Below are 115,343 nucleotides of genomic sequence, written 5' to 3'. Positions count from 1 at the left end.
CGTCTTTTTTTGCATTTTCCGCTAAAAATGCAGCGCCGATTTTCGCATTGGCTTCGGCTTGCTGTTTCAGCTCAATCAGCTGCTTCGCTTCGGCCTGTTTTTTATATTGTGTTAGCACACGGCTCATTTCCTCATCGCTCAGCGCAGACGCCTTGCCTTGAGATGCCGTTTTTAAGCCTTCAATAAATGCATTGATATCCATATCTTTCATGGCATCTGCATTGCTGCGGCCCATCAAGTAGCCAAAGCTGTATCCGACTTGCTCAGATACGCTGCTTTTATTGTTCACGTCTTTGGCAAAGGTGCTGCTTGCGCATAAAGCAAGGCAGAGCATGGTCATTTGAATTTTCATAATGTTTCCAAAATAGAAAGAAAAGGAGAGCATATTGGCTCTCCTTGTCATTTTTGTTATTTCACTTTAATCAGTTCTACATCAAAAATTAAAGTGCTGTTTGGAGGAATTGTGCCAGGGACACCTTGCTCGCCATAACCCAAGTTTGACGGAATGTACAAAGTCGCTTTTCCGCCTTCTTTCATCAGCTGTAAACCTTCGGTCCAGCCTGGAATGACTTGGTTCAGCGGAAATTCAATCGGTTCGCCGCGGTCAATTGAGCTGTCAAACACTTTGCCGTCGGTTAGCTGGCCTTTGTAGTGGACTGTCACAATTGAGTCGGCAGCTGGCTGTTTGCCTGTACCTTCTTTGGTAATGAGATACTGTAAGCCAGAAGCTGTTGTTTTCACGCCAGGTTTCTTTGCATTTTCAGCAAGGAAAGAATCGTTGCTGCTTTTTGCCTGTTGGGTTTGATCAAGCTGTTTTTGCTGCATTTCCTGCTGGAATTGAGCATATGCTTTTTGCAGCTCTTCTTCAGTATATGCAGGTTTTGCGCGCGCATGACCTGCACGGACACCAGTCACAAAACTGTCAATGTTCAGTTCTGGCGGTGTTTGATGCGCAACTTCATAACCCAATGCATAGCTGATTTTTTCTACGGCAGACGCATTTGCAGATGGCTGCGTTGCAGTAGCAGCCTGCACTGCAGGTTTTTGAGTTGCATAGTAAACTGGAACAAGTGCAGCACCGCCTAGTAGAACAGCGACAGCAATGGGTAGGGCCTTACTCATAAATTTTCCCACAGTTATTTTATATGTAAAAAGTTGCCGAAATTTTAGCAGACTTTTCTCAGCGGCAGTTTGTTTATAGTCACTGCGGCTCAGAAATTTATCATAGTCATCTTAAGGTTATTATTCTATAAAACACTGAATATATAAAACATTTTTCATACAATAATCCAAAAAACACAGTTATTGAATTTATCCCTTAAAAAACAAAAAAGCCAGTGAGAACACTGGCATTTTTTGAAGGATTTCTCATTAATCCTGATCTTTAGCGGCCGTATAGCCATAAGAGTAGTTATAGCCATATCCATAGCCGCTTGCCGTGCTTTGAATATCATTCAGAATGACGCCATTTACTTTAACACCGACTTGTTCAAAACGGTTGAGTGTCAATTCCAGCTCTTTCATTTGTGTTTTCGCATAACGGGCAATGACAAGGTTTACGCCGGTAAATTGCGAAATAATAATGCCGTCTGTTACAGCCAGAACGGGCGGTGTGTCAATGATGATGTGATCAAACATGGGTGACAGCTGTTCCAGCAGCGCGGCAAATTTTGCTGAGCTGAGCAACTCTGACGGATTGGTTGGGTTTTTACCGCGGGTAATCACACTCAAGCCAGCAATTTCAGTTGGTTTGACAATGGCATCTAATTCTTGTAAACCATTGAGGTAATCTGCTAAACCAGGCTGATTGTCATTGTTGAAATATTTATGCAGATAGCCGCGGCGCATATCAGCGTCCACAATCAGTACGCGTTTATTGCTCTGCGCCAAGATAGCCGCCAAATTGGTCGAGATAAATGATTTACCCACTTCTGGCGCTGGGCCAGAAATCATAATCAGGTTGTTTTTGGCTGAGCTTAAGGCAAAATGAATTGCTGTACGCATGCTGCGCAGGCTTTCAATTGCAATATCTTCGCCATTTTTAATTGCAAGCACTGGAATATGCTTTTTCTTTTTCAGCAGTTTGATACGGCTTTCTTGAATGGGTGAGCGTGGAACTGTGGCATAAACTGGCAGGTCCAGTTCATTTTCAATTTGTGTCGAGTCTTTGATTCCTGAACGCATCATATTGCGCAGCAAGGCTAATAACGTCCCTAAGAAACCGCCGACAAAGATTGAAAGGATGAGTATGATTAATTTTTTCGGCGCAATTGGTTTAATTGGTTCAACAGCCGTATCGACAATACGCACGTTGCCGATTTCACCTGCTTTGGCGATACGCAATTGCTGATATGAATTCAGCAGGGCAGTATACAGCTGAGTCTTCACTTCAACTTCACGATACAGCTGCAAATAACGGCGCTGTAAATCTGGCAACTGTTTTAATGTGCCTTCTAAATCTGTAATTTTAGTATTCAATGCGTTCAGCTGCGCATTCATTTGCTGCATCACTGGGTGTTCACTGGTGTATTTGGCGCCAGCTTCAGCAACTTTCTGTTCCAGTTCCGCCTTTTGTGTTTCTAAAGTGACACTTTGAGTAAGGTAGAGTTCGGACTCTTTAGTGACATCAACCGTATTGTATTTAATACGGAATTTGTTGAATTCACGTTCTGCTACATCTAGTTGCGCTTTCAGCTCAGGCAGCTGCTCATCCAAGAATTTTAATGTTTGCGCACTTTCTGCAGACCGGCGTTCAATATTCTGCTGACTATAAGCAGCCAGTATCGAATTCAATACTTTAGTAATATGTTCTTTATCCTGACCTTGATAATTCAGGCCAAGCACACCAGTCATTTTGCCTTTTTCAGCTACTGAGTAATTGGATAAAATACTGTCTACTGCGGCTGGCAGAGACTGTTTCTCAATCTGATAAACATCTTTGAGCTGATCTTGGCTGAAAATAGACACTTGCCATAAGCCATCAGCTGTGCGCAGCTGATTGTTGACATTGATATTGCCTTTGAAAACTACTGCTTTTGTTTTTGGATTTGTTAAAGTGAGAGAGTTTTCTTCAAAACGCAGTTCTAAAGCTTTATCTTTATAAGCAGCAGGGATATCAAATTTGCGAACATCAAAAGATCTCTCATCATCTTTAAACAGTACAGATTTATGAAGATATTCTGTAGTGTAATCATGCGGTGCAAATAAGCGATCGATGAATGAATTTTCTGTGCCAGAAATTTTGAGATCTAAATTCAGATTTTGAATGACTGAGCCTAAAACCAAACGTGATTTTAAAATTTCAATTTCTGCTTGCGCTGGCTGCTTTTGATCAATCATATTGGACAAATCGCCCAATAGCGCAGCTGAGGCGCCTTTGCTTTCTTCTACTTGCACTAAAGCATCAACAGAATAGGTATCGGATGTTGTACGCAAATACAGCAAGGCGCAAACTAAACTTAAAATGACGCAAAGCGCTATGAGTTTCCATTGAGCAATTAAAGAAAAAAACAGCTCTTTTAAATCAATGGTATCTTCTGTATTCGTATTTTGGCTCATAATTGTCTTTTAAATTTAGTTAAATATGTTTTTGCCAGTCTGCAACCGACTGTTGAATTTGCTGACAAGTCTCATCAAATACAGATTGATCATGCCGATAGGGATCTGCCACATTTCTGCCTTGCCAGTGCCCGAGGCGGAAAGTTTTGCCTTTAGCAAAGGGCCAAGTCTGCTCAAGATATTTTTGCTGATTTTGGCTCATGACCAAAATCAAATCTGCCTGTTTAATCAGTTCACTGTTCAGTTTGCGCGCAACGTGTTCTGACATATCGATGCCTAGACGCTGCATGCATAACTGCGCCTTGTTATCAGCGCCATGGCCAATCAGTCCAGAAATGCCGGCAGAATGAATTTTTAAATGCGGATATTCCTGTTTTAAAAAATATTCGGCCATGGGGCTTCTACAAATATTGCCAATGCAGACGACTAAAATATTGTTAATCTGCATTATTGCCCCAAACGATCCATATTATAAATCATGTTAGAGAAAGGAATAACTTGGTTGACAATTCGTTGCCAGCGAGCCAAGCCTGAAGCATCAACGTAGATAATGTCATTGCTGCGCAGCTTAAATTGATTAGCAAGGCCAAAATCACCAATACTGGTTAAATTCAGATGATAAATTTCAGTCATTGGATTATTTGGACTGCTGCGTACTACATAAATTTTACCGCGGCTTGCAGAAACTGGATTTATGCCTAAACTTTCGCCTAACGCATCGCTCAGCGTCATGCCTTGGTCACGCATCGGCAAAGATTGATTTTTGCCAGACTCGCCCATCACATAAATTTTTTGATTTTCACGCGAGTTAACGTACAGCGTGTCATTCGGTTGCATGAGCAGGTTATGCAGCGAATAGCCTGCTTTTTCCAGTTCAATACTGTTCAGGTTATAGGTTTGGCCTTGGCGGACTAAAGTGATGGCGGTATTGTCACCATATTGAGTATTGATGCCGCCAGCCATGCCTAAAGCAGTATATAAACTGATGGGCTGGTCACTGAGCGCAAATTGACCGCCTTTCATGACATTTCCTTGCACAGAAAAACGTTGCCCCTGATAGGATAAGACACGTGCAACGACATCTGGCGTTTTTAAATAGCGTGAAAGATGGCTGCGCAGTTCCTGATTAACTTGATTTAAAGTTTTTCCGGCTGCTTTATAACGTCCGATCACTGGAAATTGAATATAGCCGTTTTGATCGATTTGATAACCGTTAGATTTAATCGCGCCTTCATTGCTTATTGTATTGGTAGGCGGAGTAATTTCAGGATAAGCCCATAAATAAATAGACAATATATCGCCTGAACTTAATCGGTAATTTTTATGTCCGGCTTGGAATAAATGTGCATAGCTTTGCTGATTGATTTGAGCTGGCTGAACCGCAGCTAAAGTTTCCTGAGTCAACTTTACAACATTGACTTGAGTGCCGAGGTCTGTCTGGAAAACGCCTTCGCTGGGCAGATCATAGGTTTGCAGGCCTGAAGTAATAGCACAGCCCGTGACTCCTAAAGACAGAGCAGCAATTAAACTATAACGGTAGAAGTTCACGCTAAATCAAATCCTATTTATAAAAATAATTCAGTCTTCATCAGACAGGCTAATATAGCCAAAATATATATTTAAAATGGTATAATTTTTTAACCATTACTGTTGCTTAATATAACATAAGATTTTATTGTTTCATAAGATTTTTGATTTTGTGTGAACGGCCGCTTTATTATTGTTTGAAATGCGTTTTAATATTCAAATAATTGAAAATTAAAATAATCAAAATGCTTTTTTTTAATATATTTTTGTAAATAAAAGCTGGCGATCTATGCTTGCCGGACGTATCTGCTACTTTCAGTCGGCATTTACAGCATCACTTGAAGAGTGATTTCTGCTATATTATAGGGCTATTTCAATCTAACGATGAATCACTCTGCATCGATGGCAAGGCGTCTATATGTTACAACTCTCTGAACTAAAAATAGCAATTATTGGACTTGGCTATGTGGGTTTGCCGTTAGCAGTTGAATTTGGTAAGAAAGTGCCGGTAGTCGGTTTTGATATTCATCAAAAACGCATTGATGAGCTTCGAAACGGTCAAGACCATACATTGGAAGTGTCTCCGGAAGAGTTAAAGCAGGCTGCTCAATTAAGCTACAGTGCAAATTTACAAGATTTAAGCAGCTGCAACTTTTTTATTGTGACTGTACCGACCCCAATTGATGAATATAAGCAGCCAGATTTAACACCTTTGATTAAAGCTTCAGAAAGCATAGGCAAGGTGTTAAAGAAAGGCGATATTGTTGTTTATGAATCAACAGTTTATCCGGGCGCCACAGAAGAAACCTGTATTCCGGTATTAGAAAAAGTATCAGGCCTAACATTCAATCAGGATTTTTATGCAGGCTATAGTCCTGAACGTATTAATCCAGGCGATAAACTGCACCGTGTCACCAATATATTAAAAATTACCTCAGGTTCAACGCTTGAAGTGGCTGATTATGTGGATCAGGTTTATAACTTGATTATTGAAGCGGGCACCCATAAAGCCGCCAGCATTAAAGTCGCAGAAGCGGCGAAGGTGATTGAAAACACCCAGCGTGATGTCAATATTGCATTAATTAATGAATTGGCGTTGATTTTCAATAAAATGGGCATTGATACCGAAGCTGTGCTGCAGGCTGCAGGTACCAAATGGAACTTTTTACCGTTCCGTCCAGGCTTGGTCGGTGGGCACTGTATTGGTGTCGATCCGTACTATTTGACCCATAAAGCGCAGGCGATTGGCTATCACCCAGAAATTATTCTGGCAGGGCGCCGCTTAAATGACAGCATGGGCGCTTATGTGGTGACTCAGCTGGTCAAAGCGATGCTGAAGAAACGCATTCAAGTGGAAGGCGCTAAAGTCTTAATTTTAGGCTTAAGCTTTAAAGAAAACTGCCCAGATATCCGCAATACCCGCATTATCGACATTGTAAATGAGTTGAAAGAATATCATGCCAATGTCGACGTTTATGATCCATGGGTCGATGCGGCAGAGGCAGAGCATGAATACGGCATCAGCCCTGTGCAGTCTGTGGAAGCGGACGCTTATGATGCAGTAATCTTAGCTGTTGCGCATGAACAGTTTAAAAAAATGGGTGCAGAGAAAATTCGTGCATTAGGTAAAAAAGCACACATTTTATATGATTTAAAATATGTGTTAGACCAAGCTGAATCTGACATTCGTTTATAATTTTAAGGAAACAGAAGAGAATGAGCCAATATCAAACTATATGTGAGCAATTAAATCAAAACCCAAAAATTTGGTTAGTCACAGGTGTTGCAGGCTTTATTGGCTCGAACCTTCTTGAAACTTTGCTGAAGCTGAATCAAAAAGTTGTGGGCTTAGACAATTTCGCGACAGGTCATCCACATAACCTCGATGAAGTGCAAAGCTTAGTGACCGCTGAGCAATGGGCGAAATTCAGCTTTATTGAAGGTGATATCCGCAAATTCGAAGATTGCCAAAAAGCCTGTGCAGGCGTGGATTATGTCTTGCATGAAGCAGCGCTGGGTTCTGTGCCGCGTTCAATTGCCGATCCGATCACCACCAATGAAACCAATATCAGCGGTTTCTTGAATATGCTGACCGCTGCGCGCGATGCGGGTGTTTCAAGCTTTACCTATGCAGCCAGCAGTTCGACTTATGGCGATCATCCTGCATTGCCAAAAGTGGAAGAAAACATTGGCAACCCATTGTCACCGTATGCAGTGACTAAATATGTCAATGAACTGTATGCGGATGTGTTTGCACGCAGCTACGGTTTTAAAGCCATTGGTCTGCGCTACTTCAATGTATTCGGCCAGCGCCAAGATCCAAACGGCGCCTATGCTGCAGTGATTCCAAAATGGACGGCATCGATGATTGCGGGAGAGGATGTCTTCATCAATGGTGATGGTGAAACCAGCCGTGATTTCTGCTTTATTGATAATACGGTGCAAGCCAATATTTTGGCGGCGACAGCTTCTGATGATGCCAAAAATCAGGTCTATAACGTGGCGGTGGGTGACCGTACCACACTGAACGACTTGTACCGTGCGATTCAAGTGGCCTTGGCTGAAAATGCGGTGAACTTTGAGCGTGATCCTGTCTATCGTGAATTTCGAGCGGGTGATGTGCGGCATTCGCAAGCCAGCATTGCCAAAATTGAGCAGTATTTGGGTTATGCGCCGCAGTTTAAAATTGCGGAAGGCATTCAATTGGCCATGCGATGGTACGTCAATAATTTAAAATGATCTTGAACTGATGATTGCGAAACTCTTCGCAAAATATCAGTCCATTGGACTGATTACATTGAGTTTATTGGCAGGTGCGATAATGACATTTATCGCACTTCCTGTTTTAACGCGTCTATATTCCGTGCAGGACTTTGGCGCGTATGGCATTGCCTTGGCGGTGGTCAGTGTGCTTTCAACAGTAGCCAATTTACGTTTGGATCAAGCGCTGTTGGTTGCCGAAGAACAGGATAAAAAAAGCCTGATTTTTGAGGGTGCTGTTTTCTCAACGGTAATTGCAGCCATCAGCGGCATTGTCATCAGCTTGATTTTAAATGTTGAAATGGCATTTGCTGTGGCAACGGGCGTACTTGCCAATACCTTGATTCAAAGCATTTATAACTATCAATTTGCTGCGCATAAAGAATATTTTTGCGCAGGCTTAAATATTTTTAGAAGTGCAATTGTGTTAGCGGTGCAGCTGAGTTTGCCGCTGTTTATGCAGATCAGTTTGCTGAATAGCTATAATCTCAGCTCGATCTTGATGATCGTGGCGATGTTGCTTTTCATATTGAAATATCAGCTTTACCAAGTCAGTTGGTGGGCGTTTAAAAACTACAAAGATTTTATCTATAGCAATACACCACATGCCTTGCTGAATAGTTTTTCGCATAACTTACCCTACTATGTGGTGTCGCATTTTGTTGGTGTGCAAGCGATGGGGTTCTATGCCATTGTCGAGCGTACCTTACGTGTTCCGATCAATCTGATTTCACAGACTTTACGTCAGTTTTTCATTCGTAAATTTAAAAATACTGAATCCAATCACGCCGCACTGAAAAGCAGTGTATTGCTGAGTTTGGTTTCACTGCCTCTTTTTGCAATTTTCTTTATCTTGCCTGAATCGCTCTATTTATGGGTTTTTGGCAGTGAATGGGTCGGTATTTCAACCTATTTCCAAATTTTGGCTTTGGGCTATTGGGCAGTTTTTTGTAATCCGCCAAGCTCAGCCTATTTAATTGCCAAGCGCAATAGCCAAATCTTATTCCGTTTGCAAATCGTAGAATTGCTCATTAAATTTGCATTATTCGCTGGGCTGTATTTGTGTTTGGATGATAAGGTTTTAATGCTGCTGGCTGTGCCGATTGCGCTGATTTTTTATAACTTTGCCATTTTATATGTGGTGTGGAGAAACAAAGGCTGATGTTTTTTAAACTTTTAAAACTGATGAATTGGTTGTCTGCACAATGCCGCAAGCAATTTTATAACGAGGCATTCGGCACGCAATTCCGCTATTTCGGCAAAGGCTGTACGGTGGATATTAGCGGTCAGGTCAAGATTGGTAAAAATGTTTATATTGGCGATCATGTCAGTTTAATTGTCGAGCAAGGCGCAGTACTGGAGATTGCCGACAACAGTTTTATTGGGGAAAACTGCTATATTAAATGTTTTGGTGGCAAGATCAGTATTGGGCATGATGTCAGTATCAATTCCAAGTCGTTTATCAATGGCTGCGGCGGTGTGAGCATTGGCGACAACACGCGTATTGGCACGCAAAGCATCCTGATTGCCAGCAATCATAAATTTGGCGAACCTGATTTATTGGTGAAAGATGCCATCACTAAACAAGGCGTGTGTCTGGGTGAAAATATTTGGCTTGGCGCGCGTGTCACGGTGCTCGATGGCGTGACGATTCCAAATGATTCAGTGATTGGCGCTTGCAGTCTGGTGTCGAAGCCTTTGGATGAATCCGGGGTGTATGTCGGCATTCCTGCTAAAAAAATCAAATCGCTGTAGCCTCCTTTTTATAGTGATTTTGGCATCCATATCGAAAAGTGTATTTTCAGCGTAAAATAGCTGACTTATTTTTCTCCTTTTAAGTTGACCCGCCTCATTCAGGTACTGCATATGGCTTTTATGGTTTCTGCTTTTCGACAGCTGTTCGATCTTGCTTATTTTATGGCAAAGGGCAGTGTGGCTTATGCGCGTAAAAAAGGGGTGAAAGTGGGTGAAAACTGCCGAATCTATATTAAAAGCTGGGGCTCAGAACCCTTTTTAGTCTCCATTGGTGATCATGTCACCGTGACCTCAGGGGTGAAGTTTATTACCCATGACGGCAGTACCTGTTTGGTGAAAGATACGCAAGGCAAACGCTATCAGCGCTTTGCCTCGATTCAAGTCGGCTCGCATGTGTTTATTGGGGTCAATACCATTGTCATGCCGGGCGTGAGCATTGGATCAAATGTGGTGATTGGCGCAGGTTCAGTGGTCACCAAAGACATTCCTGATAATAGTGTAGCTATTGGTGTACCTGCCAAAGTGGTGTCGAGTTTTGTCGATTATCAAGCCAAAATTCAAAGTACTTGTGTGAGTGATAGTGATCTTGCAGGCATCATGGATTATCGTGAGCGGGTTGAACGCGCCATGGCTATTCAAGCTTCTAAAACACCGCATTAATATTCTCCCATTTTAAAAACTAGGTCTGATTATGTTGAATAAAGTCATGTTCTTTTTGCCAAGCTTGGGCGGTGGCGGTGCAGAACGTACGGTCATTCAACTGGCGAATAGCTTTGCCGAGCAAGGCCTGAATATTCATTTGGGTGTATGCGATGTAACCGATGACAAAGCCAAACTCTTGCCTGAAGTCAGCCCGAAAATTCAATTGGTGAATTTTAATTGCGGTCGAGTGATGAATAGCATCAAACCGTTAAAAATGAAGCTGAAAGTTGAACAGTATGATTGCTTAGTGGCAACGCAAACTCATACCAATATTGTGGCGGGCATTGCCAAAAAGCTGGCAGGCGTCAATACACGTTTGATTTTTCGTGAAGTGTCCACGCCATCAAAAAATATGAAATTGCAGGGTTTTGCTAAGTTTGTGCTGAAAACCTTGGTGGATTGGACCTATCCGATGGCACAGCAAGTGATCTGTGTCTCCAAAGGTGTAGAAACAGATTTTCGTGAATATTATGCTTATAAAAAAAACAATTTGAGCACCATTTATAACCCTGTACTGGATGATGCCTATTTTGAAAAACTCAAAGCGCCTGTCATACATCGTTTTTTTAATAGCAACCCACTGAATCAAACTAATAAAGTGATTTTGGCGGTAGGTCGCCTGACTGAAGCAAAAAACTTTGGTTTTCTAATTCGTTCTTTTAAAGCTTTACATGATCAGCATGCGGATACGCGCCTGATTATTTTAGGGGAAGGGGAACTGCGTACTGAGTTCGAAGCTTTGGTATCGGGCTTAGGTTTAAAAGACGTGGTAGATTTACCTGGCTTTGACTCCAACCCCTATGCCTATTTTAAATATGCATCGCTGTTTGTTTTAAGCTCAAATTGGGAAGGTCTACCGGGTGTACTGATTCAGGCACTTGCTTCCAAAGTGAAAGTAGTGAGTACCAACTGTCCAAGTGGGCCGATGGAAATTTTAGAAACCTCCAAGTTTGGTTTATTAGTTGAATGCAATGATCAAGCAGGTTTGACGCAAGCCATGCAACAGGCAATTTTTTCTGATTATGTACAGTATTCAGTAGCTGATTTTGAAGCCCATATTCAGCAATTCCACAAAGCAACGGTTCTGAAGCAGTACTTGAACATGATGGAGTCTGCAGAATGAGCAAACCATTGATGGTGCATGTGATCACCAATTTTGCAGGCGTGGGCGGGGCTGAAATGATGCTGGCGCGTTTGATTCAATACACTGAACACCAATACGAACATGTGATCATTGCTTTAATGAAAACTTCTGAGGTGTATCAAAGCACGCTTGATCGCTGTCAGGCACATTATGCGCTGGGCTGGAATGGTATTAATACGCTGGGTACGGTGAGCAAGCTACGTTCATTGCTCAAAAAACTGCAGCCAGCAACGGCGCAATGCTGGATGTATCATGCCAATGCATTGACCAGTTTGAGCACCATTGGCTTAGCGAAAAAACCAAAGGTAGTATGGGGCATTCATCATTCGCTTGCTTCCCCGAAAGACGAATCCATCAGCACCAAAATTGCTTTGGGCTTAAGTAAAATTTTATCCAAACAGCCCAACAGCATTATTTATTGTGCGCATTCTTCATTAGAGCAGCATCAGGCCTTTGGTTTTAAAAATGGCAACAGCCAAGTGATTGCCAATGGGGTGTTTTTAGATAAATTCCAGCCCAATCCCCAATTGCATCAGCCGACGGTGATTGGCTTTGCTGGGCGTTATCATCCTGCAAAGGGCTATCCTTATTTGTTTGAAACTATGAGCTTATTAAGAGGTGAAAATATCATCTTTAAAATTGCAGGTAGTGGCGCGAGTTTAGATAACGTGGAAGTCAAAGCCTTATTTGAGGAGTATCAACTGGACAGCCAAAAAGTACAGTTGCTTGATCAAATCTCGGATATGCCCGCTTTTTATCAATCCATCGATGCATTCCTCATGACTTCGATTACCGAAGGTTTTCCGAATGTCTTGGTTGAAGCCATGGCATCAGGTCTGCCTTGCATCAGTACTGATGTCGGTGATGCGCAATATATTGTGCAGGACTTAGGATCAATTGTGCCGCCGCGTAATGCACAAGCTTTAGCCGATGCAATTTTGGCTTATGTGCAAAAATCAGAAGCAGAAAAACACGCCTTAAAACAGGCGACGCGTGAACGGGTTGAACAGAATTTCAGTATTGAAACCGTCAGCCGCCAATATATGCAGGTGTGGAGCCAACAGGCATGAAATTTTTAATGATCAGCAGTTTTTTGCCCTCCGTGCTGAATTTTCGCGGTAAATTATTGGAAGCCATTGCTGCCCAAGGCTATGAGATTCATATCATGGCGCCTGAGTTTGCAAGCTTTCCGGAAGAACAGCAAAAACTGCAAGCTTTGGGTTATCACCTGCATGAAATTCCAATGCAGCGCACGGGCACCAATCCGCTGGCGGATTTAAAACTCCTCAAAAATATCTATCGGCAGATTCGTCAAATTCAGCCGGATGCTGTGCTGTCCTATACCATTAAGCCTGTCATTTACGGCACGCTGGCGGCTTGGCTGGCGCGCGCGCCAAAGCGCTTTGCACTCATTACAGGTTTGGGCTATGCCTTTCAAAATATTGAATCGGGTCAGCGCAGCGTATTTCAAAAATTGGTGCATAGTCTGTATGCCCAAGCGCTGAAACATGCGCATAAAGTCTTTTTTCAAAATCCAGATGACCTCAAGCTGTTTCAAGACATGCAGCTGCTGACCGCCCACACATCTACAGTGGTGGTGAATGGTTCAGGGGTAAATGTACAGGATTTTGATGTGATGCCTTTGCCTAATAATGATGCGGGTGTGGTCAAAGCCTCTTTTCTGCTGATCGCACGATTGCTCGGTGACAAAGGCGTACGTGAATATGCTGAAGCGGCACGCATCATCAAAGCAAGACACCCAGAAGCGGAGTTTCATTTGGTGGGCTGGATTGATGATAATCCCTCAGCCATTGCCCAAGCAGAACTGGATCAGTGGATTGCAGAAGGCGCAATTCATTACTGGGGTAAGCTCAGTGATGTACGTCCTGCGATTGCCGCCAGCTCGGTGTATGTCTTGCCATCCTATCGTGAGGGCACGCCGCGGACAGTGCTGGAAGCCATGGCGATGGGCCGCGCAGTGATTACCACCGATGCGCCAGGCTGCCGTGAAACCGTGGCCAATGGCGTGAATGGCTATTTGGTGGCAGTGAAATCAGTCGATGAGCTGGTGCAGTGCATACAGTATTTTATTCAAGATCCGAAATTGATTGAATATATGGGGCAGCGTTCGCGGGAAATTGCGCTGAATAAATATGATGTGCATCAAGTGAATAAGCACATGATGGCTGAAATGGATATCCATTAAAGGCGATTCACTTAATTTAAGAGGCGATCTAGATGACCTTAAAATATATAAAAAGTGATTTATACCGCTATACGGGAAATCTCAGTTATAAATCATTTTTAAAAACCTATTTTTTTAACCGCGGCTTTAATTTTTCCTTTTGGCTGCGTTTGGCCAGCGCTCAGAGCATTTGGGCGAAACTGGCTTATCCCATTTATTATTATAAAAAAAAGCAGTACGGCATTGATATTCATACCAGCACCGAAATCGGCTATGGTTTGTTTATTGGGCATGGCGGGCCTTTGGTGGTCAATCCCACCACGGTGATTGGCAACAATGTGAACTTATCGCAATTTACCACCATTGGCGCCAATGGTGGGCGAAAAGCCGCGGAAATTGGCGACAATGTTTATATAGGGCCCAATGTCTGCATCATTGAACAGGTCAAAATTGGTAGCAATGCCACCATTGGCGCGGGCAGCGTAGTAACCAAGGATATTCCTGAAAATGCCACGGCAGCAGGCAATTATGCCAAAGTGCTGAGCATGAATAATCCAGGCAGTTCGGTCAACAGACGCTGGACAGATATTTAAGTTATGATATAAGCCAGCACCTCTGCGTTAAAATGTTCAGCCAGCGGGCAGAGCTTTTAAAGTAGAGCGCGGCGGTTCGCATCATCACTTTAAACCGTGGATGATGTAGTGAATAAATGATGCTTTGAGCGGACCAATTCTGCAAAAAGCGCGGCAAAAGAAATGAGAGAATCAATGTTAAAGCGCGTATTGGATATTGTGATTGCTTCATCTGCGCTAGTGCTGCTGTCTCCTGTCTATGCTTTGGTGGCCTATAAGGTCCGCAAGAATCTAGGTTCGCCAGTTTTATTCCGTCAGGTGCGCCCAGGTTTAGATGGCAAACCCTTTGAAATGATTAAATTCCGCAGCATGAAAGATGCAGTGGATGCGGCAGGCAATCCGCTGCCGGACAGTGAGCGCTTGACACCCTTTGGACAAATGCTGCGTTCAAGTAGTTTGGATGAAATGCCGGAACTGTGGAATGTTATTAAGGGTGAAATGAGCATTGTGGGCCCGCGTCCGCTGCTGATGGAATATTTGCCTTTATACAATGCTGAGCAAGCCAAGCGCCATAATGTGCGCCCAGGGATTACCGGCTATGCGCAGGTGAATGGCCGCAATGCCATTTCTTGGGAAAAAAAGTTTGAGCTGGACACATGGTATGTCGAAAACCGCTCACTGTGGCTGGACTTTAAGATTATGCTGAAAACAGTGCAAAAAGTGCTGTCCAAAGATGACATCAGTGCCGAAGGTGAAGCCACCATGAGCAAATTTAGAGGCACGCCGGAGCATAAAGATGACTAAGCTGTATGCCATCTATGGCGCTTCGGGCTGCGGGCGCAGTTTAATGCCTGTGGCTCGCCAGCAATTAGCACGTGAACAGAATACTTCAGAAATTGTCTTTATTGATGATGCGCTGGATTCGATTGCCGCAGTGAATGGTCACCGCGCCATGAACTATCAAGCGTTTTTAAATGAGCCTGCATCTGAAAAATACGCACAGATTGCGATTGCCAACAGCCGTGTCCGTGAAAAAATCGCGCTGCGTCTAGAGGCGGACGGCATTTCGCTCTGGTCCATTTATGCAGACAATATTGTATTGATGGATCAGGCGGATATTGCCATTGGCGCAGCATTAAGCCCTTTTGTCAGCATCACCTCAAATATTAAAATCGGCAAGTGTTTTCACGCCAATTTATACAGCTATGTTGAGCATGACTGCGTGATTGGGGATTTCGTGACTTTCGCGCCCGGCGTAAAATGCAACGGCAATATTCATATTGAAGATCATGCTTATATTGGCGCAGGCGCTGTGATTAAGCAGGGCATACCTGATCAGCCCTTGGTCATCGGCCGCGGCGCTGTGGTCGGCATGGGCGCGGTCGTGACCAAAAGCGTGCCTGCGGGTGCAACGGTGGCGGGTAATCCTGCGCGGATTATGCCTGCCAAACAGAAATAACTCTTAGGAAAATTCCATGTTAAACACTGCATTTGAGCCGTGGCCAAGTTTTACCCAAGCGGAAGCTGACGCGGTTTCAAAGGTTCTATTGTCGAATAAAGTCAATTATTGGACAGGTCAGGAATGCCGTGAATTTGAAAAGGAGTTTGCGCACTTTGCAGGAACAGCGCATGCCGTTGCGGTTGCCAATGGCACAGTTGCGCTGGATTTGGCTTTAAAAGCTTTAGGCATTGGCGCGGGGGATGATGTGATTGTCACCTCACGCACTTTTTTGGCTTCGGCCAGTTCAATTGTCACTGCAGGCGCCAATCCTATTTTTGCAGATGTAGAACTGGATTCACAGAATATCTCACGCCGTACCATTGAAGCGGTGATTACGCCCAAGACCAAAGCTATTATTTGTGTGCATTTGGCCGGCTGGATGTGCGATATGGACCCGATCATGCAGCTGGCGCAAGAACGCGGCATCTATGTGATTGAAGACTGCGCGCAGGCGCATGGCGCGATGTACAAAGGCAAATCTGCGGGTTCTATTGGCCACATTGGCGCATGGTCATTTTGCCAAGATAAAATTATGACCACAGGCGGCGAAGGCGGCATGGTTACCACCAATGATGAAATGCTATGGAAAAAAATGTGGTCGTATAAAGACCACGGCAAAAACTATGACAGCGTCTATAACACGCAGCACCCGCCGGGGTTCCGCTGGCTGCATGATTCATTTGGCACCAACTGGCGCATGATGGAAATGCAAGCCGTCATTGGCCGCTTGCAGCTCAAACAAATGCCAGCATGGACAGCACAGCGCAATGCCAATATGGCCTGCATTCAGGCAGTCTTTGAACAGAGTCCTTATTTTACAGTGGCAAAACAGTCAGCAGATTATGTGCATGCGGCCTATAAATGCTATGTGCAAGTCAATGTGGATGCTTTGCCAGAAGGCTGGTCGCGTGACCGTATTATGGCGGAAATCAATGCCTTGGGCGCGCCGTGTTTTAGCGGCTCATGTTCAGAAGTGTATTTGGAAAAAGCCTTTGACGGCACGCCTTGGCGTCCGGCACGGCCTTTGCCGCAGGCCAAGCAGCTGGGTGAGTCGAGTCTAATGTTCTTGGTGCATCCAACCCTGTCCGAGCAGAGCATACAGAAAATGGTCAATGCCATTCAGCAGGTGATCGGCAGTATTTGATCCCGAAAAGGCGTATAATTTACGCCTTTATTTATTTTACCTAATCTCCATTTGAGCTATTTGTGAAAAACATCATTCGAGCGATTGCATCATTGCCGCGCCGTCAAAAACAGATTGTTTTGGTGGTGATGGATATTTGTGTTTTACCCCTAATGATGTGGCTGGTTTATGCCATCCGTTTAGCCAAGCCAGATGTGGCCGTTATGCCTGGGCTGGATTTTTGGTATGCCTATGTCGGCATTTTTGGCGTGGCCATTTTTGCTTTGCTGGGCATTTACAGCGCGATTGTGCGTTCGTTTAATGAAGATTATCTGCTGCGGATATCAATTGCGACCTTTATTCAAATTGTCGCTTTATATGCGCTGAAAAAGCTGGATGCAGCGTTTATTCCCATGAGCATTCCGCTGATGTACGGTTTTGTGCTGTTTTCATGGATGTGGTGGAGCCGCGCGGTCATCCGCTATGCCACGCTTAGAACTTTTGTGAAAAAGCAGAACCGCAAACGGGTTGCGATTTATGGCGCAGGGCTGGCTGGACAGCAAATTGCAGAAGCGCTGAAACGCTCAGATGACTATCTGCCGGTGTGTTTTATTGATGATAAAGCCTCGCTGCAGGGACAGTCCTTAAGCGGCTTGAAAATTTTTGCGCCGAAGAGCGCGCTTAAAAAACTGGGTAAATTTGGCATTGAAGAAATTTTACTGGCCATGCCTTCTGTCGGACGCGCCCGTAAAAAAGACATCATTGAAGTTTTTGAATCTGCGGATGTGAAAATCATGGAGTTGCCGGGGGTAACTCAATTGGTTGATGGGCAAGTGCAGGTGTCAGATATCCGAGAAGTGGATATTATTGATCTTTTAGGCCGCGATCCAGTGCCCCCCAAATCTGAGCTGCTGGAAAAAAACATTAAAAACAAAGTGGTGATGGTAACAGGAGCAGGAGGTTCGATTGGTTCTGAGCTGTGCCGGCAGATTGTCAAACATCAGCCTAAAATGCTGGTGCTGTTTGAAATGTCCGAATTTGCACTGTATTCCATTGACCGTGAAATGCAGGGCAAAGGTGTGGAAATTGTGCCGATTTTAGGCTCTGTGACCAATCAGCCTAAGCTGGAACGCATTTTGCAACAATATGGCGTGCAAACGGTTTACCATGCGGCAGCCTATAAGCATGTGCCGCTGGTGGAGGCTAACCCTTTTGAAGGCATTTATAATACTTCAATAGGCACAGCGCGCAGTGTCGATGCTGCGGTAAAGCAGGGTGTTGAAACCTTTGTTTTGATTTCTACAGATAAAGCAGTCCGTCCGACCAATGTGATGGGGGCGTCTAAACGCATGGCGGAATTGTATTGTCAGGCCTTAGCCGCAGAGCAGCAAAAAACACAAATCAGCATCGTTCGCTTTGGCAATGTACTGGGATCGTCAGGTTCTGTCGTTCCTTTGTTTAAAAGACAGATTGCGCAGGGCGGACCTGTTACCGTAACGCACCCAGAAGTAACCCGTTATTTTATGACGATTCCTGAGGCAGCACAGCTGGTGATTCAGGCAGGTGCTATGGGAACTGGCGGTGATGTATTTTTATTGGATATGGGTGAGTCGGTTAAAATTGCAGATTTGGCGAAACAAATGATCCGATTAAGCGGGTTTAAACCGATTGATGATAAAGGCATTGGTGATATTGCGATTCAATTTACGGGTTTGCGTCCTGGTGAAAAATTATATGAAGAGTTATTAATTGATTCTGAAAATGTAGAAAAAACTGGACATGAAAGGATTTTAAAATCTTTTGAGAAGTTTTATGGAATAAATGAAATGCGTAATATTTATCAAAATTTTGAGATTGAATGTATGAGTGAGAGTTCTGAAAATATTTGGAATATTCTTGAAAAACATGTGGATGGGTATGTTTGTAAGAAAAATAAATCGTGATTTTTATATTAAATTGTTTATTTATATAAATGGATATAGATTTTTTAAGTTTTAATAAAAAAAATATGTATAATCTTGTCCGTTAAATTCTAAACTTAATAATCATTTTGAATGATTATAAGTATTTTACTAATTTTCAGTATAAAACATTATATAAATAGTTGCACATGGATTAGTTGGAAAATGTGTGTCTATTTTGAAATAAGAGCGGTGACAATAGATGTCTAAAATAACAGTTGTAGGTACTGGCTATGTTGGCCTTTCGAATGCGATGCTTTTTGCAGTACAGCATCATGTAACAGCATTAGATATAGATGAAAACCGCGTTAGATTATTGGAAAAACTAGAATCACCTATACAAGATGAAATAATCGAGCAATATCTTTTAAAGAAAGAAATTAATTTTAATGTTACATTGGATACGAATAAGGCATATTTAGGTGCTGAATATATTATTATTGCTACTCCAACGAATTACGATGAAAAAACCAATTATTTTGATACAAGTTCAATTGAGCAAGTTTTAAAAGATCTCAATCAGATTCATAGTCAGGCAATTATTGTAATTAAATCGACTATTCCTGTGGGTTTTACTGCAAAAATGCAGAACTTATTTTCAAATTTAACAATTGTATTTTCTCCAGAGTTTCTGCGTGAAGGTAAGGCTTTATTTGATAATTTGTATCCATCACGCATTGTCGTTGGTGATAAATCGGATGTTGGTGCTAAAATAGGTCAATTATTTCAGTCAGCATGTTTGAAAAAAGATGTTGAAGTTCTGCTCATGGATGCAACAGAAGCAGAAGCAGTTAAATTATTTTCGAATACGTATTTGGCTATGCGTGTAGCTTACTTTAATGAATTAGATAGTTATTGTGCACTTCGTGGTTTAAATGCCAAAGATATTATTCAGGCAGTTGGTTTAGATCCGCGCATTGGGGCACATTATAATAATCCATCTTTTGGTTATGGCGGTTATTGCTTACCGAAAGATACCAAACAGTTGCTGGCAAATTATCAAGATGTACCACAAAGTTTAATCTCGGCTATTATCCAGTCAAATACGACACGTAAAGACTTTATTGCTGAGCAAATTATAATTAAGCAGCCAAAAACAGTTGGTATTTATCGTTTAGTAATGAAAGCAGGAAGTGATAATTTTAGACAATCTGCTATTCAGGGTGTAATGAAGCGATTAAAAGCAAAAGGTATTCAAGTTATCGTTTATGAGCCCAATTTAAAAGAAACAACATTTTTTTATTCTCAAGTCATTAATGACTTAAATGAGTTTAAACAGCAAGCAGATATCATTATCACAAACCGTATGGTTGGCGATTTAGATGATGTGATTGAAAAAATCTATACTCGCGATTTGTTTGGTGCAGACTGATTGCCATGACGGAAAAAGTTTCCAGGTCAGACTTAGGAAAAAAAGCGGTTAAGAGTGGTGCCTTAACAATGGTGGCCCAATTAATTAAAATCGCGCTACAGCTTGCATCGATTATCATTCTTTCTCGTTTGCTGTCGCCAGATGATTTTGGTCTGATTGCTATGGTGGTGGTGATTACTTCATTTATGCAATTGTTTCGCGATATGGGGTTATCAACTGCATCCATTCAAAAGGGCGATTTAACTTATGATCAAACCAATGCATTATTCTGGTTAAATGTTGCTGTTGGCGGTTTATTAACAATTATAACCATGTTGTGTGCTCCCTTAATCAGCTGGTTTTATGAGCGTCCCGAGTTACAAGCTGTTCTTATGGTATTGTCCAGTACTTTTTTGATTTCTAGCGCTGGGGCGCAACATTCTGCTTTAATGCAACGTGAATTGCGCTTTAAGCCTAAAGTTCTTGCAGATATAGCTGGGGCGGTGGCCACCTTGGTGGTTTCAATTGTAATGGCTATATGCGGTTATGGTTTTTGGGCATTAGCCTGGGGTACAGTCATTGGGGCAATAATTACTACAGTGATGTATTTTTTTGGTTCAAAATTTCGCCCCAGCCGCCCTAAAAAGACAGAAGGCATGCGGGAGCTCATAGGCTTTGGTGCGAATGTTACTATTTTTGAATTAGTGAATTATTTCCATCGCAACTTAGACAATATCCTGATTGGAAAAGTATGGGGGGCAGTGACTTTAGGGTTATACAGTCGCGGCTACCAAATGATGATGTTGCCGATTGCTAGTTTAAGACAACCGATTAATTCGGTTGCGTATCCTGTACTTAGTAAATTACAAAATGAGCCAATAGCATTTAGAGCCTATTACCAAAAAATTGCTACTTTGCTGGCTTTTTTATCCATGCCATTAATGGCTTTTTTGGTTGTGAATGCTTCAAACGTAGTCACTGTTGCCATGGGTAAAGGTTGGGAACAGCTTGTACCGATTTTTGTATTACTTGGTATCAGTGGTTTTATCCAGCCAGTTGGTACATTGAGGGGGTTGGTCCTACTTAGCTTAGGTAAATCTCGATTATACGTGCTATGGGGTGTGGTCAATGCAATTGTGGTTAGCATTGCTTTTATTATTGGAGTGCGCTGGAGTGCAGAAGGCGTAGCAGCTGCTTATGCCATTGCTAACTACTTATTGATCTACCCATCACTCTATTTCTTCTTTAAAGATACTCCTGTTAATCCGAGTGACTTTTTTTCATCAATTGCAATTCCAGCTATTGCCTCGATTGTGGCAGCAGCCTTGATGCATTGGGTGCAATTGTACTGGATGACAGACATTAACCAGCCGTTAATGCATTTGCTTATTAGTGGTCTTATGTATCTGATTTTATTTGTTATGGTAGTTTTGGTTTTGCCAAAAGGCAGAAATATCTTACAGCAATATTTGAAAATAATAGGGACGATAGTCAAATGAGTCTACCAAAAAAATTGTTCCAATCCCTCAAAAAATTTATTAAAGCAATATTGGAAAAAATAGATGATATTGCTACTAATATCGCAGCCAATAGTATCTTTTTGTCCAATTTGTATTATGCATTCCAATGGCGATTTGGATGGGAGCATCGTGCGGTATTGACTGGCAAAAAAATTTATGCTCAATCGCTCAAAAATCCAATTTTTAATACCAGCTTATTGCGCCGTAATACCCATAGGCTTGAAAAAGGCTTATTGATGCGGCCACGTCGTGTCCCATTTGGTTTGAACTACATAGAAGAAACGGTAGATGCCTATATACGCGCTGTTGAGTCTAATGTGGTTGAGGCTCGTGAATTGGCATGGGCATGTGATGTCTTGCAGGAGTATATGGCTATTACTCCAAGTCACCCAGTAATTGATCCATTAAGAGATCTTGTTATTAAAGCCTCTTTATCTGTACCGCAAGATGACAATGTACAATCTAAAATCCCCTATTTACGCTCAACGACCACAACACCAGATATTAGTTATGATCAATTATTGACTTTAGCTAAATACCGCCGTTCTGTACGTTGGTTTGAAGATGCTCCAGTATCACGTGAAATTATTGACAGAGCAATTGATGTGGCCGCTTATTCACCCACTGCTTGCAATAGACAACCATACGAGTTCCGTATATTTGATGATAAGCAATTGGTATCAGAATTAGCTAAGCTTCCTATGGGCACTGCAGGTTTTGGAGAGCAAATTCCCTGTCTTGCGGTCGTAGTTGGAAAATTACGGAATTATTATCATGAGCGAGACCGCCATTTGATTTATATCGATGGCTCTCTGGCAATTATGTCGTTCATCAATGCATTGGAAGTACAGGGTGTAGGCTCATGTTGTTTAAACTGGCCAGATGTTCCTAAACTGGAAACTAAAATGGCAAAATTGTTAAACTTAGCTGCAGATGAGCGTCCGATAATGTTGATTGCTTTTGGTCATCCTGATCCAGAAGGGATGGTGGCTAACTCAACAAAAAAACCTTTAAGTCAAATACGTACATATAATAATTTAGGTGCAGAGTAATGAGTAATAAGGAAATAGTTTTTGAGATACATGGTACAGGAACTCATAATAGAGGGGCTGAACTAATGGCTATAGCGATTTCAGATAAAATAAAGCTTATGTACCCTAACTCTAAAATTATTGTTGGTTCTACTTTTGGTACATATAAAGAAATTAATAAATATGGCTTTTATACATCATCACGTATTGAATCGCGGCAAAGAAAACCACTTTTAACCTTGTTAACTTCTTTTCTTAATAAAAGGATTATCAACCCTAAAAATGTAAATGTAATTTTTGATGCCTCAGGTTTTGCTTTTTCTGATCAATGGGGAGTAAATCCAGGAAAAAGATTATTGGGCAAGTTAAACGAAGGATATAGAGATTCTCAGTTATTTATTATGCTTCCACAAGCTTTAGGATCATTTAATGACAAAGCTGTATATGATTTAGTGAAAAGACTCTTTCAACGTGCTGAAATGGTTTTTGCTAGGGATAATCAATCATTTAACTATGCAAATAAAGTTGTAGATAAAAGTGCAAATTTAATAAAGAAAGCTCCTGATTTTACTATTGCTATTTCACCTCAAGAAGATAACGCGGTAAAGCTTCCAGAAAAATTTGTAGCTATAGTTCCAAATATTAGAATGTTAGATAAGTCTGATAGTCCTGAAAAATATTTAAATTTTCTTGCTACATCAATTTTACATATTAAAAAAAATAATTTAACACCGTTATTTGTTATTCATGATGCTCAAGAAGATTGTAAAGTTGTTAGTGCATTAGGTGAAATAGCTAATAATATAGGTGTTGTACAGCATGAAAATCCCAAAGTTTTAAAATATATATTGGGTAAAGCCGAATTTGTAATTGGATCAAGATTTCATGCACTAGTTAGCTCTATGTCGCAAGGGGTACCATGTATAGGAGCTGGATGGTCGCACAAATATCCAGAATTATTTCAGGATTTTTCTAATAGAGATGGATTAATTGATGACTTGGGTGATATAAATTCTCTTGAATTGCAAATTGAGAAATTTGCAGATGAGACATTTAGGGATAAAAGAAAGCAAGAAATATCACAAGCTGCATTGAGATTAAAAAATGAAATTGAAGAAATGTGGATATCAATAGGTCAAAAAATTAATCAGGTGGTTAATTAATATCTTAAAGTTGTTTAAGGATTTTTGTAATGAATCAGCCATTAGTTAGCGTGTATATACCTACATATAATAGATGTGAGTTATTAAAGCGTGCAATTGATTCTGTTAGGAATCAAACTTATAAAAATTTGGAAATTATTATTGTGGATGATCTTTCCACAGATAATACGCGGAATTTTTTAAAAGAAATACAAAAAGAAGATTCTCGAATAATATTAATATTTAAAGATAAAAATAGTGGTGCATGTGTTAGCAGAAATATGGCTATAAATACTGCTAGTGGGGAGTACATAACGGGTCTTGATGATGATGATTACTTTACTTCTCAAAGAGTTGAGCTATTTGTTAAAAGTTGGGCTATAAAGCCTAAAGATTGTGTGGCATTGTTTACACCAAATTATAGCGATACTAAGAAGAGTAAATTGCATGAATATGTAAGTTATTTGCTGTCAAAAAGAGTGATTAAAACACGAGATCTGTATTTTGCTAATTATGTTGGAAATCAAGTTTTTACTAAAACTGAAGTATTTAGAAAACTGGGCGGATTTGATGAAAAATTTAGGGCTTGGCAAGATTTAGAATTATGGTTTAGACTTAGCAGTTTAGGTGATATATTTAAATTGAGAAAGGCGACATATTATGTTGATAGAAGCCATGAGTTGAATCGTATAAGTAATCAAAATATTAATAAAATTATTGATACCAAGAAGCTTTTTATGGAAAAGCATTGTATTAATGATAAAGTGTATAAATCAGCATTAAATAATCATTTGTTTTATTATGATAAGTCTAAAGTTGATTTAAAAGATGTTTTTGTGAAATTGTTTTTTAATATTTGTGATGTAAAAGGTAATTTAGTTTATCTGTTGTCTTTCCTTAAATATAAATTTAAAGGATGATTGCTTTGAATCGTGGAATCTTATGAATTTTATTTTTAAAAATTATAAATGTTATATTGTTTTTTTTATAACTTTCTTTTTTATTTTTGGAATGAAGACTCCAATAGGTTCTTTAGCTCAAATTTTAACTGCTTTACTGTGTTTTTTAGGTTTTTTCTTCTATGGTAAGAGGTTGTTAAAATCAAGCAAGCCTTTTTTCTATATCGTATTATTTCTGATCTATGATTTTGTAATTTGTGGTTTATGGGGTGCGTATTCAGGTGTTTATGATTTTTCAATATTAATTACTAAAACAAATGTGATTCTATCAGTAGTTGCAACTTATATTTTAAGTATATATTTTTCAGAAAACTATAATAAGAAAGATTTTTTTGTCTTCCTATCTAGTATTTTTTTTATACAATCACTAATTGTGTTGGCAATGCTTTTAAATCCAACTTTTTCTGATTTTATAATGACATATACTAAAGATAGTGCTTTAACTGAGCGTATGCTCGATAGCTATTCTGGAGCTAGAGGTTTAGGTCTTGCTGATAGTGCTGCTTTTGGATTTTCTGTTGTAATGGCATTATTTGTTTTATTAACATTCTATAGCTATAAGAAGAATTACATTGGTGGTATATATTTTCTTTTAGTTATTTCATTGGGGCTGATTGCATCAATTAGTGCAGGTCGAGTCTCATTATTGGGTGTTTTTGCTGGGTTGTTTTTTTGGGCACTGTATTTAAATAGAACTAAAATATTAAGATTAATCTTCCTAACTTTTATTTCATTAGTCTTTATTTTATCGTATTTGATTAGTATACGAAACTCAGTAATTGAGCCAGCAGCTCTATCTGTTTTATATAATTATAGTATGGAGCCTATTTTTAATTATATAGATTATGGTGAGCTTAGATCTAGCTCAACAGATATATTGCAGAAAATGTATTTCCCTTTGAGTGAAAAACAATTGTTGATTGGTGATGCAAAATATATGGATGGTAATGCTTATTATATGCGTACAGATGCGGGATATATGAGGTTTACTCTATTTTATGGAGCGATCAACTCAATAATATTTTACTTCGCTTTTGCCTTTTTTTTGCTGTTTGTGTATTTCAAACTAAATAGTCAAGATGAAAAAAAATTAGTCCTTTTAATTGGTGTTCTATCTTTTTTACTGCATTACAAAGGTGAAATTATTTTGTTTGCTGTTTCTTATAATAAGTTGTTACTTTTAGTGATTTTTTATCTATATCTTTATAACTCTAAGGATAATCTTATTAAAAAAGGTAGTGGTATATGAAAATTCAAGTTTTATGTTCGACAATGTATGGCGTACAACCATTATTTATTAAAAAAGGTATGTTACCTTACGAGCCAATAATTGTTAATCAATGCCTAATTGAAGAGCATAAGGTTGATGGATTTAAGAATTATTTTGAAACTGGCTTATCAAAAAGTAGAAACAAGTGCATTGAAAATGCAAGTGCAGATATATGCCTATTGAGTGATAATGATGTTTATTTTGACTCTGAAACCTTAAATATTGTGACAAGATCTTTTGTTAAGTATCCAGAAGCTGATATTTTAACTTTTAAAGTAGAAACACCTGATGGTGAGAGTTTTAAAAATTATAAAGATGAATTTTTTTGGCATTCTAAGTTATCTTTAGCAAAAGTGTCATCTGTTGAAGTTGCATTTCGTAGAGAAGCTATTGTTAATAAAAACATTAAATTCGATGAAAATTTTGGGTTAGGCAGCAAGTTTGCTACAAGTGAAGAATACATTTTTCTTGCTGATGCATTAAATTGTGGACTTAAGATAGGATTTGTTCCTGAAGTTATTGTTTATCATCCAAAAGAGTCTTCTGGAGGTCAATTTAATAAGTTGTCTTTAATTGAAGCTAAAGGTGCAATGATAAAAAGAGTCTTTGGTTTATATGGTATTCCTATTTGTTTTATATTTTCTTTAAAAAAATTTAAATATTCTGAAATAGGTTTTCTTTCCTTTTTGAAGGTTATTTTTAAAGGGTTTTTTTCAAGACGTTAATTATGCATAATTTAGTATCAATAATCACCCCATCTTTCAACTCATCTGGTTTTTTAAATAAAACAATAGAATCTGTTATAAATCAGTCCTATAGTGATTGGGAGTTAATTATTGTTGACGATGCTTCAAGTGATGATTCTTGTTTAATTGTTAATAATTTTATTCAGATTGACCAGCGAATTAAATTAATAAAACTAGAGAAAAACTCTGGTGCTGCTGTTGCACGAAATACCGGTATTGAAGCCGCAAATGGTCGTTTTATTGCATTTTTAGATAGTGACGATACTTGGTTGCCGGAAAAACTTTTTGAGCAAGTTAATTTTATGTTAAATAATGATTATGCTTTAACATATACCCAATACCATCAAGTTGATGAGGACGGTAATTTATTAAATAACTTAAATTTTCCATTAAAAGTTAATTATCATGAATTATTGAAAACATGTGTGATCGGTTGCTTAACAGCAATGTATGATACGAATATAATTGGAAAGGTATATTTTCCACTGATTAGAAAACGCCAAGATTTTGCGTTATGGTTAAAAATTTTAAAAATTGTGCCTTATGCTTATTGCTTACCTCTTGATTTAGCAGGTTATACTGTTCGTAAAGATTCGATTTCAGCTAATAAATTAAAAGCAGCTCAATATAATTGGTATTTATATAGAAATATTGAAAAACTTAATGTATTTAAAAGTATTTACTATTTTTCTCATTATGCAATTAGAGGTATCATTCGCAGCAAGTTTAAAGCACTTTCAAAAGTTTTAAAATTGTAATTTTTTCGAATTATTATATTAGATTTTGTTAGAATTTAACAAAATCTAATTTTAAAAAAGTAGATTAATCAAATATGTTTTTTTGAACCTGAGGGGGTGAAATGAAACGCTCTTTAGATATTTTTATTGCAACTTTTGCTTTAATAATTTTATCTCCTATTTTTTTGTTTGTTTGTTGCAAAGTTCGTAAAAATTTAGGGTCTCCGGTCTTTTTTTATCAAGAGCGTCCAGGGAAAAATGCTAAAATTTTCAAAATGATAAAGTTTAGATCAATGCTTGATTCTGTAGATAAGCAGGGTAATCCATTACCAGATGATCAACGCATTACTCCTTTTGGCCATAAATTGCGTTCAACAAGTCTGGATGAAATGCCTCAGCTGATTAATGTGCTAAAAGGAGATATGAGCATTGTTGGCCCGCGTCCGCAAATGAAAGATTTTTTAGAACATTATACCCCTCATCAAATGCGTCGGCATGAAGTTAAACCAGGTATGACGGGTTTGGCACAGGTGAGCGGACGGAATAATTTGTCATGGGAAGAGAAATTTGACTTAGATGTTGAATATGTCGAAAAGCAGACAATTTTGATTGATTTTAAGATTATGTTTAAGACAGTTAAGGTGATGGTTACAAAAGAAGGTATTAATTCCCCTGATCAGATGGTTGGTGCAGAGAGATTTACCAGCACACCTATTGAAAAGCCGAAAACTGCGCACGAAAACAAAATTTAAATTTATCGCTGTAAATAAGTATCTAGATTATGATTAAGAAAGCTATTCTCCCCGTTGCAGGTTTAGGCACCCGTTTTTTACCTGCAAGCAAATCCATTCCAAAAGAAATGGTCACAGTCGTAGACCGTCCAGCAATTGAATATGTTGTGAAAGAAGCAGTAGCTGCAGGCATTGAACAAATTATTTTGGTTACCCATAGCTCTAAAGCATCGATTGAAAATTATTTTGATCGAAATTTTGAACTGGAAACGACCTTAGCCAATAAAAAGAAAGATGACCTGTTAAAAGAGATCACTGAAATTTTACCGCCGCATGTCAGTGTTGTGAGTGTGCGTCAGCCGCAGCCTTTAGGTTTAGGCCATGCTGTATTATGCGCAAAAGCCATTGTCGGCGATGATGATTTTGCTGTCTTGCTTCCTGATGTGCTTGTTCAATCTAATGATGTGGAAAATGATCTAGCATTGATGATTGGCCGCTTTAATGTTTCTCAGGCCTCACAAATTATGGTGGAAGCAGTTCCAGATGATTTGGTTGACCAATATGGTATTGTTGACGTTTCAGTTGTTCCTGAAGAAGGCAAAAGTATTGTTATGCAAGGCATTGTAGAAAAACCTCCAGTTGGTACTGCACCCTCAAATCTGTCAGTGGTTGGGCGCTATGTATTGCCAGCAAAAATCATGCAGCTGCTTGAGCAGACACCTAAAGGCGCTGGTAATGAAATTCAGCTGACAGATGCGATTGCTATGCTGCAGCAAACAGATCAGGTCGAAGCCTATAGAATGAAAGGTCAAACATTTGACTGCGGCAGTAAAATTGGCTATCTGAAAGCTGTTTTGCATTACGGTGTTGCTCATCCTAAATTAGGCAATGAGTTCAAAGCATTAATCCAAGAACTTAAGCTGTAAGCTGAGATTAGAAGTCATGAAGATTGCAGTATTTGGCAGGACACTATATTCAGGTGTGCTATCGGGTTTGCTGGCAGACTGCGGGCATGAGATTTTTTGGTGTAATTTTTTAAAAAGCCATCATTCTGCTGAACATATTTATGCTCAAGATAAAACACTTCAAGACCTGCTCAGCGCACAAGAGAAAAATGGCTTTTTGACGCACTGTACTCTTCAGGATGTGCCTGTTGATACTGATGCTTATGTTTATAGCTTTAATCCTACAGAACAAGATTTTGGTATAGAAATCCTGAAAGAGCTTGGCCAGCGTCAGATTATTCACCCTAAGCTGATGATCAATGCTTCAACGCTGGGTTTGCATGGTACGGAAAAGTTTAAACAATATCTGCCGGAAGATGATTGGATCTATTTGCCGGACATTGTTCAGGAAGGGAACAGTTTGGCTAGCTTTAGCCAAGCAGAGCAGCTGATCGTAGGCTGTGATTTCGAACATGTGCAGATCAAAGTAAAAGAATTGCTGCGTCCTATATATCCAAGGCCGAATCAGTATCTTTTTATGCCAATTCTTGATGCTGAATTTACCAAGCTGAGTATTTCGGGGATGCTGGCCACTCGCATCAGTTATATCAATGATTTAGCGATTGTCGCTGAGAAACTGGGTATTGATATTGAGTTTGTGCGTCAAGGCATGGCGGCCGACAGCCGTATAGGGGCATCTTACCTCTATCCTGGCGCTGGTTTTGGCGGAGAAAACTTTTCGCATGATATTCTAACATTGGTCGATACCGTAACGGGCAGTGGCGCTAAGAGTCAGCTTCTCTCTCAGGTATGGGATATTAATGAACAGCAGAAAGAAGTTTTGTTTGCCAAATTGTGGAATTATTACCATGGCAATTTGACGGGAAAAACCGTGGCAATTTGGGGTGCTTCTTTTAAGGAAAATACAGCGCGGGTGCAGCAATCCCCCATACATCCCATGCTAAAAGCATTGTGGGCGCAGGGTGTCACAGTCAAACTGCATGATCCGCAGGCGCTTGCGGAAATAGAAAAGATTTATGGTCACCGTTCAGACCTCATTTACTGCACAGATCAATATGATGCGGTAAATGAGGCGCATGCTTTATGTGTATTAACCGCATGGAAACAGTATTCTAGTCCAAATTATTCAGCTTTATTAAAGAACATGCGTCATCCGCTGATTTTGGATGGCCGTAATATTTATAATCCAAATTACGTGAAGGAACAGGGCTTTGCTTATATGGGAGTGGGGCGTTAATGGCAATTCAAACTTATCCATATCTAGTTGAAGAAACTCAAGCAGTCATCTCTGAGTTAAATGAATTAAAAAAAGAATTTGAACTGAAACATTTAACGGCCTTATTTGCTGAAAACTCAGAACGTTTCGCTGATTTTTCAGTCAATTTAGAGCCGATCGTTTTCGATTTCAGCAAGCACCGTGTTGATCAAAAGGTGTTAAAAACCTTGGTGCAATGGGCGCATGCACAAGATTTAAACCCTTGGATTAAGCGTCTGTTTTCAACGCAAGAAGTCAATTGCACAGAAAACCGTTCCGCAATGCATTGGGCATTACGCTTGCCGGAAAATGATCAGGAACATCCTGAAATTGCGCAGCAAGTGCATGCGCAATTTCAGCGCATGTTTGATTTGGTTCGAAAAATTCATGATGGCCAATGCCGCGGCGCTACAGGCGAGGTGATTCAGGATGTCGTGAACATTGGTGTAGGGGGGTCTGATTTAGGCCCGCTGATGGTAGTGCATGCACTCTCTGACTTTAAGCAGGCGACGCAAAAAAAACTGAATATGCACTTTGTCTCGACCATTGACGGCAGCCAGCTTTCGGATATTTTGCATAAATTGCGGCCTGAAACGACACTCTTTGTGATTTCTTCAAAATCTTTTGGAACCATTGATACACTATCCAATGCGCAAACAGCCCGTATTTGGCTGGAAAAAACTTTGGGTCAAGAGCCGAAGGTTTTAAAGCATCATTTTATTGGGGTCTCGACCAAACCTGACAAAATGACAGCTTGGGGTATTGCGCCAGAAAAGCAGTTTTTGCTTTGGGATTGGGTTGGTGGCCGATACTCTCTCTGGTCATGTATTGGTTTTCCGATTGCTTTAACCATTGGTGTAGATGGGTTTAAACATTTGCTAGCTGGTGCTTATGCCATGGACCAGCACTTTCAAACAGCGCCCTTTGAAAAAAATATTCCTGTGCTAATGGGCTTGCTTGGTGCTTGGAATAACAATTTTTTAGATATTCAAACGCATGCGGTGCTGCCTTATGATGGGCGTTTGAAATACTTTGCTTCTTATCTGCAGCAGCTGGAAATGGAATCAAATGGCAAGTCTATTCAGCGCAGTGGAGATCGGGTCGAATGGGATACTTGCCCGATTGTTTGGGGGGAAGTTGGACCCAATGCACAGCATGCCTTCTATCAGCTGCTGCATCAAGGCACGCAAGCCGTCAGCAGTGATTTTATTGCGCCTGTACAGCGTTATAATGCCAAGCAATTTACCTATGTAGACAATGCTGAAGCGCTGATTGATCAGCATCATTTGGCTTTATCAAACTGTTTGGCGCAGTCGCGGTTGCTGGCCTTTGGCAATCAGGCTTTAGATCAGGCAGAATTATCTGATTTGCCTGACTACAAAAAATATGAAGGCAATCAGCCGAGCACTACAATTTTAATGCAGGAACTCAATCCTTACAGCTTGGGGATGCTGATTGCAATGTATGAACATAAAGTGTTCGTACAATCTGTGCTGTGGAATATTAATCCCTTTGATCAATGGGGCGTAGAAAAAGGCAAAGAAATTGCCAATCAGCTGCTGCCAATTTTGAATGGGGAACAGCATGATCTATCAGCGCTGGATGCTTCCACACAAGGTTTATTGAATATTTTGTTGAGAAAAACGCATGGCTAAAATTTTAGTGACGGGCGGGGCTGGCTATATCGGTTCACATACTTGTATAGAGCTTTTAGCTGCGGACCATGAAGTGATTGTACTGGATAATCTATGCAACAGTTCAGAAGAAGCCTTGCTGAGAGTGCAGGACATCGCAACGAAAGTGATGACATTTGTACAAGGCGATATTCGAGATTCAGCGGCTTTGGACCGTTTATTTCAAACGTATGCTATTGATGCAGTGATTCATTTTGCAGGTTTGAAAGCTGTTGGCGAAAGTCAAAAATTTCCGCAGCTGTACTTTGACAACAATATTGCAGGCTCGCTCTCATTGTTTAATGCCATGGAGAAAGCAGGTGTTTTTAAGCTGGTGTTCAGCTCATCTGCTACCGTCTATGACGAAGCGAATGTTTCGCCTTTAAATGAGACTATGCCGACTGGCACGCCAAGCAATAATTATGGCTATACCAAGTTAATGGTTGAGCAGATTTTGCAGAAACTTCAGCAGGCGGATGAACGCTGGTCGATTGCATTACTGCGTTATTTCAATCCAGTCGGTGCACATAAAAGCAGCCGCATTGGTGAAGATCCTCAAGGTATTCCGAATAATTTAATGCCTTATTTAACGCAGGTTGCGGTTGGACGCCGTGAGAAGCTCTCTATTTTTGGCAATGATTATGATACTGCAGACGGTACTGGGGTGCGGGATTATATTCATGTGGTGGATTTAGCCAATGCACACTTATGCGCATTGAATAATCGCTTGAATCAAACAGGCTGCCGAGTGTGGAATATTGGAACGGGTAAAGGCTCTTCAGTTTTAGAACTGAAAAATACTTTTGAACAAGTCAATGGCATCGAAATTCCATTTGAATTTTCACCGCGCCGTGAGGGTGATGTTGCTACCTCTTTTGCAGACAACACGCGTGCACTGTCAGAACTTGGCTGGAAACCGCAGTATAGTTTGAAGGATATGCTGGCAGACAGCTGGAATTGGCAAAAGCAAAATCCTACTGGTTTCAATTAGATCTGCTAAAATTTAAAAGTGCTTTCGAGCTCCCGTGTTGTGAATTAAATATGGGAGCACTAGAGTCCGCTAGGGTGCCAATATTGGTATCCCATATTATTATTCCATCTACTCCTTTTGACTTAATATAATTTAGCCTTTTTGAGGCTTCTTGTTCTGTTAAAGGCTCAATAATTTTTTCTCCCCTTTTTTCTTTTGTGATATATGTAATTGAAAAATAAGGTATAATTTTTAAGTTATATTTTTTTGCATATTTTTTTGCTTCGCTGATTTGTAAGTCAACTCGGTTTTTCCAATCATTGAAATCTCTGATATTAAAATTATATATAACTGGGTTGAGAAAATTAACTTGAGAAGCAACAGTCTCATAAGCTTGATTCAAATTTATGAACTTTTGGCGTTTTTCATTATCTACAATTTCTGTACGTGGGAGTCCTTGAGGGAGTACGCCGTAGACGCCTACAGGAGCTTTACCCCCGAATTTATGATATAGACTAAGGGTTTTTTGAATAGTAGGAAGAACCGTTTTAGGTTGAAATCTGTCTCCAACTTCAATATCAAATGAAATTGGGATATTGGGGTATTTCGACGCTTTCTCAGCTATAATTTTAATCTTTTGAGCATCAGGGATTCCATTGGTTAAGAATCTATTATGATAAACAACGTCAATGGGTTTAATATTCTGTTGCTTTAAATAGTTCTGAAATTGATTTGAATTGGAAATCAAATTTCCATTACTATCCGTATAATTTTTCCATTTAATATATTGGTAAATATCAAAACAGTAAGCATTGCTTGAAAATAAAACAAGAAAAAAAATTAAATTTTTCATATGGATGCTCATGGTGTTGATATAAACTTAAAGAAAAGGTTAGCTTTTTAATCTAACCTTTTCTTAGATTATAAATATTATGATTTTGTAATGATTTGATGCAGTAACTCTATATATTCACGCATCGGCTTAGGACTTTGATCTCTTCGGCTTTCAATATTAAGACGCAATAATGGCTCAGTATTGGATGCGCGGACATTGAAGCGCCATGCGCCAAAATCCAAACTTACACCATCTGTTTGATCGATTTCAGGTTTTTGATCTGCAAAGTGATCAAAAATCTTTTGAATAGTGACTTGAGTATCCGCCACTTTAAAGTTGATTTCGCCAGAGCACGGGAACTTGGCAATCATGCCTTCAACCAGTGCAGAGAGGTTTTGCTGGGTTTCAGACAATACCGCAATGGCTAACAGCCATGGAATCATGCCGCTGTCACAGTAGGCGAAGTCTCGGAAGTAATGATGGGCAGACATTTCCCCGCCATAGACAGCATTATGTTCACGCATGACATCTTTAATGAAGGCATGCCCAGATTTTGACTGTACCGTTTGGCCTTGGTATTGATCAACAATATCTAGGGTATTCCACACCAAGCGCGGGTCATGCACAATTTTTTCACCAGATTGCTTCAGCAGGAAAGCTTGCGCCAAGAGGCCGACAATATAGTAGCCTTCAATAAATTGGCCTTTTTCATCAAACAGGAAACAGCGGTCAAAGTCGCCATCCCATGCAATGCCCATGTCTGCCTGATGTTCAAGTACAGCCTTGCTGGTGCTGTCACGGTTTTCAATCAAGATTGGGTTGGGAATGCCATTGGGGAATGTGCCATCTGCTTCATGATGAATTTTAATAAATTCTACAGGCATGCTGAGCGCTTTAAATTTATCTTCGATGGCATCAATCACATGGCCTGCTGCACCATTGCCGGCATTCACGACCAGTTTGAGTGGGCGAATTTTTGCAGGGTCAATATAGCCCATCAGATGATCGACGAATTCAGGCAAAATATTGTACTTTTCTGTGCTGCCTTTTACAGCAACATCATTGAATTCACCCGCTTCAGCCAAAGCCTGAATCTCTTTTAAGCCTGTATCAGCACTGATCGGCCGGGCATTTTCCCGCACCAGCTTCATGCCGTTATAATCCATAGGATTATGGCTGGCTGTGACTTCAATTCCGCCTTGCACGTTTAGATGGAAGGCGCCGAAATAGACTTCTTCTGTGCCTGTCATACCAAGGTCAAGGACATTGACACCCGCATCATTCAGACCTTTGATGGTCGCTTGTTTTAAGCCTTCACTGCTTAAACGGATATCACAGCCAATTACAATTTTTTTAGGCTGATAAATTTGGCCATACGCACGGCCAATTTTATAGGCGATATCTTCGTTTAATTCTGTACCGAGTTTTCCACGGATGTCATAAGCTTTAAAGCAAGTCAATTTGGTCATAAGTATTCTCAAGGATCAGACAGGAAAAGGGCTGGAAATCCAGCCCTTAATCAAAATTTATTATTCAACCGTGACCGATTTTGCCAAGTTTCGCGGCTGGTCGACATCGGTGCCGCGCAATACGGCAACATGATACGACAGCAGCTGTACTGGAATGCTGTAAACGATCGGCGCTAGAACAGCGCTGACGCTTGGCACGTGAACCACGTGCTGACGGTCCTTAGTGCTGACTCCGCTGTTTTCATCTGCGAAGACAAATAGTTCGCCGCCGCGTGCCTGTACTTCTTCCATATTGGATTTCAGTTTGTCCAGCATGTCATCTTGCGGTGCAAGAATCACGACAGGCATGTCATTGTCGACCAAAGCCAATGGGCCATGCTTCAATTCGCCCGCTGCATAGCCTTCGGCATGAATATACGAAATTTCTTTCAGCTTCAGTGCACCTTCAAGGGCAATTGGGAACTGCGTGCCGCGGCCTAAGAATAAGCAGTGCTGCTTTTCTTTAAACAATTCAGACAGGCGGAGGATCGAATCATTTTTTTGTAGCGTATCCAAAATCACTTTGGGTGTATGCCACAATTCTGCAGTGATGGTTTCGATCTGTTCAGTGCTAATGCTGTTTTTGACTTGGCCGATTTTCAGCACCAGCAGCATTAACGCGGCTAATTGCGTTGTAAAGGCTTTGGTAGATGCTACGCCAATTTCAGGACCAGCCAAAGTCAGCAGGCTGTAATGCGTCTCACGCACCATAGACGATGTTGCAACGTTGCAGATGGTCATTGTCGTAATATCTGTGCCTTTGGCAGCCGCACGTTTTTGTGTATCGCGCAGGGCAGCTAAAGTATCAGCCGTTTCACCTGATTGGGAAATGCAGACATACAGTGTATTGTTTACAATGACTGGTGAGCGGTAACGGAATTCGCTGGCAATTTCGACTTGCGCAGGCACATCAATCAGCTGTTCAAACCAGTATTTGGCAATCATGCCGGCATGGTAGCTGGTGCCGCAGGCAATAATTTGCACTTGCTGAATTTTGCTGAAATCCGCTTCTGCATTTTGCATGAAGTCTGCACGCAGGCTGTTGCCATTCAGCGCTTGAGAAATCGTTTGCTGAATCGCTTCAGGCTGTTCATAGATTTCTTTCAGCATGTAATGCTTATATTCACCTTTAGAGGCATTGCTGACCGTTGCATCCAGTTCTTTCACTGGGCGTTCAACGCGGTTGCCATCAACAAATACTTCAATGCTGGTGCGCGTTAAGCGGGCAATGTCGCCTTCTTCAAGGTAAATAAAACGGTTGGTAATTGGTAACAATGCCAATTGATCCGAGCTGATAAAATTTTCACCAATGCCGACACCAATCACCAATGGAGAGCCTTCACGTACAGTGATCAATTCATTAGGATGGTCAGTATGCACAATACCCAGCGCATACGCGCCTTTCAGCTGCGGCACAACTTGACGTACAGCTTCCAGCAGGCTTAGTGTTGATTTCAGTGCATCATTGACTAAATGCGCAACAACTTCGGTATCTGTTTGTGAAGTGAAAACATAGCCTAAAGCTTCAAGATCATCTTTCAGTTCTTGATAGTTTTCGATAATGCCGTTGTGCACCACAGCCACATTGCCTGAAATATGCGGATGCGCATTATTTTCAGTCGGTTTGCCGTGCGTCGCCCAGCGCGTATGCGCAATGCCTAAAGAGCCTGCAATATGGGATTCATTCACAGCTTCTTCAAGATTGGCCACTTTGCCGACGCGGCGTTCGCGAAGGACATGCCCGCTGTTAATCAATGCTAAGCCAGCAGAATCATAGCCGCGGTATTCAAGGCGTTTTAAGCCTTCAATTAAAATTTCTGTAATGCTGCGTTCAGCAATTCCGCCGACAATACCACACATAGTAAAACCCTCTTATTTCTTAATCTTTTGCGGACGCGGATAATCTGCTTTGACAAATTGCTGAGAACGTTCTACGGCTAAGCAATTGTCTGCGACATCACGGGTAATGGTTGAGCCAGCGCCGACTGTTGCGCCGTTGCCAATTTTAACAGGCGCGACCAGCGAGCTGTTAGAGCCAATAAAAGCGGCATCGCCAATAATGGTTTTGAATTTGTTTGCGCCGTCATAGTTGCAGGTAATGGTGCCTGCACCGATATTCGAGCCAGCGCCAACTTCGGCATCGCCCAAATAAGTGAAATGATTGGCTTTTGAGCCTAGGCCAATGCTCGAGTTTTTCACTTCGACAAAGTTGCCGATATGCACATCAGCAGCCAGTTTTGCACCTGGGCGCAGGCGTGCGAATGGGCCGATTTGGGTGTTTTCACCCACGATTGCGCTGTCAAATACGCTATACGGCTGCACTTTAGTGCCTGCTGCAATTTTGGTATTTTTAATGACACAGCCTGCGCCAATTTCAACGTGATCACCGAATTCACATTCGCCTTCAATAATCACGTTAATATCAATACGCACATCCGTACCGGCGGTCAGCTGCCCGCGCAAATCAAAGCGGTTTGGGTCGATTAAATGCACGCCTTGCTGCATCAGTAGTTTCGCTTGATAGGCTTGGAATTCACGCTCCAAAGCCGCCAATTGTACGCGGTCATTCACACCTTCGACTTCAAATGCGCGTTCAGGTTCTACAGAAGCAACTTCAAGGCCATCTGCAATTGCCATCGCGACAATATCAGTCAGATAGTATTCACCCTGTGCATTGTCATTGGATAATTTAGGCAGCCACTCATGCAGTTTGGCATTGCTGACACAGTAAATACCCGTATTGAACTCTTTAATTTTACGCTGTTCTTCAGAGGCATCTTTATGTTCAATGATGGCTTGAATTTTACCGTTGTTACGAACAATGCGGCCATAACCTGTTGCATCAGCAACCGTTAGCGTCACAAGAGCAATTCCGGTATTTTGCGCAGCATCCAGCAGTTTTTGCAGTGTATCGGTGCTGATGCACGGCACGTCACCGGATAAAATCAGGGATTGGCCAGTTTGAGGTAAAACAGGCAAAGTCACTTTAACAGCATGGCCTGTGCCCAGCTGTTCTGCCTGCTCAACCCACTGTACTTGTTCTTGACTGAATTCTTGTTGTACGAGGTCGCCGCCATGTCCATAAATGGTAATAATATTATTGGCTTGAAGTTTTTTTGCAGTCTCGATTACATGCCCTAGCAATGGACGGCCAGCTAAGGGCTGAAGTACTTTGGGCAAGCTGGAACGCATACGGGTTCCTTTGCCTGCGGCAAGAATGATTACGCTAGTAGACATGGTAAATCCTAGGAATATGTATCATATAGACGTGAAATAAAAATAAACACAAATACAAAGCGCGGCCCAAATACCGGCAATGATATCGTCCAGCATAATGCCGAAGCCGCCGCCCACCTGACGGTCAACCACACGGATTGGCCAAGGCTTCCAAACATCGAACAGGCGGAATAAGCCAAATCCGATCAGGACCCAAAGCCAGTTCATATTGCCCAGATACAGCAGCGGCAGAAAGGTGATGGATTGTCCAGCAAACTCATCCCAAACAATTCTGCCATCGTCATGTACTCCCATGACCTGCGCAGTTTTCCCGCAGATGTAAATGCCGATGAGGGACATAACAGCAATGGCAATAATGGTGTTGACGTAGCCAATTGCGAGCCATGCAGGAATGAACAGCAAAGCAAAAGCCGATCCAAAAGTGCCCGGCGCTTTAGGCGCAAGCCCTGAACCAAAGCCTACACCGCAAAACACGACACAGCGTTCAAACCATGTCATGTGCTGGAAATGAATTTCGGGTTTATGCAAAGTGTTGGTACCCATGAAATTGAATGGAACAATTTACGCCATTCTGTAAATAAGTTAATCCCAAATTTTGGGTAATTTGTCCAATAATTGTAAGATTTACATCTATTTTTTGCTGTATCAGTAACTGATAGTTGTTGGGGCTTATTGTAAAGCATAATTCATAGTCATCGCCACCGGCTAAAGCCAGCTGATATTTTTTTTCTTGTTCTAATTGTGCAACTTCAGCCGAGACAGGCAGATTTTCCAAATAGATTTCTGCACCGGTATTCGATGCCTCTAAAATGTGCCCCAAATCTTGCGCCAATCCATCTGAAATATCAATCATGCTGGTGGCTAAGCCTTTCAGCTGTTGACCCAGCTGACAGCGCGGTGTTGGATAGTCCAGGCGTTTTTGCAGCGGATGGCCTAAATGCTGCAGGCCATAAGCGGCATCGCCGACGGTGCCGCTGACACAAATTAAATCGCCTGGCTGTGCGCCAGAACGGGTGACGGCTTGGCCTGATTCAATCCAGCCCAAAGCGGTAACGGTAATGGTTAAATGCGGGCTTTGTGTGGTATCGCCGCCAATTAAACTTACGCCAAATTGATCGCAGCAGTCATAGAGTCCCTGACTGAATTCTTTCAGCCAAGCATGATCAATTTGGTCTAAGCTCAAGGCCAGTAAAATACTGTGCGGTTTTGCGCCCATGGCGGCAATATCTGACAGATTGACTGCAACAGATTTCCAGCCGATGGCATGCGGGTGTGTATCAAGAGGGAAATGCCTTCCTGCAACCGATGTGTCGGCGCAGATCACCAATTGCTGATGCGGCGGAGGGGTGAGCAGGGCTGAGTCATCACCAACACCTAAGTCTACAGAATTTGCATTCTTGCGGTTGAAATAGGTGTCGATGATGGAAAACTCAGCCATAGCAGCAATTCAACATCTAAAAAATCAGTTTGCTTGCTGTTTTTCTGCTGCGCGCAGTGAAGTGGCTAAACGGTCCAATACACCATTGATGTATTTATGGCTGTCTGCACCGCCAAAATGTTTAGCCAGTTCAATCGCTTCGTCTAAAACAACGCGGTATGGAATTTCAAGATGTTCTTTGAGTTCATACGCGCCAAGACGAAGCGCTGCCAGTTCTACCCCGTCCAGCGCGCTAAGTTCGCGGTCTAGAACAGGGATTAAGAGCGCATCCAATGCTTCATGATTGGCAACCACTTGTGTCAACAATTCATGATAATAGCCGAGATCCACTTTGTGCATGGCATTTTCCACGCGAGTGCGCGCTTCAATCTCATGCACTGGATTGTGGCTCATCTGCCATTCATAAATTCCTTGTACAGCAAAACGGCGTGCTTTGCGTTTTGCTGCATAAGTTGCTTGAAGTGTTTGCGACATAGCGTTAAATAGCCTTTAACAAGTTAACCATTTCAATAGCAGTCAATGCAGCTTCGCTGCCTTTATTGCCTGCTTTTGTACCCGAGCGTTCAATCGCTTGTTCAATGCTGTCCGTAGTCAATACACCGTTGATGACCGGCAAGCCAGTGTTCAGGCCAACTACGCCTAGACCTTTGGCGCATTCGCCTGCAACGAAATCGAAGTGAGGCGTGCTGCCGCGGATTACTGCGCCGAGCGCAATCACTGCGTCAAAACGATCAGTTTCTGCTAATTTCTTAGCAACCACTGGAAGTTCCCATGCGCCTGGTGCATGAACAACAGTGATATTATCCTCTGATACGCCATGACGTTTCAATGTATCAATTGCGCCTTCCAGCAGATGTTCAACAACAAAGCTGTTAAAACGGCCAACTAAAATCGCATAACGGTCTTCGTTTGCGAGATTCAACATACCTTCAATACGGCGAACTGCCATAGCAACCTCGATTATTTCTTAAGATGTTTGATTAGCGGTGATATATTCCACCACTTCTAAATTAAAACCTGATAATGCGTTAAAGCGTAATGGCGAGCTGAGCAGTTTCATTTTCTCAACACCCAAGTCACGTAAAATTTGCGCGCCGACACCAATGGTTTGGTACTGCTGTGAAAGCGCTGCGCTAGACTTTGTCGGTTTTGGCGCAGCTAGGCTGTCTAGGGCTGGGCCCAAGTCCTGCAAATGGCGCTGGCCAATCCAGACCAATACACCGCGGTCACTGCTGGCAATTGCTTTGAGCGCTTTGTCTAGATTCCATGCCGGTTCGCCGTCTTGCTTGTTGATTTTCAGCAAGTCACGGGCTGGGCTGAAACCGTGTACGCGTACAGTGGTCACGCCTTGTTTCGGTTCGCCTTTGACCAAAGCCAAGTGAATGTCCGGATTGCCAATTTCACGGTAGCGGAACAATTCAAAGGTGCCGTATTCGGTATCCAGTGTTTGCTGGTCAATACGTTCAACGGTTTGCTCATTGGTCATGCGGTAATGAATCAGATCCGCAATTGTACCCATTTTTAAGCCGTGCTTTTCAGCAAAAACTTCGAGGTCAGGACGGCGCGCCATGGTGCCGTCTTCATTAATAATTTCACAAATGACGGAAGCAGGCTCTAAGCCTGCTAAGCGCGATAAGTCACAGCCTGCTTCAGTATGGCCAGCACGGTGCAGTACGCCGCCCGGCTGCGCCATGAGCGGGAAGATATGCCCTGGCTGTACAATATCTGAAGCCTTAGCATGCGCCGCTACAGCAGTTTGAATCGTGTGCGCGCGCTCTGCAGGTGAAATGCCTGTAGAAATGCCATGGGCTGCTTCAATCGATAAGGTGAAGTTTGTGCCGTGCTGTGCGCCGTTCGCATCTACCATCAGCGGCAGTTTCAGCTGTTCACAGCGTTCGCGGCTCAAGGTTAAGCACACTAAACCGCGGGCATGGGTAATCATGAAGTTAATGTCTTCAGCACGGACGTGTGTCGCTGCGATGACTAAATCACCTTCATTTTCACGGTCTTCATCATCCATGAGGATGACCATTTTACCTGCACGAATATCTGCGACGAGCTCTTCAACTGTATTGAGCGGCATCAGCCTTCACCTTCTTTTTCGTCTTCTGTGAAGACATTAAACTTGTAGAGATAGCTGCATAGTCTAACGTTTTTTTGACCGTTTTGCCTATGCTTATGATTTTTCCTTTCAGGTTCATTGTTATACACAGTCCAGACGGACTTTTAAAGTCGCCAGCATTTTAAAAAACGTTATTTGTGCATAATCTTTAAACGATTGATAAGCATAAAAAATGCCTAAGATATAAGATCAAGGCCTAACAGTAGGCTCTACATTTGCAGCAGAGCAAGAAAATGCTTAAAAACAGTTTTTTACCAATAGGAGCATTTTAGAAGCAGTGTTTTTTATCTTTGAAGATCTGGTTCATAGGCTGAATTGAGCAAATAAGCCCGCATCATGGTTTTATTGGCTTCTAAAATGTTCTGCTGCAGTGCTGGGTCGGGTATGGCGCGGGCAATTAAAATGGCGCCTGCCAGCTGTGACAGCATTGCCCAAGCTTTTTCTTCGCTGCCCAATTGTGCGGCAAATAAGGCATGCCCGCGCATTAATTCCTGCTGGTAGGCCTGTTTCACCGCCTCATCTGCGCGGCTGATTTCACTGGCAAGCGCGGGCAGCGCGCAGCCATGATCAGGCCGGTTCAGATGCGCCAGCGTCAGATAGCGTTCAAGTTCAAAATCAATCCAGTCTGCGGCATTGTCAGCAGGATTGCTTTGCCACATGCTGCAGCTGCGCTGCAATTCTGATGTGATCAGGGCTTTCAGCAAATCCTGCTTCGAAGAAAAATGCGAGTAAAACGCGCCACTGGTCACGCCGGCGGCTTTCATAAAACTGTCTACGCCTGTGGCGGCAAAGCCATGCTGTTTAGCCAGCTGGCCGCTGATGTGCAGTAATTCTTGACGTTTTTGTTGTTTATAACCCGCAGCATAGCGCATCTTTAAGCAGCCTGTTCAGCATTTGACAGAATCAAAATTATAACATAGTATCTGTTATGGTAACGATCGTTATCTTATGAATAAAAAGATAAAAAAGGATGCAAAATATGGCGCAGCAGGATACGCAAGCCAAAGTGGCCTTGGTGATTGGCGCAGGGGATGCAACGGGAGGTGCAATAGCCAAACGTTTTGCGCGCGGCGGCTATATCGCCTGCATGACGCGGCGCAGCGCGGATAAATTGCAGCCCTTGATTGATGAAATTCAAACTGCAGGAGGAACTGCATACGGATTTGCTTCGGATGCGCGTAAAGAAGAACAGGTCATTGAACTGATGGAACACATCGAGACTGAAATTGGCCCAATCGAAGTCTTGGTTTTTAATATTGGCGCCAATGTGCCCTGCAGTATTTTGGAAGAAACGGCGCGTAAATATTTTAAAATTTGGGAAATGGCCTGCTTTGGCGCTTTTTTGACAGGACGTGAAGCGGCTAAACGCATGGCTGCGCGTGAACGCGGCACAATTATTTTTACCGGCGCAACAGCAGGGCTGCGCGGCGCATCGCACTTTGCTTCTTTTGCGGGAGCGAAGCATGCACTGCGCGCATTGGCGCAAAGCATGGCGCGTGAATTAGGCCCGTTGAATATTCATGTGGCGCATGTGGTGGTGGATGGCGCGATTGATACCGATTTTATTAAAGATACATTTCCACAGATGTATACAAAAAAAGAGCAGGACGGGATTTTGAATCCTGCGCATATTGCTGAAAATTATTGGCATTTGGCGCAGCAGCCGCGGGATGCGTGGACGCATGAATTAGATCTCAGACCGTGGATGGAGCGCTGGTAATGGGATTAAAAGAACTTAATGGACAAAGAAAATCAATCGGACATAAAAGATGAAAGTAGTTGAATTTTATTTTGATTTGGGCAGCCCTTACAGCTTTTTGGGTTTTCACCGCATCCAGCAAATCGCCGCGCAGCATCAGGCTGAAATCATTTGGAAACCGATGCTCTTGGGCGGCGTGTTTAAAGCCACTGGCAACAGCAGCCCAATGGCGGTGCCAGCCAAGGCGCGCTATTCGATGGTTGATTTGCAGCGCTGGGCTCAGCTGTGGAATATCCCTGTGCAGATGAATCCGTATTTTCCGATCAATACCTTAATGCTGATGCGTTTGATTACTGCTGTACAGCTGTATCAGCCGGAAAATTTTCAGCGGGTTTTGACGGCACTGTTTGATGCCATGTTTGGCCATCCGCGCAACTTAAATGATGCGGCTGAATTGATGCATCTGGCTCAGGAGTTGGGTTTGGAGGCAGCGCAAGTACAGGTATGGCTGGATGATGAAAAAGTCAAATCCGAGCTGAAGGTGATTACGCAGGAAGCGATTGAGCGTGGGGTGTTTGGCGCGCCGAGCTGCTTTGTCAATGATGAGCTGTATTGGGGCGTAGATCATCTGCATTTTGTGGAAGCAGCGCTATCGAAAAATTAATGCATCAGAATAATCTGAAATAAAAAAGCGGACTGACGTCCGCTTTTTTATTTTGATTAGATCAGCTGGATTTAGAAGAAGCCCATCGGCTTGGTATCATAGCTGACCAGCAAGTTTTTGGTTTGTTGATAGTGATCAAGCATCATTTTATGGTTTTCACGGCCGATACCTGATTTTTTGTAGCCGCCAAATGCCGCATGAGCAGGATAAATGTGGTAACAGTTGGTCCATACGCGGCCTGCTTGAATCGCGCGGCCAGCACGGTAAGAGGTATGCGCTGAACGTGACCAGACACCTGCGCCTAGACCATAAATGGTGTCATTGGCAATTTTAATTGCATCATCAAAGTCTTTAAAGGTTGCAACTGAAAGCACTGGGCCAAAGATTTCTTCTTGGAAAATCTTCATGTCATTGGTGCCTTTGAAAATGGTGGGTTCAATATAGAAACCTGTGCCCACTTCATTGCGTGGATCGCCGCCGGTAATCAGCTGCGCGCCTTCGTTTTTACCTGTGGCAATACAGCCCAAGATTTTTTCTTGCTGTTCTTGAGATGCCTGCGCGCCAATCATGGTCTCGGTATCCAGCGGATGACCCGTCTTGATGCGTTTCACACGCTCTACCGCCATTTCTAAGAACTTATCAGCAATGCTTTCTTGTACTAAGGCGCGAGAAGGACAGGTACAGATTTCACCTTGGTTTAAGGCAAACATCGCAAAGCCTTCCAGCGCTTTATCTAAGAACTCATCGTCTTTGTCCATAATGTCTTCAAAGAACACGTTTGGTGATTTGCCGCCAAGTTCTAAAGTTACTGGAATGATATTTTCAGTCGCATATTGCATGATCATTTGCCCAACTTGCGTTGAACCTGTGAAGGCAATTTTCGCAATACGCGGATTGGTGGCCAGCGGGCGGCCAACTTCGACGCCGTAACCGTTCACAATATTCAGCACACCTGCTGGTAAAATATCTTGAATCAGCTCTGCCACCAGCAAAATGCCGACAGGCGTTTGCTCAGCAGGTTTTAAGACAATGCAGTTGCCTGCAGCTAGGGCAGGCGCCAGTTTCCAAGCCGCCATTAATATTGGGAAATTCCAAGGAATAATTTGCCCAACCACGCCTAAAGGTTCGTGGAAATGATAGGCAATGGTGTTTTCGTCAATTTCTGAGATGCCACCCTCCTGCGCGCGGATACAGCCTGCAAAGTAGCGGAAATGGTCAATGGCGAGCGGAATGTCTGCCGCTAATGTTTCACGTACGGGTTTGCCGTTGTCCCATGTTTCCGCCACGGCCAGCATTTCTAAGTTGGCTTCTAGACGGTCGGCAATTTTTAGCAATACATTTGAGCGCACAGTTGGAGATGCACTGTTCCATGAGGCTTTGGCTGCATGCGCGGCATCCAGCGCCAGTTCAATATCTTCTGCGGAAGAGCGCGGAATTTTGGTAAAGGCTTTGCCGTCAACAGGAGAGATATTGTCAAAGTATTCACCTTTGACTGGCGCTACCCATTTGCCGCCAATAAAGTTTTCGTATTGAGATTTGAACTGGATTTTTGAACCGGGCTGATTAGGATCGAGATAACGCATATGAATATTCCTTTGCTTAATTTTGTTGTTCTTTATCCCAAAGCATACGGCTTTGGTATAAGGTACTTCTGTACATTATTTAACTAGCATACCTAATATAAGGTTGGAAAAAGGTAGGTTGCAGGTCGGTTTACAAGCCGCTGACAAAAAAGTTACAAGAGCAAGAGGACGGAAGCATAAAAAACCACCCCAGTTGTAAAACTTTAGGATGGCAGGGATGAAAAGTTTAATTGAAAAACGCGAACAAATAGAAAGGTTTAGGCAGAGCAATAGTCTTTCTGCCCAGCATGCGGAACAGCTGGGTCAGAGCATTCACAGTTCGTGGCATAGATCACGTTCTGCTGCCATTCCTAAAGACAGAATTGCAGCGCCGCTGCAGCAGGAAAAGCGGCAGGCGCCGGATGCGCTGCAGCATGCTTTAAACCGCTGTGCGGAAGATTTAAAACATATTGCTGAGCAGTCGTCGATGGTGGTGGCGGTGGGTGATGTCGGCAGTACGATTGTCTGGAGTGCGTCCAGCAGGCAAATGCAAAGCGCAGCTGAAAGCGTGCACTTTATGCAGGGCGGGCAATGGAAAGAAGAGCTGGTCGGCACCAATGCTTTGGCGCTGTCGCTGAAAACCCAGCAGTCCAGCTGCGTCTTTTCCAATGAACATTATATGGCTTCCATTCATGACTGGGTCTGCTATGCGGCGCCCATTATTGATCCGTACTCTAAACAGGTGCTCGGGGTGATTGATCTGTCGACCACATGGCAGCATCACAATAGTTTGGGTTTATTGGCCGCTGAGCGCTGCGCGTCCATCGTGCAGGCCGCGCTATTGGAACAGCATCAGCAGCAGCTCTATATCCGCGCTTTTGCAGCCTCGCAGGTGCTGTTTAACGGCAAAATGCTGGTGATGACACCGCGGCAAATTGAAATTTTAACCATTCTCGCACTGTGTCCGCAGGGCATGACGCTGGATACGCTGCATCAGGCGCTATACGGTGAACGCAAAGTCAGTATTGGCACCTTAAAGGCGGAAATGTCACAGCTGCGTGATGTGCTGGGCGGCATGCTGGGTTCACGCCCTTATCGGATTTTAGCCAATGTCGAAGCAGATTTTTTGCAGGCAGAGCAGGCGCTGGATGCAGGCTATACCGAGTCTGCGCTGAAGCTGTGCTCAGGTGTGTTTTTAGCCAAAACTGAAAGCCCGTTTTTATGCGCTTGGCGTGACTGTTTAGAATCGCGCCTCAGTGATGCAATTTTTAATGCCAATGACTCTGATGTGCTGCTGCGCCATGTCGCGCGCTTTCCGGAAGCTATTGATGCGGTAGAGCGTCTGATTGAGCTAATGCCGCAGCAGCATCCAGCCTATCAAAAGCTGCTGAAGCAAAAACAGTACGGCAGCTGATGCGTTACAGCCCTTTAGCCGCGAGCCAGCTAAACAGCTGCTGATAGACAGTGTCACGGACAGTTTTTTCGGACAGCACGAGATCATGCAGGCCATTATGAATGCTTTGGAGGGTGACATCGCCGTGAATTTTTTTTGCGTATTTTTGAATGTCTTTTACACCTAAAATCACATCGCTGCTTTGCGCATCTTTGCTCCATTTTCGCGGGTTCTTGGTTTGATGCGAGTGCATCACTAGAACGGGAACATCTATTTTTACGCCGCGGTGAATCTCTTTTTGCGCTTCATGAATGGCTGTGACAAAGCTTAAGCGAACCATCGGGTATTTGGTTTTTTTCCAGTCTAAGCTAAAGTCCCATTCGCCCTTTAAATCCTGATGCAGACTCGCGGTGTACCATTTATTCAGCTCACTGGGAAATTGCAAGTCTGGAAATAATTTTCCGATTCGGCTCAGCTGCGGCACGCCAAACTTGCGTTTAATTGGATTCATATTGAAATCGTAAAAAGGGCTGTTGGCCCAAAGCGCTTTGATCAGTGGATGATTGGGATGATGCGCTGCATATAAGGTTGTGGTTAAGCCGCCAGTAGAGTGGCCGCAGAGCAAGACTGCATCATGGCCTTCGGCGGCAATAATCTCGAGCGCTTGATCAATTTCTGCATCATATTCGCTAATGTCGCGCAGATTATAATATTTTTGATGCGGCAAAATAGAGCGTCCGTATTTTCGTAAATCCAGCGCATAAAAATCAAAACCATGCTGGTTAAACTGCTCCGCCATTTCGGTTTGAAAAAAATAATCAATAAAACCGTGGATGTACAAAACGGCTTTTTTTACAGGTGTGCCCGCTTTTTTTCGGATTAAGGTCGCAGTGACTGGGCCTTCAAAATCATCTGGAAAATGTAAAGTTGCTTGTTCATAGCCTGCGCCAAGATGGTCTGGCTGGTAAGTTGGAGAGGTTTGGACTGCTGACATATTTTGCTCTGTTTATTATTGCCGCGGATGCCTCTCATCCTTGATGAACAGTGGAATTTTGTCAACAGCAAAGAAAAAAGCACTTTAAGCGTATGGTGAATTTTTCGCGCTTAAAGTGCTGTTGGATGGGAGAGTCTTTAGGAGCTTAGCCAGCTGCTTTAAAGCTCAGTACAGATGCGCTTGGCTTAAGCGCTGCTTTAAATATATCGACCACTTGCGCATGCGTCGCTTTACGTGGGTTGGTTAGCATGCAGGCATCTTTTTGCGCATTTTCAGACATGACGCCAAGGTCTTGTTCTTTTACACCCAGCTCTGACAAGCTAGAAGGAATGCCAATAGATGCTGATAATTCACGAATTGCATCAATAGCGGCAAAGGCTGCTTCACTAACGGTTAGTCCATCTGTATTCACGCCCATCAACTGTGCAATACGCGCATAACGGTCAGGGCAGGCAATTAAATTGAATTCGCAAACATGCGGCAGCAGTACCGCATTGCAGACACCGTGCGGCAAGTTGTAGAAACCGCCTAATTGATGCGCCATTGCATGCACATAACCCAGTGATGCATTGTTAAAAGCCATACCCGCAAGATACTGTGCATAGCTCATGGCATCACGCGCTTCGAGGTTTTCACCATTTGCAACCGCTGGGCTGAGCCATTCACTGATCATGCTGATGGCTTTTTCTGCACAGGCATCGGTAATTGGGTTTGCCGCTGTAGACACATACGCTTCAACTGCATGCGTCAGAGCATCCATACCAGTCGCTGCTGTTAAAGCCGCAGGTTTTGCGATCATGAGTTTTGGATCATCAATCGCGATGAGTGGGGTGCAGCGCCAGTCCACAATGGCCATTTTTACATGTGTGTCAGTATTGGTAATAATGCAGAAACGGGTCATTTCTGAAGCTGTACCTGCTGTGGTGTTAATCGCAATCAGCGGGGTCATTGGCACGGTGCTTTTATCGATGCCTTCGTAATCGCGGATGTGTCCGCCGCCAGCTGTGACTAAGCCAATACCTTTAGCGCAGTCATGTGAAGAACCGCCGCCTAATGACACAATAAAATCACAGCCTTGCTCGTTATATTCTTTTACGCCATTGTGGACGTTAATATCTGTTGGATTGGGTTCTGCGCCAGGGAAAATGTGGCTGTCGACGCCTGCGTCTTTGAGATAGCCTGCAATGGTATCCGCCACGCCAAATTTAAATAAACCTGCATCGGTCACGATCAGGGCTTTCTTAGCGCCCAGATTTTGCGCTTTGCCGCCAATTTCTTTGGCACAGCCCGGACCGAAAAGTGAAACACAAGGGATGTAAAAACCGTTAGTTTGATCTGCAATATTTTTAAAAGCCATGGTGCGATTCCTTCTACCATTATTTGTCGTCATTGTTATGGGTGATGCTCACCGTAAAATGAGTATTGAATGGCGCTTAAGAAAAATACACCTACCAAAGACCTACCAATAGTAAGGCTTTATTTTTTGATCATGGTGTTTGGATGTAAGAGTATGAAAAATAGATAAATATATTTTAATGAAAAATAAAAAGATGTTTAAATGTACAACTAAGGTCGATCATGATTTGGATTTTGTATGGTGGATGATTCTTAGTTTGGGGGATAGCTGTTTGATGATTTTAAACAGCCAAGAACAGTGAAATTAATTCAAGCAGAAAAGCTGAACTTATGAAATTTTTGGAACAGATTTCAGGTGCTGTAAATTACGTGAATCAAAGTTTTTTGCTGTTTCAAAATATAGAGATCAAAAGAACAGATAATTTTAAAATGAGTGATAAGTCATGAGTAATGTGAAAGAGTTTTTAATAAATAAAAAAAATCCTATTTTTTATATTTTTCAAATTCTCTTTATTGTTTTTTTATTCGATGAATATTTTACATATTTTTTAATATTTAATATAGGTGTTTTTTACGCATTATTAGCATATGTGGATAATAATAAAATACAATTTTGGTTGATTTTTTTTGTATTGATTGGCTCTTGTTTTTATTCAGTTGTATCGTTGTTTTATAAAAATCCAAATTATTATTATGATGTGGGGAAAATAGAAGAAGGATCTTATGTAATTCAAGAGCTAAGAATTAAAACACGCCAAATGGGAAGCTTAACTGGGCGAGATAGCTTAATTGAACCTTCATCACGGAAGAGTTTGTATTTAAAAAACATAAAATCAGGAACTAATATTTTAGTTGAATGTTCGATCACAGAGATTGGGTGTCCATTTTATAATGATATTGGCAGAAAAATATATGTAAAATATATTGAAAGTAATTTTTTCTCTAGAAATTATGCGTTTTATATTCGTTATGACTCTGAGGTTTTTAATGAAGCATACTTTGAAGATAAATATAAAAAAGAAAATTACATTAAAATATTTTTTATTTTCTTTTATTTGGGTGGAATTTTTTTATATGCATATATTTCGGTACGGGAGAAGAAGTTTTTATAATGTGAAGCTGATTTTTGAGTGGGAAGAAATCAGCTGATACTAATAAAATCAACAATAAAAAAGCCCCCATCTTTAGATGAGGGCTTTTTGAATTTGGAGCGGGAAAGGAGACTCGAACTCCCGACCCCAACCTTGGCAAGGTTATGCTCTACCAACTGAGCTATTCCCGCGGAGTCTATCCTGTTTTTTTACTAAAAAACTGAATCGAAAAAAATTTGGAGCGGGAAAGGAGACTCGAACTCCCGACCCCAACCTTGGCAAGGTTATGCTCTACCAACTGAGCTATTCCCGCGGAGTCTATCCAATTTTTTAAATAAAAAACCGAATGAAAAAATTTTGAGCGGGAAAGGAGACTCGAACTCCCGACCCCAACCTTGGCAAGGTTATGCTCTACCAACTGAGCTATTCCCGCATAGCCACGTATAATACAGTAAGCATTTCGAAGGTCAATAACTTTATGAAAAACCTTGCTTCAATTGCATAAAATAAAAACAATTTCGCGCAGAATGCTAAATATTTAAGCAAAACAAAGCAATTTCGGATGTTTTAGACAGCTTAGAGGCAATTAAATTTTGACTGCTGTCATCTAATCAAGGGGCAGAACACGGTATACTCAAATCAGTTTTGATTAAATTTTGGAGCGCAGCCTTGAGCTTGGAACAGCAACTCATTGAACGATTACAGCAGCTTTCGCCTAGTCATTTAGAGGTGGTGAATGAATCTGCAGGCCATGGCGGCTATTTCCCAGGCAAAGAATCACATTTTAAAGCCGTTATTGTGAGTGAATCTTTTGCAGGATTGCGTTTGGTGCAGCGCCATCAAAAAGTCTATGCTGCCGCTGGTGATTTACTGGGTCCCGGCAATATTCATGCCTTAGCCATTCACGCTTTCTTGCCGGAAGAATGGAAAGGGCAGGATACTTCAAGCCCAGAATGCGCGCATGCGCCAAAGCCATAAAGGATATTGAACTGCGATGGAAACTCAATTGCTGATTAAAATCATCCATATGTCTGTGGTGACTTTGGCGTGTTTGGCGATATTCAGCCGAGCATTTACCTTATTTAAAGGTGTGCAGGGCAATATGCCGAATCCAGCTGGACGCACTTTTTTTGTTGCGCTGCAGCATTTGTCCATGACGCTGATTGCAGCGACAGGCATTGCGCTATTGGTGATGAAAAACTTTGATGTACAGCCATGGTTTTATGCCAAAGTGGTGCTGTTCTTGGTCATGCTGTCATCATTAAGCAAGGCATACCGTAAAACTGATACTGTACAGCTGCAGCAGCGCCGTGCTGGCTTATTTCTTGCTGTTGTTTCATTGGCCGCAATTATTGGCTTGGTGATCATTAAGCCAAATTTTGGCTAATGCATTAAGCTGAGTTTTTGTAGGGCTGGCGCTTAGCTTGAGTTCGCCAGCGCTGAATAAATAGACAGTGTAATTGTTAGACATAATAAATTTTTCAGCGGCGCTTCTCAGGTAGACTGGGACGCGTCGAAATAATAAAGAGATAAGACGGGGGAGCAATGCATACACGAGTGGTATTTAACCAAAAAGGCGGTGTGGGAAAATCCAGCATTACCGTAAATTTGGCAGCGATCAGCGCGAATCAAGGGCTGAAAACGCTGGTGATTGATTTAGATCCGCAGGCCAATTCCAGCCAATATTTATTGGGCGATGATGCAACCTATTCTGCAGACAAACCGGCTTTAGAACCCAATGTTGAAAATTATTTTGAGGAAGTGCTGGGCGCGCAGCAAAGCAAAGGCTTACTAGGCAATGCGATTGGCTCAATTCTAAAAAACCGCTCTAAAGGCTTAGAAAGCTATGTGCATCAGTCGCCATTCAAAAATTTAGATGTCATTCCTGCCAGTCCCAGTTTAGGGGCATTGGCGCATGCTTTAGAGTCTAAACATAAAATTTATAAACTGCGTGATGCGCTGCAGCAGCTGCATGGCAAATATGACCGTGTTTTTATTGATACGCCGCCTGCATTTAACTTTTTTACCTTGTCTGCATTAATTGCTGCAGATCGTGTGCTGATTCCATTTGACTGTGATGTCTTTTCAAAGCGCGCGCTGCAAACTTTAATTGAAAATGTGCTGGAAACGCAGGATGACCATAACAGCCGTTTGGAAATTGAAGGCATTGTGGTTAATCAATATCAGGCGCAGGCAAAATTGCCGCGAGAAGTGGTGCAGCAGCTGAAAGATGAAGGCTTGCCAGTACTAAACAACATGCTGCCGCCGTCAGTTTTAATGAAAGAATCGCATCATAAGAACCTGCCTTTAATTCATTTAGCAGCAGATCATAAATTGACGCAGGCCTATCAATCATTGTTCAATGAAATTGAGCAATAATAAGATTGAGATGTTTATGAAACCAGCTAAATTTCGTTTAGGAAAATCGTTACTTTTGGCGGGCAGCGCCATGCTATTAGGCGCTTGTGCAACCACGGTCAAACCGACGTATGTATCGCCTACACAATATCAGGCGCTGAATTGCCAGCAGCTGCAAAGCGAGTACAACCGCATTCAGCAGCACTTGGATAATGGCGTTACGCCGGCTAAACGCACAGGTGTCGGCGTGGGTGTAGGCTTAGGCGGCGGCTGGGGCAGCCACAGCGGCTGGGGCATTGGTCCAAGCATTTCTGTCAATATGGGACAGTCCTCCAACACCAAAAAAACCGAAGTCGCGCGTTTAATGGGTGAACAGGAAGCGGTTGTGCAGGCTGCCAAATTCAAAGGCTGTCCAATTATCATCCGTAATAAAGCAGCATCCTAAAAAACCATTGCTGCAGCTGCATGCCTCGTTGCGCTGTGCGGGGCATAATAAAAGTGTAATAAAAGTTTTCGTGATTTTGCGCAGCATTGGCTGCGCTATAATTCGCTCATTATAAAAACGCATAAAAATTAATTTTAAAAAATAAATAATTGAAAAATAATAAATTTTAAGCTTTAGTTCTGGGGTTTAAGCAACTTGCAGCGCTAAGCATTTTTATCCTATTTTAACTTTGTACAGAAATAAAAAAAGCAGCTGTATAGCAGATTTTGACCTGCCCTGTACTTGTAATTTTAAATTCATTTCGGCTAAGGTGTGCCCAGTTTTGCAGGGTTTCTGGGTTTTTATGATTGAGAGTTGGCTTTTTGTTTTAGCGGTGATTGCGGTGCTGATGACTCCAGGACCGACCAATGCGCTGCTTGCAAGCTCAGCTCATCAGCAGGGAATTGCGCAAACCAGTTTATTTATTCCAGCAGAATTTTTCGGCTATTTTTATGCCATCAATATGTGGGCGCTGCTGATTCATATCAGCGAACCGATTTGGCCGAATCTGATTCATATTCTGCATTTTTTCAGTATGGCCTATGTGTTTTGGCTGGCTTTTCATTTGTGGAAATCTGCAGATCTGCAGAAGCATAATAAACGTTTCAACTCTATCCGTCCGCGCCAGCTGTTTTTCTCAACATTGAAAAACCCCAAAGCGCTGCTGTTTGCTGCCGGCATCCTGCCGCTGGAAACGTGGCATAGCCCGACCAACTTTATTTTGGTTTTCACTATCTTCAGCTTAGTGCTGCTGCCATGCGCGCTGTTCTGGATGTCCTTTGGCCGCGCGATTCTGTCGGGTGAAGCAAGACAAATAAAAGCCGATCTCTTATATAAAGGATCGGCTATGATGCTGGTGCTCTGCATGTTTCCTGTGCTGATCCGCTTTTTTTCATAAGCGGATTCGCGTATTTTCAGCTTAGCTCTTTTTCATTTTCTGGCGGATAAAACCAATAATGCCCGGCAAAATACTGATGATAATGATGCCGAAGATTAAATGCGTGAAGTTGTCTTTGACGATGGGCATATTGCCAAACAGATAGCCCAGTAAAATAAAAGACCCTGTCCAGCAGAATGCGCCCACCACGTTATAAGTTAAAAAGAACTTATAATTCATGCTGCCAGCGCCTGCGACAAATGGCGCAAAGGTACGTGCAAAGGGAATGAAACGCGCAAAAATAATGGTCTTGCCGCCATGTTTGGCAAAGAAGGCTTGAGTCGCGATGAGATGCCGCTTATTGATAAATCGGGATTCGATTTCAAAGACGCGGGGGCCAATATACTTACCGATATGGTAATTGAGGGTGTCGCCCAGCACAGCTGCAAAGAAAAGCAGGATAAATAGAATCCAAGGATTCATTGCCCCAGTAGAGGCTGCCAAAGCGCCGGCAGCAAATAAAAGACTGTCACCGGGTAAAAAAGGCATAACGACCAAGCCTGTTTCTACAAAAATAATCAGGAACAGAATTCCGTAAATCCAAACGCCGTAATTGCGGATGAATTCCAGCAGATGGTCATCTACATGTAATATAAAATCAATAAGTTCCATGAGTAAATAGCAAGCGAAAATGTAGTCAAATCCTATCAGTCCAGTCTGCTAAAGTCAGTATTAAAACGTAATTAATTTGCCGCCAGTTTGTTCTATAAGTGGAATGATGGGTATTAAAAAACTATATTTAAATAAAATAAGAAACGACCTAATCTGTGCACATTTTCTGAACAATATTTAAAGCAGGTTCCAGCATGTTTAATCCCAATGCCGTTGTAAAAAATCTGAGTCAACAGCCGCAAGTGAACGCCGTATTAAGCTTGGTTGCACGTATTTTGATGGCGTATATCTTTATTGTGGCGGGCTGGGGAAAAATCACCGGCTATGCCGCAACTGCAGGCTATATGGAGTCCATGGGTGTTCCAGCGGGGCTTCTTCCTTTGACTATTTTGGTTGAGCTTGGCGGCGGGTTAGCATTGCTGTTCGGTTTTCAAGCGCGTTTTGCCGCTTTGGGTCTAACCGTATTTAGCTTAATTACCGCATTTATTTTTCATGGCGGTGCTGAGGATGCAATTAACCTCATGAAAAACTTAGCAATGTCAGGCGGTTTACTGTTTTTGGTCTTGCATGGCGCAGGCAAATTCAGTCTAGATCATGTAATTGAAAAAAATTAAGACCAGCCCTCTGGCCTCCCTATAAAGCGGTTTTCAGCCAGTCTGGAAGCCGCTTTATTTTGCTTGAAAACGTTACAAAAACTCACTCAACACTGGGCTAATTTTTGTTTAGATAGAATAGAAAAATATTGTATAACAGGTATGAAAATGAATAAAAAAATCGCACTTATGCTGTTCGCCGGTGCTGTGGGCATCAGTTCTCAGCTGTGGGCTGGAGATGATCTTGCTATTATTCAGGCAGCCAGTGAACGCCATGTACAAGTCGCCAATATTAAAGGCTTGCCAGATGCAACTGCAGTGACACTGACAGGCACTTTGGTTAAGCATTTGAATCAGGAACATTATGAGTTCAATGATGGAACTGGGCTGATACTGTTGGAAATTGATGATGATCTTTGGAAAGCTGCAGGCATTCAAGCGGGGGAAAAGGTACGTGTGGTAGGGGAAGTCGATACCCACCGCTATAAGCCTACAGATGTAGAAGTGGTAAAAATAGAAAAGCTGGCAGAATGATCAGAACTTTTCAGGCCTGAATAAGCCCGCAGGCGTCATTCGCTAATACAGATGATGCCTGTATCTGAATTGTTCATTTTATGATGAGAAAAAAGCAATAAAAATCATTATTTATGGCGCTGTCCGAATAGTGTGCGAAAGTCCAAGAAAAATGCTAGAATACGGCGCTTATATTCGTTGCCTGCATAGTTGTTTGCCATGACTACCAATACCCAAATTACTGAAGACCGCATCCTGATTTTGGATTTCGGTTCTCAATATAGCCAGCTTATTGCACGCCGTGTACGTGAAGCTGGTGTTTATTCAGAAATGTACGCATTTGATATGTCTGAAGAAGACATTCGTGCATTTAACCCAAACGGGATCATCCTTTCAGGCGGTCCAGAAAGTGTTCATGAAGAAGGTAGTCCACGCGCACCGCAAGTTGTCTTTGAACTGGGTGTACCTGTTCTCGGTATTTGCTATGGCCTGCAAACCATGTCAGAACAGCTTGGCGGTAAAGTAGAGCCGGGCACTGTGCATGAGTTTGGTTATGCAGAAGTGGATATTAAAGTACGTGATGCTTTAATTGGCGACCTTGAAGATACGAAAGATCAATTAAAAGTTTGGATGAGCCACGGCGATAAAGTGACTCAAATTCCGGAAGGTTTCCAAATCACTGCAAGCACGCCTAGCTGCCCAGTAGCAATGGTGTCGGATGAGAAGCGCCGTTTCTACGGTATTCAATTCCATCCAGAAGTAACGCACACTGCTAAAGGTGCGGAATTACTGTCTAACTTTGTTCATGGCGTATGCGGCTGCCGTAACCTGTGGAACTCTGAAAACATTATCGATCTTCGCGTACAGCAGCTGCGTGAACAAATTGGTGATCAAAAAGTTCTGCTTGGCCTTTCAGGCGGCGTAGATTCATCTGTGGTTGCAGCGCTTCTACACCGCGCAATTGGCGATCAATTAACTTGCGTATTTGTAGACAACGGCTTGCTTCGTTTAAATGAAGGCGAGCAAGTGATGGACATGTTTGCGAAAAACATGGGTATCCGTGTGATCCGCGCAAATGCTGAAAACCGCTTCTTAACTGCGCTTGCGGGTGAAGTTGATCCTGAGAAAAAACGTAAAATCATCGGCCGTGAATTCATTGAAGTGTTCGCGGAAGAAGCGCGTAAGCTGGATGGCGTAAACTTCCTTGCACAGGGCACAATTTACCCAGACGTGATTGAATCTGCTGCAAGCAAGCAAGGTAAAGCGCATGTCATTAAATCTCACCACAACGTGGGCGGTTTACCAGAAGATTTAGCGTTTGAATTGGTTGAGCCAATCCGTGATTTGTTTAAAGACGAAGTGCGCCGTTTAGGTACAACTTTAGGTCTTCCGTTTGAAATGCTTTACCGTCACCCATTCCCAGGCCCAGGTCTTGGTGTTCGTATTTTGGGTGAAGTGAAAAAAGAATATGCTGACATTCTTCGTTTAGCAGATGACATCTTCATGCAAGAATTACGCGCAAGCGGTTGGTATGACAAAACCGCGCAAGCATTTGCAGTGTTCCAACCCGTAAAATCTGTGGGTGTTGTCGGTGATGGTCGTCGTTATGCATGGGTCATTGCGCTTCGTGCTGTAGAAACGGTGGATTTCATGACTGCACGTTTTGCACACCTTCCTTATGATCTTGTAGACAAAATCTCGACTCGCATCATGAACGAAATTGCAGAAGTTTCTCGTGTGGTTTATGACGTATCGTCTAAACCACCAGCAACGATTGAATGGGAGTAAAACTGGGATTTCACGAAGCACTGCTTCGTGCCAGTTTTACGCCAAGAGCTATGCTCGCGGCAGTTAGGGATTTCAAATAAATATCTTTAACATCCAATAAAAAAGGACGCTTAAGCGTCCTTTTTTATGCTTATAATGAATAAAAATAATACTTTATTGATACAAAATGACCTTACCTACATATGATCAATTGATGTTGCCGTTAATGAAACTTTTAGCGGAACAAAAAGAGGCAATAAAATTAAGTTCTGCCACAAAAATTTTAGCTGAAAGATCCGGGCTATCTGATGATGATTTAAATTTAAGGTTGTCTAGTGGTACAAAAACAGTATTTTATGATCGTGTTGGTTGGGCAAAAACATATTTGGTGAAAGCAGGATTGATACAACAGCCTTCACGTGGTCTTTGCGAATTAAGTTCTTTAGGTTGGTCTATTGATTTGTCTAACTTACCGAATATAACTAATCAGTATTTGATGCAGTTTGAAGGATTTTCTAATTATAAAATTGGTGCTAATCAAAATAAAAATATTCAAAATCTAACTCTTATAGAAGAGCGAGATGCATCTCATCAAACAGAACATTTGACACCTGAAGAAATAATCGAACAATCATCAAACGAGCTTAATCAAACAATTAAAGATGAGCTATTAAATAAAATTAAAAGTAATTCACCAAAATTCTTTGAGCAATTGGTTGTCGATCTTCTCGTAGCAATGGGTTACGGTGGTTCCCATCAAGATGCAGCACAAGCTATTGGTAAAACAAGTGATGGTGGTGTTGACGGAATTATCAGTGAAGATCGTTTAGGCTTAGATAAAATTTATATTCAAGCAAAGCGATGGGAAAATACAGTCGGTCGTCCTGATATTCAGCAATTTAAAGGTGCTTTAGCTGATCAAGTTGCCAAAAAAGGTGTATTCATCACTACCTCAAGTTTTAGTAAAGAAGCAATTGAGTCCGCTAAAAAGTCAGGTATTGTTTTGATTGATGGTGATAAATTGACATCTTTAATGGTTGAATTTGGTTTAGGTGTACAAGTGGAGCATAGTTTCCATATTTACAAAATAGACCAAGATCGATTTGATGAAGATAATTTTTAGTTAAACATGAGCGCCTCAGCGCTCTTTTTTATACCTTAAATTCTATCCCGCTTTTCTTTGCTTGGGCATCTCATTCAAATCCAGCACTTTTAAAATCTGTTCACCAATGCGCCGTATTAACGGCATGGTGACGGAATTTCCAGCCTGTGTGTATAAATTACAATTCGAGACTTTTTTCGGAAAATGCATTTGATCTACAGGGTAGCCCTGAAAAGCAAAACACTCTTTAGGCGTTAATTTTCGGATGCCGTAATCATCTTTAATGATCGGCACATTGTGGCCGCCTGAGCCCATATTTGCGGTGAGGGTTGGGCAAACACTGCGCTTATTTTCGCGCACATACACACGGCGCCATTGATACACTTTATCGCGGGATGTGACTGCTTCCGCCATTCTTGAATAATATTTATGATTTGGCCCGTAATAATATTTCTGATCCACTTGGCCTTTTTCCAGCAAGCTTTGGATCGATGTTGTTAAGGGGATTTCTTCAGGAAAACGGAACTCTTGGTATCTCGGAACTTGTACAGGGTCTAAGGCCACAATAAAAATGCGCTGGCGGTATTGCGGCACATTGGCATGGGTCATGCTGTTCAGGACTTTGTAAAATACGGTATAGCCCAGTTCTTCCAGCGTGTTGCAGATCACCTGAAAAGTATTGCCCTTGTCATGCGTGACCAAATTCCGCACGTTTTCTAAAAAAAGCGCCTTTGGCCGATGCTTCTTGGCAATGTTCGCCACATCAAAAAACAAGGTGCCGCGGGTTTCCTGAAAACCTTTGCGATGCCCTGCAATGGAAAATGCCTGACAGGGAAAACCGCCGCAAAGAATATCGAAGGTTTTTGGAATTTTGGCCTTGGTTTCATCTAAAGTAATATCGCCTTCAGGAGATTCTCCATAATTGGCGGTGTAAGTTTTTTGCGCATGCGGATTCCATTCACTGGAAAACTCGCAGCGGCCCGCTAAGTTTTGCATTGCCAGTCTAAAGCCGCCCACACCGGCAAATAGGTCAATAAATGTAAATTTATGATCTTCAGGCTGTGGAAATGGGGGAAAGAACGGGTCAGATTGCATTAAAAACTCAATACTCGAGAATAAAAAACTCGCATTCATTTTAATTAAAACTGGCGAAATAAAAAGGGTCAATCCTGTTAATTCATGCATCCAAAGATAAGCTGGGGCATCCGCGTCTAAATTGATGGTTTCTCGATGATTTCGTGCGGATTCAGCGCAGAAGGCGCTACATGATAGACCAAGATTGGGAAATAGAATCTTTGCGCGGGTAAGCTGATTTGGCAGAACCGTAGGCTTTCTTATTTTTCACAGGGTTCAGCTTAGCCTGCACACTCATAGCAGGCTCATAGCGCACAACGCAATTGCGCCCATTTTCCTTGGCTTGATACAGCGCCAAATCCGCCTGTTTAACCAGCTCATCTAGATTCTGTTTATGCGATTTTAATTCTGAAACACCAATTGAAACTGTAAAATGGACCGGCTTGTCTTTAATGTAGACACATTCATTCTGAATCCGCTCACGGATGCGTTCCGCAATCACCAGCGCGTCCTGAATATTGGTTTCGGCCAGGAGCGCAATGAATTCTTCGCCGCCAAAACGGGCCAGCACGTCTTCTTGGCGCATTTCTTTGCGGGTAGTGTCTGCAATCACCTGAAGCACAAGGTCTCCAGCGTCATGGCCGCAGCTGTCATTAATCCGCTTAAAGTAATCTACATCGAACATCAGCAGGCAAGTGCTGGCAGGCATGGGCCACTCGCGGATACGGCGCTCGGCAACATGCACAAATTGACGGCGGTTAAACAGCTGGGTCAGCTCATCGGTATGCGCCATATTTTTAAAGCTATGCAGATTCCAGTCATCCAGCAGGCTGCGCAGGAAATGCCTGCGGCCATTTAAGGTATTGTTCCAGCTGATATATAGGCTGAAAAAGAAGATAGGAGTGAAGGTCAGAAGAAAGATAATGGCTTCCTGCATTTGCATGAGCTGCTGAACACCAAGAATTGCGAACAGGCAAATGAAAATACTGCTGTATAAGGCCACTTTGAACTGTATTTGAATGCAAAGATTGGCAATCAAAACAAAGATCACTGCAGCATAAATATAAGAGCTGACCCATGGGCTGGCGGACTGCAGCAGCAGAAAGACCCAAAGCGCCATACTGCAGGTGGTGCTGATCGGTAAAATCATGTCCAGCAGCCGGATGTCCTTTTTATATTTAAATAAATAAAAGCTGGCTAAGAGTGTTGCGGCAACGCAGCCCACGCGCAGCAGGGCAGACTCGTAGTAAACATCAGGGACAAGGAAATAATCTGCAAAAAAGTAAACCAGAAAAACCAGCTGAGCAATATAGTTGATGCGGCGCAGGAAAAAAGACTGCTGTTGATACTGGAAATCTAAAAAGGCCTGCTGAAAATCCGCAGGAATGCGGGCTTGATGATCCGCCAGCGCTTGTTCAATGACAGCACGGTTTTGCAGGCTGCATTCAGAAGATTTCAGTAAATGCTGCTGAGGTATGTGCTGTGCGGCTTGACTGGATTGGTTTTTTTCACCAATCCGCAAATCTGCAGTCATACGTTGATCCTTGTTTTACAGCAAAAAATTTAGCTCAACTGTATTATGTGAAATTTGATCAAAAAATGAACTCACCAAATTTGGGTATATTGTGGCCAAATATATTACAAAATGTGTATTTTTTATCTAATTTTAAAATTTGGACACTTTTAATTACTGTGTGCATGAGCAGCTGCATGCTAGATTATTTTAAGGATTGATAAGGAAAATTGTCCTTATTCAAGCCGATTATCCTATTTATAACATTCAACGTATCGTCATACGCATGGGTTTCCACGCGGAAAATGGCTAAGATGATGTTATGCCCTTGCTTTGTATGCGTAATAAAATGTGCGCGGCGGTAAGTGAATAGATGTTTCCAGCAGACCGTTTCCAGCTATAAGACTGTGCTTCGCCAGATTCAGGATAGAACTATGACCAATACCAATTACACCGAACTGTCATCTTCAGACGATTGTGAAAAATACATCAACCAATTTGTTCAGGAGTTTCCACTGCGCAGTGCGGAAATCGGTCAGGGCACTGTGATTAAACGCGCTCTGCCAAGCCGCCATAAACGCATGATTGGCGCATGGTGTTTCCTCGACCACGCAGGCCCTGTGGTGTTCCCGCAAGGTGACGGTCTGGATGTCGGCCCGCATCCGCATATTGGTTTGCAGACCTTTACGTGGATGATTGAAGGCACCATGATGCATACTGACAGCTTGGGCAACAAACAGCTGATCCGTCCAAGACAGGTGAATTTGATGACCGCCGGCTATGGCATCTCCCACACGGAAGTTGCGCCGGAAACTGAAACACATATGCATGCCGCGCAGCTGTGGATTGCTTTGCCGGATGACAAGATCAATATGGCGCCGCGCTTTGATCACTATCCTGAACTGCCTGTGATCAGTCAGGATGGGGTGGACTTTACTGTGCTGGTGGGCGAATTTTTGGGCCAGAAATCACCGGTTGCTGTGCATACTGAGCTCTTAGGCGTAGATTTAGAAGCGAAAGAAAGTACACGCACCCGCTTAATCCTGAATCCTAAATTTGAATATGGCTTTATGGCTTTGGAAGGCACGGCATCGATTAATGGGCACGAGCTGACAGAAGACAACATGGTGGTGCTGGAGCCGGGGCTTGAGCATGTGGATATTGATATTCATGCCAATAGCCGGGTACTGCTGCTGGGCGGAGAGCCGTTTGAATCGCCAATTTTGCTGTGGTGGAACTTTGTGGGCCGCACCCAGGAAGAGTTAAGCCTTGCCCGTGAGCAGTGGATTAACCGCGATGAGCGATTCGGCAATATCCCTGACTATGAAGGCCCGCGCTTAGAAGCGCCGGTATTTCCAGACAAGATGCGCGCATCTAAATAAAGTAAAAAAGAGCCATCTAGCGCAGGATATTGACTGCGCCTGATGGCTAAGATAGATAGAACAGCAAAAAAAAAGGATAAGAAAGATGGCAGTTATTGCACAAGCAAAAGTAGAGACACAGCCTGAACCTTGGGCGGGAACAATCCGCAGCGGCAAGCATCAGCTGATTACTGATAAACCTGAATCATTTGGCGGGCAGGACAAGGGCTTGGCGCCGTATGACCTGATTTGCTCTGGCCTCATTTCCTGCACCATGATTACCTTGCGCATGTATGCGCAGCATAAGGGTATTGCGTTGGGAGAATTCAGTGTAGAGGCGGATTTCTGCGCCAATAAAGAAGGCAAGGAATGGATTGAACGCCGCGTGCATTTTCAAGACACCTTGGATGAAGCGCTGCAGCAGAAAGTGCTGGATATTTGCAGTAAAACGCCAGTAACGAAAACCCTGCTGCGCAGTTTAGAGATTCATACGCAATTGGTGTAAGGTGATAGGCAGTGCAAAAGCGCTGCTTTTTTATATCTGCGCACTTCTGCCGTTCGCCATAAGTTTAAGATGATTTTTGCTGGATTTAAAAGGATAAAAATATGCTGACGCTGCATCATTTGGAACAGTCGCGTTCTTTTCGAATTTTATGGGCGCTGGAAGAGCTTGGTGCAGAGTATCAAGTTAAATTTTATAAACGCCTGCCGAATTTTTCAGGGCCGCCGGAATTGAAGAAAGTGCATCCTTTAGGCAAGGCTCCCATACTGACAGATGGGGAACTGAATATTGCGGAATCGGCTGTGATTTTGGAATATCTGCAGGAAAATTTTGATGCCGCAGGGCAGTTTGCGCCGCAAACGGCTGCTGAACGCCAGCAGTACCGCTACTGGATGCATTATGCAGAAGGTTCATTGATGCCTTTGCTGGTCATGTATTTGGTGATGAGCCTGGTGCCTAAGCAAGTGCCTTGGCTGGTGAAGCCCATTGCGAAGAAAGTTTCAGACGGGGTTCAGCAGCAATTTGTGGGCAAGCGTTTGCCTGACCATATTCAGTATTTAGAAACCTATTTGGGCGAGCATGATTATTTTGCAGGGCAATTCAGCTTTGCAGATATTCAAATGAGTTTTCCATTGATTGCTTTGAAAGAAAGAACAGGCGGGGGATATCCCAATATTCAGGCCTTTGTGCAGCGCATCAGCAGCCGTCCAGCGTTTCAGCGCGCACAGCAGAAAGAGCAGGCGCTGAATCGTTAAGTAATAATGTGTATATGCACCATAAAAAAAGCCTGCTGAAGCAGGCTTTTGAGTGTATGAGATTAGCTGACGCTGTACAGGCGTTCTTTGGGAAACACCACTTTAAAGATTGAACCGCGGTTTTCTTTCGATTCGACTTCTAAGTGCGCCTGATGCTGCATCAGCACATGCTTCACAATCGCAAGGCCGAGGCCTGTCCCGCCCGTTTGCCGGCTGCGGTCACTGTCCACACGGTAAAAGCGTTCTGTGAGGCGCGGCAAATGTTTCGGGTCAATGCCGATACCGGTATCTTCCACGGTAAAATAGCCATGTTCGCCGTCATCATGCCAGCCTATAGTCACTGTTCCGCCTTTAGGGGTGTACTTAATGGCATTGGTAATCAGATTGCTGAATGCGCTGGCCAGTTCAGTGTCTGAGCCGATTAAATCACAGTGGCTGTCAATGTCTAAATTCAGCTCATGGCCATAGTCGGCATTGTAGGCATGCGCATCGTCGTAGAGCTGATTCATCAGGCTCGGCATATCAATAATTTGATTCTTGGCGATTTTCTTTTCATTTTCCAAGCGCGACAGCAGCAGCAGATCATTCACTAAGGCGTTCATGCGCCGTGTTTGCGACTGCATTTGGTCAAAGGCGCGTTTCCAGCGCGGATTGATATCTTCCTGATCGGTGAAGGTTTCGATATAGCCGCTGAGCACGGTCAGAGGTGTGCGCAGTTCATGCGAAATATTATCGACAAAGTCTTTGCGCATCTGTTCCAGATTGTGCATGCGGGTCACGTCATAGGCCACCAGCAAGCGGCTTTCACCGCCAAAACGGGTCATTTTGACCTGCACATAATGCTCTTCAAAACCAGTCGACTTCATTTTCAGGCCATCCGGCGCCTGATCAATATTGTTGAAATATTCAATAAAGCTGGGCTGACGCAGAATGGTCAAAATATTGCGGCTGCGGTCTGTCGCCTGAATGCCCAATAGGGTTTCCGCGGCAGGATTCCACCATTCAATTTGATGATTTTCATCAATCAGCACCACGGCTTCGGCCAGCGCGACCAAGGATGACTGCGCACGGTCAATTAGGCCGACCATTTCCGCCTGCACAATGCGTTCCTGACGCTGCGCGCGGTAAACATTGAACAGCAATGCGCCCCAGATGCCGTCTAAATTGGGCGGCACATCATAGGGGCGGTTGGAAATCCATTCATTGACTAAATACAGTGAGCGCAGCTGCAAGGCAAAAAAGATGCTGAAGGCTGCAAATATGCAGATCCAGAAATACCCAATCCCGAGGCCAATAAAGCCGCCAATCAGCAGCAGAAAAGCCAGCAGGCGTAAATCCTGCTTGGCAAAAGTCCATAAGCTGCTGTAGCGGAATTTTTTATGTTCTCGCGCCAGCTCAGGGACAGGGTAGGGTTCGTACATAAAATACAGTTAACCTAATAAAACTCTAGCCTTGCAGAGATTAGCCAAGCACAGCATCTGCACGGGTAGAAAAACGATAGCCGGTGCCGCGCACTGTTTGTACATAGCGGTCTGCGCCATAGGGTTCTAAGACTTTGCGCAGGCGGCGGATATGCACGTCAATCGTGCGGTCTTCAATATACACGTTTCCGCCCCAGACTTGGTCCAGCAATTGCGCGCGGGTGTACGCGCGTTCTGGATGGGTCATGAAAAACGCCAGCAGGCGGTATTCGGTCGGCCCCATTTCTAGAATGCTGTCGCCGTGGCTGACACGCTGGCTGACAGGGTCCAGAATCAGTCCATTGGCATCAATGCTTTTTTCACCGCCCAAGGCATTGGAACGGCGCAGCACGGCTTTAATGCGCGACACCAGTTCACGAGTAGAAAAGGGCTTGGTCATGTAATCGTCTGCGCCAGCATCCAGACCCTGCACTTTATGGTCTTCTTCGCCGCGCGCAGTCAGCATAATGACTGGAATTTCAGAGAGGGTTTCATCGCGCTTGAGGCGTCGGCATAAATCTACGCCGCTGACGCCGCCGGGCATCATCCAGTCCAGCAGGATGAGGGCAGGGCGCTGATCAACAATCATTTGATGCGCTTGTTTGGCATCTTCGGCTTGCTGGCATTGGAAGCCAGCCATATCTAAAGAGGTATGGATCATTTCCCGAATCGGGAGTTCGTCGTCGACAATCAGAATGTAGTCATCTTTCACAGCGCAATACCCTATTTCATGTAAACGGTGAACCGTTTTATATTTATGACAGGCTTATTACAAAGATTAATTATGACAGTATCATTGCAAAAAGGCACGAACAGCGCTGTTTTGAAAGATTTTGTGACAAATATCAGGGGCGGATCAGTTCCTGATTTAAAAATAAACCTTTGTTTTTAAACTTTTATTAAATAAATTCTGTACTGTAAAATTTAAATTAGTTTTTTTTCAGCGGCTGGCCATTTTCTGAAAAAGTCTGCAGCAAGGATAAGAAAACAATGCTGCAAGAAGATAACACCTCATCCATCGACTGCTTAAAGCCGCTCATGACCCAGCGGATCGCAATTTGCGTGACATAGCCATTGAGGCCTGTGGCCACCAATGAAATTTCCCGCTCTGAGCGGTCGATATTCGGCATCATCAGCATGACAAAGGCATGAATCATGCGGTCAAAGCGCGACATGGTTTCATGAATGGTGGCCTGATTATGCAGCTCCTGCACCAGCATGGCATCGATGTAGATAATGCGCGCCATGCGCGGGTTATCTTTTAAGGTGGTGAGCAGAGCGCTGAGGCCAGATTCAATCATTTTTTTCGGATCTGTGGAGGCCTGCATAATGGCCTGCATGACATTTTGCTGCAGCTCATCAATCAGCTTTAAAAAAATGGTTTGAAACAGGTTTTCACTTTTTTTGAATGATTCATAAAAATAGCGTTCAGTCAGTTTGGCTTCATTGCAGATGTCTTTGACCGTAACCGAAAAAAAACCATGCGTGCCGTAGGCTTCAATACCCGCCTCAATCAATTTTTCACGGCGCAGCTGCTTGCGCTCAGTTAAAGACAGGCCTTTAAACTGGCGCTCTTTACTGTTCTTTGCAGGCTGCTGTGTTTCTGTTTGCGGCTGTTCAGTCATAAAAATCAGATCTTTCTGAAACGGGTTATGGCGCTATCTTAGCAATAAATAAGCAGAACACCTATGTTTTGATATGACTGTATTGCCCCAAGCCGCGTCCTGAGATGATATTGACAATATGGATTGTCAAAACTATATTGAAAGTATGAGACATCCATGCGGACATTGGCAATTCAGCCTATGCCGCGCGCAGTGCTGATGCTGGATCAGGCTCAGAACCGTTTAAGCAAAGGAAACAGAATGAAAAATTTTAAAAATAAAGTCGCTGCAATTACGGGTGCGGGTTCGGGTATCGGACAGCAATTGGCGGTACTGCTGGCAAAGCAGGGCTGTCACTTATCTTTAAGTGATGTGAATGAACAAGGTTTGGCAAATACCGTTGAGCTGCTGAAAGACAGCAATGTGCGTGTGACGACGAAAAAAGTGAATGTTGCGAAGCTGGACGAAGTCCGTGCTTGGGCGCAGGATACCGTGCAGAATCATGGCTCAGTCAATATGATTTTTAATAATGCTGGGGTGGCTTTGGGTTCGACCGTGGAAGGCGCGAGTTACGAAGAGCTGGAATGGATTGTCGACATTAACTTTTGGGGTGTGGTGTATGGCACCAAAGAATTTTTGCCGCTGATCAAAAAATCGGGTGAAGGGCATATTATTAATATTTCCAGCCTTTTTGGCCTGACTGCGCAGCCAACGCAGTCGGCTTATAACGCCACAAAATTTGCGGTGCGCGGCTTTACAGAATCGCTGCGTCAGGAACTGGATATGGAAAACTGCGGTGTGAGCGCGCTATGCGTGCATCCGGGCGGTATCCGCACCAATATTGCCAATGCCGCAAAAATGAATGACAGCTTGAAAAGCTTGGGCATGAATCCTGAAAAATCTACGCAAACTTTTAATAAATTGCTGCGCTGCCCGCCAGAAGAAGCTGCGCGTCAAATTATAGCAGCCGTGCAAAAAGACAAACGCCGTTTATTGATCGGCAACGACGCCAAAGTGCTGGATTTGATTCAGCGCGTACTGCCGACGGGCTACCAAAAAATCACGGCGATGGCGACTAAGCTGGGCAAATAATGATGCAAGATCTGTTCTGGTGGCAGTTTTCGCCAGACCCATTCAAACCCGCATCTGCGGGTTTTTTTATGCCTGTGAGGCGCTGAAATGAAGTGTTTAAAGTCATTTTTAATTTTTAGATAGCAGAAATGGTGGTTAAGAATGTCAATTTTTTGACAGATTTGAATAAGCAGATTGTTCATGATGATTTCACAGACAATAAGTCTAACCAATATCAAAAAAATGAAGGATTTATCATGACTAATCAATTTCAGCATATTCAAGTGAAACCAATTAACGGACGCATAGGCGCAGTGATTGAAGGGGTGCAGCTATCTTCTGAGCTACCGCAGGAAACGGTGCAGGAAATTAATCAGGCCCTGCTGCAGTACAAAACCATTTTCTTTAGAGGCCAAACGCATTTAGATGATGATTCGCAAGAGGCATTTGCCGGACGTCTGGGCGCGCTGCTGAGCCATCCGACTGTGCCTGTGAAGCAAGGTTCGAAGCATATTTTAGAATTGGATTCATCGCATGGGGCGCGTGCAGATTCATGGCATACCGATATCAGCTTCTTGGATGCCTATCCTAAAGCGTCGATTCTGCGCAGTGTCGTGGCGCCGGAAGTGGGAGGCGATACAGTTTGGGCCAATACGACTTCTGCCTATGCTGCTTTGCCTGAGCCATTAAAAGCTTTGGCGGATACGCTGCGCGCTGTGCATAGCAATGATTTTGACTATGCAGCAATTTCAAAAAATGTGAATAAAGAGGCGCTGGCAAAATATCGCAGTTTCTTTAATTCGACCGAATACGAAACGGAGCACCCGCTGGTGCGCGTGCATCCTGAAACGGGTGAGAAAACGCTGCTGCTGGGGCATTTTTTCAAGCAGTTTGTCGGCTTTAATTCGACGGATTCACGCAAACTGTTTGATCTTTTCCAGAGCTATGTGGTGAAACAGGAAAATATTGTGCGCTGGCGTTGGTCTGCAGGGGATGTCGCGATTTGGGATAACCGTGCAACACAGCACCGTGCAATTAATGACTATGGCGATCAGCACCGCGTGGTGCGCCGTGTCACATTAGAAGGCGATATTCCAGTGGGTGTGGATGGCCGTGCAAGTGAAACGCTGCGCAAGGAGCAGAAAGTGGACATCAGTGATTACCGTCTGACCACTGAAGGCCAATATGAAAAAGTTTCATAAAGAAAGCTGTTTATTGGACAAACTTTGCAGATAAAGCGAAAAACTATCAAGAATAAGTGATTCGTCAGCATGATTAAATCCATCTAGTATTTATGCATGTTTTATTTTAAAAAATGATGATAAATATTGGATGGATGATCTTATGGTTAATAATAGTCTTAATCAAATATACGAATATAAAATCCGAGTATTAAGAAGTAGTTTTAAAACATTATCAAATGATAAAATTAATTATATTTTAGACCATTCTTTTATACGTAAATATCAAAAAGGCGATTTAATTTTAAATAAAGAAAATTGCAGTGAAGGCGTGTTTATACTGCTCGATGGGATTATCCAAATAGGATATTTAAGCCCATTGGGCCGTTTTCATGCCTTTAATTATTTTTCAGAAAAAAGCCCAATCAATTTATTGGCCTGTATCAATCAGCAGGCGATAGATTATGATTATTACGCGTTTAATCAAGTTCGAATATTGCATATACCTGCATCTATATTTCAAAAAGAAATTAGTAATAACAATGATTTGAAGCAGGATGCTTTAGATATTCTCAGCCTGCGCATGCAGCATTTGCTGCAGCAGGTCAAGTTCCTGCAAGTGGCCAATTTACATCAAAAAATCTGTAAAATTCTGCTCGATCTTTCGCATCAGTACGGTGCTGAACATGCTTTAGGGGCTGAAATTCGGCTGAAAATTTCGCAGCATGATTTGGCCGACTTACTGTCGGCATCGCGTCAGACCATTAATAAAGAAATAAAAAACCTGATGGCTCTGGATGTACTGTATTGGCAATATGAAAACATTATTATTAAAAACCATGATTATTTAAAAAAGCAGATTTACTGGATTTAAAAGCATATTTTTATATTTTATAAAATCAGATATAAAAATCAAATTATATTATTTTTTAAAATATTAAAAAACAGTCATATTTAATCCGACGAAAATAACAGGAATTAAAAATGACGATTAAATCAATTAATGTGCGCAATCAGCTCAAAGGCACGATTCAGGAGATCATCAAAGGAGATGTGGTTTCAGAAGTGGATGTGGTGACCGCTTCGGGTGTTTTTACCTCAGTGATTACGACCCGTTCTGTGGAAGAACTGGACCTTCAGATCGGCAGTCAGGTAATTGTGCTGATTAAATCGACCGATGTGTCGCTTGCTAAGCTGTAGGTGCCTGACGTTCATGAATCATCATATAAAAAAAAGCATAAAACATGGCGCAGGTATTTTAACGCTGCTCAGCGCCAGCATTGCACTTAGCCATGCAGACTCCGACGTAGCTCAGCTGCAGCAGCAGGTGAACCAGCTGGAGCAGTCGCTGAAACAATTAAAATCTGAATTGGGGCGGCTGCAGGGCAAGCAGACTGCGCAAAGCTCAGAGACAGCAGGACAGCAGGATGAATGGTCTGCTGAAGATTCCGAGGATGCTCAAAATGATGCTGATCAAAGCTATGTCACCCAAGCGGAGCTGCAGGGCATTCAAAGTGATATTGAAAATTTTAAATATCAGGTGCAGCGGGACCGTGACACCAAAACGGCATTATCCACCCGTCAGCTGCTGATTAATGGCGTGGTGCAGGCCAAAGCGTCTTACATTGATGAGCCGCAAGTCACACAGCCGCAAGGTCAAAATACAGGATCTGCGGTGAATAGCCGCCGTTCCTCCTTTGATTTGGGTGCGGTGCAAATCGGCTTTGCCGGCAACCTGTTTAAAGATTATGAACAGGGCAAAAACTTGGACTTTAACCTGCGTTTTGGCACATCACCGCAAACCGGCACCAATAACAGTTATTTAAACCTGCTGGATGCGCAGCTGATTTACAACGTGCTGCCAACCTTAAGCGCAGATACCGGCCGTTTGACCGTCACACTGGGTCAGCAGCTGCTGCCGTTTGGTCAGGAGGTGCAGGCGACTGAAGATCTGAAGCCAACCATTAACAATGCCTTGTTCAGCCTGCCGGGCTATGGCTATGGCTTGGCGCTGCGTGAAGTCGGGCTGATTGTACGCGGGGATGCCTTGCCAACTGTGGATTATGGCTATAACTACCGCTCGCCGATGATCAGCTATGCCTTTGGTCTTGTGAACGGCAACGGCGCCAATAAGTCAGATGACAATGATGATAAAAACTTCATCGGCCGCCTGCGCTATACCCTGCCGGCAGAGTACAACTCGTGGCTGCGTGAATTGAGTTTTGGCGTGTCCTGGTATCAGGGCAAGAGCAATTTATTTGATACTTCTGGCGCTTCTGCCTCCTTTGCCGGTAAAGGCGATGTGCTGCGTAAAGGCTTTGATGTTTATTACAACCACCATCCCTTTGGTGTGACTTATGAATATGTGCAGGGTGAGGATGATACATACCGCAATCAGACAGCATCGGTGTATACCCGTGAAAGCGAATCGCATACCGGCACGCTGTTCTGGAATTTTGGTGAGCAGTTCGTGAAAGGTTTCCGCAATCAGGGGCGCTATGACGACTGGTGGCCGAAGTCTTATCAAGCTTTTTACCGCTTTGACAGCATTGACCGCGATACAAATGCAGCCAACCAAACTATTGATATTCATAGTCTGGGCTTAAATGCCTTCTTCGCGGAAACCACCAAATTTCAGGTCAATTTGAACCGCGTCAATAACGAGATCAGCAATAAAACCTATAACGAATTGGTCGCGCAGCTCCAATACGGGTTCTAAACCGAAAATATATAAATAGAGGTAATCATCATGTCTTCATGGAACAAAATTTTAGCGGCCAGCGCCGTGTCTTTAGCCACATTAGTGCCAGCGCTGCAGGTAACTGCTGCCGAAACAAAGCCGACAGTGATCCGTTTTGCCTCGCCGATGGTGGGTACAGGCAATAGACCCGTTGGCTACGGCAATTATTATGCGTCAGTGCAAACCTTGGGGCTGCTGGAAAAAGAATTTCAAAAAGACGGCATCAAAGTGCAGTGGAACAATTTTAAAGGCGCAGGCCCAGCGATTAATGAATCCTATGCCAATGGCCTTGTCGATATTACTTGGCTCGGCGATTTGCCAGCTTTGATTGGCAAAGCCAGCCGTTTGGATACCAAACTGGTGGCTATAGGCGGCACCAATGACAATACCTATTTAGCTGTGCCGACAGGATCATCCGCCAAATCCATTGCAGATTTAAAGGGCAAGCGCATTGGTTTCTTTAAAGGCACCAACCTGCATCTGTCGATTATCAATGTCATTAAAAAATATGGTTTAACTGAAAAAGACTTCCGCTTTGTCAATATGGATGGCGCAGTGGGTTATGCCGCTTTGGCCAGCGGCGATATTGACGCGATTTGGAGCAATCAGTCCCTGCTGCCTGTGGTCGACCGCGGTATTGCCAAAATTATATATACCACCAAGAAAGAACCCGACGTATATAAGCTGTCTGGCTATGTATTGGTGAATTCTAAATTTGAGCAGAAATATCCAGAAACGGTGCAGCGCGTAGTGAATGTGCTGGTGAAGCAGGCGGCATGGGAAAGTAATCCCGCCAATAAAGATGCGCTGTTTAAGACTTGGGCCAAGTCAGGCCTGTCTTTCGGCAATATTGCTAAAGCCAATGCTGGCGTGGATTTAAAGCGCCATAGCGATCCTGTGATTGATGCTTCGAGCATTGCCCTGATTAAGCAGAAGCTGAAAGCGGGCCAAGACCTCAAACTGATCCGCGGCAATATTGATGTGGAGTCATGGGTCGAGCCGAAGTATGTCAATAACGCGGTGAAAAGCCTGAATCTGCAAGGTTTTTGGGGCCAATAAAGCCCTGAAGGCTAAGGAGAATAGATGATGCTCAAGGACATTGAACTGGGTGCATCCAAGGCTGGACTTGAGCAGGCGGCTTCACCTGCTTTCAAGGGCGTGTACAGATTTTTAACCAACAGCAGCGCCATCCGCTGGGCAGCAGGACTGATTTTCCCGATTGGCCTGCTGTACCTGTGGCAAATCTCAGTGGAAAAAAACTGGGTTAATCCGCTGCTGCTGCCCGCGCCGGATTTGGTCTGGACGGCATTAAAAGATTTATACAGCAGCGGTGAGCTGTGGAGCAATTTGCGGGTCAGCATAAGCCGAATTGGCTACGGCTTTACGGCAGGCATACTTTTGGCGCTTGCACTGGGACTGGCCATGGGGCTGTCCAAACGTGTAGAAGCTTATCTTTGGCCTACGTTTAAAGTCATCAATTTAGTGCCTGTTGTGGGCTGGATTCCATTACTCATTTTGTTGGTCGGCATTGATGAAGCATTGAAAATTATTTTGATTGCTAAAGCAGCGCTGGTGCCCATGACCATCAATGTATTTAAAGGCGTGCGCAATATTCCGCAGCAGCTGACTGAAGTGGCCGATGTCTATCAATTGGGCCCTTGGTCAACGTTCAAAAACGTGGTCTTTCCAGGCGCATTCATCAGCTTTATCGGCGGCTTGCGCCTATCGCTGGCCAGCGCATGGGGCGCTTTGGTGGCAGTGGAGCTGCTGGCGTCCAGCGAAGGCATTGGCTATGTCATGGTCTATGGCCGTCAAATTTTTCAGCTGGATGTGGTGATGGCCACAGTAATTGTGATTGGCTTGGTCGGATTTGCTTTCGACAGCGTGATTAGCCTAGTACAAAAACAATTCCGCGGCTGGAATCAGAACCAATCATAAAGAGGTGCAGCAATGAAAAAAATTGATTTACGCGGCTGGGTGATTCCGCTGATTTTATTGGCGCTGTGGTCTTGGGTTAGCGCAAAACAGTGGGTCGATCCAGCGCTGCTGGCGCCGCCAAAACTGGTGTGGCAGTCTTTTGTTGAGGGCTGGCATTCAGGTGAGCTGCTGGAAAATATCACCGCCAGTTTACTGCGCAATACTGCAGGCTTTGCGGCTGGCGGGTTGATTGGCGCTGGATTTGGGCTGTTGCTGGGCTTAAACGTCTGGCTGGACCGGATTTTTTCACCGACGCTGAATGCCATTAAGCATGTGGCGGTATTTGCCTGGATTCCGCTGATGATTATGTGGTTCGGTCATGGAGAGCTGTCCAAACTGATCTTTATCGGTCTGGTGGTGTTTTATCCAGTGTTTTTCAATACCTATGACGGTGTGAAGAATGTGCCGCAAAAGGTGAAAGAAGTCGCAGACATTTTTAAGTTCAGTCCAGCGCAGCGCTTCTTTAAAGTGATTTTGCCTGCGGCGGCGCCAAGTATCTTTGCGGGTTTGAACATTGCCTTGGTTTTTTCATGGGTAGCAACGGTCGGTGCAGAATACTTCTTTGTTTCTTCGGTAGGGGTGGTCAATCCGATTATGGATGGGCAGAACTTATTCAAGATGGAAGTGGTGCTGTACGGCATGGCAGTGATTGCGGCAGTGGGATTGGTCTTTTCCAAGGCGGCGCAATATTTTGAAAATTATAATTTGCGCTGGCGTCAGGCTGTACGCAAATAGGGCCATCTGTAAATAAGAAGAGAGAACAAGATGAATCAGCAAGTAAAATTAAATGGCAATCAGGACCATGTGCAAATCCAGCAGCTGGATAAATTTTTTCCCAAAGACGGCGAGCAGCTGCAGGTGCTGGATCAAATCAATTTGAACATTCAGCCGGGAGAATTTATCAGCATTGTCGGCAACAGCGGCTGCGGAAAATCAACTTTGCTCCGCCTGCTGGTGGGGCTGGATGCCGCTTTTGACGGCCAAATTTTAATTGATGGCCAGCCGATTAAAGGCACAAGCTTGGAGCGCGGTATTGTGTTTCAGGACCACCGGCTGTTTCCTTGGCTCAACGTGGAACAGAATGTGGCGCTGGCCTTGGAAAAAAGCCGTCTGAGCAAAGCTGAAAAGCAGGAGTTGATTGATTACCATCTGGAGCTGGTGCAGCTCAGTCAATTTAAAAAAGCCTATCCCAGCCAGCTTTCCGGCGGCATGAGCCAGCGGGTCGCCATTGCGCGAAGCTTAGTCAACCGCCCGCAGATTCTGCTTTTAGACGAGCCTTTTGGCGCATTGGATGCTTTGACTCGAGCCAACTTGCAGCAGGAGCTGCAGCGCATTTGGCAGTCAGAAAAAATTACCAGCATTTTGGTCACGCATGATGTGGAGGAAGCTGTCCTGCTGGGTGACCGTGTGGTGGTGATGCAGCCGCATCCGGGCCGTATTAAGCGCATTGTGAATGTGGATTTGGAACGGCCAAGAAAGCGTGAAGATTTCCGTCTGGCGGCCATTAAAAACGATATTTTAAAAGACTTTCAAGAGACTGTGGAGATGCAGCCTTATGAATTGGAACGCTATCAATTAGCGTGGTAAGCGTGGCCTGAAACTAGATCAGTCCATATAAAAAGCCTGCATTTGCAGGCTTTTTTGAGTGCTGAGCAAGCGTAAGGAACGCTAAATCATCTGGATTTTAGACCAGCGATTCGACGGTTTTCTTCTTCCAAACAAACTGATAATACAGGCCCTGCATGATGCAGAGGCTGACAAAAGCCAGCGCGTAGCCGTACCAAATGCCTTTGAGTCCCCAGAGGCTGCTGAAGTAGTAAGCGCAGGGCACCTCAATCAATAAAATAGCCACAATATTGATAATCATTGGAACAGTGACTGTGCCGCTGGCGCGCATGATCGACGCAAAAATTGCGCTGGCGCCAAAAAAGACAATGGACCAGAGCACAATAAACAGCAGTTCTTGACCTAAAACCACCACCTGCGGGTCAGTAATAAACAGGGCCATTAAATATTTAGAGAACAGATAGGCCAAAATGACCAAAGTGCCTGTAAATAAAAAATTCATGCCCAGCGCGGTGCGGTTCACTTTATTTAATAGATCTGATTTGCCTGCACCAATGGCTTGGGCCGCAAAAATCGATGCGGCAATGGCGATAGAGAGCGCGGGAAATTGAATGTAATTCAGCACCTGATTGACAGCGCCATAGGCGGCGGTTGCATCTGCGCCGTAACGGTTCACCAAGCCGACAATCACCAAGCCTGCAACGGAGGTTGTGACCATTTGAATGCCTGTCGGAACGCCAAGCCTTAAAATAATTTTCACCAGATCAGGCTGATAGCGGATATGGCGCAGCAGATTAGCATCCAAACGCAGCGGGTGATTTTTATGATTTAAATAAAAATAAAGAAAAATCAGCGCTATGCTGAAACCCACAGTGCTGGCAATGGCTGGCCCGATAATCCCCAATTGCGGAAAGCCGAATTTCCCGGCAATCAGCACAGGGGTAATGACGAGTCCTGCTCCAATGGTCATGCCGGAGGCGATCAGCGGCGTGGTGCTGTCTCCGACGCCGCGTAAAATAGAGGTATAAATAATATAGATAAATAATAGCGGACTGCCCGCCAGCATCCATTGTACATACGGCAAAGATAAATGCATGACTTCAGGGTCTGTGCCCAGCGTCAGTAAAATATATTTGGCGCAAAATACCCCTAACATCGCGATCAGACTGCCGCCAATTAAAGTCATAAATAACGTTGTGCCCACGACGCTGTGCACTTTCTCAATGTTTTTCGCGCCCCAAGCTTGTCCGACTAGAACTGTTGCACCCGCAGACAGGCCAATCACAAAGGCCATGAGGCAAAACAAAATCGGAAAAAACACCGATACTGCGGCTATGGCATGCACCCCGAGCATTTGCCCGACAAAAACCGTATTCACTGTGCCGGACAGATTTTGCAGAATATTGGTGGCAATCAGCGGCACGAGGAAAATTAAAAATGCTTTCCACAGTGTTTGCTGACCTTCGAGGGGCTGGTGCTCGGACATATAAAATTATTTACCGTATTTTTATGATCATTATCGAATAGCCCTGACATTAGCAGGAAATGCTTAAAAAAGCCTTAGTTCTAAAGTAACTCAGGCTTTTTTAAGCAGAAAAAATGAAGATAAAATCGGGCCTTAAACCCGCGACAGAATTTCACCTGCGCGATGCAGCGTTTCATCTTTTTTGGCAAAGCAAAAACGGATTAAGCGCAGATCTTCAGGCGGCTTTTGATAAAAAACCGAAACAGGAATCGCCACAATGCCGTGCTGCTCGGCTAAATATTGGCACATCGCGCTGTCATCTAAATCTGGGCGAATAGCGCTGTAATCTAAATTTTGAAAATAAGTGCCAGGTGAGGCGGTAAATTGAAAGCGCGAGTGTTGAATCCCTGCATTAAATAAATCCCGTTTGGCCTGATAAAAATGCGGCAGTTCTGCAATATGCTCAGGATGCGCTACCATAAAATTGGCCAAAGCCATTTGTACAGGGGTCACGCCGCAGAAATTGGTAAATTGATACACTTGGCGAAAGACGGCCATTAATGCTGGCGCAGCAATGCAGTAGCCGGTTTTCCAGCCCGTCACATGAAAAGTTTTGCCGAATGAACCGACCACAAAACTGCGCTCACGCAGCTCTGGAAAAGACAGGGCGGAATAATGGCGCTGGCCGTCATAAATCAGATGTTCATAAACTTCATCAGACAATACCGCAATATTGGTGTCTCGAATCAGCTCTATTAGCTGCAGCCAATCCTGCTTTGACCAAATTGCACCTGTCGGATTATGCGGTGTATTGACAATAATCATGCGGGTTTTGCTGTTGATGGCCGCTTTTACAGTATTCCAATCGACCTGAAAATTGGGCGCCTGCAGATGAATATGAACCGGTAGACCGCCCGCAAGTTTAATGCTGGGTGCATAGCTGTCATAACTTGGATCAAAAACAATCACTTCATCGCCCGCATGTACAAGGGCTTGTATGGCGCTGAAAATACCGATGGTAGCCCCAGGAGTAATGGTGATTTCTGTGACGGGATCAAGCTGCAGCTGGTCACGCTGCAAAAAAGTTTTAGCCAGCTGTTCACGCAGATTCAGCAAGCCATCGCCCGGCGCATATTGATTGAAACCGTCCTGTGCAGCTTTGGCTAAAGCATCCAGCAATGCAGGCGGTGCAGCAAAATCAGGAAAGCCTTGCGATAGGTTCAGTGCATTCAGGCGCTGCGCCATTGCGCTCATGACACTGAAAATAGTCACGCCTTGCGCAGGAAGTTTAGATTCAATCTGAAGCATGTTTTGACGGCTAAAATATGAAGATAAACCGCAGTGTAACAGTCTGATTCGATGGCTGAAAGTTTAAATCTGCATATTCTTATGCGCTTTTCAGCATGCATTGAATACGATTAATTTGCATATTGCTGCAGAAAAGACTGGACTAAAAAAACAGCATTTTTTAGAATGTGCCCACAAATAAAATAAATTTATTAAAAAAACAAAAGATGCTAAAAAATATTTATTCCTTAATTGAGAATTTAGGTCTCAGTGTGCAAAAGCGCGCGCTGCATATCCATTTTTCAAATGAAAACCTCAACAGCCTGGTCTTTCTGCAGCGCATACAAGGTGAACACCGCATTAATCAGGGCTTACGGGCCGAACTGATTTGCCTGTCCACGCATGCGCATATTCCTTTAAAAAACTTTATTGGCGGCCGGGCTGCGATTGATCAAGTCACGGATCTAGGCCAGCCGCAGCGTTTAACTGGAGTCATTACAGGCGCCAGTCAGGGTCAAAGTGATGGTGCGCTGACCGTCTATAAGCTGGTGATTGAGGATGCCACTGCGCTTTGGCATAAACGCCGCAACAGCCGCGTGTTTATGAATAAAAGCGTGCGCGAAATTTCCGAGATCATGTTCAGTGAGTGGCAGCAAAAGAGTGCGCTGTTTGCCGCCAGTTTAAGCTTGAACTTAGACGGACTCAGTCGTGATTATGCGGTTCGTCCTTTTGTCATGCAGGCCAATGAAAGTGATTATGATTTTTTGACACGGTTATGGCGCAGTGAAGGTATCAATTGGCTCATAGATGAAACCGAGCTGACCGTTGCAACATCTGCGGTTCCAATGCAAGTACAGCAGCTGCGCTTAATTGACAGCAATCAGGCTTATAGTGCGCTTAGCCGCAGGTCAATCCGCTTTCACCGCAGCCATGCAGCAGAACGTTTAGATACCATCACCAGTTTTATCGGGCAGCGGCAGCTGCAGTCTACTGCGATTCAAACCCAGCGCTGGCAGGCGCAGAGCTTGGCGCAAGATCAGTCCAATCCATTGCTCAGCACGCATGTGCACAGTGAACAGCAGGACAATGAAAATCTCAGTTTGGAGCAAGTCTGGACGATCAGTCCTGCATGGACAGCAGATTTAAATGGCAACGATCAAGCTACTGCTTCCAGCACTGAACAGCTGCAGCAGTTGAATCAACAGCTGAATCAATATCAAATTTTGCAGGCCAAATCGTTTACAGCCATCAGCAGTGTGCGCGATGCACAAGTCGGCTACTGGTTCCAGCTGACGGATCATCCTGAAATTGATCAGCATAGCGGTGCTGACCGAGAATTTCTGATCATGGGCAAAGCATTTTATAACCAAAATAATTTGCCCAAAGATATTTTGATGCAGCTGGAACCCTTGCTCAGCGCCAGCCGCTGGACATCTTTGGGGGATGAACGTCAGTCGAATGAACTGCAGCTGCTGCGCCGCAGTATAGATGTAGTGCCTGAATATGATCCGCTGCTGCATCGGCCGATGGCGTATCCGCAGCGGGCGAAAGTGGTGGGGCCAGAAAGCGAAAGCATCCATGTTGATGCGTGGGGGCGGATTAAAGTCCGCTTTAGTTTTACCCGCAGTGATGACCATCAGCACGATGGTGGTGCAGGCAGCAATGACAGTGATACAGATTCGGCTTGGGTAGATGTGCTGACCCCTTGGGCTGGTGACGGTTATGGTGCGCGCTTTCATCCGCGTATTGGTGAAATTGTCGTGATTGACTTTTTTGAAGGAGATGTGGACCGTCCATTTGTTGTGGGGCGGATTCATGAAGCAGAGCGCTATCAAACTATGTTTGATGTCAAAGGCCAGCTGCCTGAGACCAAAAAGCTTAGCGGCATCCGTTCATCTGAGGTGGGCGGCAGTGGCTTTAACCAGCTGCGTTTTGATGATACGACAGGACAAATCAGCACACAGTTACAAAGCAGTCATGCGGCGACACAGCTGAATTTAGGGAACCTGAGCCATCCCAAAGAACAGGCCAGCAGCAATGGCCGCGGTGAAGGTTTTGAGTTGAGAACAGATGCGTTTGGCGCCGTACGGGCGGGTAAAGGCATGCTGATCAGTACTTATGCGCAGGAAAATGCTATTGCGGACCATCTGGAAGCGGCACAGGCGCAATCTTTACTGAATCAAGGCCATGAGAGCATGAAAATGCTCAGCAGTATCGCAGTGAAACAGCAGACTGATGCGCTGAATGTGATTGAAAGATTGCCTAAGCTGATCCAATCCTTAGAAATTAAAAATACCTCACAGGCGGTAATAACGACGCTGAGCTTGTTTAAGGAGAATTTGTGTGCAGATCCTTTAGCGGCGCTAAAAAACTGTAAGGGTTTTATTCAAGATCTTGGATCAATTACCAAGGATGCAAAAGGCACGCTGCAGCAATTTAAATCTTATTTTGATGATGCCGAATATGCCTTTGATAATTTGAAAGAGGTCATTCAAAACCTTGAAGACCATGGTTCTGAACAGCTGCAGGCGCGAGTCAGCAATTTAAAAAGCCAGCTGAAAAACGATCCGCTGAAAACATTGAAAGATATTGGCAAGCTGGTCGAAGAAATTAAAATCAAGCCTGAAGACATGATGGTCGGCGGAGGTTTTGGTAACCCCGAGATTTTTACTCCGACTAAAGCTTTAGAACATGTAAAAGGCTTTATGGAAGGTTATGCGCAAAATTTAGAAAGTTCCAGCAATGCACAGCAACAAGAAGAGGGCAAACTGTTTAGGCAGGCGCTGATGCTGCTGGCATCTCCTAATGGCATTGCAATGACCACACCTGAAGATATTGTGATGCAGGCATCTCAGGACATTGCTCAAAGTGCGCAAGGTGAAATTAACCTGAGCGCACAGAAGAATATCGTGGCGCATGCACAAGATAAAGTAAGTTTATTTGCCGCGCAAAAAGGCTTGAGTGCTTATGCTGCCAAAGGAAAAGTGGAATTGCAGGCGCAGGATGATGCTATTGAAGCTATTGCTCGCAAAGTGATTAAACTAATTTCGACAGAAGACAAGATTGAAATTACCAGTCCGAAAGAGATTGTGCTGACGGCGGGTGGTTCACAGTTAAAAATTAATGGGGACGGCATCTTTACCACAACGGGTGGTAAGTTTGAAAGTAAGGCGGGGCAACATAGTTTTGTGGCGGGTGCGGAAATAAAAGGAGAGCTAGTATCTTTGCCAATTAATAGTAAAAAAATATTCACAAACAAATGGGATTTTTATGACTTGTTTTATAAATACGAATTCTCAAAAGTCCAATACAAATTAATTAATAATAAAAATAATACTTATATAAGCGGAGCTTTAGATGCACATGGTAGAACTCAACGAATGAATAAATCTAATAATGAAGACTATGACATTTTGATTGGTATTGATGATGACTGGAGTGTGTCTTTAGATAATGGGAGCGAGGATGAGGGATATGGATATAACTGTAGTTGTAGGTCCCATGAAGAGCATGATCACGAGGATGAAATATAGTAATGGATTGTTTAGCTAATATTAAATTCCTAGATGCGCTTGATCAACCGATTGAGGGCTTAATTCATCAACTATGGGTTGGTTCAATACTGATCTCCGATCATGTTACGATTAAAAATGGTGAGTCTGTATGGATTAAGCGCCCAGTTGGCACAATTATCGATGTCTTAGTAAGAAATATTACTTCAGGGAATTACGAACCCAAAGTTAAAGTACAGCTTATTGGTGAAAAGACTAATTTTATTGTTCGTAGCCCTAAAGTTTTGTTGAGAGGGGTAAATCTTTCTGCGAAAGATGTAGCAACGGGTAAATATGTTAAATCGACATATATTGTTGCTGGAGGTGATTATCTATCTAGAATCGCAGATGATAGCCATACTACGACAACAGAATTAATCCTACTCAACAATCTAAAAAGTGATGTAGATATTTATCCTGGACAAATACTGAAACTTCCTAGTAAAAAAGAGGATGTTTCTAAACTGACAGTTGAAAGGAATCAAAAGGTACAAGAAGAAAAATCAAATCAACAGCGTGAAATAAAAATTATCGTTGTACAACAAAAAGATAGCTTGGGTTTGATTGCTAAACTCACGGGCAACACAGTTGATGAAATTAAGACTTTAAATGGATTAAGTAGTGTTAAACTGATCAAAAATCAAAAGCTAAAGGTTTATGACCGTAAAGGGGCTTTTCCAAATTCTAAGCCTCAACTTGAGAATAATAAAGCTAAGGAAAAATCGGAAACCTCACCAACCGTAAAACAAGATGCATCAAAGGATGTGGAAGAGAGTCCTGTAGCAAAAGTAGAGTCAGTAAATCCTGTTTCTTCCAAAGTTTCTCAAAGAAATGAAAAAGCAATTGCAAGATTGCACCCACAGGTAAGAGGATTAATTAGGAAGTTTATTAATGATGTATATACTAAGCATCAGGTACAACTTGTTATCGTCCAAGATTATCGCACGTATACACAACAAAATGCTTTATATGCAAAAGGAAGAACAGATTCTGGCAGTGTTGTAACGAATGCCAAAGGTGGGCAAAGTAATCATAATTTCGCTTTAGCTGTTGATGTTTTTCCATTGTGGGAAGATGGTCAGCTTCACATGGATGCAAAGTCCGATGCTAGAAATATTGAAATCCTGAAAAAAATAGCACCTGTAGGAAAAAGTCTTGGACTGGAGTGGGGGGGAGATTGGAAATCAATAGTTGATAATCCTCATTTTCAGTTAAAAACAGGAAAATCTATGGTTCAACTGAGGCAATTAACTCAAGACGCTGATGGAGATCCTTTAAAGGTGAAATATAATGTTTAATAAGCAGACACTCATAGTAAATTTTTTACTTCTCACTTTTATTCTTTTAACAGGGTGTAATTTATCGGCTGAAACTACCTTATCATCTAAAAAAGTATTTGAGCTTGACTTGACTGATCAAGGGATCAGCGAGGAAGGCGGCGGAATAGAATTAGTAAAACATGTGGATGGTTGTTTACTAATACTGAGTATTTATAGAGAGGCTGGTCAAGAAAAGTACAAGTTTAATTTTAAAAAAAATAAATTACTTTCAACAGATTATTTGAAATACAGATATAAAAATGGATTAATTGTTGCTGATGATGATTTGAGAGATCTCATAGCAGATTACCAAGAAAAAAACAGTAATGCTGATATGAACTTGGTTCTCAATAAGTCATTTACTGGAAATGAAAATAAAAATATAACTAAAAAATTTAAAATCTATAAGAGAAAAGTTCCTCAGAAAGTTTTAAATGATTATTGCAGATAAATAGAAAGAAAAAATCAATTTATTATGAAATTAAATGGACTCATCAACTATTCTTAGATTTAGAAAAGCCGACTCTCGTCGGCTTCATTTATTTAACCTTCCAATACTACTTCTAATAACTCTTCACTCGGTGCAAAGTAATAAGCGCCATCCATTGGCGTGACAAAGTGCAGTAAACGGTCATGAATACCGTCACCACTGGTACCAAACATACGCAATAACATATTGTCGATAATGCTTAAATTATTGGTGTAGGCAATAAAAAACAAACCTTGATCACCGCGGCCATCACCATAAGGTAAAGAGTGACGCAGAATAGCCAGCTCATCGCCCTCACCATCTTCAACGACAGTACGGGATACATGGGAGTTTTCAGGCTGTTCAGCTTCATCCAACTCAATAGATTCAAGTTTGGTACGGCCAATCACATGTTCCTGCGCATCGACTTTCAGTTTTTTCCATTTTTCTAAATCGTGGCAGTAACGCTGTGCAAAAATAAAAGAGCCTTCAGCAAAAATGCCATTATCTTCGCTTAATAGCGCTGTTTCAGCGCGGTCATCTGGAAATTGCGGATTTTCAGTGCCATCAATAAAGCCCGTCAAATCCCGCCCATCAAAATTACGGAAGCATACCCGCTCATCCAGAACTTCGACCTTATCTTGAATGCCGTCAAAAAAAGACTGGCTGAGTGCAAAACAGATGTCCGTCCGTTGCGCTGCAATGTGAATCAGCACATCTGCTGGAGCCACAGGCATTTGAAAAGAACCAGCAATAGGCGCCAGCTGTTTAAAACCTGCAGGCATTTCCGTATGCAATTTTGCCCAAAGTTCAGGACCAAAGGCGACTCCAGTTTTAATCTGAGCATTTGGATGCTGTGTGATTAAACGATCACGGGTCGAAAATAAATCGCCAATTTTTTCTTTCAATTCTTCAATGCTTAAATCTTTGAGGCGAAGAACAATAAAACGCGCATGATCTGAAGGTAATGGCAAAATCACAGATTGGGCTGTCATTCATGGCTCCTGAATTTTGATAATTTTTTACGTCGCTAGACCTATTGTGCCTCATCAGCTGAGCAGTGGGTAGCCTAAAAATATATTTTCATTGACATTTCTATGCCCCATATAAAAGTATAAATGTCATATAATTTCTGCACTCTCTTGCAATTATTTTCATTGTTATGTCCTTCCAAATTTGGCTGGCCTATATGCTGGCTTGCTGGGTCATCAGTATTTCTCCAGGTGCTGGTGCTATTGCGTCTATGTCGAGCGGCTTAAATTACGGTTTCAAATATGGGTATTGGAATGCTCTCGGACTGCAGTTGGCGCTTCTAGTACAAATTGGCATTGTGGCAGCAGGGGCAGGGGTACTGTTTGCCACCACGCCTTGGGCATTTTTAGTGGTGAAATGGTTTGGTGTGGCGTATTTGCTGTATTTGGCTTATTTGCAGTGGACGGTGCCTGTACAATCCATTGATATCCAGCAAAATCTTCCGAATAAATCGCGCAGTAAACTGGTGCTGAATGGTTTTTTGGTCAACATGAGCAATCCGAAAGCTATTGTGTTTTTGCTGGCCGTTTTGCCGCAATTTTTAGATTTATCTAAGCCGCAAGTGATTCAATATGTCGTGATGGCGGCAACCATGATTACGATTGATCTGATTGTGATGGCGGGCTATACAGGACTGGCGGCTAAAGTCTTGCGCCTGCTGACATCGCCCAAACAGCAAAAGTATATGAATCGCACTTTTGCAGTGTTATTTGCTTGCGCGGCCAGCTTACTGAGTCTGGTGCATCAATAGAATGAAGAAGTTCTGAGCATGGAATATGGCTTCCTAAGCTCAGGCCGTATTTTTCAGGAATTGCTTGCAACTGCCTGCTGCTCATCGCGCAGCATATAAATCAAATCCAGTTCAGGGCAGTCATAACCCATGGCGGTCAGTGCCGCTGTAATTTGCCCGCGGTGATGTGTCCCGTGATTAAACACATGCAGCAGGGTGCCGGCAAAAGGAACAGAAATGTTTTGGCCTGCAGATGTTTGGTAATGAAAGAGTCCGCCCAGCCGTGCAGGATCAAGCTCATGCAGATAGTTCTGCCAATGAAAAGATTTTTCCAGCAGGGTTTGGGTCAGCACATAGCGATCCTGTTCAATAATACTGTTCAGTGCAATTTGAGGTGAATGGCCTTGGCTGAAGCGGGAAAACCATAAGAGATGTTCACCCAGCAGCAAATGATTGAGTGTGCCGAAAATGCTTTTAAAAAATAACCCCTGATCTTTATAAAAGTCTTCATCTGACACTTGATCTAAAATCAGGTTTAAACGCTTCGTAGCCCAGCTGTTATAGCGGGCCATCAATATGAAGTGATCCAGTTCCATCTTCTAACTTTGTATGTAATGCAGATATTCAACATATAACAGAGCATGCGCTAAAAAACATCATCAAAAAAACTGCCCGAAAGCAGTTTAGTATTTTTTACATTTTGGTTCATTGCTGAATGCTGAGCTGGGTTAGGCCATTTTTTTAAATTTCTGCACCGCAAAAATCACTGCAAATAAAATTGCCATGGTCAGCACAATGCTTAAGCCCGTAGAAACATTCAAACCCGCGCTGGACCATAGTCCAACACTAATGCCTATTTGCGCAAAAATGAATGCCCACACCACCATCTGTTTAGGTGAGTTTGCCATCAGGCGCGCAGTTAATGCTGGAATCACCAGCAAAGCGCCCATCAGCAATGAACCGACAGCGCGTAAAGCCAGTACGGTAAACAAGGCCAAAAGCAGCATAAAAATCAGACGCTGCCATTTGGCATTGATGCCTTCACTGACTGCAATATCTGGATCAATCGCAATTTGTATTTGCGCCTGCCAGTATTTGTACAATACGGTCAGGGCGCCAATAATAATGACAGCAAATACAGGCAAATCTGCCCAAGAAATCGTGAGCAAATCGCCAAATAAATAGCTGAGCAATTCTGGGCGCAGTGCAGGTAAATGCTGAATCAGCAATAAGCCAGAGCAGAGCAGCGTAGCGGAACACAGCGCCAGCAGCGCGTCATTCGGCAGTCGCGGATCATGCAGAATCCATAAAATCCCCACCAGCATGACCGCCAGCAAGGTCACACCCATCCACATAGGCAGGCTGAGCGCGCCAGCAATGGCAACACCCAGTAACGTTCCATGCGCCATGGTATCGGCAAAAAAGGACATGCGGCGCCACAGCATCAGGCAGCCCAGCGGTGCAGTTAAAAACACCAAAAGAGTGCCCATGATCCATGCTGGCAAGAGCAGTTGTAACCATTCCATCATGGCTTAGGTTTCCGGTTCTGGGTGAATGTGCGGGCGCGGATCATGCTGGCAAGGCGTAGCTGAATCGCCATGTCCGCAATGATCATGATGATGCTGGTAGAACACGCGGTTGGTGCCAAAGATCGCTTGATATTCAGGATGCTGCTGCACATTTTCCGGCAGGCCGCTGCAGCAGATATGTTTGTTCAGGCAGACCACACGCTGAGTGCCTTGCATGACCCATTGCAAATCGTGTGACACCATCAGCACCGCACAGCCATATTTTTCAGGCAGGCTGCGCACATAGTCGTACAATTCAGCTTCAGACTGAATATCTAAGCCTTGCATCGGTTCGTCCAAAACCAATACATTCGGCTGGCGCAGCAGCGCACGGGCAATCAGCACACGCTGGCGCTCGCCGCCAGACAGCTGCTGCACTTTGGCCTGCTGTAATTTTGCAATGCCGGTGTCACGGACAATCTCTTCCTTTATAGAGGCTTCACATTTTTCCAAAGCCAGCAAATCACAGACCCGCAGCGGCAGGCTATGAGATGGGTTGAATTTCTGCGGCACATAAGAGAATTTAAGCTTTTTGACGCCGCTGAGACTGCCTGAGGTCGGTTTGAGAATGCCCAGCAGCACTTTAATCAGGGTGGATTTTCCCGCGCCATTTGGCCCGATGAGCGTGACAATTTCTCGGTCATGCAGGGTAAAGTCGACATTTTTTAAAATATCGCGTTCATCTATACGCACATGGATTTGCTTCAGCTCAATCAGAGGCGCTGAGTTTATTGTTTGCTGCACTGCTGACAGATTCCTGAAATTTCAATAATGCTGTGATGCGCGGTAAATTGGTCTGATGCAGACAGGGCATCCAGCTGCTGCAATAATCCTTGGGCTGAGGCTTCTTTAACTGCCTTGCACTCTGTGCAAATCAGAAAGGCTGCTTGATGGCCTTCACGCGGATGGCAGCAGGGGATATAGGCATTAATCGAAGTTAAGCGGTGAATTAAACCTTTTTCCAATAAAAAATCGAGGGTGCGGTAGACCGTCGGCGGCGCTGCAGGGCGGTCAGATCCGCTCTTGATTTTGGCCAGCAGATCATAAGCGCCCATTGGGCCTGCCGCATTCAAAATCAGTTCCAGCACTTCCTTGCGCAAAGGGGTGAGGCGCGCGCCGGTTGCCGAACACATGCTTTCAGCTTCTGCAAGGCGCTGCGCCACATTTGGGTGGTCGTGCACGCCATGCAATGCATTATGATGTTCGTGCGAACAAGAGCTCATGATTAACCTCAAGTGCGAAACTTTAAAAGAAAAAGACTTTAAATCTTAGCATGAAGCGAGGCAAGATTCGATCAGGCATAGGTATTTTTGAGAATTTGTTATATTATAACACTATTCCATTCTGCAGTGATTTTTCCATGTCCCGTATCTTGGCATTCTGTGCTTTTGCAATTTTCAGCTCGATCAGCTGGGCGCAAGGATTAGTGGTGTCTACCCATCCCATATATCTTATTGCGCAGGAAGTGACAAAGGGCGTAGAAAAGCCAACCTTATTATTGGAAAACCAATCTGGCCATGATGTCAGCCTTACGCCAATGCACCGTAAAATGGTACAGGATGCGAATTTGGTGATTTGGCTGGGCAAAGCGCATGAAGCGCCTTTAGAAAAACTGCTCGCAGGAAATTCGAAAAGTGTAGCGCTTCTAGATTCAGGGATCCTCAGCACCTTGCCGCTGCGCAATCCCAAAGGGCAGGCCATTGCCAATACTGTCGATACGCATGTTTGGCTTGAACCGAATAATGCCGTGCGCATCGCGTTCTTTATCGCTGCGCTGCGTTCACAGCAAATGCCTGCGCACCGAGAACAGTATTGGGCCAATGCACGTTCATTTGCACAGAATATGTTAATCGAGTCTCACCGTTTTGCGGCAAATAGCAATGCGCAGCCCTATTGGTCATACCATGACGCCTATCAATATTTGGAGCGCCCGCTGAATTTGAAATTTGCCGGCGCTTTAACCGATGATCCGCATATTGCGCCTACAATTGCGCAAATCAAATACCTGCAGGACAGCCGTCCGAAAGCAAAAATGTGCCTTCTGGCGGAAGGGCAGGCGAGTAAAAACCAGTATCAAAAGCTCAATCCAATCGTCTTTCAAAGCGTAGACGAAAGCATGAACGCAGAGACCAGTTTTATCCGCGCTTGGAAAACTTTAGCGGAGAAAACCCGCAGCTGTGCGCTAAATGCACGGAATTAATGCAAAAAATAAACAGTCACCGTTTCAAGGCGGTGCAAAGCTGTACAGCAAAAAAACCAGACTTAGGTCGGGAAAAGATTGCATGTTCAGGGGTGTAACTCTATAATGCCTGCGATTAAAAATAATCATCAGCTAAACTTGTCAAGCATAAATGCTGTGAGTGTACAAAAATGAGCCGAACTAGTCGCTTGATTGATCGACGATTAGCGAAAGCTTTGATCATCTTGCAAGCATTAATGATTCCTGTTTCAGCCTTGATTGGATGGGTCTTGAAAGATCCTGTTGCAGCATTGAGTGCGGCCTTGGGCGCATTGGTATGCTGGCTGGCAAGCTGCTATTTTACTTGGCAGTCCTTTAGAGCCGCTGGCGCCCGCGCCACCAAACAAGTGCTGTCCAACATGTATCGTGGCATGATGGGCAAGTTTGCAATAGTGATTGTTGGACTCATTTTAATTTTGAGCAATGTAAAGCCGTTGTCACCGGCAGCATTGTTTTGTGGTTTTATCCTCGTTCAGGCGATGTCGTGGGTTGCTCCATTTTGGGCATCACGTCTGCAGAAGCGGGTTTAAGCGCAGCAGAAATTGAAAAGTTTTTTCAGGAGCTGGCGAGATATCAAGCAGCACGCGATATTCGTGAGTTCCATTAGTTTTTGACATTGACCAGGTGTGATTTATGGCTGCTGAAGAACATGCCCTTACTTCGACCGAGTATATCAAGCACCACTTGACCAATTTGACCTATGGCAAAATGCCGGACGGTTCATGGAAGTTGGCTGAGACTGCTGATGAAGCTCAACAGATGGGGTTCACTGCTATTCACTTGGATTCAATGGGTTGGTCAATTACGCTTGGCGTGATTTTCTGTTTGCTGTTCTGGTGCGTAGCGAAAGCTGCAAACGCTGGTGTTCCAACCAAGTTCCAGTCTGCAATCGAAATGATCATCGAGTTTGTTGACTCAAGTGTCCGCGACACTTTTCATGGCAAATCACGTTTAATTGCTCCATTGGCATTAACCATTTTCGTGTGGATTTTCCTCATGAATGCAATGGACTTAATCCCAGTTGACTTTATTCCTTATACAGCTCAGCTGATTGGCGCAAGTGTATTTGGCATGGACCCGCATCACGTTTACTTCAAGATTGTTCCATCTACTGACCCTAACATTACCCTTGGTATGTCATTGTCTGTATTTGTGCTGATCTTGTTCTACAGCATTCGTGAAAAAGGCATCGGCGGTTTTGTCGGTGAGTTGGCGCTTAACCCATTTAACCCAAGTAACCCAGTTGCAAAAGCGTTATTAATTCCAGTGAACTTAATTCTTGAATTGGTAACTTTCCTTGCACGTCCAGTTTCATTAGCTCTTCGACTATTCGGTAACATGTATGCGGGCGAGTTGATCTTCATCTTGATCGCTTTATTGCCGTTCTGGATCCAATGGGCGTTATCTGTGCCTTGGGCTATCTTCCATATTCTTGTTATTACGCTTCAAGCATTCATTTTCATGATGCTGACAATCGTATACTTGAGCATGGCAAGCGAAAAGCATTAATAGTATTGCCTAATTGCCGTAGGGTGGTTGGGCTCATAATTTTTTAATTTAATTTGGTATAAACCTAACCTCTGAGGAATTATCATGGAACTCACTTTAGGTCTAGTTGCAATTGCATCTGCTATCTTGATCGCTTTTGGTGCTTTAGGTACTGCGATTGGCTTTGGTCTTCTAGGCGGCCGTTTCCTTGAAGCTGTTGCTCGTCAACCAGAATTGGCTCCACAACTTCAAACTCGTATGTTCTTAATCGCAGGTCTTCTTGATGCTGTGCCTATGATCGGTGTTGGTATTGGCTTGTTCTTCATCTTCGCTAATCCATTTGTAGGTTAATCAGCTTAATTCCTAAATTAAACTATTGAGGAATAGCAATGAATATCAACCTCACATTGATTGGCCAAGCGATTGCATTTGCGATTTTCGTCGCATTCTGCATGAAGTTTGTATGGCCACCACTAATCAATGCGATTAGTGAGCGTCAGCGTAAAATCGCTGATGGCTTAAACGCTGCTGAAAAAGCGAAAGCTGATCTTGCAGACGCGCAAGCTCAAGTAAAAGCTGAATTGGACGCTGCGAAAGCACAAGCGGCTCAATTGATCGAACAAGCGAACCGTCGCGGTGCGCAATTGGTAGAAGAAGCGCGTACTCAAGCATCTGCTGAAGGTGAGCGTATCCGTCAACAGGCTAAAGAAGCTGTTGATACTGAAATCAATTCTGCTCGCGAAGAATTACGTCAACAAGTGGCTGCTCTTGCAGTAACTGGCGCTGAGAAAATTCTTAGCCAGCAAGTTGACGCAGAAGCTCACAATGCCATGCTGACTCAGCTGGCTGCTAAACTTTAAGAGAGGCGGATTATGGCTGAACTCTTGACGTTGGCACGCCCATATGCAAAAGCAGCATTTGCTTACGCTACTGAGCAAGGCACAGCTGACTCTTGGTCAACTGCGCTTAACTTGCTTAGTGCTGCGGTGCAAGACGAAGCATTTTCAGCTTATCTAAATCGCCCTGAGCTTACTCCTGCTGAGCAGGTAAGTCTTTTTGCTAAAGTTTTAGGTGAAGAACAATCAGCTGCAGTGTCAAACTTTTTGACATTGCTGGCTGAGAACAGCCGTTTGGCTCTTCTTCCTGAAGTTCAAGCAGAATATGAACAGCTCAAATCACAGAATAACAATACTGTGGATGTTGTGATTGAATCAGCATTCCCAATGACTTCTGTACAGGAACAACTGCTTACACATGCGCTTGAGAAGAAATTCGAAGCTGCAGTAAGCGTGACTGTAGAAGTTAAGCCAGAGCTAATTGCTGGCGTAGTTATTCGTGCAGGCGACCAAGTGATAGATGATTCTGCGCTTAATAAGCTTGAAAAAATGCGGACTCGTCTTCTCGCGTAATTATTTTAAAAATTACTGCGTAAGAAGACTGAACTTACATAAAGATTGAGGTATAGCGCAATGCAACAACTGAATCCATCCGAGATCAGTGCGCTCATTAAACAGCGTATCGGCGATCTGGACACCAGCGCGACCGCTAAGAACGAAGGGACCATTGTTATGGTTTCCGACGGTATTGTGCGTATTCACGGCCTTGCTGATGCAATGTACGGTGAAATGATCGAATTCGACGGCGGCTTATACGGTATGGCACTGAACCTAGAACAGGATTCAGTGGGCGTCGTTGTTTTAGGTAACTACTTAAGCCTTCAAGAAGGCCAAAAAGCTCGTTGCACAGGTCGTGTATTAGAAGTTCCGGTTGGTCCAGAACTTTTAGGCCGTGTAGTAGATGCTCTTGGTAACCCAATTGATGGCAAAGGCCCAATTGATGCAAAATTAACTGATGCAGTAGAAAAAGTTGCACCAGGCGTAATTTGGCGTCAATCAGTGGATGAGCCTGTACAAACTGGTTATAAATCAGTAGATACAATGATTCCAGTAGGCCGTGGTCAGCGTGAGTTGATCATTGGTGACCGTCAAACTGGTAAAACAGCTATGGCGATCGATGCGATCATCGCTCAGAAAAACTCTGGCATTAAATGTGTATACGTAGCAATTGGTCAAAAACAATCGACTATCGCTAACGTTGTGCGCAAGCTAGAAGAAACTGGCGCTATGGCGTATACAACTGTTGTAGCAGCAGCGGCAGCGGATCCAGCAGCAATGCTTTTCCTTGCTCCGTACTCTGGCTGTACAATGGGTGAATACTTCCGTGACCGCGGTGAAGATGCGCTTATCATTTATGATGATTTGTCTAAGCAAGCAGTTGCTTACCGTCAAATTTCATTATTGTTACGTCGTCCACCAGGCCGTGAAGCGTATCCAGGTGACGTATTCTATCTTCACTCTCGTCTTCTTGAACGTGCTTCGCGCGTTTCTGCTGACTACGTTGAGAAATTCACGAACGGTGAAGTTAAAGGCCAAACTGGTTCTTTGACTGCATTGCCAATCATTGAAACTCAAGCGGGTGACGTATCTGCATTCGTACCAACGAACGTAATTTCGATTACTGATGGTCAGATCTTCCTTGAAACATCATTGTTCAACTCAGGTATCCGTCCTGCAGTGAACGCGGGTATCTCTGTATCTCGTGTTGGTGGTTCAGCTCAAACGAAGATCATCAAAAAATTGTCAGGCGGTATCCGTACTGCACTTGCACAATACCGTGAATTGGCAGCGTTTGCTCAGTTCGCTTCTGACCTTGATGAAGCAACGCGTAAGCAACTTGAACACGGTCAGCGCGTAACTGAGTTAATGAAGCAAAAGCAATATGCTCCTTACTCAATTGCTGACCAAGCTGTTTCAGTTTATGCATCTAACGAAGGCTACATGTCTGACGTAGAAGTGAAGAAAATCGTAGACTTTGATGCTGCGCTTATCTCTTACTTCCGTTCAGAACATGCTTCTTTAATGCAAAATATTGATGCCTCTGGTGATTACAACAAAGACATCGAAGCTGAATTTAAAGCAGGTATTGAGAAGTTCAAAGCGACTCAAACTTACTAATATTCAACCCAGTTGGATTTAGTGTCGGTTTGGTTCACGGAATCAACCTTCGAGGGCTCGAAAGGGCCTTCGAATACTAGGTTAAGCGTATGGCAAATTTAAAAGAAATTCGCGCCAAAGTAGCTAGTATCAAAAGCACGCAGAAAATTACTCGCGCGATGCAGATGGTAGCAGCTTCTAAGATGCGTCGTGCGCAAGAGCGCATGGCTCAAGGCCGTCCGTATGCCGAAAATATGCACCGTGTAATTGCTCATTTGGTACAAGCGAACCCTGAATACAAACACCGTTATATGGTTGAACGCCCTGTTAAGCGCGTTGGCTATATCATCGTGTCTTCAGATCGTGGCCTTGCAGGCGGTTTGAACATTAACCTGTTCAAAAAAGTGGTAAAACACGTACAGCAGCAACAAGAGCAGTCAATTGAAGTTCAATTTGCTTTAATTGGTCAAAAAGCGGTTTCGTTTTTTAAAAACTACGGCGGTAAAGTACTTGGCGCGACTACGAATGTAGGCGATGCTCCAAGTCTTGAACAGTTATCTGGTTCTGTACAGGTGATGTTGGATGCATTTGATAAAGGCGAGTTAGATCGTATTTATCTAGTATCTAACGGCTTTGTAAATGCCATGACTCAAAACCAAAAGATCGAACAGCTTGTTCCTTTAGCAGCTGCTGAAGAAGACAAGGCGCTTAACCGTCAATACGGTTGGGACTACATCTATGAGCCAGAAGCTGAAGAGCTTTTAAATGGCTTATTGGTTCGATACATTGAGTCGGTAGTTTACCAAGGTGTGATTGAAAACATCGCATGTGAACAGTCTGCGCGTATGGTTGCAATGAAAGCTGCAACAGACAACGCAGGTGACATCATTAAGAGCCTACAACTTATTTATAACAAGCTGCGTCAAGCCGCGATTACTCAGGAAATTTCTGAGATCGTTGGTGGTGCCGCTGCCGTTTAACATTATTTTGAATTGAGGAGACAGCAATGAGTAGCGGTCGTATCATTCAGATCATCGGCGCGGTAATCGACGTCGAGTTTGAACGTAACAGCGTTCCTAAGATCTATGACGCTCTCCATGTTGATGGAACTGAAACTACTTTAGAAGTTCAGCAACAACTTGGTGATGGCGTAGTTCGTACTATTGCAATGGGTTCTACTGAAGGCCTTAAGCGTGGTTTGAACGTAACAAATACTGGCGCTCCGATTTCTGTACCTGTAGGTACAGCGACTCTAGGCCGTATTATGGACGTACTTGGTCGCCCTATCGATGAAGCTGGTGATGTTGCTACAGAAGCGCGTTTGCCAATTCACCGTCAAGCGCCATCTTATGCTGAACAAGCAGCGTCTACTGACCTTTTAGAAACTGGTATTAAAGTCATTGACTTACTTTGCCCGTTTGCTAAAGGCGGTAAAGTTGGTCTGTTTGGCGGTGCGGGTGTTGGTAAAACCGTTAACATGATGGAGTTGATCAACAACATCGCTAAAGCGCACTCAGGTTTATCTGTGTTTGCTGGTGTTGGTGAGCGTACTCGTGAAGGTAACGACTTCTATCACGAAATGAAAGACTCAAACGTTCTAGACAAAGTAGCAATGGTCTACGGTCAGATGAATGAGCCACCGGGCAACCGTTTACGCGTAGCGTTAACTGGCTTGACTATGGCTGAGTACTTCCGTGACGAGAAAGACGAAAACGGTAAAGGCCGTGACGTACTATTGTTCGTAGACAACATCTACCGTTATACACTTGCAGGTACTGAAGTATCAGCATTGTTAGGTCGTATGCCGTCTGCTGTAGGTTACCAGCCAACTCTTGCAGAAGAGATGGGTGTTCTACAAGAACGTATTACTTCGACTAAGTCTGGTTCTATTACGTCAATCCAAGCGGTATACGTACCTGCCGATGACTTAACAGATCCATCGCCTGCAACTACGTTCGCTCACTTGGACGCAACTGTTGTATTGAGCCGTGACATCGCATCTTCTGGTATTTACCCAGCGATCGATCCACTTGACTCTACTTCACGTCAGTTAGATCCACTTGTAGTTGGCGCTGAGCATTACGAAATTGCTCGTTCAGTTCAAAACGTTCTTCAACGTTACAAAGAATTGAAAGACATTATCGCAATTCTTGGTATGGACGAGCTTGCTGAAGAAGATAAATTGGTTGTTTACCGTGCGCGTAAAATCCAACGTTTCTTCTCTCAACCGTTCCACGTAGCTGAAGTGTTTACTGGCGCGCCTGGTAAACTTGTACCGCTTAAAGAAACAATCCGTGGCTTTAAAGGTCTTCTAGCTGGTGAATACGATCACATCCCAGAACAAGCGTTCTACATGGTTGGTGGTATTGACGAAGTTATTGCTAAAGCTGAGAAACTTTAATTAGTTACCTAATTTAGGAGATTCTCATGTCAACTATGCAATGTGACGTTGTAAGTGTTAAAGAGTCTTTGTACTCTGGCACTGTAACTATGCTAATTGCTAAAGGTGCTGGCGGTGAGTTGGGTATTATGCCTGGCCACGCTCCGCTGGTAACTTTGCTTAAGCCGGGCGCAATCCGCGTTCTGCTTGAAAATGGTACAGAAGAATTAATCTATGTATCAGGTGGTGTACTTGAAGTTCAACCGCACGTTGTTACAGTACTTGCAGATACTGCAGTACGCGCTGACAATCTTGATGAAGCAGCAATTATCGAAGCGCGTAAAAACGCTGAGCAATTGTTAGCAAATCAAAAGAGCGATTTGGACTCTGCTGCTGCTTTGGCTGCTCTTGCAGAAACTGCTGCTCAGCTGGAAACCATCCGCAAAATCAAAAACCGCGCTCAATAAGACGCAGTTTGAGATTGAAGAACCACCCGAAAGGGTGGTTTTTTTTATATCCAATTTTTTTGGAAATTAGCACCTTCCGAATTTGGTTTAATTGTCGGTTTTTTAATATTAATGGTTAATGGGATAGGGAAGTCATTTCCAATAATGACTGCTTCGCCAGGTTGCAGGCTAGGTAAGAAATCTGATGCAGCTTTATCAATTTCACCACAAGCTCGTTCAACTATTTCACGATCTCGGTCATTAGTAAGACGATGTACGATCAGAGTGCCGAGTTGACTTAATACACCTTCTGTAATATCTCTAGGCCTTTGGGTGGCTAAGCAAATATTTAATCCAAATTTACGCCCTTCTTTTGCAATAAGTTCGAAAGCATCCAGTTTTGCTAAAGTATCTTCATTTCCGATTGTTTTACCAATGAAGTTATGGGCTTCATCTAAGAAGATAACTATAGGCTTGTTTATGAAGGCTAAGTGACGAGCTTTATTCAATAAAATTCTACCGATGACATTAGAAACAACTTCTCGTGCTTTAAATTCGAAACCAATTGCACTCATATCAATACGGAATAATTTTTTAGAAGTATCCTTATAAAAAATTTCTAATTCATTTGCTAAAGAAGGTAGAGAATTTTCTTGGAAAACAAATTTAAAAGTATGAGAGTTTATAATTCCATTAATACGAGTGAGTAAAGAAAGACAATGATTAAAATTAAAATCATCAGCTTGATAAATAGTTCCTCTAAGAACAACATATTCTTCTTTAATTTGTTGGCATAATTTGTTTGGGTTGAACGGAGAATTAGGCAGTTCTAGAAGATAACGGTCTTTAATGGCTCTAACTGCAATTTTATAATTTTCTTCAGGTTGCCCAATTTTTATAAATACACCATTTTGAATCATTTCAGAACATAAAGTCTCTTTTTGAAGTAAATCTACCAGTCTTAGGCTTCTAATCGCCTCCCTAAATTTTGGACCTTGCGATTTTCCAGCGGGTTCGAATAAAGCAATAAAATCTGTTTCTTCAAAACAATCTGGCGGAATAGAAATTGATTTCGAGTTTAAAGCTTGATTAATTGGCGAGGCAAAATGAACATTTGTAACTGATGGATCTGAAAAATCTCCATATTCACCTGTTGGATCAAGAAGGATAATTTTGGAATTATATTTTAAACACTCTTCTAAAACACGAGCTGTTGTATAACTTTTTCCACCACCCGTTGCTCCAAGAATTCCTAAATGTCTACCAAATAATTTTTCAGGGGTAATGGCGATACCACAGCTTTGATCTAGATCAATTGCACCAATTTCTAAAACAATATTAGCTTCATCTTTTTGCATTTTTTCAGGAATTGAGGCAATAAATTCATGTGGTGCAGAATAAATTAGGTCATTAATACTTGGATAATAATCTACACCTGCGGATACTCTTAATGTATCCATTTGGATAGAGCCTAAAAGCTGGATCTTACCTACAATTTCTAGATTTGATTTTGATAAATCATCTTTTTTTATTTCAACAATTCGCCCTAATACCAAATTTACTTGGCTTTCAATGATGACAAACTCTCCAACCTCACCTTTCCCATAGCGATTTCCTCTGAAATAGGTTGGTTCATGTTGATTATTTATATATTCGAAGTGCACACTATTTGCATTGATAGAATTAACTTTGCCAAATAAAAGTTCAGGGTTAATTGTGCTCTTAGTCATGAGTACCTCCAAATGCTGAACGTAAGCTTTCATACAGGTTTTCTGCTGGTGATAAGGCAGTTAGGTCTGGAATTAATTCTGATAATTTTCCAAAGTCACAATTTATAAATATTATTTCGTCATTTTTTCTGGTGTCTGCTACATGTTTAAACTTATCCCAATAAGGGGATGGATTTAATGACGTTTTCTCAAAATCAGCTTTTAGACTTGGTGTGGAAATAATTACTTTTAAATGTGGATTCGAATAAATTGCAGACAAAATTGGTTCTGATAGATGATCATCATTAAAACCAAATCCTGTGATAAGAAGACATGTATTTGGTTCTCGTAAACCTTGTGTAAATCTAGAAATAAGTTCTAAATGTGGTTGGACATAAGATTGTTGATATTTGCCCTTTGCAGGAAAAATCATACAACTATTTTGAGCAGTCACGTCATTTCCCTGTTGAATGGAAAATATATTTTCTCTTTTCCAATTTACAGAGCCATGCAATTTATAAAGCTGAAATACACCTTCAAGATAGTGGATATTATTAGAGTTTATATTTTGACTGCGTTTAACGATATCTAAGTCAAAAAACTTAGGATCATAAATTCTTGGAAATGAAAAAGAAAAGCCATCAATAACAGTAATACCTAATTTGCTAGCAGCATCTTCAAAACAGGTATCATAGTTTGTAGTGAATAGTTTTATGCGTGGATCTTTAGATTTTCTTTTAGATAATTTTCTAATAAATTCCTTATGGTTAACCAATTGTAGTTGATCATTTTTTATAAAATTACAAGCATTTAAGATAATGTCTTTAGATTTTATAACGAACTCTTTTGTTTTAATACACTTATGTTCAGGGGAAATTTGAAGATGGGCTTCACAATGAGAAAGGCATAATTCTATATTTTTATATTCTTTGTCGGATAAACGTAGATCGTATCCATTTTCTAAAAAAGTATCACTAGCCAGTGCTTCCATTTCATTAGTAGTACATAGTTCCCATAAATTCCACATTGAAGGGCCTCCAACTATAGGACCTAAAGAAGTACCGCTTCCTGCCAATACCATAATGTTAGGCATTTGAATCGCTGCTTTCAGCTTTTGAGAAATATTTTCTAAAGTTAGTTTTTGAAGTTCAATTTTCTTTTTTTCAGCTTCGATCTCATCAACTGAAGTGGGAGCTGGTGGTGGAGGGAGTGGTAGCTCACCTTCTTCTAGACTAATTTCATTTTCACAAAACTTGTTCCAAACCTGATTTGCAGAGTCATAAAACTCAAAAATATTTGTTTTCATGTAATTAAGTGATTTAATCGTAATTAAACCACATACTATTTGGATAAATATTAATCTACAAGTCACACGTCATTTTTAATTACACTAAGTAGGGAAACTATCTAAAGTTGCATATATTTTATCCGCATCTTTTCTTAAGCTAATACAAATCACTTGCTGGCTTAGACACTATGAACCTTATTGCTTATGAACCGCATTTTTGGGAACTGTATCGGGACGATGACCGATACTATCTTAGCTTGGCGATAGATATGAGTTCGGTAGTATCCTGCTGGGACTTAGTTTTGACTCAAGAAGAAATACAAGGTTATGAACACCGCAGCAATGCCAGCATTCAAGAATTGGCAAAATCTTTAGTGGCTTTGGCTTATAAAGGCGATTTTTCACAGATGGAACGCTGCGCAGTGAAACCTTATGAACGGCAAGCCATGCAGCAAGCGTTTAAAAACTGGCAGAAGCGGCAAAACGCCAGTTAGTCTGCAGGCTGGGTTAAAGGCAGAATGGAAAACTCGCCATTCCCTGCAATTTTAATTTTAAAAATTTGCTCAAAACCCTCATCAAAACTCGGCACATCTAACTTCTTATAAGTTGCCCGCACACCCACTTCTGGAATGTTGGCTTTACCCGCGCGGTAGCTGTTTCGTTCCAAGGTACTGTTTAAATCGGTTTCGAAATAATAAGAAATCACGTCAAAGCCTGCTGCTTTTGCACGATCAATATAGCGTGCTCGGTCAGCTTGGGTTGGGTTTGTATTATCAATCACCATTTTAGTTTTAGAAGCTAAACAGGCTTCAAAAATGATATTTTCCCGATGCCGGGTTTTCAGCATGTCTAAATTTATGCGCAAATGGCTATGCGCTAAATTCAGCAGATAAAAACTGGATTTACCTGAAGCTTGAACACCTGTAAATATAATCAGCTGCATGGGACATTAAAATAAGGAATGGCTAGGCTTAAAGCATGCCCAGTTTGCAGTATTAAAACAAGCTGAAATGATTTAAAGGCTATGCAGAGATGTTAAAGCCTGCTGGCGGGATGTAGAGCAGGCTTTGATGCTTTAATTTATACTTAGTTTTACTGTTCGGCTGGCGTTGATTCAGGATATTCCTTACGCACACCGCCGCCAAAACTTGCAAAGCGTTTCTGTTCACGTGTGAACACCGGTGCAGGATTTGGCCAAGGCCATTCACCAAAACGGGTCGCGCGGTAACGGCGGAAAGCGTCATCCAGCTCTTGCGCGGTATTTAAAACGAAAGGGCCGCGCATGGCGACTTCTTCACCAATCGGTTCACCTTCCATCCATAAAATCCGCGCCTCACTGTTGCCTGCTTTCAAGAAAATCTCTGTATCGGGTTTTAATTCTGCTAAGTAGCGTCGCTGAATCGGCTTATTTTCGATTTGCAGCGTATCACCTTGATAAAAATAGCAAAAACGGTTTGATGTGGCGGTGGTCGCTGGCACTTTTAATTCAGCATGTGCGGGCAGGGTGATGAGGAAAATATTGACATGGTTTTCAGCTGCGGCAGCCCAAGAGTGCGGCGGGCGGGAAATGGCTTCAGTAGTGTTGTATTTTCCTGAAATGACTCGAATATCTGCGGTTAATCCCGAAGCATCGGTTTCATAGACATGCGGAATATGCTCACGCCAAAACATCTTATAGTCAGCGGGTTGTTTCTTTTGTTCAGCAGAAGAGTTAAACCAAATTTGAAATAATTCAAAAGGATTGGGCTTGTCTTCATGGATTAAGGGGAACATTTCACAGTGTTCTACACCGCTGCCCGTGCTGAGCCACTGCACATCACCTGCAGCATAGCGCCCGCCATTGCCCAGCGAGTCAAAATGATCGACAGTGCCTTGCTCTACGAGGGTAATGGTTTCAAAGCCTGTATGCGGATGTTCAGGAAAACCGGGCACAATATCGCCATAATACATGCTGAATTCATTTTGTGTAGCAGGTTCATTGGGCCCCAATTCGCTGTTGCCTTCAGGAAAATAGTCAATATGATGCGCAGTAAAGAGAAAAGGATCTTTAAGATCTAAACGGAATTCAATCGGGGTCAATGCATAAATGACAGGGCTAGACACAGGCAACACTCCTTATATTTTATTGCTCTTGTTTCTTGGCGTTATCGGCTTAATTTAAGAGCAATTTTATACAAGTTCTACTGCTGAATTGTAAGGTGTTTTGATCAGCTGAAAAGTGCAGACCGTGCCTAATCTATCTGTATAGCGCTGCAGCGCGGATCTTTTTAAGAGGCCTCGCTGCTGTCTTCAGACTGATCATTGCCGCTGTTTTGAATCAGCATGCCAGCGAGTTTGACCATTTCAGACTGAATAGAACCCATCTGCTGTTCAATTTTTTTCAAATCCACGGCGCTTAAATCGACTTGGCCATTCAGGAAAGGGGTTGCAAGCACTTGTTCATTCGCAGACAGGATATTTTCTCTAATGCTGGAAATTTCCTGAGTTTTTAAATTCACGCTGGTCAGCGCCTGATTGAAGCCCGTCAATTGTTTTTGCAGCTGGGCTGCAGTCTGCTGCAGTTTTTCGTGATCTTGCAGATCTACCGCATTTTGCAGTTCAGTTTTAGTTTCCTGCAGCTGCGCTACATAATCGCCAGCTTTCAGCTGCAAGTCAGCCACATCCCGGATCACATAGAACATATTGCCGCTTTTCAATTCAGCTTGCTGCGCTGTTGGTGCAGCATCGTCTTGCTGATGTTCTTGGGACTGTTCTGTTTGCGCAGATTCGCTCTGACTATTGCTCTGCTGAGCTGCTTGATCACAGCCCAGAAGCAGCATGCCCGAGCTAAAAATACTGAAAGGGAGCAGGGCGCCTTGCAGAAACTTTTTCATTTGTATTTCAAATCCATATCAATTGCTGAGTTCTCATTTCAATATAGGGATGAAATGTGGAGACAAAAGCGATTGCTGCAAAGCGATAACAAAAATATATGGGATGGCGTAAAAAAAAGCGCCGAAGCGCTCTTTAAGTATGGGCTGGAAGATCAGCCGCCAATGATTTTAATAATGGTATGGCTGAAGATATTGGTTAAGATATAGTCGCCATTAACTTTAATCCATTGCTGGTTTTTACCCGGTTTAGTCAGTTTTTTATATTTGCTGTGATCGACTTTGTAGCTTTTGCCGAGGTATTGGCTTGGAACTTTTTGGCCAGCATGCCAATCACGTGAAGGGTTAACCGCTTTTTTGTGCTGCTGCGCCTGATGTTTAGCCGGTGCATTGTCTTTTTGCGCTTGATACGGTATTGGTGCTTTTTGATTATGTGCAGGCTGCGGCTGATGGTTCTGGCTGTGCTGCGGTGCAGCCATTGCGGGTGCAGCCACTAAAGCCGCAGAAATTGACAGTACAATGGCTTTTATTAATGTATTCATAGCTTCACCTGAGTTTATAGGTTTGTTTCTTGATAGGGTCAGCATATGCCTGATTTACAGAGGAAAATTGAATGCAATGTGGCGGCTTTATTAAAATAATGGATAAATTATGTTTTTTATTAAATTGTGAGAATGATCTGTTATTAATTTAATTTTTTAAATACAAAGCCTTATTAAAGTCTTAAAATGACTTTAATAAGGCTTGTTGTTGCTTATTTTGCAAGCTCAGCATTAATGGCATCAACGATGCGGGCATCATCGGCTTTAATGTCAGGCGCAAAGCGGGCAACGACTTCACCTTGTTTATTCACCAGAAATTTTTCAAAGTTCCACAAGACTTCCGGTTTTGGATTCGGCGTTAAACCGTAGTCCACCAAATCTTTCCACCAAGGGCCTTCGCCAATGCGTTCTGGAATGGCTGCTGTAAGGGTTTGGTACAGCGAGTGCTTATCTTCGCCAGCGACAGAGATTTTTGAAAACAGCGGGAAATCTACCTGATAATTCACAGAGCAGAACTGCTGAATTTCTTCATCGGTACCGGGTTCTTGCGCCAAAAAGTTGTTGGCAGGAAAACCTAAAATTTCCAAGCCTTGATCTTTTTTATCTTTATAGAGCTGTTCTAGGCCTTCATATTGCGGGGTTAAACCGCATTTAGATGCCACATTTACAATCAGCAAGACTTTGCCTTGGTATTCATTTAGGGTGCTGTCTGTCCCCTGAATTGTTTTAACTGGGATGTTATACACTGAAGCTGCCATGCCCGAATCCTTTTCATTGACGTTATTGATGCAACTGTTTTAGCTGGAAAATGCCCAGCCCGCAAGCATTCAATCGCCCGCTTTTGATAAATTTTGTATGAACTTATCTAAATTTAAACAATGTTTTTTAAATCAGATGTTTATATTGCCACAAGAGGATGCATGCGTTTTCAGCTGCGCAGGGGTTTGCCCCGTATAGCGCTTAAAAAATTCAATAAAATTTGAGCTGTGCTGATAGCCCAGCTCAATACTCAGGGCCTTGATCGATTGTCCTTGGCGCAGCTGCATAATGGCATGCAGGATTTTTGCGCGGCTGCGCCATTCCGACAGGCCCAGCTGCAGTTCAGCTTGGCTGAGCCGCAGCAATTGGCGCTCACTTAAAGTGTAAGATGCCAAAATTTGCTGCAGGCTCTGCTGAAACAGTTCCGGATTGGATAAATCTTCCAAAATAGGCTTAAGCACAGGGTGATGCGTTTGCGGCAGATAATGATGATGCTTAGGCGCGCTGCAGAGCTGATCTAAAATCACCTGCAGCACATGGCGGTAATGCTCTATCTTGCCATGCTGCTGTATATGAAAAGCTTCTAAAAGCAATTGCCTGAAAAAATCAGACACGCTCAGCATTTCGGGCTGAGCGGAAAATTTTAAGCATAGCGCAGGATCTAAACGGATCACCGCATAATGTGTCGTGTGCTGATCGACCGCAATGGAATGATGCGGGATATGCGGCGGAATCCAAATGCCGTAGCTGGGCGGAGACCAGATTTTTTTAGCTTGCACTTCATATTCTAAAATACCGTCAAGGCTCATATTGAAGTCGCCCCAAATACAGCTGTGGGGATATACTTCTTCATCTTTTTTATAGAAATACTGGCTGATTTCTATACGCTGTTCAATCTGATCAAGCATATTCTGCACGTTCGGCCTCATGATCCGTTTAATGTCTTATTCGCAATATCATTGTCTGAATTTCAATATTTCATTTATATACGACATTGCGCAAAATAAAAACAGCTCCAGCCAATGATGAATTATATGCAAGTAAATCCTTTTATTGCGCGATGGGCGGTGCTGCTGCCGCTTTGCTCTGTGCTGATCTGGTCTATGAATATTGCGGTGACCCGTTATGTGACGGAGTTTATTTCACCTGTCAGCATCAGCTTTTACCGCTGGCTGGTGGCGTTTATTGTACTGACCCCCTTTATGCTGCCGCAGCTGTATAAAAACCGTGTGCTGATTTTGCAGCACTGGAAACAGCTGGCTGTACTGGCTGCTTTTGGCATGGTGCTGTATCAGGGGCTGAGCTATAGTGCCGCGCATTATACCACTGCGAACAATATGGGCATTATCAACGCTTTTATTCCTGTATTTACCATTATCGTATCTATTTTTATCTTAAAAGAATGGCCCAACCGCTTTGCCTTGGCGGGCTGCTGCATTTCATTTTTTGGCCTCATGCTGGTGATTGCCAAAGGTCAGTGGGGCGGTCTGCTGAGTTTGGGCGGGCACATGGGGGATGCCATCATGCTGACAGCGGTGTTCTTTTACGCTTTTTATGGGGTATTCCTCAAAAAATGGCAGCTGCAGATTCCGCTGTTCATCAGTGTTTATGTGCAGATCTTCTTTGCTTTACTCTTTCATTTGCCTTTCGTACTGTATTTAGGTTTAGACGCCATCAATGCGCAAAATGCGGCAAGCGTATTGTATGCGGGGCTGTTTCCATCTTTGGCGGCGCCGCTGCTGTGGATGCTGTCCATTCAGTATTTGGGGCCAAACCGAACCAGCATATTTATGAACCTGATGCCGATTGCTACAGCAGTTATTGCCTATTATTGGCTGGCGGAACAGTGGACGGTTTACCATAGTGTAGGAACTGCATTGGCAATTTTGGGTGTGCTTTTGGCGCAGAAAAAGGCTTGGGTCGCTAAAAAACCGCTGATTGAATAAAAAAATGAAAAAAAGTGAAAATATTTTTGTAACTGAAATTGGAAAAAACCAATTCAATAAAGTGTGAACTGGATGGAAATCCTTTTTGTTTTGTTAATTAAATGATCAAAAATAGCAGGATATTTTGACTAAGGTTATGTTTTATATGTTATATTAATACATATAATCTTTAGATTAATAGAAAAAATCTATTTGTCTATAAAATAGCTTTATCACATAATACCGTCACTGAAAGAAATGCATATTTTTGCAGCTTTCTCCAAGATTTCCAGACCCTCTGGATGTGATTAATGCACATCCTTTTTTATGCTCAGCCATCCCTATATGGCTGAGCTTTTTTTTATCTAAAAATCGCCATGGCGAATAATTTTTAGCTTATGCACGAATGATTTTGCCTGTTTCTGCATCAATAATCTTGCTGGGTTCCTGACTGAGACCAAGATCGCCATTCAGATAATTCAATTCAGCTGCAAAATATTGACTGGCTTCCTGCAGAGAGCGTGCTGGCTCTAAGCCCGCAGGGTTGGCGCTGGTCGAAACGATAAAGCCATTAAATGCATGACACAGCGCCACGCAAAGGGAGTGAGTCGTGACCCGCACTGCGACTTTGGGATGATTGCCTTTAATCCAGCGGGGAATGTCGTCACCTGCAGGCAGCAGCCATGTTGTTGCGCGCTCATTTGGGGCGCGGTCGCTCCAAGATGCAATCACCTGCTCGCGCATTTCCTCACTCAGGCCTGTTAATAGATGCTCAACTTGAGAAACATGCGCTGCCAGCAAAATCACACCTTTTTCAATCGGGCGCTGCTTGAGCCTTAAAATTTCATGAAATGCCTGTTCATTGAAGGGGTCACAGCCTAGGCCCCAAACAGCCTCTGTAGGATAGGCTAAAACTTGTCCTTTTTTCAGACAGTCAGCTGCTTCAGCAACAGAGGTGGTAATCATGTGACTTGAACCTTATTCAGAAAAACAATCAGGCTATTGTGAACCTAATTTGCGCTAACGACAACGCAGATAGCATCCGGCCTGCTGCTGCGCAAGCCCTAAAAGCTCAAGCTCCATCAGCTGGCTGGTGAGCGCAGCGGTATTGAGCTGAATGTTCAGGGCTAGGTGATCCAGTGTTTGTCCGTTCCAATCCAATTGCTGGTATAGGCTTTGCAAATGCTCAGGCACAGCGAGCGCTTCCTGTGTATTTTCGGCTTTTTTGGATTTGGCGGCGGTGGCTTGCCACTGGGTAGGCAAGGCCACATCTTCAATGACTTGCTGCGGATGATCAATCAGAATGGCGCCTTCGCGGATCAATTGATGGCAGCCTTGATGGAATTCTCCATAAATATGGCCAGGAATTGCAAAGACCGTTTTACCTTGTTCGGCGGCAATTTTGGCGGTAATGAGCGAGCCGCTTTTTAAGGTGGCTTCTGCCACAATCACACCGAGGCTGAGGCCGCTGACAATGCGGTTTCGGCGCGGGAAATGGTGCTGCTGCGGCGGCGTATGCGGCAGAAACTCTGTAATCACTGCACCGCCGCTGTTTAAAATATCCTGTCTTAAGCTTTGATGCTGCGCGGGATAGGTTTGCTCCAGTCCAGTTCCCATCACGGCAATGGTGCGCTGGTGTTTTAAAGCGGCTTGATGTGCTGCTTCATCAATCCCTTGCGCCAAACCGCTGTTGATATAAAAGCCTTGTTCGCTCAAATAATAGGCAAAATCATAAGCGACTTGCCGGCCATGCGGGCTGGGTTTGCGGCTGCCGACTATTGCAACTTGAGGCTGCAGCAGCGCATCTGGGCTTCCTTGACCAAATAGAAGAGGCGGCCGGTCAATATAAGGTAAAAGCTGAGGCGGATAAGCGGGATCAGTATCCATGAGGATGAAATCACAGCTTTGTTCAATCTGTTTCAGGCAGTGCTGGAATTTTTGCTGTTCGGCTTCTGTGTTTGAGTCCTGAAAACGCTGCAGATGATTTTTATGAATACCTAAGCTTTGCCAAACAGGTAATTGATTCGGCTGGAGCGCTTCAGCAAGTGACGCATAGTGCGACTGAATTTTACGGAAACTGCTGAGAGAATGCTGAACCAAAAACCACAGACGAATGTAATCTAGCTGCACGGAGCTGAATGAATTGAACATAATGAGACCTTTAAAGCTGTCTTCTTTTTATTGTTTAAAAATAGAATGAGGCTGAATTTCAGCCTCATTCCTATACTTTCTTAGAAGGATTATTCATCCATCAGCGGCGGCTGAATGCTTGCGCCAACTTTAATTGGCAATTCGCTGTCTAAGACAAAGGCGTAGCTTAAGTTGTCAAAGGTTTTGAACACCATGATATTGCCGATGCGCTGACCTGGAAGCTGAACGCGCTCTTTGGTTTTTGGATCAGTTACGATTTCGCCTTTTTGATTTACGCTGAACACATGGCCAGATTGAATGCCTTGCAGTGCGCCGCGGTCAATGGTAACCACGCTGTTGGCTGCTGCTGTGCCAATTGAACCCATCACGCGGACAATACTGCCGCCTGCAGTAATGTTTTCAGCATTGGTCGGATAGAACAATGTTGGCAGCATTGGGTCATATTCAGGCAGAACACGGTCACTGCGGCGAACTTCGCCGTTATAGGTGTCTGTCAGTTCCAGTGTGGTGATGTCATTTTCACCGCGAATGGCAATGGCTGATGCGACCTGATTCAGCTCTAAGCCTGCATTGAATTTTTTGCCGTTAACATCGGTAAAGATGTACGGTTCGCCTTCACGGTAGACTGCATAGCGCTGGCCTACGGTTAAACCGTTGCCGCGTGCATATACGGTTTGGCCTTTGGCTGCCAGAACACGCTGGTCTGCAGTGCCTAGAATATACGGTGTATTTTCAAGAGACTCTGCTGAAACCACCATGCTGCGTTCAAGCCATTGCTTGATGTATTCCAGTGGAATGACAGGGATTGAGCTGTTTAAGGACTCAATACGCACCTGAGGCTGCATTTTTGTGCCGCCGCCAGTGTAGCGGCGGATGATGCCTTCACAGCCGTCACCTTCATCTTTACCGATGATTGGCTTGCCGTTGTAGGTACACATTAATAAGCGGTCACCCGGGAAAATCCAATGCGGGTTTTTCACATGCTTATTGCTTGCCCAAATTTCAGGCCAGCGTACAGGGTTTTTTAAAAATCTTTTTGAGATATCCCACAGCGTATCGCCTTTTTTCACCACATAAACTTGCGGCGCTCCAGCTTTTAAAGCAGGCGGGTTGACGTTTCTGGCTGGCGCAGCTTCAGCAACGCTGACCATGCCAGCCCCAACGCTGACACAGACGGCAAGCGCTAATAATTGTTTTTTAAACCCCAAGGCACTAAAAGTTGGCATGCCCTTCAAAACCTTTTTCATTATCATAATTCCTAAAATTATGTATGCAGTTGCGTTATAATAACGATATTACACACAATTTTTTGATGAAGCATTCCTTCATTTTGTTTTTTGATCAATGGCATAAGTGAGGACGTCGTATGGCCTTATTACCTATTTTAAGTTTCCCCGATCCCCGTCTTCGTACCATTGCAAAACCAGTCGAAGAAGTTACTGATGAAATTCGTCAGTTAGCAGCAGACATGTTTGAAACCATGTATGAAGCGCCCGGCATTGGCTTGGCAGCGACACAAGTGGATCAGCATATTCAGCTGATTGTTATGGATTTATCTGAAGATAAAGATCAACCCATGGTGTTTATCAACCCCAAAATTACGCCATTGACGCAAGAGACGCAGCCGTATGAAGAGGGCTGTCTGTCAGTGCCTCAAATATACGATAAAGTTTCGCGTCCGTCACGCGTAAAAATTGATGCGGTGAATCTTCAAGGTGAGTCTTTTGAGCTGGAAGCTGACGGACTTCTCGCAGTTTGCATCCAGCATGAAATGGATCACTTAAACGGTAAGCTGTTTGTCGACTATCTGTCTCCTTTAAAGCGTCAGCGCGCGCGTGAAAAAGTTGAGAAAACAGTGCGCCAGCGTCAAAAAGACAAAGTGGCGGTAAAACGCGGCTAAGCGTTCAATTTAAAAAATCGTTCTCAAGCCTGAACCCAATTTCGATTGGGTTTTGCTATACTGGGCCCCGACAAATTTTAGAGTTTGCCGCCTGTGTTCTTGCGTAATGGCTTGCTGCTGTCTTTTGCAGCGGTATTTTTACAGATTGCTGTGTTCCTGCAGCCTTTGCTTCCGCCGCAATATCAAATTGCGCCGGTCTGTGAAACCATTGCGCGTGCGCTTTTATTAGACCACACACCAAATCATGCCGCTGCTCAGCATCATTCTGTTTCGCATCATTCATCTTCAGCCGATCATCACACTCATCTGAACGAACAGCCTGCACATCATCATGATGCAAATCACCATTGCCAATACTGTACGGTTTACGGCAATTTGGTGCTGCCGCCTGAATTAGACATTAAAGAAGTTTTGGACCGCATTCAAATCCGTTTAGTGGCTTTTCAGCAGGCATTTGCACATGTCTGGTTTGCGCTGCAGCGCTTATTTTTGCTGCCGCAGGGCAGAGCGCCGCCGCTTTTTGCATAAATCAACGTTTTAAAAATTGAAGGGTCTTGGTTGACTCCAGCCCAGTTGCATTTATGTATTAAGTGAGATTCAAAAAATGGCTCAGCCTACATTTTATTTACAGCCTTTAGTGGCTGCGATTGCTGTCGTGTGTTCATCTGCTGCATGGGCGAATTCGCCTGAACAGCCAATGCAGGATCGTCCAGTTCAAACTTTGGCGCCGATTGTCTTGACGTCGCAGCAGGGCAGTGACGCCAATGGTTTGATTGTGATTGCTGATCCTAAACAGCCGATTCAGCCTGTACCTGCCAGCGATGGCGCAGACTATCTGCAAAGCATTATGGGATTCAGCGCCATTAAAAATGGCGGTACCAATAGTGATGTGACTTTCCGAGGCATGTTTGGTTCGCGTATTAAAATCCTGACAGATGGGACGGAAAATCTCGGTGCCTGCCCGAATCGTATGGATGCGCCGACGTCTTATATCTCTCCTGAAAGCTATGACCGTATTTCAGTGATTAAAGGCCCGCAAACGGTGCAGTATGCCAATACAGGTTCGGCTGCAACGGTGATTTTTGAACGCACGCCTGAACAATTTTCAGAAGATCAGCATTACCGCGGTCAAGCCAGTGTATTGATGGGGTCTTATGACCGTTTGGATCATAATGTCGAAGCAGCAGCAGGGGATGCACAAAAATATATCCGCCTGAACGCCAACCGCTCGGTTTCAGACAGCTATAAAGATGGCAATGGTGATACGGTGCCTTCGGACTGGGAGCGCTGGAATGCGGATGTAGCCTTAGGCTGGACGCCAGATGAAAATACTTGGCTGGAACTGACGGGCGGTAAAGCCGATGGCGAAGCTGTGTATGCTGGCCGTTCTATGGATGGTTCACAATTTGCCCGTGAAAGTCTTGGCCTGCGTTTTGAAAAGAAAAATCTGACAGATGTGATTCAGAAAATTGAAGCGCAAGTGAACTATAGTTATAACGACCATATTATGGATAACTACAGTTTGCGTACACCGCCAATGACGCATGATATGACAACACATATGATGATGCCAAATCCAATGTCTATGCAGGTGACGCGCCGTACCTTGAATTCACGCGCTGCATTAACCAGTGCATGGGATCAGCTGACGTGGACAGCAGGGATTGATTCGCAAATGAATAAGCATGGCGGCAGTATGACATCTTTGGCAATGCCATTGATGAATTCGGCATTTAGCACCAATATGCAATTTCAATCTTATGGTGCTTTCAGTGAATTGTCTTATCAGTTGAATGAGCAGCATAAACTGGTCACTGGCGCACGTATTGATCAGGTCAAAGTAGATGCATTTGCATTGAACGATCAGCGCAAAGAAACTTTGCCAAGCGGCTTTATCCGTTTTGAAAGTCAGCATCCTGAACATGATGATGGCAAAACCTATATCGGTTTAGGTTATGTTGAACGCATGCCAGATTATTGGGAGTTATTCAGCGCCAAACATGGCAATACAGGGATGCCAGTTCCTGCATTTAATGACATTAAAACTGAAAAAACCTTACAGCTGGATCTAGGCTATCAGCATGCACATGGCAATTTCAGCTCATGGACTTCGGCTTATGCAGGCTTAATCAATGATTATATTTTAATGAGTTATCACGACCATAGCGGCATGTCGGGCATGAATCATGGTACGGCCAGCAAAACAGCGGGCGCTAAAAATGTCGATGCCACGATTGCGGGCGCTGAAGCGGGTGTGGGCTATCAATTTAGCGAGGCCATTCAGGCGGATGTCAGCACAATGTATGCTTGGGGTAAAAACACGACTGATGGCAGACCATTACCGCAAATTGCGCCTTTGGAGGCGCGGATCAATCTGCGTTATGTTCAGGAACAATATACCCTCGGCGCTTTATGGCGTGTAGTGAATGGACAAAACCGCATCAGCAAAGATCAAGGCAATATCGTGGGTTATGATATGGATCAAAGCGCTGGTTTTGGCACTGTATCATTAAATGGCACCTATCATATTCGTGAGGGGGTAGATTTCTCTGCAGGCATAGACAATGCATTGGATAAAACCTACAAAGAGCATTTGAATAAGTCGGGCAGCGCTGGTTTCGGTTTTGCAGAAGATCAGCAGTTTAACAATATCGGCCGCAATTACTGGGCGCGGATTTCTATGAAATTCTAAGCTTATTCTTTTTAAATAATAAAAAAGCAGGGCAGGCGCTCTGCTTTTTTTGTTCAAGTGGCTAAATGAAAATGGCTAAGTGTCTGAAATCATTGATGCATGCTGGCCAACTGTTTGGCTTTAGATTGATAAAGCGCTAATCCGAGTTTTTGGATTTCGCGGCCTTTTAATCTGAGCTTTTTATTCAGGGCAGGCAAGCGCTTCGCACTGCTATACAGTACTAGATTCCGTCCAATTAAATAATAAGCAAACCATGATGCTGTTTGTGGCTTTAACCCCAAAGATTGCATACGTTTTTTGCCAATAAAGAATTGAGTAATTTCTAAATGCTGCCGATAGGCTAATTTTTGCTGCAATGGACGTAGATAACGATACTGACGCTCAAAAGGTTCTTTAGATAAGCTTGCACCTAATGCGGCGCTGCTGCTGTCAGATTGTGGATGCGCAAATTGCATCCAATATAAATAGCGCCAGCCTTCAGATTCTTTACGAATTAACCATTGTTCATCCACGCCCATCAGCCAGCCGATATAACGCCAAAAATGCAAAAAGTCTTCCGTTTCTGTGTGTGAAGGAAAAATGCCTAAGGCACGAATGCCAATCAACACCACGCTGCTGAATGCAAGATTGGTCATGGCTAAATCAAATTGATTCAGCGGCAGTCCCCACGTTTGTGCATCCCATTGCTGGTTTTTCTGAAGATGATAACGAACCAAAGCATGAATAAAACGCACATAAAGGGTCGAGGTAAAACCGCTGCTGTAACGCTGTAAACCATTGGGTTCGGTAATATCCACCCACCATTTTGTGGTTTCTGCCAACCGCGTCCCTGCTTGTTTGTTTAAAGCGCCAGTCATCATCAAGGGCTGATTAAATCCTGGAAAGAGATAGCCTGCCATAAGAGACAAGTCTCTCAATACAAAACCATTGTTGATACCCAGCTGATGAGTAAACTGCACGGCCTTGGCTAAGCGGTTTTCATCCAACCAATCTGGTGTGCGTTCTATCTGCTGAAAAAAATCGACCAGCACAGGAATATCATCATTGAGATGATCAAGTCCTTTATACAGTGCTGTTTCAAACATTGGGCGGCGGATTTTAGGATCTTGCAAGACCCATGCTGCAACCTTATCCATTGCCGCATCACCAGAATTTAGCGCCGTATTTAAATGTAGATATTCTGTATAAGACGGTGCTAAAGGGCGAGTGGTGAGATGACTCAGCAATTGGCTGAACAGCGTGCTTTGCTGCATGCGCTGAAATGTGGCCAAACGTTTAGGTGAGAGTAGAGACATTGCAAATGGCCTGCGGCTGCTGTTAAATTGAACAATAATATGAATATTTATTCGCATTCAATTCGCATTAACACGTGGCGAACATTCCATTGCAGATGACATATGCAGGATAACAATGAGAAAAAAACCGCAGCAGCAGCGCGCGAAAAAAATAGTCGAGCATGTACTTTTAGCCGCACAACAATGTATTGCGCAGGATGGATTGGCATATTTAACCACGCCTAAAATTGCAGAACGTTCAGGTGTCAGTGTTGGCTCGATCTATCAATACTTTGAAAATAAAGAACAGATCGTAGAAGAATTGCTGCTGCAGAAGTCCGAACAGCTAGGCTTATTGCTCAAGCAAATCGTGCTGGAAGGTGAGCAGCAAGACATTCATACCATTATTCCCCTGACCATCCAATTCGGTTTTGACATGCTCAAAGCCGATCAAGGCTTTTTGATTGAGATATTGAAGCATTGGCACACCTATGCGCATTCAGATGCATCTCAGGTTTTAGAAAAACACTTTTTTGAGGTTGGGATGTATTTATTTAACCGCTATTACCGGTACTGGGACTTCGAAACTTTAAAGAATCGATCCTTTGTGATTATTAATAGTACGCTTTTTACCATGATGAGATATGTAAGCAATAATAGCTTTCTCATTACAGAACAACAGCTTAGGAATGAATTATCGATGATGATTGTGGCCTATTTAGAGGTTAAAACTATTGATGCAAATTAAGTTAAAATAAATTTATTATATAAAACAATTATTTAGTTGTTTTGTGGTTGAAATTTTAATCATACAAATAAATAAGTTTAGAAAAGTGGTTGCGCCTGATGTGAAATGCTGTAGAATGCACATCCATCGGCGGTGATGAAGATTAAAACTTCTGATAAAACAGCAACTTAGCACGAAGTGTTAAGATTGGGTTTTAGAAAGAAAGTTTAAAATAATTTGAATTACCAGTTGACTTTGAAGAGATTTAGAGTAATATAGCCGACCTAGCTTGCTGGTGACGAATCAGCAAGAAGATCATTAAGAGATTATGA

Annotated in this window: 114 protein-coding genes and 3 tRNA genes (1 of these 117 running past the window's edge); 71 read left to right on the top strand and 46 right to left on the bottom strand. The window is 43.3% G+C overall.

The genetic code is table 11. The features are described from left to right. The 5 genes from B9T34_RS15090 to B9T34_RS15070 form a co-directional block, all read right to left on the bottom strand. On the bottom strand, positions 1–352 hold the 5' portion of the coding sequence (locus B9T34_RS15090; RefSeq protein ID WP_086213996.1) for an FKBP-type peptidyl-prolyl cis-trans isomerase. 338 nt of this gene lie to the left of the window's left edge; 352 of the gene's 690 nt are visible here — the first part of the coding sequence; its start codon is at positions 350–352; its stop codon lies off the left edge, out of view. Positions 353–408: 56 nt separating this feature from the next. Then, entirely contained in the window at positions 409–1,122 is a 714-nt protein-coding gene (locus B9T34_RS15085) for an FKBP-type peptidyl-prolyl cis-trans isomerase (protein WP_086213951.1), read from the bottom strand. Positions 1,123–1,371: 249 nt separating this feature from the next. Next, positions 1,372–3,558, bottom strand: coding sequence for a polysaccharide biosynthesis tyrosine autokinase (locus B9T34_RS15080; RefSeq protein ID WP_086213950.1), 2,187 nt, complete (start codon positions 3,556–3,558; stop codon positions 1,372–1,374). A 19-nt stretch (positions 3,559–3,577) separates the two neighbouring features. Then, a complete protein-coding gene (locus B9T34_RS15075; RefSeq protein WP_086213949.1) occupies positions 3,578–4,006 on the bottom strand; it encodes a low molecular weight protein-tyrosine-phosphatase in 429 nt (142 codons plus the stop codon). Beyond that, positions 4,006–5,106 carry a polysaccharide biosynthesis/export family protein gene (locus B9T34_RS15070; RefSeq protein ID WP_086213948.1) on the bottom strand — a complete coding sequence of 367 codons (1,101 nt, stop codon included), beginning with the start codon at positions 5,104–5,106 and terminating at the stop codon, positions 4,006–4,008. Before B9T34_RS15070 ends, B9T34_RS15075 begins: the two co-directional genes overlap by 1 nt. A gap of 397 nt (positions 5,107–5,503) precedes the next feature. Here B9T34_RS15070 and tviB point away from each other — a divergent pair, with 397 nt between their 5' ends. The 26 genes from tviB to galE all read left to right on the top strand — a co-directional run bounded on the left by tviB (position 5,504) and on the right by galE (position 33,159). Further along, a complete protein-coding gene (gene tviB / locus B9T34_RS15065) occupies positions 5,504–6,781 on the top strand; it encodes a Vi polysaccharide biosynthesis UDP-N-acetylglucosamine C-6 dehydrogenase TviB (RefSeq protein ID WP_086213947.1) in 1,278 nt (425 codons plus the stop codon). A 20-nt stretch (positions 6,782–6,801) separates the two neighbouring features. Then, on the top strand, positions 6,802–7,824 hold the full coding sequence (locus B9T34_RS15060; RefSeq protein ID WP_086213946.1) for an NAD-dependent epimerase/dehydratase family protein: 1,023 nt from the start codon (positions 6,802–6,804) through the stop codon (positions 7,822–7,824). Between the two features lie 82 nt (positions 7,825–7,906). Further along, a complete protein-coding gene (locus tag B9T34_RS15055; protein WP_228147467.1) occupies positions 7,907–9,007 on the top strand; it encodes a lipopolysaccharide biosynthesis protein in 1,101 nt (366 codons plus the stop codon). After that, on the top strand, positions 9,007–9,600 hold the full coding sequence (locus B9T34_RS15050) for an acyltransferase (RefSeq protein WP_086213944.1): 594 nt from the start codon (positions 9,007–9,009) through the stop codon (positions 9,598–9,600). Before B9T34_RS15055 ends, B9T34_RS15050 begins: the two co-directional genes overlap by 1 nt. Positions 9,601–9,711: 111 nt before the next feature. Then, positions 9,712–10,260, top strand: coding sequence for an acyltransferase (locus B9T34_RS15045; RefSeq protein ID WP_086213943.1), 549 nt, complete (start codon positions 9,712–9,714; stop codon positions 10,258–10,260). A gap of 31 nt (positions 10,261–10,291) precedes the next feature. After that, positions 10,292–11,425 (top strand): glycosyltransferase, encoded by a 1,134-nt coding sequence (locus B9T34_RS15040; RefSeq protein WP_086213942.1) that lies wholly within the window; start codon positions 10,292–10,294, stop codon positions 11,423–11,425. Beyond that, positions 11,422–12,516 (top strand): glycosyltransferase, encoded by a 1,095-nt coding sequence (locus B9T34_RS15035; RefSeq protein ID WP_086213941.1) that lies wholly within the window; start codon positions 11,422–11,424, stop codon positions 12,514–12,516. The genes B9T34_RS15040 and B9T34_RS15035 overlap by 4 nt, the downstream gene beginning before the upstream one ends. Continuing rightward, a complete protein-coding gene (locus B9T34_RS15030; protein WP_086213940.1) occupies positions 12,513–13,652 on the top strand; it encodes a glycosyltransferase family 4 protein in 1,140 nt (379 codons plus the stop codon). Before B9T34_RS15035 ends, B9T34_RS15030 begins: the two co-directional genes overlap by 4 nt. Positions 13,653–13,684: 32 nt before the next feature. Next, positions 13,685–14,224, top strand: coding sequence for a serine O-acetyltransferase (locus B9T34_RS15025; RefSeq protein WP_086213939.1), 540 nt, complete (start codon positions 13,685–13,687; stop codon positions 14,222–14,224). 174 nt (positions 14,225–14,398) lie between these two features. Then, entirely contained in the window at positions 14,399–15,007 is a 609-nt protein-coding gene (locus B9T34_RS15020; protein ID WP_086213938.1) for a sugar transferase, read from the top strand. After that, positions 15,000–15,662, top strand: a complete 663-nt coding sequence (locus B9T34_RS15015; protein ID WP_086213937.1) for a NeuD/PglB/VioB family sugar acetyltransferase — start codon at positions 15,000–15,002, stop codon at positions 15,660–15,662. The genes B9T34_RS15020 and B9T34_RS15015 overlap by 8 nt, the downstream gene beginning before the upstream one ends. Positions 15,663–15,678: 16 nt before the next feature. Further along, entirely contained in the window at positions 15,679–16,848 is a 1,170-nt protein-coding gene (locus B9T34_RS15010; RefSeq protein WP_086213936.1) for a DegT/DnrJ/EryC1/StrS family aminotransferase, read from the top strand. A gap of 62 nt (positions 16,849–16,910) precedes the next feature. Beyond that, positions 16,911–18,770 carry a polysaccharide biosynthesis protein gene (locus B9T34_RS15005; protein WP_086213935.1) on the top strand — a complete coding sequence of 620 codons (1,860 nt, stop codon included), beginning with the start codon at positions 16,911–16,913 and terminating at the stop codon, positions 18,768–18,770. A gap of 220 nt (positions 18,771–18,990) precedes the next feature. After that, positions 18,991–20,160 (top strand): nucleotide sugar dehydrogenase, encoded by a 1,170-nt coding sequence (locus B9T34_RS15000; RefSeq protein WP_086213934.1) that lies wholly within the window; start codon positions 18,991–18,993, stop codon positions 20,158–20,160. Between the two features lie 5 nt (positions 20,161–20,165). Beyond that, the gene (locus B9T34_RS14995) at positions 20,166–21,638 is read left to right on the top strand and encodes a lipopolysaccharide biosynthesis protein (RefSeq protein WP_086213933.1); all 1,473 of its coding nucleotides are present in this window, start codon (positions 20,166–20,168) and stop codon (positions 21,636–21,638) included. After that, on the top strand, positions 21,635–22,711 hold the full coding sequence (locus B9T34_RS14990; protein ID WP_086213932.1) for a nitroreductase family protein: 1,077 nt from the start codon (positions 21,635–21,637) through the stop codon (positions 22,709–22,711). The genes B9T34_RS14995 and B9T34_RS14990 overlap by 4 nt, the downstream gene beginning before the upstream one ends. After that, positions 22,711–23,853, top strand: a complete 1,143-nt coding sequence (locus B9T34_RS14985; protein WP_086213931.1) for a polysaccharide pyruvyl transferase family protein — start codon at positions 22,711–22,713, stop codon at positions 23,851–23,853. Before B9T34_RS14990 ends, B9T34_RS14985 begins: the two co-directional genes overlap by 1 nt. Before the next feature lie 29 nt (positions 23,854–23,882). Then, the gene (locus tag B9T34_RS14980) at positions 23,883–24,752 is read left to right on the top strand and encodes a glycosyltransferase family 2 protein (RefSeq protein ID WP_086213930.1); all 870 of its coding nucleotides are present in this window, start codon (positions 23,883–23,885) and stop codon (positions 24,750–24,752) included. Between the two features lie 22 nt (positions 24,753–24,774). Next, the gene (locus B9T34_RS14975; RefSeq protein ID WP_086213929.1) at positions 24,775–26,040 is read left to right on the top strand and encodes a hypothetical protein; all 1,266 of its coding nucleotides are present in this window, start codon (positions 24,775–24,777) and stop codon (positions 26,038–26,040) included. Continuing rightward, positions 26,037–26,786, top strand: a complete 750-nt coding sequence (locus B9T34_RS14970) for a glycosyltransferase family A protein (protein ID WP_086213928.1) — start codon at positions 26,037–26,039, stop codon at positions 26,784–26,786. The genes B9T34_RS14975 and B9T34_RS14970 overlap by 4 nt, the downstream gene beginning before the upstream one ends. Before the next feature lie 2 nt (positions 26,787–26,788). Then, entirely contained in the window at positions 26,789–27,565 is a 777-nt protein-coding gene (locus B9T34_RS14965) for a glycosyltransferase family 2 protein (protein WP_086213927.1), read from the top strand. A gap of 101 nt (positions 27,566–27,666) precedes the next feature. After that, positions 27,667–28,296, top strand: a complete 630-nt coding sequence (locus B9T34_RS14960) for a sugar transferase (RefSeq protein ID WP_086213926.1) — start codon at positions 27,667–27,669, stop codon at positions 28,294–28,296. Positions 28,297–28,325: 29 nt separating this feature from the next. Beyond that, complete coding sequence (galU, locus tag B9T34_RS14955; protein WP_086213925.1) at positions 28,326–29,201, top strand: UTP--glucose-1-phosphate uridylyltransferase GalU; 876 nt, start codon at positions 28,326–28,328, stop codon at positions 29,199–29,201. 16 nt (positions 29,202–29,217) lie between these two features. After that, the gene (locus tag B9T34_RS14950; RefSeq protein ID WP_086213924.1) at positions 29,218–30,477 is read left to right on the top strand and encodes a UDP binding domain-containing protein; all 1,260 of its coding nucleotides are present in this window, start codon (positions 29,218–29,220) and stop codon (positions 30,475–30,477) included. Next, a complete protein-coding gene (gene pgi, locus B9T34_RS14945; RefSeq protein WP_086213923.1) occupies positions 30,477–32,150 on the top strand; it encodes a glucose-6-phosphate isomerase in 1,674 nt (557 codons plus the stop codon). The genes B9T34_RS14950 and pgi overlap by 1 nt, the downstream gene beginning before the upstream one ends. Then, the gene (gene galE, locus B9T34_RS14940) at positions 32,143–33,159 is read left to right on the top strand and encodes a UDP-glucose 4-epimerase GalE (protein WP_086213922.1); all 1,017 of its coding nucleotides are present in this window, start codon (positions 32,143–32,145) and stop codon (positions 33,157–33,159) included. Before pgi ends, galE begins: the two co-directional genes overlap by 8 nt. Here galE and B9T34_RS14935 read toward each other — a convergent pair. The 10 genes from B9T34_RS14935 to B9T34_RS14890 form a co-directional block, all read right to left on the bottom strand. After that, entirely contained in the window at positions 33,152–33,991 is an 840-nt protein-coding gene (locus tag B9T34_RS14935; protein WP_086213921.1) for a hypothetical protein, read from the bottom strand. The genes galE and B9T34_RS14935 overlap by 8 nt on opposite strands. A 77-nt stretch (positions 33,992–34,068) precedes the next feature. Beyond that, positions 34,069–35,442 carry a phosphomannomutase gene (locus B9T34_RS14930; RefSeq protein WP_086213920.1) on the bottom strand — a complete coding sequence of 458 codons (1,374 nt, stop codon included), beginning with the start codon at positions 35,440–35,442 and terminating at the stop codon, positions 34,069–34,071. Positions 35,443–35,502: 60 nt separating this feature from the next. Beyond that, complete coding sequence (gene glmS / locus B9T34_RS14925) at positions 35,503–37,341, bottom strand: glutamine--fructose-6-phosphate transaminase (isomerizing) (protein ID WP_086213919.1); 1,839 nt, start codon at positions 37,339–37,341, stop codon at positions 35,503–35,505. Positions 37,342–37,353: 12 nt separating this feature from the next. Then, on the bottom strand, positions 37,354–38,718 hold the full coding sequence (glmU, locus tag B9T34_RS14920; RefSeq protein ID WP_086213918.1) for a bifunctional UDP-N-acetylglucosamine diphosphorylase/glucosamine-1-phosphate N-acetyltransferase GlmU: 1,365 nt from the start codon (positions 38,716–38,718) through the stop codon (positions 37,354–37,356). Between the two features lie 21 nt (positions 38,719–38,739). Continuing rightward, entirely contained in the window at positions 38,740–39,261 is a 522-nt protein-coding gene (locus B9T34_RS14915) for a phosphatidylglycerophosphatase A (protein WP_086213917.1), read from the bottom strand. Further along, on the bottom strand, positions 39,239–40,156 hold the full coding sequence (gene thiL / locus B9T34_RS14910) for a thiamine-phosphate kinase (protein ID WP_086213916.1): 918 nt from the start codon (positions 40,154–40,156) through the stop codon (positions 39,239–39,241). Before thiL ends, B9T34_RS14915 begins: the two co-directional genes overlap by 23 nt. A gap of 24 nt (positions 40,157–40,180) precedes the next feature. Continuing rightward, entirely contained in the window at positions 40,181–40,630 is a 450-nt protein-coding gene (nusB, locus tag B9T34_RS14905) for a transcription antitermination factor NusB (RefSeq protein WP_086213915.1), read from the bottom strand. A gap of 4 nt (positions 40,631–40,634) precedes the next feature. After that, positions 40,635–41,105: a 6,7-dimethyl-8-ribityllumazine synthase gene (ribE, locus tag B9T34_RS14900; protein WP_086213914.1), complete on the bottom strand. Its 471-nt coding sequence runs from the start codon at positions 41,103–41,105 to the stop codon at positions 40,635–40,637. An 18-nt stretch (positions 41,106–41,123) separates the two neighbouring features. Continuing rightward, entirely contained in the window at positions 41,124–42,239 is a 1,116-nt protein-coding gene (ribBA, locus tag B9T34_RS14895) for a bifunctional 3,4-dihydroxy-2-butanone-4-phosphate synthase/GTP cyclohydrolase II (RefSeq protein WP_086213913.1), read from the bottom strand. Positions 42,240–42,562: 323 nt separating this feature from the next. After that, entirely contained in the window at positions 42,563–43,150 is a 588-nt protein-coding gene (locus B9T34_RS14890) for a TetR/AcrR family transcriptional regulator (protein ID WP_086213912.1), read from the bottom strand. A gap of 107 nt (positions 43,151–43,257) precedes the next feature. On the opposite strand from B9T34_RS14890, the gene B9T34_RS14885 reads away from it, so the two are divergent. Both B9T34_RS14885 and B9T34_RS14880 read left to right on the top strand, forming a co-directional pair. Continuing rightward, positions 43,258–43,998, top strand: a complete 741-nt coding sequence (locus tag B9T34_RS14885) for an SDR family oxidoreductase (protein WP_086213911.1) — start codon at positions 43,258–43,260, stop codon at positions 43,996–43,998. A gap of 49 nt (positions 43,999–44,047) precedes the next feature. Beyond that, on the top strand, positions 44,048–44,641 hold the full coding sequence (locus tag B9T34_RS14880; RefSeq protein ID WP_086213910.1) for a 2-hydroxychromene-2-carboxylate isomerase: 594 nt from the start codon (positions 44,048–44,050) through the stop codon (positions 44,639–44,641). Positions 44,642–44,712: 71 nt separating this feature from the next. Here B9T34_RS14880 and B9T34_RS14875 read toward each other — a convergent pair whose 3' ends face one another. Continuing rightward, the gene (locus tag B9T34_RS14875; protein WP_086213909.1) at positions 44,713–46,224 is read right to left on the bottom strand and encodes an aldehyde dehydrogenase family protein; all 1,512 of its coding nucleotides are present in this window, start codon (positions 46,222–46,224) and stop codon (positions 44,713–44,715) included. A gap of 208 nt (positions 46,225–46,432) precedes the next feature. Here B9T34_RS14875 and B9T34_RS14870 point away from each other — a divergent pair, with 208 nt between their 5' ends. Beyond that, positions 46,433–47,617: a transcriptional regulator gene (locus B9T34_RS14870; RefSeq protein WP_086213908.1), complete on the top strand. Its 1,185-nt coding sequence runs from the start codon at positions 46,433–46,435 to the stop codon at positions 47,615–47,617. Positions 47,618–47,621: 4 nt separating this feature from the next. Here the strand turns inward: B9T34_RS14870 and B9T34_RS14865 are convergent, their stop codons facing one another. Then, positions 47,622–48,590 (bottom strand): alpha/beta hydrolase, encoded by a 969-nt coding sequence (locus tag B9T34_RS14865; protein ID WP_086213907.1) that lies wholly within the window; start codon positions 48,588–48,590, stop codon positions 47,622–47,624. A gap of 145 nt (positions 48,591–48,735) precedes the next feature. Next, positions 48,736–49,947, bottom strand: coding sequence for an iron-dependent methanol dehydrogenase (gene mdh / locus B9T34_RS14860; RefSeq protein WP_086213906.1), 1,212 nt, complete (start codon positions 49,945–49,947; stop codon positions 48,736–48,738). Between the two features lie 442 nt (positions 49,948–50,389). Here mdh and B9T34_RS14855 point away from each other — a divergent pair, with 442 nt between their 5' ends. Next, complete coding sequence (locus tag B9T34_RS14855) at positions 50,390–51,058, top strand: hypothetical protein (protein ID WP_086213905.1); 669 nt, start codon at positions 50,390–50,392, stop codon at positions 51,056–51,058. Positions 51,059–51,152: 94 nt separating this feature from the next. On the opposite strand, the gene B9T34_RS14850 is transcribed toward B9T34_RS14855, so the two are convergent. The 3 genes from B9T34_RS14850 to B9T34_RS14840 form a co-directional block, all read right to left on the bottom strand. Continuing rightward, positions 51,153–51,228, bottom strand: a tRNA-Gly gene (locus B9T34_RS14850). A gap of 46 nt (positions 51,229–51,274) precedes the next feature. Then, positions 51,275–51,350 (bottom strand) — tRNA-Gly (locus B9T34_RS14845). Between the two features lie 47 nt (positions 51,351–51,397). Continuing rightward, positions 51,398–51,470: transfer RNA gene (locus B9T34_RS14840), tRNA-Gly, on the bottom strand. 236 nt (positions 51,471–51,706) lie between these two features. Here B9T34_RS14840 and B9T34_RS14835 point away from each other — a divergent pair. The 5 genes from B9T34_RS14835 to B9T34_RS14815 all read left to right on the top strand — a co-directional run bounded on the left by B9T34_RS14835 (position 51,707) and on the right by B9T34_RS14815 (position 54,777). Further along, positions 51,707–52,015, top strand: coding sequence for a BolA family protein (locus B9T34_RS14835; RefSeq protein WP_086213995.1), 309 nt, complete (start codon positions 51,707–51,709; stop codon positions 52,013–52,015). Positions 52,016–52,031: 16 nt separating this feature from the next. Next, on the top strand, positions 52,032–52,424 hold the full coding sequence (locus tag B9T34_RS14830; protein ID WP_086213904.1) for a SirB2 family protein: 393 nt from the start codon (positions 52,032–52,034) through the stop codon (positions 52,422–52,424). A 158-nt stretch (positions 52,425–52,582) separates the two neighbouring features. Beyond that, entirely contained in the window at positions 52,583–53,416 is an 834-nt protein-coding gene (locus B9T34_RS14825; protein WP_086213903.1) for a ParA family protein, read from the top strand. A gap of 70 nt (positions 53,417–53,486) precedes the next feature. Beyond that, positions 53,487–53,840, top strand: a complete 354-nt coding sequence (locus tag B9T34_RS14820; RefSeq protein WP_416202722.1) for a hypothetical protein — start codon at positions 53,487–53,489, stop codon at positions 53,838–53,840. 343 nt (positions 53,841–54,183) lie between these two features. Next, positions 54,184–54,777: a LysE family translocator gene (locus B9T34_RS14815; RefSeq protein WP_086213902.1), complete on the top strand. Its 594-nt coding sequence runs from the start codon at positions 54,184–54,186 to the stop codon at positions 54,775–54,777. A gap of 21 nt (positions 54,778–54,798) precedes the next feature. Here B9T34_RS14815 and B9T34_RS14810 read toward each other — a convergent pair whose 3' ends face one another. After that, positions 54,799–55,428: a DedA family protein gene (locus B9T34_RS14810; protein ID WP_086213901.1), complete on the bottom strand. Its 630-nt coding sequence runs from the start codon at positions 55,426–55,428 to the stop codon at positions 54,799–54,801. A 194-nt stretch (positions 55,429–55,622) separates the two neighbouring features. Between B9T34_RS14810 and B9T34_RS14805 the strand changes: the two genes are divergently transcribed. The 4 genes from B9T34_RS14805 to B9T34_RS14790 all read left to right on the top strand — a co-directional run bounded on the left by B9T34_RS14805 (position 55,623) and on the right by B9T34_RS14790 (position 59,424). Continuing rightward, complete coding sequence (locus tag B9T34_RS14805; protein WP_086213900.1) at positions 55,623–56,042, top strand: DoxX family protein; 420 nt, start codon at positions 55,623–55,625, stop codon at positions 56,040–56,042. A gap of 147 nt (positions 56,043–56,189) precedes the next feature. Then, positions 56,190–56,555 (top strand): NirD/YgiW/YdeI family stress tolerance protein, encoded by a 366-nt coding sequence (locus tag B9T34_RS14800; protein WP_228147466.1) that lies wholly within the window; start codon positions 56,190–56,192, stop codon positions 56,553–56,555. A 198-nt stretch (positions 56,556–56,753) separates the two neighbouring features. Further along, positions 56,754–58,322 carry a glutamine-hydrolyzing GMP synthase gene (gene guaA / locus B9T34_RS14795; protein ID WP_086213898.1) on the top strand — a complete coding sequence of 523 codons (1,569 nt, stop codon included), beginning with the start codon at positions 56,754–56,756 and terminating at the stop codon, positions 58,320–58,322. 166 nt (positions 58,323–58,488) lie between these two features. Then, complete coding sequence (locus tag B9T34_RS14790) at positions 58,489–59,424, top strand: restriction endonuclease (protein ID WP_086213897.1); 936 nt, start codon at positions 58,489–58,491, stop codon at positions 59,422–59,424. Between the two features lie 42 nt (positions 59,425–59,466). Here B9T34_RS14790 and dcm read toward each other — a convergent pair whose 3' ends face one another. Then, positions 59,467–60,498 (bottom strand): DNA (cytosine-5-)-methyltransferase, encoded by a 1,032-nt coding sequence (dcm, locus tag B9T34_RS14785; protein WP_086213993.1) that lies wholly within the window; start codon positions 60,496–60,498, stop codon positions 59,467–59,469. A gap of 166 nt (positions 60,499–60,664) precedes the next feature. Continuing rightward, entirely contained in the window at positions 60,665–62,011 is a 1,347-nt protein-coding gene (locus B9T34_RS14780; RefSeq protein ID WP_086213896.1) for a GGDEF domain-containing protein, read from the bottom strand. Between the two features lie 413 nt (positions 62,012–62,424). On the opposite strand from B9T34_RS14780, the gene B9T34_RS14775 reads away from it, so the two are divergent. From B9T34_RS14775 to B9T34_RS14765, 3 genes are all read left to right on the top strand, one after another. Then, complete coding sequence (locus tag B9T34_RS14775) at positions 62,425–63,372, top strand: pirin family protein (protein WP_086213895.1); 948 nt, start codon at positions 62,425–62,427, stop codon at positions 63,370–63,372. A gap of 85 nt (positions 63,373–63,457) precedes the next feature. Continuing rightward, positions 63,458–63,856, top strand: a complete 399-nt coding sequence (locus tag B9T34_RS14770; RefSeq protein WP_086213894.1) for an OsmC family protein — start codon at positions 63,458–63,460, stop codon at positions 63,854–63,856. A 101-nt stretch (positions 63,857–63,957) separates the two neighbouring features. Beyond that, positions 63,958–64,608: a glutathione S-transferase family protein gene (locus B9T34_RS14765; RefSeq protein WP_086213893.1), complete on the top strand. Its 651-nt coding sequence runs from the start codon at positions 63,958–63,960 to the stop codon at positions 64,606–64,608. Between the two features lie 62 nt (positions 64,609–64,670). Here the strand turns inward: B9T34_RS14765 and phoR are convergent, their stop codons facing one another. The 3 genes from phoR to B9T34_RS14750 all read right to left on the bottom strand — a co-directional run bounded on the left by phoR (position 64,671) and on the right by B9T34_RS14750 (position 67,693). Further along, positions 64,671–66,029 (bottom strand): phosphate regulon sensor histidine kinase PhoR, encoded by a 1,359-nt coding sequence (gene phoR, locus B9T34_RS14760; RefSeq protein ID WP_086213892.1) that lies wholly within the window; start codon positions 66,027–66,029, stop codon positions 64,671–64,673. A 40-nt stretch (positions 66,030–66,069) separates the two neighbouring features. After that, positions 66,070–66,780, bottom strand: coding sequence for a phosphate regulon transcriptional regulator PhoB (phoB, locus tag B9T34_RS14755; protein WP_086213891.1), 711 nt, complete (start codon positions 66,778–66,780; stop codon positions 66,070–66,072). Between the two features lie 217 nt (positions 66,781–66,997). Next, positions 66,998–67,693 carry a TetR/AcrR family transcriptional regulator gene (locus B9T34_RS14750; protein ID WP_086213890.1) on the bottom strand — a complete coding sequence of 232 codons (696 nt, stop codon included), beginning with the start codon at positions 67,691–67,693 and terminating at the stop codon, positions 66,998–67,000. 240 nt (positions 67,694–67,933) lie between these two features. Here B9T34_RS14750 and B9T34_RS14745 point away from each other — a divergent pair, with 240 nt between their 5' ends. The 9 genes from B9T34_RS14745 (at position 67,934) to B9T34_RS14705 (ending at position 76,228) form a co-directional block, all read left to right on the top strand. Beyond that, positions 67,934–68,764, top strand: coding sequence for an SDR family NAD(P)-dependent oxidoreductase (locus tag B9T34_RS14745; RefSeq protein ID WP_086213992.1), 831 nt, complete (start codon positions 67,934–67,936; stop codon positions 68,762–68,764). Between the two features lie 236 nt (positions 68,765–69,000). Then, on the top strand, positions 69,001–69,945 hold the full coding sequence (locus B9T34_RS14740; protein WP_171265223.1) for a TauD/TfdA dioxygenase family protein: 945 nt from the start codon (positions 69,001–69,003) through the stop codon (positions 69,943–69,945). A 130-nt stretch (positions 69,946–70,075) separates the two neighbouring features. Continuing rightward, positions 70,076–70,798, top strand: coding sequence for a Crp/Fnr family transcriptional regulator (locus B9T34_RS14735; RefSeq protein ID WP_322853519.1), 723 nt, complete (start codon positions 70,076–70,078; stop codon positions 70,796–70,798). A gap of 110 nt (positions 70,799–70,908) precedes the next feature. Further along, positions 70,909–71,124 (top strand): TOBE domain-containing protein, encoded by a 216-nt coding sequence (locus B9T34_RS14730; protein WP_086213887.1) that lies wholly within the window; start codon positions 70,909–70,911, stop codon positions 71,122–71,124. A 13-nt stretch (positions 71,125–71,137) separates the two neighbouring features. After that, a complete protein-coding gene (locus B9T34_RS14725) occupies positions 71,138–72,643 on the top strand; it encodes a hypothetical protein (protein WP_228147465.1) in 1,506 nt (501 codons plus the stop codon). 30 nt (positions 72,644–72,673) lie between these two features. After that, a complete protein-coding gene (locus B9T34_RS14720) occupies positions 72,674–73,723 on the top strand; it encodes an ABC transporter substrate-binding protein (RefSeq protein WP_086213886.1) in 1,050 nt (349 codons plus the stop codon). A gap of 24 nt (positions 73,724–73,747) precedes the next feature. Beyond that, positions 73,748–74,602 (top strand): ABC transporter permease, encoded by an 855-nt coding sequence (locus B9T34_RS14715; protein ID WP_228147464.1) that lies wholly within the window; start codon positions 73,748–73,750, stop codon positions 74,600–74,602. 12 nt (positions 74,603–74,614) lie between these two features. Next, the gene (locus B9T34_RS14710) at positions 74,615–75,376 is read left to right on the top strand and encodes an ABC transporter permease (protein WP_086213885.1); all 762 of its coding nucleotides are present in this window, start codon (positions 74,615–74,617) and stop codon (positions 75,374–75,376) included. Positions 75,377–75,406: 30 nt separating this feature from the next. Continuing rightward, positions 75,407–76,228, top strand: a complete 822-nt coding sequence (locus B9T34_RS14705) for an ABC transporter ATP-binding protein (RefSeq protein WP_086213884.1) — start codon at positions 75,407–75,409, stop codon at positions 76,226–76,228. Between the two features lie 97 nt (positions 76,229–76,325). Here the strand turns inward: B9T34_RS14705 and B9T34_RS14700 are convergent, their stop codons facing one another. Continuing rightward, positions 76,326–77,693 carry an MATE family efflux transporter gene (locus B9T34_RS14700; protein WP_086213883.1) on the bottom strand — a complete coding sequence of 456 codons (1,368 nt, stop codon included), beginning with the start codon at positions 77,691–77,693 and terminating at the stop codon, positions 76,326–76,328. Between the two features lie 132 nt (positions 77,694–77,825). Continuing rightward, positions 77,826–78,980 carry a methionine aminotransferase gene (locus B9T34_RS14695; protein ID WP_086213882.1) on the bottom strand — a complete coding sequence of 385 codons (1,155 nt, stop codon included), beginning with the start codon at positions 78,978–78,980 and terminating at the stop codon, positions 77,826–77,828. A 206-nt stretch (positions 78,981–79,186) separates the two neighbouring features. On the opposite strand from B9T34_RS14695, the gene B9T34_RS14690 reads away from it, so the two are divergent. From B9T34_RS14690 to B9T34_RS14680, 3 genes are read left to right on the top strand one after another with little or no spacing between them, the layout of a single operon-like run. Beyond that, a complete protein-coding gene (locus tag B9T34_RS14690) occupies positions 79,187–82,492 on the top strand; it encodes a type VI secretion system Vgr family protein (RefSeq protein ID WP_086213989.1) in 3,306 nt (1,101 codons plus the stop codon). Positions 82,493–82,494: 2 nt separating this feature from the next. Then, a complete protein-coding gene (locus tag B9T34_RS14685; protein WP_086213881.1) occupies positions 82,495–83,808 on the top strand; it encodes a LysM peptidoglycan-binding domain-containing protein in 1,314 nt (437 codons plus the stop codon). Continuing rightward, positions 83,801–84,280 carry a hypothetical protein gene (locus B9T34_RS14680; protein WP_086213880.1) on the top strand — a complete coding sequence of 160 codons (480 nt, stop codon included), beginning with the start codon at positions 83,801–83,803 and terminating at the stop codon, positions 84,278–84,280. Before B9T34_RS14685 ends, B9T34_RS14680 begins: the two co-directional genes overlap by 8 nt. A 92-nt stretch (positions 84,281–84,372) precedes the next feature. Here the strand turns inward: B9T34_RS14680 and B9T34_RS14675 are convergent, their stop codons facing one another. Then, positions 84,373–85,293: a Dyp-type peroxidase gene (locus tag B9T34_RS14675; RefSeq protein WP_086213879.1), complete on the bottom strand. Its 921-nt coding sequence runs from the start codon at positions 85,291–85,293 to the stop codon at positions 84,373–84,375. Between the two features lie 167 nt (positions 85,294–85,460). On the opposite strand from B9T34_RS14675, the gene B9T34_RS14670 reads away from it, so the two are divergent. Next, positions 85,461–86,081 (top strand): LysE family transporter, encoded by a 621-nt coding sequence (locus B9T34_RS14670; protein ID WP_086213878.1) that lies wholly within the window; start codon positions 85,461–85,463, stop codon positions 86,079–86,081. Positions 86,082–86,134: 53 nt separating this feature from the next. On the opposite strand, the gene B9T34_RS14665 is transcribed toward B9T34_RS14670, so the two are convergent. From B9T34_RS14665 to B9T34_RS14650, 4 genes are all read right to left on the bottom strand, one after another. Then, positions 86,135–86,656: a DinB family protein gene (locus B9T34_RS14665; protein ID WP_086213877.1), complete on the bottom strand. Its 522-nt coding sequence runs from the start codon at positions 86,654–86,656 to the stop codon at positions 86,135–86,137. A 132-nt stretch (positions 86,657–86,788) separates the two neighbouring features. Beyond that, on the bottom strand, positions 86,789–87,589 hold the full coding sequence (gene znuB, locus B9T34_RS14660) for a zinc ABC transporter permease subunit ZnuB (protein WP_086213876.1): 801 nt from the start codon (positions 87,587–87,589) through the stop codon (positions 86,789–86,791). 3 nt (positions 87,590–87,592) lie between these two features. After that, on the bottom strand, positions 87,593–88,381 hold the full coding sequence (gene znuC, locus B9T34_RS14655; protein ID WP_086213875.1) for a zinc ABC transporter ATP-binding protein ZnuC: 789 nt from the start codon (positions 88,379–88,381) through the stop codon (positions 87,593–87,595). Then, positions 88,357–88,851: a transcriptional repressor gene (locus B9T34_RS14650; protein WP_086213874.1), complete on the bottom strand. Its 495-nt coding sequence runs from the start codon at positions 88,849–88,851 to the stop codon at positions 88,357–88,359. The genes znuC and B9T34_RS14650 overlap by 25 nt, the downstream gene beginning before the upstream one ends. A gap of 137 nt (positions 88,852–88,988) precedes the next feature. Here B9T34_RS14650 and B9T34_RS14645 point away from each other — a divergent pair, with 137 nt between their 5' ends. The 10 genes from B9T34_RS14645 to B9T34_RS14600 all read left to right on the top strand — a co-directional run bounded on the left by B9T34_RS14645 (position 88,989) and on the right by B9T34_RS14600 (position 97,195). Then, positions 88,989–89,828: a metal ABC transporter solute-binding protein, Zn/Mn family gene (locus tag B9T34_RS14645; RefSeq protein WP_086213873.1), complete on the top strand. Its 840-nt coding sequence runs from the start codon at positions 88,989–88,991 to the stop codon at positions 89,826–89,828. A 170-nt stretch (positions 89,829–89,998) separates the two neighbouring features. Further along, positions 89,999–90,397, top strand: coding sequence for an ATP synthase subunit I (locus B9T34_RS14640; RefSeq protein WP_086213872.1), 399 nt, complete (start codon positions 89,999–90,001; stop codon positions 90,395–90,397). A 103-nt stretch (positions 90,398–90,500) separates the two neighbouring features. Further along, the gene (atpB, locus tag B9T34_RS14635; protein WP_086213871.1) at positions 90,501–91,376 is read left to right on the top strand and encodes a F0F1 ATP synthase subunit A; all 876 of its coding nucleotides are present in this window, start codon (positions 90,501–90,503) and stop codon (positions 91,374–91,376) included. A gap of 84 nt (positions 91,377–91,460) precedes the next feature. Continuing rightward, on the top strand, positions 91,461–91,706 hold the full coding sequence (gene atpE / locus B9T34_RS14630; RefSeq protein ID WP_000424060.1) for a F0F1 ATP synthase subunit C: 246 nt from the start codon (positions 91,461–91,463) through the stop codon (positions 91,704–91,706). Between the two features lie 38 nt (positions 91,707–91,744). Next, on the top strand, positions 91,745–92,215 hold the full coding sequence (locus B9T34_RS14625) for a F0F1 ATP synthase subunit B (RefSeq protein ID WP_086213870.1): 471 nt from the start codon (positions 91,745–91,747) through the stop codon (positions 92,213–92,215). A gap of 12 nt (positions 92,216–92,227) precedes the next feature. After that, on the top strand, positions 92,228–92,764 hold the full coding sequence (locus tag B9T34_RS14620) for a F0F1 ATP synthase subunit delta (protein WP_086213869.1): 537 nt from the start codon (positions 92,228–92,230) through the stop codon (positions 92,762–92,764). Positions 92,765–92,824: 60 nt separating this feature from the next. Next, positions 92,825–94,369, top strand: a complete 1,545-nt coding sequence (gene atpA / locus B9T34_RS14615; protein ID WP_086213868.1) for a F0F1 ATP synthase subunit alpha — start codon at positions 92,825–92,827, stop codon at positions 94,367–94,369. A gap of 89 nt (positions 94,370–94,458) precedes the next feature. Then, the gene (atpG, locus tag B9T34_RS14610) at positions 94,459–95,328 is read left to right on the top strand and encodes a F0F1 ATP synthase subunit gamma (RefSeq protein WP_086213867.1); all 870 of its coding nucleotides are present in this window, start codon (positions 94,459–94,461) and stop codon (positions 95,326–95,328) included. Positions 95,329–95,354: 26 nt separating this feature from the next. Then, positions 95,355–96,749: a F0F1 ATP synthase subunit beta gene (atpD, locus tag B9T34_RS14605; protein WP_086213866.1), complete on the top strand. Its 1,395-nt coding sequence runs from the start codon at positions 95,355–95,357 to the stop codon at positions 96,747–96,749. A gap of 26 nt (positions 96,750–96,775) precedes the next feature. After that, positions 96,776–97,195, top strand: coding sequence for a F0F1 ATP synthase subunit epsilon (locus B9T34_RS14600; protein ID WP_086213865.1), 420 nt, complete (start codon positions 96,776–96,778; stop codon positions 97,193–97,195). 44 nt (positions 97,196–97,239) lie between these two features. On the opposite strand, the gene B9T34_RS14595 is transcribed toward B9T34_RS14600, so the two are convergent. Both B9T34_RS14595 and B9T34_RS14590 read right to left on the bottom strand, forming a co-directional pair. Then, positions 97,240–98,904: an ATP-binding protein gene (locus B9T34_RS14595; protein WP_086213864.1), complete on the bottom strand. Its 1,665-nt coding sequence runs from the start codon at positions 98,902–98,904 to the stop codon at positions 97,240–97,242. Then, positions 98,897–100,189, bottom strand: a complete 1,293-nt coding sequence (locus B9T34_RS14590; RefSeq protein WP_086213863.1) for an SIR2 family protein — start codon at positions 100,187–100,189, stop codon at positions 98,897–98,899. The genes B9T34_RS14595 and B9T34_RS14590 overlap by 8 nt, the downstream gene beginning before the upstream one ends. Positions 100,190–100,359: 170 nt before the next feature. Here B9T34_RS14590 and B9T34_RS14585 point away from each other — a divergent pair, with 170 nt between their 5' ends. Then, a complete protein-coding gene (locus tag B9T34_RS14585; protein WP_086213862.1) occupies positions 100,360–100,665 on the top strand; it encodes a hypothetical protein in 306 nt (101 codons plus the stop codon). Here the strand turns inward: B9T34_RS14585 and B9T34_RS14580 are convergent. The 6 genes from B9T34_RS14580 to B9T34_RS14555 form a co-directional block, all read right to left on the bottom strand. Continuing rightward, on the bottom strand, positions 100,662–101,114 hold the full coding sequence (locus B9T34_RS14580) for an AAA family ATPase (protein ID WP_086213861.1): 453 nt from the start codon (positions 101,112–101,114) through the stop codon (positions 100,662–100,664). The genes B9T34_RS14585 and B9T34_RS14580 overlap by 4 nt on opposite strands. A 149-nt stretch (positions 101,115–101,263) precedes the next feature. Next, a complete protein-coding gene (locus B9T34_RS14575; protein ID WP_086213860.1) occupies positions 101,264–102,274 on the bottom strand; it encodes a pirin family protein in 1,011 nt (336 codons plus the stop codon). Between the two features lie 164 nt (positions 102,275–102,438). After that, the gene (locus B9T34_RS14570; protein ID WP_086213859.1) at positions 102,439–103,044 is read right to left on the bottom strand and encodes a hypothetical protein; all 606 of its coding nucleotides are present in this window, start codon (positions 103,042–103,044) and stop codon (positions 102,439–102,441) included. A 152-nt stretch (positions 103,045–103,196) separates the two neighbouring features. Then, on the bottom strand, positions 103,197–103,583 hold the full coding sequence (locus tag B9T34_RS14565; protein ID WP_086213858.1) for an RcnB family protein: 387 nt from the start codon (positions 103,581–103,583) through the stop codon (positions 103,197–103,199). 212 nt (positions 103,584–103,795) lie between these two features. Then, positions 103,796–104,341 carry a glutathione peroxidase gene (locus B9T34_RS14560; protein WP_086213857.1) on the bottom strand — a complete coding sequence of 182 codons (546 nt, stop codon included), beginning with the start codon at positions 104,339–104,341 and terminating at the stop codon, positions 103,796–103,798. A 132-nt stretch (positions 104,342–104,473) separates the two neighbouring features. Beyond that, entirely contained in the window at positions 104,474–105,250 is a 777-nt protein-coding gene (locus B9T34_RS14555; protein ID WP_086213856.1) for an AraC family transcriptional regulator, read from the bottom strand. A gap of 126 nt (positions 105,251–105,376) precedes the next feature. On the opposite strand from B9T34_RS14555, the gene B9T34_RS14550 reads away from it, so the two are divergent. After that, entirely contained in the window at positions 105,377–106,288 is a 912-nt protein-coding gene (locus tag B9T34_RS14550) for a DMT family transporter (RefSeq protein ID WP_086213988.1), read from the top strand. Between the two features lie 375 nt (positions 106,289–106,663). Here the strand turns inward: B9T34_RS14550 and B9T34_RS14545 are convergent, their stop codons facing one another. The 3 genes from B9T34_RS14545 to B9T34_RS14535 all read right to left on the bottom strand — a co-directional run bounded on the left by B9T34_RS14545 (position 106,664) and on the right by B9T34_RS14535 (position 109,665). Then, positions 106,664–107,233 carry an L-threonylcarbamoyladenylate synthase gene (locus B9T34_RS14545; RefSeq protein ID WP_086213855.1) on the bottom strand — a complete coding sequence of 190 codons (570 nt, stop codon included), beginning with the start codon at positions 107,231–107,233 and terminating at the stop codon, positions 106,664–106,666. Positions 107,234–107,287: 54 nt separating this feature from the next. Beyond that, positions 107,288–108,418 (bottom strand): DNA-processing protein DprA, encoded by a 1,131-nt coding sequence (gene dprA, locus B9T34_RS14540; protein WP_086213854.1) that lies wholly within the window; start codon positions 108,416–108,418, stop codon positions 107,288–107,290. A gap of 89 nt (positions 108,419–108,507) precedes the next feature. Beyond that, the gene (locus B9T34_RS14535) at positions 108,508–109,665 is read right to left on the bottom strand and encodes a LysM peptidoglycan-binding domain-containing protein (protein WP_086213853.1); all 1,158 of its coding nucleotides are present in this window, start codon (positions 109,663–109,665) and stop codon (positions 108,508–108,510) included. A gap of 119 nt (positions 109,666–109,784) precedes the next feature. On the opposite strand from B9T34_RS14535, the gene def reads away from it, so the two are divergent. The 3 genes from def (at position 109,785) to B9T34_RS14520 (ending at position 113,010) form a co-directional block, all read left to right on the top strand. Further along, entirely contained in the window at positions 109,785–110,318 is a 534-nt protein-coding gene (def, locus tag B9T34_RS14530) for a peptide deformylase (RefSeq protein ID WP_086213852.1), read from the top strand. 93 nt (positions 110,319–110,411) lie between these two features. Further along, positions 110,412–110,846: a DUF2946 family protein gene (locus B9T34_RS14525; RefSeq protein WP_086213987.1), complete on the top strand. Its 435-nt coding sequence runs from the start codon at positions 110,412–110,414 to the stop codon at positions 110,844–110,846. Between the two features lie 76 nt (positions 110,847–110,922). Further along, complete coding sequence (locus B9T34_RS14520) at positions 110,923–113,010, top strand: TonB-dependent copper receptor (RefSeq protein ID WP_086213851.1); 2,088 nt, start codon at positions 110,923–110,925, stop codon at positions 113,008–113,010. Between the two features lie 89 nt (positions 113,011–113,099). Here the strand turns inward: B9T34_RS14520 and B9T34_RS14515 are convergent, their stop codons facing one another. Beyond that, positions 113,100–114,305 carry an oxygenase MpaB family protein gene (locus B9T34_RS14515; RefSeq protein ID WP_086213986.1) on the bottom strand — a complete coding sequence of 402 codons (1,206 nt, stop codon included), beginning with the start codon at positions 114,303–114,305 and terminating at the stop codon, positions 113,100–113,102. A 115-nt stretch (positions 114,306–114,420) separates the two neighbouring features. Here B9T34_RS14515 and B9T34_RS14510 point away from each other — a divergent pair, with 115 nt between their 5' ends. Beyond that, positions 114,421–115,032 carry a TetR/AcrR family transcriptional regulator gene (locus B9T34_RS14510; protein ID WP_086213850.1) on the top strand — a complete coding sequence of 204 codons (612 nt, stop codon included), beginning with the start codon at positions 114,421–114,423 and terminating at the stop codon, positions 115,030–115,032. Positions 115,033–115,343 lie beyond the last annotated feature (311 nt).

The sequence above is a fragment of the Acinetobacter sp. ANC 3813 genome (assembly GCF_002135435.1).
Taxonomy (GTDB): domain Bacteria; phylum Pseudomonadota; class Gammaproteobacteria; order Pseudomonadales; family Moraxellaceae; genus Acinetobacter.
The sequence above is the reverse complement of the archived record's forward strand: the minus strand, read 5'-3'. Positions and strand labels throughout refer to the sequence as shown.

Coding starts and splice junctions, on each gene's coding strand:
- B9T34_RS14830 (WP_086213904.1), top strand. CDS start 52,032: ATGGAAACTCAATTGCTGATTAAAATCATCCATATGTCTGTGGTGACT.
- B9T34_RS15035 (WP_086213941.1), top strand. CDS start 11,422: ATGAGCAAACCATTGATGGTGCATGTGATCACCAATTTTGCAGGCGTG.
- glmS (WP_086213919.1), bottom strand. CDS start 37,341: ATGTGTGGTATTGTCGGCGGAATTGCTGAACGCAGCATTACAGAAATT.
- B9T34_RS14880 (WP_086213910.1), top strand. CDS start 44,048: ATGAAAGTAGTTGAATTTTATTTTGATTTGGGCAGCCCTTACAGCTTT.
- B9T34_RS14510 (WP_086213850.1), top strand. CDS start 114,421: ATGAGAAAAAAACCGCAGCAGCAGCGCGCGAAAAAAATAGTCGAGCAT.
- B9T34_RS14715 (WP_228147464.1), top strand. CDS start 73,748: ATGATGCTCAAGGACATTGAACTGGGTGCATCCAAGGCTGGACTTGAG.
- B9T34_RS14885 (WP_086213911.1), top strand. CDS start 43,258: ATGGCGCAGCAGGATACGCAAGCCAAAGTGGCCTTGGTGATTGGCGCA.
- def (WP_086213852.1), top strand. CDS start 109,785: ATGGCCTTATTACCTATTTTAAGTTTCCCCGATCCCCGTCTTCGTACC.
- galU (WP_086213925.1), top strand. CDS start 28,326: ATGATTAAGAAAGCTATTCTCCCCGTTGCAGGTTTAGGCACCCGTTTT.
- B9T34_RS14985 (WP_086213931.1), top strand. CDS start 22,711: ATGAGTAATAAGGAAATAGTTTTTGAGATACATGGTACAGGAACTCAT.
- znuB (WP_086213876.1), bottom strand. CDS start 87,589: ATGATGGAATGGTTACAACTGCTCTTGCCAGCATGGATCATGGGCACT.
- B9T34_RS14585 (WP_086213862.1), top strand. CDS start 100,360: ATGAACCTTATTGCTTATGAACCGCATTTTTGGGAACTGTATCGGGAC.
- B9T34_RS14700 (WP_086213883.1), bottom strand. CDS start 77,693: ATGTCCGAGCACCAGCCCCTCGAAGGTCAGCAAACACTGTGGAAAGCA.
- B9T34_RS14600 (WP_086213865.1), top strand. CDS start 96,776: ATGTCAACTATGCAATGTGACGTTGTAAGTGTTAAAGAGTCTTTGTAC.
- B9T34_RS14790 (WP_086213897.1), top strand. CDS start 58,489: ATGACCTTACCTACATATGATCAATTGATGTTGCCGTTAATGAAACTT.
- B9T34_RS15030 (WP_086213940.1), top strand. CDS start 12,513: ATGAAATTTTTAATGATCAGCAGTTTTTTGCCCTCCGTGCTGAATTTT.
- B9T34_RS14555 (WP_086213856.1), bottom strand. CDS start 105,250: ATGCTTGATCAGATTGAACAGCGTATAGAAATCAGCCAGTATTTCTAT.
- B9T34_RS14865 (WP_086213907.1), bottom strand. CDS start 48,590: ATGTCAGCAGTCCAAACCTCTCCAACTTACCAGCCAGACCATCTTGGC.
- B9T34_RS14740 (WP_171265223.1), top strand. CDS start 69,001: ATGACTAATCAATTTCAGCATATTCAAGTGAAACCAATTAACGGACGC.
- B9T34_RS14710 (WP_086213885.1), top strand. CDS start 74,615: ATGAAAAAAATTGATTTACGCGGCTGGGTGATTCCGCTGATTTTATTG.
- B9T34_RS14975 (WP_086213929.1), top strand. CDS start 24,775: ATGAATTTTATTTTTAAAAATTATAAATGTTATATTGTTTTTTTTATA.
- B9T34_RS14930 (WP_086213920.1), bottom strand. CDS start 35,442: ATGACCAAATTGACTTGCTTTAAAGCTTATGACATCCGTGGAAAACTC.
- ribBA (WP_086213913.1), bottom strand. CDS start 42,239: ATGCCGCTCAATACAGTTGAAGAGCTCGTCGCAGATATTCGTGCAGGT.
- guaA (WP_086213898.1), top strand. CDS start 56,754: ATGACTACCAATACCCAAATTACTGAAGACCGCATCCTGATTTTGGAT.
- dprA (WP_086213854.1), bottom strand. CDS start 108,418: ATGTTCAATTCATTCAGCTCCGTGCAGCTAGATTACATTCGTCTGTGG.
- B9T34_RS14720 (WP_086213886.1), top strand. CDS start 72,674: ATGTCTTCATGGAACAAAATTTTAGCGGCCAGCGCCGTGTCTTTAGCC.
- B9T34_RS15075 (WP_086213949.1), bottom strand. CDS start 4,006: ATGCAGATTAACAATATTTTAGTCGTCTGCATTGGCAATATTTGTAGA.
- B9T34_RS14780 (WP_086213896.1), bottom strand. CDS start 62,011: ATGACTGCAGATTTGCGGATTGGTGAAAAAAACCAATCCAGTCAAGCC.
- B9T34_RS15080 (WP_086213950.1), bottom strand. CDS start 3,558: ATGAGCCAAAATACGAATACAGAAGATACCATTGATTTAAAAGAGCTG.
- B9T34_RS14970 (WP_086213928.1), top strand. CDS start 26,037: ATGAAAATTCAAGTTTTATGTTCGACAATGTATGGCGTACAACCATTA.
- B9T34_RS14670 (WP_086213878.1), top strand. CDS start 85,461: ATGTCCTTCCAAATTTGGCTGGCCTATATGCTGGCTTGCTGGGTCATC.
- B9T34_RS14545 (WP_086213855.1), bottom strand. CDS start 107,233: ATGATTACCACCTCTGTTGCTGAAGCAGCTGACTGTCTGAAAAAAGGA.
- B9T34_RS14960 (WP_086213926.1), top strand. CDS start 27,667: ATGAAACGCTCTTTAGATATTTTTATTGCAACTTTTGCTTTAATAATT.
- thiL (WP_086213916.1), bottom strand. CDS start 40,156: ATGGCTGAGTTTTCCATCATCGACACCTATTTCAACCGCAAGAATGCA.
- galE (WP_086213922.1), top strand. CDS start 32,143: ATGGCTAAAATTTTAGTGACGGGCGGGGCTGGCTATATCGGTTCACAT.
- glmU (WP_086213918.1), bottom strand. CDS start 38,718: ATGTCTACTAGCGTAATCATTCTTGCCGCAGGCAAAGGAACCCGTATG.
- B9T34_RS14870 (WP_086213908.1), top strand. CDS start 46,433: ATGGCAGGGATGAAAAGTTTAATTGAAAAACGCGAACAAATAGAAAGG.
- B9T34_RS14730 (WP_086213887.1), top strand. CDS start 70,909: ATGACGATTAAATCAATTAATGTGCGCAATCAGCTCAAAGGCACGATT.
- B9T34_RS14815 (WP_086213902.1), top strand. CDS start 54,184: ATGATTGAGAGTTGGCTTTTTGTTTTAGCGGTGATTGCGGTGCTGATG.
- B9T34_RS14890 (WP_086213912.1), bottom strand. CDS start 43,150: ATGCGCTATGCTGCGGGTTATAAACAACAAAAACGTCAAGAATTACTG.
- B9T34_RS14705 (WP_086213884.1), top strand. CDS start 75,407: ATGAATCAGCAAGTAAAATTAAATGGCAATCAGGACCATGTGCAAATC.
- B9T34_RS14775 (WP_086213895.1), top strand. CDS start 62,425: ATGACCAATACCAATTACACCGAACTGTCATCTTCAGACGATTGTGAA.
- atpB (WP_086213871.1), top strand. CDS start 90,501: ATGGCTGCTGAAGAACATGCCCTTACTTCGACCGAGTATATCAAGCAC.
- B9T34_RS14685 (WP_086213881.1), top strand. CDS start 82,495: ATGGATTGTTTAGCTAATATTAAATTCCTAGATGCGCTTGATCAACCG.
- B9T34_RS14640 (WP_086213872.1), top strand. CDS start 89,999: ATGAGCCGAACTAGTCGCTTGATTGATCGACGATTAGCGAAAGCTTTG.
- B9T34_RS14570 (WP_086213859.1), bottom strand. CDS start 103,044: ATGAAAAAGTTTCTGCAAGGCGCCCTGCTCCCTTTCAGTATTTTTAGC.
- B9T34_RS14855 (WP_086213905.1), top strand. CDS start 50,390: ATGAGTAATGTGAAAGAGTTTTTAATAAATAAAAAAAATCCTATTTTT.
- ribE (WP_086213914.1), bottom strand. CDS start 41,105: ATGGCAGTTCGCCGTATTGAAGGTATGTTGAATCTCGCAAACGAAGAC.
- B9T34_RS14515 (WP_086213986.1), bottom strand. CDS start 114,305: ATGTCTCTACTCTCACCTAAACGTTTGGCCACATTTCAGCGCATGCAG.
- B9T34_RS14560 (WP_086213857.1), bottom strand. CDS start 104,341: ATGGCAGCTTCAGTGTATAACATCCCAGTTAAAACAATTCAGGGGACA.
- atpA (WP_086213868.1), top strand. CDS start 92,825: ATGCAACAACTGAATCCATCCGAGATCAGTGCGCTCATTAAACAGCGT.
- B9T34_RS14645 (WP_086213873.1), top strand. CDS start 88,989: ATGTCCCGTATCTTGGCATTCTGTGCTTTTGCAATTTTCAGCTCGATC.
- B9T34_RS14875 (WP_086213909.1), bottom strand. CDS start 46,224: ATGCGTTATCTCGATCCTAATCAGCCCGGTTCAAAAATCCAGTTCAAA.
- B9T34_RS14675 (WP_086213879.1), bottom strand. CDS start 85,293: ATGACAGCCCAATCTGTGATTTTGCCATTACCTTCAGATCATGCGCGT.
- B9T34_RS14915 (WP_086213917.1), bottom strand. CDS start 39,261: ATGGGTACCAACACTTTGCATAAACCCGAAATTCATTTCCAGCACATG.
- B9T34_RS14565 (WP_086213858.1), bottom strand. CDS start 103,583: ATGAATACATTAATAAAAGCCATTGTACTGTCAATTTCTGCGGCTTTA.
- B9T34_RS14810 (WP_086213901.1), bottom strand. CDS start 55,428: ATGGAACTTATTGATTTTATATTACATGTAGATGACCATCTGCTGGAA.
- B9T34_RS14550 (WP_086213988.1), top strand. CDS start 105,377: ATGCAAGTAAATCCTTTTATTGCGCGATGGGCGGTGCTGCTGCCGCTT.
- B9T34_RS14765 (WP_086213893.1), top strand. CDS start 63,958: ATGCTGACGCTGCATCATTTGGAACAGTCGCGTTCTTTTCGAATTTTA.
- nusB (WP_086213915.1), bottom strand. CDS start 40,630: ATGTCGCAAACACTTCAAGCAACTTATGCAGCAAAACGCAAAGCACGC.
- B9T34_RS14520 (WP_086213851.1), top strand. CDS start 110,923: ATGGCTCAGCCTACATTTTATTTACAGCCTTTAGTGGCTGCGATTGCT.
- B9T34_RS14800 (WP_228147466.1), top strand. CDS start 56,190: ATGAATAAAAAAATCGCACTTATGCTGTTCGCCGGTGCTGTGGGCATC.
- B9T34_RS14990 (WP_086213932.1), top strand. CDS start 21,635: ATGAGTCTACCAAAAAAATTGTTCCAATCCCTCAAAAAATTTATTAAA.
- mdh (WP_086213906.1), bottom strand. CDS start 49,947: ATGGCTTTTAAAAATATTGCAGATCAAACTAACGGTTTTTACATCCCT.
- atpE (WP_000424060.1), top strand. CDS start 91,461: ATGGAACTCACTTTAGGTCTAGTTGCAATTGCATCTGCTATCTTGATC.
- B9T34_RS14620 (WP_086213869.1), top strand. CDS start 92,228: ATGGCTGAACTCTTGACGTTGGCACGCCCATATGCAAAAGCAGCATTT.
- tviB (WP_086213947.1), top strand. CDS start 5,504: ATGTTACAACTCTCTGAACTAAAAATAGCAATTATTGGACTTGGCTAT.
- B9T34_RS15020 (WP_086213938.1), top strand. CDS start 14,399: ATGTTAAAGCGCGTATTGGATATTGTGATTGCTTCATCTGCGCTAGTG.
- B9T34_RS14750 (WP_086213890.1), bottom strand. CDS start 67,693: ATGACTGAACAGCCGCAAACAGAAACACAGCAGCCTGCAAAGAACAGT.
- B9T34_RS14580 (WP_086213861.1), bottom strand. CDS start 101,114: ATGCAGCTGATTATATTTACAGGTGTTCAAGCTTCAGGTAAATCCAGT.
- B9T34_RS14935 (WP_086213921.1), bottom strand. CDS start 33,991: ATGAAAAATTTAATTTTTTTTCTTGTTTTATTTTCAAGCAATGCTTAC.
- B9T34_RS14820 (WP_416202722.1), top strand. CDS start 53,487: ATGCTATTAGGCGCTTGTGCAACCACGGTCAAACCGACGTATGTATCG.
- B9T34_RS15040 (WP_086213942.1), top strand. CDS start 10,292: ATGTTGAATAAAGTCATGTTCTTTTTGCCAAGCTTGGGCGGTGGCGGT.
- B9T34_RS14695 (WP_086213882.1), bottom strand. CDS start 78,980: ATGCTTCAGATTGAATCTAAACTTCCTGCGCAAGGCGTGACTATTTTC.
- B9T34_RS15050 (WP_086213944.1), top strand. CDS start 9,007: ATGTTTTTTAAACTTTTAAAACTGATGAATTGGTTGTCTGCACAATGC.
- B9T34_RS14535 (WP_086213853.1), bottom strand. CDS start 109,665: ATGAAAAAGGTTTTGAAGGGCATGCCAACTTTTAGTGCCTTGGGGTTT.
- B9T34_RS14950 (WP_086213924.1), top strand. CDS start 29,218: ATGAAGATTGCAGTATTTGGCAGGACACTATATTCAGGTGTGCTATCG.
- B9T34_RS15085 (WP_086213951.1), bottom strand. CDS start 1,122: ATGAGTAAGGCCCTACCCATTGCTGTCGCTGTTCTACTAGGCGGTGCT.
- B9T34_RS15055 (WP_228147467.1), top strand. CDS start 7,907: ATGACATTTATCGCACTTCCTGTTTTAACGCGTCTATATTCCGTGCAG.
- dcm (WP_086213993.1), bottom strand. CDS start 60,498: ATGCAATCTGACCCGTTCTTTCCCCCATTTCCACAGCCTGAAGATCAT.
- atpD (WP_086213866.1), top strand. CDS start 95,355: ATGAGTAGCGGTCGTATCATTCAGATCATCGGCGCGGTAATCGACGTC.
- B9T34_RS15060 (WP_086213946.1), top strand. CDS start 6,802: ATGAGCCAATATCAAACTATATGTGAGCAATTAAATCAAAACCCAAAA.
- B9T34_RS14690 (WP_086213989.1), top strand. CDS start 79,187: ATGCTAAAAAATATTTATTCCTTAATTGAGAATTTAGGTCTCAGTGTG.
- B9T34_RS14965 (WP_086213927.1), top strand. CDS start 26,789: ATGCATAATTTAGTATCAATAATCACCCCATCTTTCAACTCATCTGGT.
- B9T34_RS14680 (WP_086213880.1), top strand. CDS start 83,801: ATGTTTAATAAGCAGACACTCATAGTAAATTTTTTACTTCTCACTTTT.
- pgi (WP_086213923.1), top strand. CDS start 30,477: ATGGCAATTCAAACTTATCCATATCTAGTTGAAGAAACTCAAGCAGTC.
- B9T34_RS15045 (WP_086213943.1), top strand. CDS start 9,712: ATGGCTTTTATGGTTTCTGCTTTTCGACAGCTGTTCGATCTTGCTTAT.
- B9T34_RS15010 (WP_086213936.1), top strand. CDS start 15,679: ATGTTAAACACTGCATTTGAGCCGTGGCCAAGTTTTACCCAAGCGGAA.
- B9T34_RS14595 (WP_086213864.1), bottom strand. CDS start 98,904: ATGACTAAGAGCACAATTAACCCTGAACTTTTATTTGGCAAAGTTAAT.
- B9T34_RS14980 (WP_086213930.1), top strand. CDS start 23,883: ATGAATCAGCCATTAGTTAGCGTGTATATACCTACATATAATAGATGT.
- B9T34_RS14625 (WP_086213870.1), top strand. CDS start 91,745: ATGAATATCAACCTCACATTGATTGGCCAAGCGATTGCATTTGCGATT.
- B9T34_RS14725 (WP_228147465.1), top strand. CDS start 71,138: ATGAATCATCATATAAAAAAAAGCATAAAACATGGCGCAGGTATTTTA.
- B9T34_RS14995 (WP_086213933.1), top strand. CDS start 20,166: ATGACGGAAAAAGTTTCCAGGTCAGACTTAGGAAAAAAAGCGGTTAAG.
- phoR (WP_086213892.1), bottom strand. CDS start 66,029: ATGTACGAACCCTACCCTGTCCCTGAGCTGGCGCGAGAACATAAAAAA.
- atpG (WP_086213867.1), top strand. CDS start 94,459: ATGGCAAATTTAAAAGAAATTCGCGCCAAAGTAGCTAGTATCAAAAGC.
- B9T34_RS14735 (WP_322853519.1), top strand. CDS start 70,076: ATGGATGATCTTATGGTTAATAATAGTCTTAATCAAATATACGAATAT.
- B9T34_RS14590 (WP_086213863.1), bottom strand. CDS start 100,189: ATGAAAACAAATATTTTTGAGTTTTATGACTCTGCAAATCAGGTTTGG.
- B9T34_RS14745 (WP_086213992.1), top strand. CDS start 67,934: ATGAAAAATTTTAAAAATAAAGTCGCTGCAATTACGGGTGCGGGTTCG.
- B9T34_RS14825 (WP_086213903.1), top strand. CDS start 52,583: ATGCATACACGAGTGGTATTTAACCAAAAAGGCGGTGTGGGAAAATCC.
- B9T34_RS15000 (WP_086213934.1), top strand. CDS start 18,991: ATGTCTAAAATAACAGTTGTAGGTACTGGCTATGTTGGCCTTTCGAAT.
- B9T34_RS14665 (WP_086213877.1), bottom strand. CDS start 86,656: ATGGAACTGGATCACTTCATATTGATGGCCCGCTATAACAGCTGGGCT.
- B9T34_RS15025 (WP_086213939.1), top strand. CDS start 13,685: ATGACCTTAAAATATATAAAAAGTGATTTATACCGCTATACGGGAAAT.
- B9T34_RS14770 (WP_086213894.1), top strand. CDS start 63,458: ATGGCAGTTATTGCACAAGCAAAAGTAGAGACACAGCCTGAACCTTGG.
- B9T34_RS14805 (WP_086213900.1), top strand. CDS start 55,623: ATGTTTAATCCCAATGCCGTTGTAAAAAATCTGAGTCAACAGCCGCAA.
- B9T34_RS14650 (WP_086213874.1), bottom strand. CDS start 88,851: ATGAGCTCTTGTTCGCACGAACATCATAATGCATTGCATGGCGTGCAC.
- B9T34_RS15015 (WP_086213937.1), top strand. CDS start 15,000: ATGACTAAGCTGTATGCCATCTATGGCGCTTCGGGCTGCGGGCGCAGT.